The sequence below is a fragment of the Candidatus Poriferisocius sp. genome (assembly GCF_965219775.1).
Lineage (GTDB): Bacteria > Actinomycetota > Acidimicrobiia > Acidimicrobiales > Bin134 > Poriferisocius.
The window spans coordinates 1,259,776-1,375,118 of sequence record NZ_OZ244793.1 but is presented as its reverse complement, the minus strand read 5'-3'; the positions used below and the strand labels follow the sequence as shown (position 1 = coordinate 1,375,118).

At 69.7% G+C, this 115,343-nt stretch carries 88 protein-coding genes and 1 pseudogene (2 of these 89 only partly in view); 50 read left to right on the top strand and 39 right to left on the bottom strand.

Annotation, left to right across the window (positions count from 1 at the left end; genetic code table 11):
• The 3 genes from ACOQPQ_RS06225 to ACOQPQ_RS06215 form a co-directional block, all read right to left on the bottom strand.
• Window positions 1–681 carry the 5' portion of an SDR family NAD(P)-dependent oxidoreductase gene (locus ACOQPQ_RS06225; protein ID WP_420638578.1) on the bottom strand. 114 nt of this gene lie to the left of the window's left edge, so 681 of the gene's 795 nt are visible here — the first part of the coding sequence; it begins with the start codon at window positions 679–681; the stop codon falls past the left edge of the window.
• A 13-nt stretch (window positions 682–694) separates the two neighbouring features.
• A complete protein-coding gene (locus ACOQPQ_RS06220) occupies window positions 695–1,528 on the bottom strand; it encodes a hypothetical protein (protein ID WP_420638577.1) in 834 nt (277 codons plus the stop codon).
• A gap of 67 nt (window positions 1,529–1,595) precedes the next feature.
• Complete coding sequence (locus ACOQPQ_RS06215; RefSeq protein WP_420638576.1) at window positions 1,596–2,819, bottom strand: DUF222 domain-containing protein; 1,224 nt, start codon at window positions 2,817–2,819, stop codon at window positions 1,596–1,598.
• Window positions 2,820–3,131: 312 nt separating this feature from the next.
• Here ACOQPQ_RS06215 and ACOQPQ_RS06210 point away from each other — a divergent pair, with 312 nt between their 5' ends.
• From ACOQPQ_RS06210 to ACOQPQ_RS06185, 6 genes are all read left to right on the top strand, one after another.
• On the top strand, window positions 3,132–3,434 hold the full coding sequence (locus tag ACOQPQ_RS06210; RefSeq protein WP_420638575.1) for a hypothetical protein: 303 nt from the start codon (window positions 3,132–3,134) through the stop codon (window positions 3,432–3,434).
• A 213-nt stretch (window positions 3,435–3,647) separates the two neighbouring features.
• Complete coding sequence (locus ACOQPQ_RS06205; protein WP_420638574.1) at window positions 3,648–5,699, top strand: DEAD/DEAH box helicase; 2,052 nt, start codon at window positions 3,648–3,650, stop codon at window positions 5,697–5,699.
• Window positions 5,700–5,779: 80 nt separating this feature from the next.
• On the top strand, window positions 5,780–7,396 hold the full coding sequence (locus tag ACOQPQ_RS06200) for a thiamine pyrophosphate-dependent enzyme (protein WP_420638573.1): 1,617 nt from the start codon (window positions 5,780–5,782) through the stop codon (window positions 7,394–7,396).
• 170 nt (window positions 7,397–7,566) lie between these two features.
• Window positions 7,567–10,776 carry an AAA domain-containing protein gene (locus ACOQPQ_RS06195; protein ID WP_420638572.1) on the top strand — a complete coding sequence of 1,070 codons (3,210 nt, stop codon included), beginning with the start codon at window positions 7,567–7,569 and terminating at the stop codon, window positions 10,774–10,776.
• Between the two features lie 198 nt (window positions 10,777–10,974).
• Window positions 10,975–12,246: an ATP-binding protein gene (locus ACOQPQ_RS06190; protein ID WP_420638571.1), complete on the top strand. Its 1,272-nt coding sequence runs from the start codon at window positions 10,975–10,977 to the stop codon at window positions 12,244–12,246.
• Window positions 12,247–12,314: 68 nt separating this feature from the next.
• Entirely contained in the window at window positions 12,315–13,514 is a 1,200-nt protein-coding gene (locus ACOQPQ_RS06185; protein ID WP_420638570.1) for an amidohydrolase family protein, read from the top strand.
• A gap of 58 nt (window positions 13,515–13,572) precedes the next feature.
• On the opposite strand, the gene aceE is transcribed toward ACOQPQ_RS06185, so the two are convergent.
• The gene (aceE, locus tag ACOQPQ_RS06180) at window positions 13,573–16,266 is read right to left on the bottom strand and encodes a pyruvate dehydrogenase (acetyl-transferring), homodimeric type (protein WP_420638569.1); all 2,694 of its coding nucleotides are present in this window, start codon (window positions 16,264–16,266) and stop codon (window positions 13,573–13,575) included.
• 45 nt (window positions 16,267–16,311) lie between these two features.
• Here aceE and ACOQPQ_RS06175 point away from each other — a divergent pair, with 45 nt between their 5' ends.
• Window positions 16,312–16,848, top strand: coding sequence for a ribonuclease H family protein (locus ACOQPQ_RS06175; protein WP_420638568.1), 537 nt, complete (start codon window positions 16,312–16,314; stop codon window positions 16,846–16,848).
• 12 nt (window positions 16,849–16,860) lie between these two features.
• On the opposite strand, the gene ACOQPQ_RS06170 is transcribed toward ACOQPQ_RS06175, so the two are convergent.
• A complete protein-coding gene (locus ACOQPQ_RS06170; RefSeq protein WP_420638567.1) occupies window positions 16,861–17,757 on the bottom strand; it encodes a TIGR01777 family oxidoreductase in 897 nt (298 codons plus the stop codon).
• Window positions 17,758–17,832: 75 nt separating this feature from the next.
• Here ACOQPQ_RS06170 and ACOQPQ_RS06165 point away from each other — a divergent pair, with 75 nt between their 5' ends.
• From ACOQPQ_RS06165 to ACOQPQ_RS06140, 6 genes are all read left to right on the top strand, one after another.
• Entirely contained in the window at window positions 17,833–18,138 is a 306-nt protein-coding gene (locus ACOQPQ_RS06165; RefSeq protein ID WP_420638566.1) for a lipopolysaccharide assembly protein LapA domain-containing protein, read from the top strand.
• Between the two features lie 223 nt (window positions 18,139–18,361).
• Window positions 18,362–19,768, top strand: coding sequence for a dihydrolipoyl dehydrogenase (lpdA, locus tag ACOQPQ_RS06160; protein WP_420638565.1), 1,407 nt, complete (start codon window positions 18,362–18,364; stop codon window positions 19,766–19,768).
• Window positions 19,769–19,848: 80 nt separating this feature from the next.
• Complete coding sequence (locus ACOQPQ_RS06155) at window positions 19,849–21,159, top strand: dihydrolipoamide acetyltransferase family protein (RefSeq protein WP_420638564.1); 1,311 nt, start codon at window positions 19,849–19,851, stop codon at window positions 21,157–21,159.
• Between the two features lie 26 nt (window positions 21,160–21,185).
• Window positions 21,186–22,802 carry a lipoyl synthase gene (lipA, locus tag ACOQPQ_RS06150; protein WP_420638563.1) on the top strand — a complete coding sequence of 539 codons (1,617 nt, stop codon included), beginning with the start codon at window positions 21,186–21,188 and terminating at the stop codon, window positions 22,800–22,802.
• Between the two features lie 6 nt (window positions 22,803–22,808).
• The gene (locus ACOQPQ_RS06145; RefSeq protein WP_420638562.1) at window positions 22,809–23,666 is read left to right on the top strand and encodes a hypothetical protein; all 858 of its coding nucleotides are present in this window, start codon (window positions 22,809–22,811) and stop codon (window positions 23,664–23,666) included.
• An 80-nt stretch (window positions 23,667–23,746) separates the two neighbouring features.
• Window positions 23,747–24,856: a M24 family metallopeptidase gene (locus ACOQPQ_RS06140; RefSeq protein ID WP_420638561.1), complete on the top strand. Its 1,110-nt coding sequence runs from the start codon at window positions 23,747–23,749 to the stop codon at window positions 24,854–24,856.
• Window positions 24,857–24,887: 31 nt separating this feature from the next.
• On the opposite strand, the gene metH is transcribed toward ACOQPQ_RS06140, so the two are convergent.
• Window positions 24,888–28,391 (bottom strand): methionine synthase, encoded by a 3,504-nt coding sequence (metH, locus tag ACOQPQ_RS06135; RefSeq protein WP_420638560.1) that lies wholly within the window; start codon window positions 28,389–28,391, stop codon window positions 24,888–24,890.
• Window positions 28,392–28,473: 82 nt separating this feature from the next.
• On the opposite strand from metH, the gene ACOQPQ_RS06130 reads away from it, so the two are divergent.
• Window positions 28,474–29,934 carry a leucyl aminopeptidase gene (locus ACOQPQ_RS06130; protein ID WP_420638559.1) on the top strand — a complete coding sequence of 487 codons (1,461 nt, stop codon included), beginning with the start codon at window positions 28,474–28,476 and terminating at the stop codon, window positions 29,932–29,934.
• Here ACOQPQ_RS06130 and ACOQPQ_RS06125 read toward each other — a convergent pair.
• The 7 genes from ACOQPQ_RS06125 to ACOQPQ_RS06095 all read right to left on the bottom strand — a co-directional run bounded on the left by ACOQPQ_RS06125 (window position 29,906) and on the right by ACOQPQ_RS06095 (window position 39,846).
• On the bottom strand, window positions 29,906–30,409 hold the full coding sequence (locus tag ACOQPQ_RS06125; RefSeq protein WP_420638558.1) for a MauE/DoxX family redox-associated membrane protein: 504 nt from the start codon (window positions 30,407–30,409) through the stop codon (window positions 29,906–29,908). The two genes, ACOQPQ_RS06130 and ACOQPQ_RS06125, sit on opposite strands and share 29 nt — an antisense overlap.
• 46 nt (window positions 30,410–30,455) lie before the next feature.
• Window positions 30,456–31,667 carry a DUF1214 domain-containing protein gene (locus ACOQPQ_RS06120; RefSeq protein WP_420638557.1) on the bottom strand — a complete coding sequence of 404 codons (1,212 nt, stop codon included), beginning with the start codon at window positions 31,665–31,667 and terminating at the stop codon, window positions 30,456–30,458.
• A 43-nt stretch (window positions 31,668–31,710) separates the two neighbouring features.
• Window positions 31,711–32,409 (bottom strand): SOS response-associated peptidase, encoded by a 699-nt coding sequence (locus ACOQPQ_RS06115; protein ID WP_420638556.1) that lies wholly within the window; start codon window positions 32,407–32,409, stop codon window positions 31,711–31,713.
• A gap of 55 nt (window positions 32,410–32,464) precedes the next feature.
• Window positions 32,465–35,629: a DNA polymerase III subunit alpha gene (locus ACOQPQ_RS06110; RefSeq protein ID WP_420638555.1), complete on the bottom strand. Its 3,165-nt coding sequence runs from the start codon at window positions 35,627–35,629 to the stop codon at window positions 32,465–32,467.
• On the bottom strand, window positions 35,608–37,044 hold the full coding sequence (locus ACOQPQ_RS06105) for a DNA polymerase Y family protein (RefSeq protein WP_420638554.1): 1,437 nt from the start codon (window positions 37,042–37,044) through the stop codon (window positions 35,608–35,610). The genes ACOQPQ_RS06110 and ACOQPQ_RS06105 overlap by 22 nt, the downstream gene beginning before the upstream one ends.
• A gap of 526 nt (window positions 37,045–37,570) precedes the next feature.
• On the bottom strand, window positions 37,571–38,851 hold the full coding sequence (locus tag ACOQPQ_RS06100; protein WP_420638553.1) for a DUF222 domain-containing protein: 1,281 nt from the start codon (window positions 38,849–38,851) through the stop codon (window positions 37,571–37,573).
• A gap of 578 nt (window positions 38,852–39,429) precedes the next feature.
• Entirely contained in the window at window positions 39,430–39,846 is a 417-nt protein-coding gene (locus ACOQPQ_RS06095; protein ID WP_420638552.1) for a hypothetical protein, read from the bottom strand.
• Between the two features lie 154 nt (window positions 39,847–40,000).
• On the opposite strand from ACOQPQ_RS06095, the gene ACOQPQ_RS06090 reads away from it, so the two are divergent.
• Both ACOQPQ_RS06090 and moeB read left to right on the top strand, forming a co-directional pair.
• A complete protein-coding gene (locus ACOQPQ_RS06090) occupies window positions 40,001–40,774 on the top strand; it encodes an SIR2 family NAD-dependent protein deacylase (RefSeq protein WP_420638551.1) in 774 nt (257 codons plus the stop codon).
• 149 nt (window positions 40,775–40,923) lie between these two features.
• A complete protein-coding gene (gene moeB / locus ACOQPQ_RS06085; protein WP_420640364.1) occupies window positions 40,924–42,087 on the top strand; it encodes a molybdopterin-synthase adenylyltransferase MoeB in 1,164 nt (387 codons plus the stop codon).
• On the opposite strand, the gene ACOQPQ_RS06080 is transcribed toward moeB, so the two are convergent.
• From ACOQPQ_RS06080 to ACOQPQ_RS06070, 3 genes are read right to left on the bottom strand one after another with little or no spacing between them, the layout of a single operon-like run.
• Window positions 42,084–42,461, bottom strand: coding sequence for a DUF2304 domain-containing protein (locus ACOQPQ_RS06080; RefSeq protein ID WP_420638550.1), 378 nt, complete (start codon window positions 42,459–42,461; stop codon window positions 42,084–42,086). The genes moeB and ACOQPQ_RS06080 overlap by 4 nt on opposite strands.
• Window positions 42,462–42,504: 43 nt before the next feature.
• The gene (locus ACOQPQ_RS06075; protein ID WP_420638549.1) at window positions 42,505–43,209 is read right to left on the bottom strand and encodes a glycosyltransferase family 2 protein; all 705 of its coding nucleotides are present in this window, start codon (window positions 43,207–43,209) and stop codon (window positions 42,505–42,507) included.
• A 52-nt stretch (window positions 43,210–43,261) separates the two neighbouring features.
• The gene (locus ACOQPQ_RS06070; protein ID WP_420638548.1) at window positions 43,262–44,668 is read right to left on the bottom strand and encodes a hypothetical protein; all 1,407 of its coding nucleotides are present in this window, start codon (window positions 44,666–44,668) and stop codon (window positions 43,262–43,264) included.
• 172 nt (window positions 44,669–44,840) lie between these two features.
• Here ACOQPQ_RS06070 and ACOQPQ_RS06065 point away from each other — a divergent pair, with 172 nt between their 5' ends.
• The 6 genes from ACOQPQ_RS06065 (at window position 44,841) to rfbD (ending at window position 50,807) form a co-directional block, all read left to right on the top strand.
• A complete protein-coding gene (locus ACOQPQ_RS06065) occupies window positions 44,841–45,245 on the top strand; it encodes a hypothetical protein (protein ID WP_420638547.1) in 405 nt (134 codons plus the stop codon).
• On the top strand, window positions 45,242–47,143 hold the full coding sequence (locus ACOQPQ_RS06060) for a hypothetical protein (RefSeq protein ID WP_420638546.1): 1,902 nt from the start codon (window positions 45,242–45,244) through the stop codon (window positions 47,141–47,143). Before ACOQPQ_RS06065 ends, ACOQPQ_RS06060 begins: the two co-directional genes overlap by 4 nt.
• 132 nt (window positions 47,144–47,275) lie before the next feature.
• Window positions 47,276–48,379, top strand: coding sequence for a glucose-1-phosphate thymidylyltransferase (locus ACOQPQ_RS06055; protein WP_420638545.1), 1,104 nt, complete (start codon window positions 47,276–47,278; stop codon window positions 48,377–48,379).
• A 3-nt stretch (window positions 48,380–48,382) separates the two neighbouring features.
• Complete coding sequence (locus tag ACOQPQ_RS06050; RefSeq protein WP_420638544.1) at window positions 48,383–48,949, top strand: dTDP-4-dehydrorhamnose 3,5-epimerase family protein; 567 nt, start codon at window positions 48,383–48,385, stop codon at window positions 48,947–48,949.
• Window positions 48,950–48,984: 35 nt separating this feature from the next.
• A complete protein-coding gene (gene rfbB / locus ACOQPQ_RS06045; RefSeq protein ID WP_420638543.1) occupies window positions 48,985–49,962 on the top strand; it encodes a dTDP-glucose 4,6-dehydratase in 978 nt (325 codons plus the stop codon).
• A complete protein-coding gene (gene rfbD, locus ACOQPQ_RS06040) occupies window positions 49,962–50,807 on the top strand; it encodes a dTDP-4-dehydrorhamnose reductase (protein ID WP_420638542.1) in 846 nt (281 codons plus the stop codon). The genes rfbB and rfbD overlap by 1 nt, the downstream gene beginning before the upstream one ends.
• A gap of 41 nt (window positions 50,808–50,848) precedes the next feature.
• Here rfbD and ACOQPQ_RS06035 read toward each other — a convergent pair whose 3' ends face one another.
• Complete coding sequence (locus ACOQPQ_RS06035) at window positions 50,849–53,893, bottom strand: SpoIID/LytB domain-containing protein (RefSeq protein WP_420638541.1); 3,045 nt, start codon at window positions 53,891–53,893, stop codon at window positions 50,849–50,851.
• Between the two features lie 206 nt (window positions 53,894–54,099).
• Here ACOQPQ_RS06035 and ACOQPQ_RS06030 point away from each other — a divergent pair, with 206 nt between their 5' ends.
• From ACOQPQ_RS06030 to ACOQPQ_RS06015, 4 genes are read left to right on the top strand one after another with little or no spacing between them, the layout of a single operon-like run.
• A complete protein-coding gene (locus ACOQPQ_RS06030) occupies window positions 54,100–57,219 on the top strand; it encodes a glycosyltransferase (RefSeq protein ID WP_420638540.1) in 3,120 nt (1,039 codons plus the stop codon).
• A 44-nt stretch (window positions 57,220–57,263) separates the two neighbouring features.
• Window positions 57,264–58,127 (top strand): ABC transporter permease, encoded by an 864-nt coding sequence (locus ACOQPQ_RS06025; protein ID WP_420638539.1) that lies wholly within the window; start codon window positions 57,264–57,266, stop codon window positions 58,125–58,127.
• A gap of 3 nt (window positions 58,128–58,130) precedes the next feature.
• Window positions 58,131–59,360, top strand: coding sequence for an ABC transporter ATP-binding protein (locus tag ACOQPQ_RS06020; protein ID WP_420638538.1), 1,230 nt, complete (start codon window positions 58,131–58,133; stop codon window positions 59,358–59,360).
• A 42-nt stretch (window positions 59,361–59,402) separates the two neighbouring features.
• Window positions 59,403–61,355: a methyltransferase domain-containing protein gene (locus tag ACOQPQ_RS06015; RefSeq protein WP_420638537.1), complete on the top strand. Its 1,953-nt coding sequence runs from the start codon at window positions 59,403–59,405 to the stop codon at window positions 61,353–61,355.
• 1 nt (window position 61,356) lies between these two features.
• On the opposite strand, the gene ACOQPQ_RS06010 is transcribed toward ACOQPQ_RS06015, so the two are convergent.
• The 5 genes from ACOQPQ_RS06010 to ACOQPQ_RS05990 are packed head-to-tail and all read right to left on the bottom strand — an operon-like array spanning window position 61,357 to window position 67,247.
• Window positions 61,357–62,448 (bottom strand): glycosyltransferase family 4 protein, encoded by a 1,092-nt coding sequence (locus ACOQPQ_RS06010; protein WP_420638536.1) that lies wholly within the window; start codon window positions 62,446–62,448, stop codon window positions 61,357–61,359.
• Entirely contained in the window at window positions 62,445–63,449 is a 1,005-nt protein-coding gene (locus ACOQPQ_RS06005) for a hypothetical protein (RefSeq protein ID WP_420638535.1), read from the bottom strand. Before ACOQPQ_RS06005 ends, ACOQPQ_RS06010 begins: the two co-directional genes overlap by 4 nt.
• Entirely contained in the window at window positions 63,436–63,906 is a 471-nt protein-coding gene (locus ACOQPQ_RS06000; RefSeq protein WP_420638534.1) for a hypothetical protein, read from the bottom strand. The genes ACOQPQ_RS06005 and ACOQPQ_RS06000 overlap by 14 nt, the downstream gene beginning before the upstream one ends.
• A 9-nt stretch (window positions 63,907–63,915) precedes the next feature.
• Window positions 63,916–65,436, bottom strand: coding sequence for a glycosyltransferase family 2 protein (locus ACOQPQ_RS05995; protein ID WP_420638533.1), 1,521 nt, complete (start codon window positions 65,434–65,436; stop codon window positions 63,916–63,918).
• A 53-nt stretch (window positions 65,437–65,489) separates the two neighbouring features.
• Complete coding sequence (locus ACOQPQ_RS05990; protein ID WP_420638532.1) at window positions 65,490–67,247, bottom strand: acetyl-CoA carboxylase biotin carboxylase subunit; 1,758 nt, start codon at window positions 67,245–67,247, stop codon at window positions 65,490–65,492.
• Between the two features lie 118 nt (window positions 67,248–67,365).
• Here ACOQPQ_RS05990 and ACOQPQ_RS05985 point away from each other — a divergent pair, with 118 nt between their 5' ends.
• On the top strand, window positions 67,366–68,124 hold the full coding sequence (locus tag ACOQPQ_RS05985) for a biotin--[acetyl-CoA-carboxylase] ligase (RefSeq protein WP_420638531.1): 759 nt from the start codon (window positions 67,366–67,368) through the stop codon (window positions 68,122–68,124).
• Here ACOQPQ_RS05985 and ACOQPQ_RS05980 read toward each other — a convergent pair.
• Both ACOQPQ_RS05980 and ACOQPQ_RS05975 read right to left on the bottom strand, forming a co-directional pair.
• Window positions 68,121–68,960 carry an aminotransferase class IV gene (locus ACOQPQ_RS05980; protein ID WP_420638530.1) on the bottom strand — a complete coding sequence of 280 codons (840 nt, stop codon included), beginning with the start codon at window positions 68,958–68,960 and terminating at the stop codon, window positions 68,121–68,123. The two genes, ACOQPQ_RS05985 and ACOQPQ_RS05980, sit on opposite strands and share 4 nt — an antisense overlap.
• Window positions 68,947–69,966 carry an anthranilate synthase component I family protein gene (locus ACOQPQ_RS05975; RefSeq protein WP_420638529.1) on the bottom strand — a complete coding sequence of 340 codons (1,020 nt, stop codon included), beginning with the start codon at window positions 69,964–69,966 and terminating at the stop codon, window positions 68,947–68,949. The genes ACOQPQ_RS05980 and ACOQPQ_RS05975 overlap by 14 nt, the downstream gene beginning before the upstream one ends.
• Window positions 69,967–70,060: 94 nt before the next feature.
• Here ACOQPQ_RS05975 and ACOQPQ_RS05970 point away from each other — a divergent pair.
• Window positions 70,061–71,299, top strand: a pseudogene (locus tag ACOQPQ_RS05970) (LCP family protein); the annotation flags it as partial.
• Here ACOQPQ_RS05970 and ACOQPQ_RS05965 read toward each other — a convergent pair.
• Window positions 71,281–72,336: a GDP-L-fucose synthase family protein gene (locus ACOQPQ_RS05965; protein ID WP_420638528.1), complete on the bottom strand. Its 1,056-nt coding sequence runs from the start codon at window positions 72,334–72,336 to the stop codon at window positions 71,281–71,283. The pseudogene ACOQPQ_RS05970 and the gene ACOQPQ_RS05965 sit on opposite strands and share 19 nt — an antisense overlap.
• A 77-nt stretch (window positions 72,337–72,413) precedes the next feature.
• Between ACOQPQ_RS05965 and ACOQPQ_RS05960 the strand changes: the two genes are divergently transcribed.
• From ACOQPQ_RS05960 to ACOQPQ_RS05945, 4 genes are all read left to right on the top strand, one after another.
• Window positions 72,414–73,511, top strand: coding sequence for a glycosyltransferase family 4 protein (locus tag ACOQPQ_RS05960; RefSeq protein ID WP_420638527.1), 1,098 nt, complete (start codon window positions 72,414–72,416; stop codon window positions 73,509–73,511).
• Complete coding sequence (locus tag ACOQPQ_RS05955; RefSeq protein ID WP_420638526.1) at window positions 73,511–74,701, top strand: glycosyltransferase family 4 protein; 1,191 nt, start codon at window positions 73,511–73,513, stop codon at window positions 74,699–74,701. Before ACOQPQ_RS05960 ends, ACOQPQ_RS05955 begins: the two co-directional genes overlap by 1 nt.
• Window positions 74,685–75,965 carry a glycosyltransferase family 4 protein gene (locus ACOQPQ_RS05950; protein WP_420638525.1) on the top strand — a complete coding sequence of 427 codons (1,281 nt, stop codon included), beginning with the start codon at window positions 74,685–74,687 and terminating at the stop codon, window positions 75,963–75,965. The genes ACOQPQ_RS05955 and ACOQPQ_RS05950 overlap by 17 nt, the downstream gene beginning before the upstream one ends.
• An 81-nt stretch (window positions 75,966–76,046) precedes the next feature.
• Window positions 76,047–76,781: a hypothetical protein gene (locus ACOQPQ_RS05945; RefSeq protein ID WP_420638524.1), complete on the top strand. Its 735-nt coding sequence runs from the start codon at window positions 76,047–76,049 to the stop codon at window positions 76,779–76,781.
• An 81-nt stretch (window positions 76,782–76,862) separates the two neighbouring features.
• Here ACOQPQ_RS05945 and cofE read toward each other — a convergent pair whose 3' ends face one another.
• From cofE to ACOQPQ_RS05925, 4 genes are read right to left on the bottom strand one after another with little or no spacing between them, the layout of a single operon-like run.
• Entirely contained in the window at window positions 76,863–77,558 is a 696-nt protein-coding gene (gene cofE / locus ACOQPQ_RS05940; RefSeq protein ID WP_420638523.1) for a coenzyme F420-0:L-glutamate ligase, read from the bottom strand.
• Window positions 77,555–78,541, bottom strand: a complete 987-nt coding sequence (gene cofD, locus ACOQPQ_RS05935) for a 2-phospho-L-lactate transferase (RefSeq protein WP_420638522.1) — start codon at window positions 78,539–78,541, stop codon at window positions 77,555–77,557. The genes cofE and cofD overlap by 4 nt, the downstream gene beginning before the upstream one ends.
• Window positions 78,538–79,530 carry a GDP-mannose 4,6-dehydratase gene (gene gmd, locus ACOQPQ_RS05930; RefSeq protein WP_420638521.1) on the bottom strand — a complete coding sequence of 331 codons (993 nt, stop codon included), beginning with the start codon at window positions 79,528–79,530 and terminating at the stop codon, window positions 78,538–78,540. The genes cofD and gmd overlap by 4 nt, the downstream gene beginning before the upstream one ends.
• Window positions 79,523–80,446 carry a GDP-mannose 4,6-dehydratase gene (locus tag ACOQPQ_RS05925; RefSeq protein ID WP_420638520.1) on the bottom strand — a complete coding sequence of 308 codons (924 nt, stop codon included), beginning with the start codon at window positions 80,444–80,446 and terminating at the stop codon, window positions 79,523–79,525. Before ACOQPQ_RS05925 ends, gmd begins: the two co-directional genes overlap by 8 nt.
• Before the next feature lie 121 nt (window positions 80,447–80,567).
• On the opposite strand from ACOQPQ_RS05925, the gene ACOQPQ_RS05920 reads away from it, so the two are divergent.
• The 4 genes from ACOQPQ_RS05920 to ACOQPQ_RS05905 are packed head-to-tail and all read left to right on the top strand — an operon-like array spanning window position 80,568 to window position 87,054.
• Window positions 80,568–80,894 carry a hypothetical protein gene (locus tag ACOQPQ_RS05920; RefSeq protein WP_420638519.1) on the top strand — a complete coding sequence of 109 codons (327 nt, stop codon included), beginning with the start codon at window positions 80,568–80,570 and terminating at the stop codon, window positions 80,892–80,894.
• Between the two features lie 56 nt (window positions 80,895–80,950).
• Window positions 80,951–83,824, top strand: coding sequence for a glycosyltransferase (locus ACOQPQ_RS05915; RefSeq protein ID WP_420638518.1), 2,874 nt, complete (start codon window positions 80,951–80,953; stop codon window positions 83,822–83,824).
• Complete coding sequence (locus ACOQPQ_RS05910; RefSeq protein ID WP_420638517.1) at window positions 83,821–85,359, top strand: DUF5719 family protein; 1,539 nt, start codon at window positions 83,821–83,823, stop codon at window positions 85,357–85,359. Before ACOQPQ_RS05915 ends, ACOQPQ_RS05910 begins: the two co-directional genes overlap by 4 nt.
• A gap of 33 nt (window positions 85,360–85,392) precedes the next feature.
• The gene (locus tag ACOQPQ_RS05905) at window positions 85,393–87,054 is read left to right on the top strand and encodes an AMP-binding protein (RefSeq protein WP_420638516.1); all 1,662 of its coding nucleotides are present in this window, start codon (window positions 85,393–85,395) and stop codon (window positions 87,052–87,054) included.
• Between the two features lie 35 nt (window positions 87,055–87,089).
• Here the strand turns inward: ACOQPQ_RS05905 and ACOQPQ_RS05900 are convergent, their stop codons facing one another.
• The 3 genes from ACOQPQ_RS05900 to ACOQPQ_RS05890 all read right to left on the bottom strand — a co-directional run bounded on the left by ACOQPQ_RS05900 (window position 87,090) and on the right by ACOQPQ_RS05890 (window position 90,156).
• Window positions 87,090–87,821, bottom strand: coding sequence for a helix-turn-helix domain-containing protein (locus tag ACOQPQ_RS05900; RefSeq protein WP_420638515.1), 732 nt, complete (start codon window positions 87,819–87,821; stop codon window positions 87,090–87,092).
• A gap of 92 nt (window positions 87,822–87,913) precedes the next feature.
• A complete protein-coding gene (locus ACOQPQ_RS05895) occupies window positions 87,914–89,119 on the bottom strand; it encodes a CaiB/BaiF CoA transferase family protein (RefSeq protein WP_420638514.1) in 1,206 nt (401 codons plus the stop codon).
• Window positions 89,116–90,156 (bottom strand): D-2-hydroxyacid dehydrogenase, encoded by a 1,041-nt coding sequence (locus ACOQPQ_RS05890; protein ID WP_420638513.1) that lies wholly within the window; start codon window positions 90,154–90,156, stop codon window positions 89,116–89,118. The genes ACOQPQ_RS05895 and ACOQPQ_RS05890 overlap by 4 nt, the downstream gene beginning before the upstream one ends.
• A gap of 83 nt (window positions 90,157–90,239) precedes the next feature.
• Between ACOQPQ_RS05890 and ccmA the strand changes: the two genes are divergently transcribed.
• From ccmA to ACOQPQ_RS05845, 9 genes are all read left to right on the top strand, one after another.
• Window positions 90,240–91,043 carry a heme ABC exporter ATP-binding protein CcmA gene (ccmA, locus tag ACOQPQ_RS05885; protein WP_420638512.1) on the top strand — a complete coding sequence of 268 codons (804 nt, stop codon included), beginning with the start codon at window positions 90,240–90,242 and terminating at the stop codon, window positions 91,041–91,043.
• A complete protein-coding gene (locus ACOQPQ_RS05880; protein WP_420638511.1) occupies window positions 91,033–91,701 on the top strand; it encodes a heme exporter protein CcmB in 669 nt (222 codons plus the stop codon). Before ccmA ends, ACOQPQ_RS05880 begins: the two co-directional genes overlap by 11 nt.
• Window positions 91,702–91,733: 32 nt before the next feature.
• Entirely contained in the window at window positions 91,734–92,498 is a 765-nt protein-coding gene (ccsA, locus tag ACOQPQ_RS05875) for a cytochrome c biogenesis protein CcsA (RefSeq protein ID WP_420638510.1), read from the top strand.
• On the top strand, window positions 92,495–92,641 hold the full coding sequence (locus tag ACOQPQ_RS05870) for a heme exporter protein CcmD (protein WP_420638509.1): 147 nt from the start codon (window positions 92,495–92,497) through the stop codon (window positions 92,639–92,641). The genes ccsA and ACOQPQ_RS05870 overlap by 4 nt, the downstream gene beginning before the upstream one ends.
• Window positions 92,634–93,194: a cytochrome c maturation protein CcmE gene (locus tag ACOQPQ_RS05865; protein ID WP_420638508.1), complete on the top strand. Its 561-nt coding sequence runs from the start codon at window positions 92,634–92,636 to the stop codon at window positions 93,192–93,194. Before ACOQPQ_RS05870 ends, ACOQPQ_RS05865 begins: the two co-directional genes overlap by 8 nt.
• A gap of 37 nt (window positions 93,195–93,231) precedes the next feature.
• Window positions 93,232–95,193 carry a heme lyase CcmF/NrfE family subunit gene (locus ACOQPQ_RS05860; RefSeq protein WP_420638507.1) on the top strand — a complete coding sequence of 654 codons (1,962 nt, stop codon included), beginning with the start codon at window positions 93,232–93,234 and terminating at the stop codon, window positions 95,191–95,193.
• A gap of 118 nt (window positions 95,194–95,311) precedes the next feature.
• Window positions 95,312–95,818, top strand: coding sequence for a TlpA family protein disulfide reductase (locus ACOQPQ_RS05855; protein WP_420638506.1), 507 nt, complete (start codon window positions 95,312–95,314; stop codon window positions 95,816–95,818).
• Entirely contained in the window at window positions 95,815–96,336 is a 522-nt protein-coding gene (locus ACOQPQ_RS05850; RefSeq protein ID WP_420638505.1) for a cytochrome c-type biogenesis protein, read from the top strand. The genes ACOQPQ_RS05855 and ACOQPQ_RS05850 overlap by 4 nt, the downstream gene beginning before the upstream one ends.
• Window positions 96,326–97,426 carry a tetratricopeptide repeat protein gene (locus ACOQPQ_RS05845; protein ID WP_420638504.1) on the top strand — a complete coding sequence of 367 codons (1,101 nt, stop codon included), beginning with the start codon at window positions 96,326–96,328 and terminating at the stop codon, window positions 97,424–97,426. Before ACOQPQ_RS05850 ends, ACOQPQ_RS05845 begins: the two co-directional genes overlap by 11 nt.
• Before the next feature lie 4 nt (window positions 97,427–97,430).
• Here ACOQPQ_RS05845 and ACOQPQ_RS05840 read toward each other — a convergent pair whose 3' ends face one another.
• Complete coding sequence (locus tag ACOQPQ_RS05840) at window positions 97,431–100,193, bottom strand: fibronectin type III domain-containing protein (protein ID WP_420638503.1); 2,763 nt, start codon at window positions 100,191–100,193, stop codon at window positions 97,431–97,433.
• A 292-nt stretch (window positions 100,194–100,485) separates the two neighbouring features.
• The gene (gene serC / locus ACOQPQ_RS05835) at window positions 100,486–101,616 is read right to left on the bottom strand and encodes a phosphoserine transaminase (protein ID WP_420638502.1); all 1,131 of its coding nucleotides are present in this window, start codon (window positions 101,614–101,616) and stop codon (window positions 100,486–100,488) included.
• 96 nt (window positions 101,617–101,712) lie between these two features.
• Here serC and ACOQPQ_RS05830 point away from each other — a divergent pair, with 96 nt between their 5' ends.
• The 4 genes from ACOQPQ_RS05830 (at window position 101,713) to leuA (ending at window position 108,405) form a co-directional block, all read left to right on the top strand.
• Entirely contained in the window at window positions 101,713–102,897 is a 1,185-nt protein-coding gene (locus ACOQPQ_RS05830) for a pyridoxal phosphate-dependent aminotransferase (RefSeq protein ID WP_420638501.1), read from the top strand.
• A 42-nt stretch (window positions 102,898–102,939) separates the two neighbouring features.
• Window positions 102,940–104,853: a S9 family peptidase gene (locus ACOQPQ_RS05825; RefSeq protein WP_420638500.1), complete on the top strand. Its 1,914-nt coding sequence runs from the start codon at window positions 102,940–102,942 to the stop codon at window positions 104,851–104,853.
• A 69-nt stretch (window positions 104,854–104,922) separates the two neighbouring features.
• Window positions 104,923–106,503, top strand: coding sequence for a phosphoglycerate dehydrogenase (gene serA, locus ACOQPQ_RS05820; protein WP_420638499.1), 1,581 nt, complete (start codon window positions 104,923–104,925; stop codon window positions 106,501–106,503).
• Window positions 106,504–106,674: 171 nt separating this feature from the next.
• On the top strand, window positions 106,675–108,405 hold the full coding sequence (leuA, locus tag ACOQPQ_RS05815) for a 2-isopropylmalate synthase (protein ID WP_420638498.1): 1,731 nt from the start codon (window positions 106,675–106,677) through the stop codon (window positions 108,403–108,405).
• Window positions 108,406–108,420: 15 nt separating this feature from the next.
• Here the strand turns inward: leuA and ACOQPQ_RS05810 are convergent, their stop codons facing one another.
• The 5 genes from ACOQPQ_RS05810 to greA all read right to left on the bottom strand — a co-directional run bounded on the left by ACOQPQ_RS05810 (window position 108,421) and on the right by greA (window position 114,424).
• The gene (locus ACOQPQ_RS05810) at window positions 108,421–110,760 is read right to left on the bottom strand and encodes a beta-propeller domain-containing protein (protein WP_420638497.1); all 2,340 of its coding nucleotides are present in this window, start codon (window positions 110,758–110,760) and stop codon (window positions 108,421–108,423) included.
• A 122-nt stretch (window positions 110,761–110,882) separates the two neighbouring features.
• Complete coding sequence (gene leuD / locus ACOQPQ_RS05805) at window positions 110,883–111,479, bottom strand: 3-isopropylmalate dehydratase small subunit (RefSeq protein WP_420638496.1); 597 nt, start codon at window positions 111,477–111,479, stop codon at window positions 110,883–110,885.
• 37 nt (window positions 111,480–111,516) lie between these two features.
• Window positions 111,517–112,917, bottom strand: a complete 1,401-nt coding sequence (gene leuC / locus ACOQPQ_RS05800) for a 3-isopropylmalate dehydratase large subunit (RefSeq protein ID WP_420638495.1) — start codon at window positions 112,915–112,917, stop codon at window positions 111,517–111,519.
• A gap of 38 nt (window positions 112,918–112,955) precedes the next feature.
• Window positions 112,956–113,882, bottom strand: a complete 927-nt coding sequence (locus ACOQPQ_RS05795; RefSeq protein ID WP_420638494.1) for an alpha/beta fold hydrolase — start codon at window positions 113,880–113,882, stop codon at window positions 112,956–112,958.
• Between the two features lie 68 nt (window positions 113,883–113,950).
• Window positions 113,951–114,424, bottom strand: a complete 474-nt coding sequence (gene greA, locus ACOQPQ_RS05790) for a transcription elongation factor GreA (RefSeq protein ID WP_420638493.1) — start codon at window positions 114,422–114,424, stop codon at window positions 113,951–113,953.
• Window positions 114,425–114,480: 56 nt separating this feature from the next.
• Between greA and ACOQPQ_RS05785 the strand changes: the two genes are divergently transcribed.
• Window positions 114,481–115,343: the 5' portion of a 3-isopropylmalate dehydrogenase gene (locus ACOQPQ_RS05785; RefSeq protein ID WP_420638492.1), read on the top strand. It continues 118 nt past the right edge of the window; the window shows 863 of its 981 coding nt (coding positions 1–863); the start codon lies at window positions 114,481–114,483; its stop codon lies off the right edge, out of view.

Sequence of the window (115,343 nt, the reverse complement as noted above, 5' to 3'; positions counted from 1 at the left end):
GAAGATGGTCTCGCCCGCCACCTCCTGCTCGAAGCGGGCCCGGGCCTCGGGGTCGCGGGGCAGGATCATGTCGGTGGCCACCGGGCCCGGTACCAACAGGTTCACCCGCACCCCCCGCTCGGCCCATTCCCGGGCCATGGTGGTGGTCCAGTTGGCCATGGCCGCTTTGGCCGCGCAGTAGGCACCGATGCCCTCCATCGGCTGGTAGGCCCCCAACGCCCCGATGTTGATGATGGATCCGCCGCCGTTGGCCGACAGATGGTCGAGCGCGGCCTGCGACAGGAACAACGGCCCCTTGAGGTTCACGGCCAAGATGTCGTCCAGTTCGTCGGGCGTGACCCGGGTGGTCACATGGGGGCGCAGTACTCCGGCGTTGTTCACCAGCACATCCAGCCGGCCGAATCGGTCCATGGTGGCCTCCAGCAACGGCTGGTGTTGCTCCAGTTGGCTGACATCGGTGGCCACCGCCATGGCCTCGCCGCCCGCCGCCGTGATCTGGTCGGCCAAGGCCTGGCATGCCTCCAGCGTGCGGCTGGTGGCCACCACGCTGGCGCCGGCCTCGGCCAACCCCAGGGCCAGGGCGTGCCCGATGCCCCGGGAGGCCCCGGTGACGATGGCGGTCTTGCCGGTGAGATTGAATCTGTCGGGCAGGCTGGACTTCGGCTTGGGTTTCTCGCTCATAGTCTTTGGTCGTTCATGGGGCCGACTGTTGTTCCCGTAGCCACTGCTCCAGGCTGGCGTCTTCCCAGTCGTCGGGGCCGTACACCGTGCGGGGCAACGGCGTCATCAGGTGGGTGTCCCCACCGGTGACGTACTCGGCCGAGCGGTGTTCCCAGTCGATGATCCGGCTGTCCTCGTTGCCTTCCCGGCAGAGGCCCCGGGCGGTGTCCCGGTTCTGGCGGTAGGTCATGTGGGAGGCGATGTCGGTGGCCCACACCATCACCACCTCGTGCTGGTTGTTGAGCACCTCGTACAGGCCGGTGGGCCGGTGGTGGTAGTCGGCCATAAGGGGCACCCGCTCCTCGGCCACCGCGGCCAGGAACTCCAGCGGGGTGCCGGGCCGCACCGTGAGGATCTCGTTCACGAACAGCGTGCCGGTGATGCCCGCCTCGGCGATCTCGGCGGTGGAGGGGCTGCCGGGCACGCCGCCGCACAGCCGGTCGAACCCCCCGGAGCGCCACTGGGCAGCCTCGTCCCACCAGTCGCCGTAGAACGCCTTGCGCCGCTTGAGGTTGAGCCGGTCCAGGTTCTTGGCCAAACCGGCCCAGCCCTGGGTTCCGATGTCCCAGATGTTGATGACCTGGGGCCAGCGCCCCCCGCCCGCCGCCAGGATGTAGAAGGCGCCCTGGAGTCCGAACATCTCCGGCATGCGCAGCACCGGGTCCTGCCAGAGGTGCTCCATGTAGTCGTACTGGCCCTGCCCGATGATGTCCACCACCTCGTACAGGTACAGGTCGCGGGTCTGGCGGGCTCCCCGGTTCTCGTGGTCTTCCAGGGTGGGCTGGCTCTCCTGGTCCTGGCGACTCATGGCCAGAGCCTAGGTCTTGTGTGTCCGGGCATCCCTGGGGAGACCCGCCCGAGGCGCCCCTGATTCTTCATTTTCGGAGTATGGGGTTGGTTTGGGGTGGGGGTGGGGTGTTGGTGGTTCCGTGGGTGGGGAAGGGGTCGGGTGGGGGGTGGGTGTGCCACCGGTTGGTGTGGGGGTTGTGGGTGACGGTCCAGTGGTGGTCGTGGATGTTGTGGTGGCAGTCGTTGCAGACGAGTGCGAGGTTGGCGAGGTCGGTGGGGCCGCCTTCGGACCAGAATTTGATGTGGTGGGCGAAGCATCGGTGGGCGGTGGTGCCGCATCCGATGCAGTGTTGGTCCCGGTAGGTGAGGGCGGCTCGTTGGGTGGTGGTGGCGGTGCGGCGTTTGCGGCCGAGGTTCATTTCTTGGGTGGCGGCCCGGTACACGCCGGGCAGGATGTCGGCGTCGCAGGCCAACCGGACCAGTTCGGCGGCGGGGATGGGGGTCCCGTCGGAGAGGCGGGCGTCGGTGAGTTGTTGGTTGACGACGTCGTAGTCGGCGACGACCAACAGGGCGGTGCCGGCTGTTTTGCCTTTTTCGGGTTCGAGGATCAACTCGGCCAACGCGTCGGCCGTGCGCTGTTGGGAACTGCGCCGGGCCTTGGGGTCTTCCTGGTTCCACAGTTCCCGTACTTTGGCGGCCAACACGGTGTCGATGTGGGCCCCGGTGATGGGGTCGAACTCTGCGGAGAGCACGAACATGCCCGACTCGGGTCGGGTGAACACCCGGGCGCTGCGGCGTTCGCGGCGGCGTTCGTGCAGGGCGTGGCCGTCGTCACCGGAGGCTTCGTGTTGGTGGCGGGCCATGGTCCGGGCGAACGTGTCGTAATCCTGGTGGGTGGCCGCTTGCACCATCAACGACTCGTCGATCGGCCCTTCTGCTGCGGCCCGGGCGATCAACCGGGCGTGACCGGCGGGGATCACCCCGGCACCCAACGCGTCGGAAGTGGCGGGCAGCCCGGCGAGGCGCCCTGCGGTTTCCACCTCGGTGCGGGCGGCCCGCTTCGACGACCGGGTTTCCTGCCGGGCGATCCTGCCTGCTTCCACCGGACTGTGACGACGAGCCAACTCGGCCAACGTCTGTGCCTTCATGGCCGACAAACAAGACTCCGCCCGCCCGATCACCCCCAACCGATCCCGCAACCGGTCATCGGACAACGAACCCACATCCACCGGCACCGGCCACACCACCGCCCCGGCAACGGCCCCGCCTCTGGGGGTGGCCTCAGAAGTGCTGCCACGAGCTTTGTTCACGACCCCTCCTCCCCGAAGACGGCCCCCGGACCAACCAGGCTGAATAACACTGATGTCATTCTACCGACCCCGGTGACACAACCCAACCGAAAATCGGTCCTCCCCGACCCACCGGCCAGCACAAAACCCCAGGTCACAACCCCAAAATCCATGCCCCCCACCCTACCCACCACCAGTGACAACATCCCCCAACCCCACCCCCACCACCCGAGGAGTCCGGCAGGGCATACGGGTTGCTGGCATCCTCCTGGCCGGTGTGGGGGCCGGTTAGTCTGGCCGCTGATGAGCAGCGACCGGGCTAGGTGGGATTAGTTGCGGGCTCAGGGTCGGTGGGTGGAGCTGTGGGCCGATGTTCGGGCGAGCGGCACGGTCGATGACTTGATCGCCATCGATCGGGATCTCAGCCCGGAGGAGCGTCGGGCCGACAACGCCGCCCGGCAGGCCTTTGCTGCCTCTCCTGCAGCTTCAGCGAGATTCGACGCCATCGCGGAGCAACCATTAGACCGGATCCTCGATCGGATCGAAGAGCTTGAGGGGCAAGACCAGCGTGAGCTGGCCGAGGCGGGTCGCAAGTTGGCCATGGCCAACCGCCGGAGTGAATTGTCGTTGGGGTAGGGGGGAGTGGGGGCGGGGATGTCCGGTGGCATGAACAACTGGGTGGATGACCTGGGTGCCCTCAGTGGTTCTCCGAAGGCGGTACTGGCCCGCGTTGAGCAGTTGCGCTCCGACGCGCATGGGCTGCTTCGCCATCGGGGGGACGTCGACAGTCGGGCCCGGGCTGCCTATCGGAGCGAGCAGGGGCGCGCGGCTCAGAAGCAGCTTGAGGAGATGCCGCTCGACACGTTGAAGGCGTCCGGCAGGGGTCAACTTCGGCTGGGTCTGATCGAAAGTGCCGGCTACCGCACGGTCGCCGCGGTGCAGAAGGCCGGGAAGCAGCGCTTGGAAGCGATCTCCGGGGTGGGCGAGAAGACGTCGACCCAGGTCCTGGCCGCGGCCCGGCGAGTGGAAGCGGCGGTGCGGAAGTCGGCCCAGGTTCGCTTCGACGTGGATCGTCGTCCCCGAGGGCAGACGGAGCTACTGGCCAGACTGCAGGCCTACGAGGTTGCCCATCGCTTGATCGACCCCCTCGAGCCGGGGATGGACGAATTGCTCGGCAAGATCAAACAGCACCGTCGCCTTGCCCGACTGGAGGTCCAGCCGATCCTCCGCTTCTTCTCCACCAATCGGCGCAAGCAGAAGGCCCGCCGCCAACTGGAGAAGCTGGACGCCCTCATCAATGATCCAACCACCGCTCAACTCGCCGAGGAGATGGCTCGGGCCCGATCGGTTCTGTTGCTGAAGCGAGCCAACCGCCCGTCCCGGGCAACGGCGCAGGCCCTTTGGGACGACTACCTGCAGCGCACGGCCACCTACAACGGCCTGCTCATCGAGGTGAGCGGCCAGGGCCTGGCCGACGGACCGTCGCAGGGGTTTCTCCCCCCGGAAATCGTGGAGAAGATACGTGGGCTCGAACTGGACACGTCCCTGCTCAATCCCGAACTGCGTCTGCGCGGCTATCAGTCATTCGGGGCCAAGTACATCCTCGTCCAGAAAAAAGCGATCCTGGGCGACGAGATGGGACTGGGCAAGACCATCGAGGCGCTGGCGGCGGTGTCTCATCTGCGCTCCCAGGGGGAGACCCATTTCTTCGTGGTGTGCCCGGCCAGCGTCCTGGCCAATTGGGAACACGAGATTGCCCGGCACACCCATATCGAGCGGATATGGCGAGTCCACGGCCCCGATCGCAATCACCTGTTCCGTCAATGGGCCCAGGAGGGGGGTATCGGGGTCACCACCTTTTCCACCCTTCGGGCCCTCCGGGCACCCGACGTCCCGATCTCGGCGCTGGTCGTGGACGAGGCCCACTTCGTGAAGAACCCCGGCGCACAGCGCACGAACGCGGTGCGGACATGGCTGGGGCGGGCGGATCACGCTCTATTGATGAGCGGGACACCCATGGAGAACCGGGTCGAGGAGTTCCGCACGCTCGTCCACCACGTCAGACCGGACATTGCCCGGACCATTCAGGGCACCGACGGCATCGCCGGGGCCGACGTGTTTCGCCGGTCCGTGGCCCCCGTCTACCTGCGCCGCAACCAAGTCGACGTGCTCAGCGAGCTTCCGGAGAAGATCGAGACCCCCGAGTGGCTCACCTTGGAAGGACCGGCGGCGTCGGTGTACCGGGAGGCGGTGGCCTCCCGGAACTTCATGGCCATGCGGCGGGCCGCCTTCCTCACCCAACGCCTGGAGGACTCGCCGAAGATGGAGCGACTGCTCGAGATCGCCTTGGAGGCCGCGGACAACAACCGCAAGGTGGTGGTGTTCTCCTTCTTCCGCGAGGTGATCGCCCGGGTCCATGAGGCGTTGGACTGGCTGGCCGTCGGCCCGATCACCGGGAGCGTGTCGGCCACCGACCGGCAGAGAATCATCGACGAATTCACCAGCCGCAACGAACCCGCCGTGTTGGTCAGCCAGATCGAAGCCGGGGGCGTCGGCCTCAACATCCAGGCCGCTTCAGTGGTCATCCTGACCGAGCCGCAATGGAAGCCCAGCACCGAGGAACAGGCCATCGCCCGCTGTCACCGGATGGGGCAGGCCCAACGCGTGCAGGTCCATCGCCTCCTCACCGAAAACAGCGTGGACGAGCGGATGCTGGCCATCTTGGCCCGAAAGTCGAAGCTGTTCGCCGAGTATGTGCGCCAGAGTGCCATGAAGGACGCCGCGCCCGACGCGGTGGATGTCACCGAGGATGATCGCCTGTTCACCGACGCCGGCCGAGCCGAACAGGAACGCCGGATCATCGAGTTGGAACGCCGCCGATTGGGGCTGGACGACGAGTAGGCCACGACCCGCGGCCAGTGGTGCCGAGGCTCGGCGCGCTAGGTTGCCGCGGGGATGGGAGCGATGGCAGGGGAGGGTTGATGGCTGAGCAGGTAGGGGCCCCGCGGGTTCGGTCGGGGGGGTCGGCGGTGGTGGAGCAGCTTGTGCGGGAAGGGGTGGAGGTGGTGTTCGGCATTCCCGGCGTGCAGCTCATGGCGATCCTGGACTCGCTGCATCATCGGGCCGGGGAGATCCGCTACGTCACCACCCGTCACGAGCAGGCCACCGCCTACATGGCCGACGGCTACGCCCGGGTGAGCGGGCGGCCCGGTACCACGCTGGTGGTGCCCGGCCCCGGGGTGTACAACGCCGGCGCCGGGCTGGCCACCGCCTTTGCGGCGTCGTCACCGGTGTTGCAGATTTCCGGCCAGATCAATCGGGACGCCATCGGGCGGGGCCACAGCCTGCCCCATGAAGTACACGACCAACTCGACGTGGTGCGGCCCATCACCAAGCACGCCGAACGGGTCATCGACGCCGACCGGCTTCCCGCCGCCGTGCGACGGGCTCTCGCGGCCATGACCAGTGGCCGTCCGCGACCCACCCATCTGGAGATCCCGCCTGAGACCATGGAGGAGCCGACGTCCGCACCGGTGATCGACCCCGTGGCCTCCGAGCCGCTCCGGCCCGATCCCGAGTTGGTCGACCGAGCCGCCGACCTGCTGGCCCAGGCGGAGCACCCCTTGCTGGTGGTGGGCGGCGGTGCCCACGGGGCGGCGGGCGAACTGCGGGAGCTGCAACAGCACCTACAGGCGGCGGCCATCTCCACCCGAGAGGGCAAGGGCGTGCTCGACGGCCGCCACCCGGCCATGATCGGCACGTTGTTCGTCCACCAGCGCCTAGCCTCGGTCATCGCCGACGCCGACGTGGTGTTGGCCGTTGGCACCCGTCTGCAGGGCGTGGGCCTCAGTGACCGCCACCGGCTGATCCACCTCGACGTGGACCCCAACGAGATCGGCCGATTCACCACCCCGGAGATCACACTGGTGGCCGACGCCCAGGCCGGTGTCGCCGACTTGCAGGACGCGTTGCGCCGGATCAGCGACCCCAAACCCGACCGCACCGCCCACTGGCGAGCGGTGCGTGAGCGTGTCGATGCCGCCCACCGGGCCGCCGGTCCCCAAGCGGCCATTGTCGAAGCCCTGCGTGACGGCCTGCCCGACGACGCCGTCGTGGCCGTGGACGCCACCATGGTCGGCTACATGTGCCACATGTCCTTCCCCGTGGCCCACCCGAGGTCGTACCTCACCTCGTCGTACATGGGCACCCTCGGTTTCGCCGTGAACATGGCCCTCGGGGCCAAGCTGGCCGCCCCCGACAGACCCGCAGTGTCGATCAGCGGCGACGGCGGGTTCCTGTTCGGGAGCAACGAGCTGGCCACCGCCGTGCAGCACGAGATTGCGGGCATCCACATCGTGGTCAACGACGGGGGCTACGGCAACACCCGCCTGGATCAACAGCTCAACCTCGGCGGACGACTCCTCGGCACCGAGCTGCGCAACCCCGACTTCGTGGCCTACGCCGAATCTTTCGGCTGTGCCGCCACCCGGGTCACCACCAACGACGGCCTCCGCGGGGCCCTGGCGGACATGCTCGCCGCCGACCAGCCCGCCGTCATCGAACTCGCCATCGACCCCCTCCCCACCAACGCCTTCTGAGCTAGCACAACGCAACTCCCTACCTGGGCCGAGGACGCCCTACTGGATGGGCACCTGCGAGGTGGTTGGATCGAGACACATGGGTGGGTAGCAGCATCAGGTTGCACGCTCTGCTGATTCCCTGAAGACTTCGACACTTCTGGAGTTGGTGTCAGTCAGGGGGTATGGCCGTGGATCTGGGGCTGGGCAACGAGATCACCTTTGTGGGAGTGGTCAGGGCACGAAGGGACCGACCTCCTACACGTGATCGCGATGGTTTCGTCAAGGCAGATGTGGAGGCCGAGGACGGGACTCAGGTGGTCGTGGTCTGGTGGGATGCCGGACGCGCACCCGCCATTGATGCTCGGGTTCAGATATCAGGTCGGGTCCAAGAATTTCGAGGTGCTCTTGAGGTACATGCTCGGGATTGTCTTGTCCTACGAACCGGCCCTCCCGAAGACCCAATAGAGCAGGTCATGGGGTTCTACCTGAGCTGCCTCGAAGCCGAAGCGGCAGGCTCGGTGAGAATTCATCTGAATGACTCAGGTCACATTGAACTCACCAAAGGACCAAGCCCGGTGCATGGGTTGCGTCAACTGTCCTCGGGAGAGGCGGTGGCTCGCTGGTGTCGACAACGCGAGATGGCGCTGGGTGAGGCAGTGATCGCGGGATGGCCGATGATCGTCGGAACCGATCAGGAATCTCGTAGGACGGGCCTTGTTGCGTCGCCGTTGCTGATCGCAGAGATCGACCTCACAGAGTCCAACGGCTTGTGGAGCATTGAACCCCGCGAGATGGTATCGCTGAATCCCTTCGCCCTTGACCTGCTGGATGTTGACCGCCACGAGCGAGAAACGATGGTGAGGCTTGTCCAAGAAAGTGCAGCGGTGGAAGAGGCCCGAACGTCGGGAGACTGCGCTGCCGCGATTCTTTCCATCTTGCAGGAGGCGGGTGTCGCTGATTTCAGCTCATGCGACCCGAAGACGCTTTGGGCCCATGACAACACCGTCGGAGTCCACAACGCAGGCCTGTTGATCGTTGGAGTTTCCGGTTCAACCGCCTTCAACCGGATGCTTCTGGAGGATCTGGAAGAACTGCTGAATCGCCCCGACCTCTTGTCGAGCGGCCCGGCGGCGGTGATGTTGGGACAAGTGGCTGCCCCGGTGGCGTCACTGCCGGCCCCGCATACCACAGTGGTTCCGTCTTCGCTGGTCCAAGACCGGGCAGTGACCTCTGCCATGGAACAGGTGCTCACTGTGGTCACCGGCCCTCCAGGGACCGGTAAGTCGCAGGTCCTGGTCAATGTGGTGGCCGCCGCGGTCGCCCGCAACGAAACCGTGTTGTTTGCGTCCAAGAACAACCAGGCCGTCGACGTTGTCTTCGAGCGTCTAGCCCTGGCGACCTCCGACGCCTGCATGGTGCGGGCCGGGCCGGCAAGCCGAAGAAGCGAAGTCGCGGCGGGCATCCGCAGCATCTTGGCCACCCCACCCCGAGCGGTTGACCTGGCCGAGGCTCGCCGCAAGTGGGCAGCGGTAGCGGCCGCAGTCGAGAGCGCGCATGGGTGCATGCATCGCCGAGCCCGCCTGGAGGGTGAGGTGGATCAACTCAAGGTGGATTTGCGAGGGCTCTTGGAAACACTTCCCGAGCGCGCCGAGGTGGACGCGGATGAGCGGTACCTGGACGCCTCCGTCGAGCAAGCCCGTGTGGCCCTGGACGCCTTTGGAAGGGGGCTGGGCATCTTTGGTCGATGGGAGAAGCACCAACAGCGCCTTGAGTGGGCCAGGCGGGCGTTGAGCGCCCTGGGTGAGGTCCTCGCGCTCGATCAGGGGGAGATGGAACAAGTACTCGCCTCCGTCGCGGACAGGCCCAGGCGCTCACTGGCACCTCGTCAGGCCTTCAGGTCCATTGAGGAGGACGTGGAGAAGATCCGTCGGGTGAAGCGCACGAGGGCGAACATCGCGGACATAGCCGCAGAGTTGGAGTCCCTTCCCTCCAAGCAGGAATTGGATGACCGGCTGCACAGTATGAGGGACGAGCGCATCGAGGCGGGGAGGCAGCTACTCGATGCCAAATGGGAGCAGGTAAGGCGGGGTGACCCAGCGGCTCGAACCGCGGCAGGCAAGTTGGCCGAACTCCTGGAAGGGGCCGCGAACGCAGGTCGGAGTGCTCGAGGGGCCCGCAGGCAGGTCGTTCCCGCCTTGGCCGCCATCCCGGTCTGGGGTGTCACCAACCTATCGGCACGAACGAACTTGCCCCTCGAGCAGGGGCTCTTCGACCTCGTGGTCATTGACGAGGCCTCTCAGTGCGACATTGCGTCGGCCATCCCGTTGCTCGTCCGGGCGAAACGGGCGCTGATCATTGGCGACCGCCGGCAGCTCACGCACATTTCGTCGCTGAGCAACGCTCGTGAAGAGACCATCGCCCGCCGCTGGGGCTTGAGCGAGGACCGATTGGACGACTTCAGCTACCGGGACAGGAGCTGCTTCGGTCTGGCTTCCTCGCGAGTGGATGAGGAGCCGCTCTTCCTCGACCTCCACTTTCGCTCGCACCCCGCGATCATCGGATTCTCGAACGAGCGGTTCTATGACGGCAGGCTCGAATTGTGCTCCGATTCCCACCCACCTGGGGATTTGCCGGCCATCGAATGGACGGATGTGGTGGGGGACAGCAGCCGAGGCCCCCAAGGACGCAGCTTTGTGAACCTCCCAGAGGCACGTGCCGTTGCCCAGATGCTCGCTCAACAGTTGCCCGAGTTTGCCGGGCTGGGCCTGACCGTGGGCGTCATCACGCCCTACAGGGCCCAAAGCGAGCTCATCGGGGACCAGCTTCACCGCTTGGTGGGCATGGAGGTCGCACGGGAAGTGACGGTTGCCACCGCCCATCGCTTCCAAGGCGATGAGCGCGACATCATCTACTTCTCACCGGTGCTTGGTCCCTCTCTGCCCGATCGCCAGATCAGGTTTGTGGCCAACCCCAACCTCGTGAACGTCGCCCTCACCAGGGCGCGGCGGCGGTTGGTGATCGTCGGGAATCGGAACGAATGCCTGACTCACGCAAGTGTCCTGGCCGACCTGGCCCGTTATGTCAGTCGACTCGAAGCAGGGTCATTTGACAGCCCTCTGGAACAGACACTTCACGAGGCCCTGCTCGACCGTGGCGTCCATGCCCAGACGGGGGTCGTCGTGGCCGGGCACCGTCTTGATTTGGCTGTTGTCCACGGGGAGTCTCGGCTCGACGTCGAGTGCGATGGTGCCCCCTTCCACACCAACCGGGATCTTGACGAGGTCCGCGACCGCGCGATCCAAGCCGAGGGCTGGCAGATCATCCGCTTCAGCGGTCGGCGCATCAGCGGAGACCTCGAAAGCTGCGTCAACGACGTGCTCGCGGCGCTGGGCCAGTAGGGGGCCAGCGCATTTGACGGCGACTGCGACGAATCGAGCGGTCCCTACTCGGTCTTGCCGTTGCCAGGCAGTGTTCGGTGGGGAAATGGGCCGGAGAGGCGGCGCGCGTCCAAATCGTCAGGTAAAGCGCGTCCAAATAGTCAGGTAGAGAGCGTCCAAATCGTCTGGTAGAGGGCGTCCATTTGGTAAGGTTCGGGGGTGGTGTATCAGCCGAGGATCGTTGATCAGGAGCTGGACGAACTCCTGGGCGGGCTGTCGGCGGTCGCTCTGGAGGGTCCCAAGGCGGTGGGGAAGACCGAGACCGCACAGCGGCGGGCCGCCACCATGCATCGGCTCGATGACCCCGCCCAACTGGAGTTGATCAGGGCCGCCCCCGAGCGACTGACCAGCGGCGAACCCCCGGTGGTCATCGACGAGTGGCAACGCCTGCCCACCTCCTGGGATCTCGTGCGCCGCTCGGTGGACCACGACCCCAGCCCGGCGCGGTTCATTCTCACCGGCTCGGCCGTCCCCGCCGATGCGCCCGCCCACTCCGGTGCCGGTCGCATCGTGACCGTCCGTATGCGTCCGATGTCATTGGCCGAGCGGGGCATCGAGACGCCGACGGTTCGCCTGCGTGACCTGCTCAGCGGGACCAAGGCCCCGGTGGAGGGCAGCACCACCCTGGCCTTGGAGACGTACGCCGACGAGATCACCAGATCGGGATTTCCCGCCATTCGGCAACTCTCCGGACGCCACTTGCGGGCCCAACTCGACGGCTACATCGACCGGATCGTGGAACGAGAGTTCATCGAGGCCGGCCACAAGGTCCGCAACACCGGTGCGTTGCGGCGGTGGCTGGCCGCTTACGCCGCTGCCTCCTCCGACAACACGTCGTTCGAGAAGATCCGTGACGCCGCCACGTCAGGCGAGGGCGACAAACCCTCCAAGGCCAGCACCATTCCCTACCGGGCCACGCTGGAGCAACTGTGGATACTCGAAGAAGTGCCCGCCTGGATCCCGTCGTTGAATCGCCTGCGGCGTCTGGCCACCTCGCCCGTCCACCAGCTCACCGATCCGGCGTTGGCCGCACGCCTGTTGGGGGTCGACGCCGAGGCCCTCATCGACGGCGCTCCGGCAGGCCCTCCCTCCATCAGGGACGGCACCCTGCTCGGAGCATTGTTCGAGTCGCTGGTCACCCAATCCGTGCGGGTCTACGCCCAGGCCAACGAGGCGAGAGTCCGCCACCTCCGAACCCGAGGGAGCGAGCGCGAGGTGGACCTCATCGTGGAACGCGACGACGGGCGGATCGTCGCACTCGAGATCAAGCTCACCGCCACCGTGACCGACGGTGACGTGCGGCATCTGCATTGGTTGGCGGGCACCATCGGCGACAATCTGCTCGACGCCGCGGTGATCACCACCGGCAAGGACGCCTACCGCCGCTCCGACGGGATTGCTGTTGTGCCGGCGGGGTTGCTCACGGCGTGAGGGGCTCGGGTCGGGTGGGCGGCAGGCTGGAGGGGCAATGGGTCGCACGTGGGGGTTAGCCTGAGGGCGTGGACGAACTCGGTTACATCCCCTTCGATTGCGACAACCACTACTACGAGGCCCACGACGCCTTCACCCGCCACGTGGACCCGGCCATGCAGCCTCGCTGCGTGCAGTGGGCCGAGGTGAACGGTCGCAAGTATCACCTGGTCGGCGGCAAGATCAGCCACGCGGTGGTGAACCCCACCTGGGATCCCATCGCCATGCCCGGCGCCCTGCACAACTACTTCCGGGGCAACCCCGACGGTGGCAACCCGGCCGAGATGCTGCGCCAGCGGGAACGCCTGCCCCGCTACTACGTGGACGACCGGGACGCCCGGGTGGACAAAGTGGCCGAGCAGGGGCTCCAGTCGGTGTGGCTGTTCCCCACCCTCGGCGTGCTGTACGAGGAGCTGATCAAGACCGACATCGAAGCGGTGTGCGCCCTGTTCGGAGGGTTCAACCGCTGGTTGGACGAGCAGTGGGGCTTCGCCTACCGCGACACCATTTTCGCCGCCCCCTACATCGCGTTGGGCGACGTGGACTGGGCCTGTCGCGAGCTGGAGTGGTGCCTGGACCGGGGGGCCCGCACCATCGTGATGCGTCCCGCCGCGGTGTGGACGGCCGACGGCCCGATGTCGCCCGCCGACGAGCACTTCGACCCGTTCTGGGCCCGGGTGAACGAAGCGGGCATCTGCGCGGTGGTCCACGCGGGCGACAGCGGCTACTCCACCCACGGCTACGACGTGGACGGTTTCGCCTCCACCAACGTGGCCCGAGGAGGCCGGTACAAGCCCAGCATCAAGGCCTTCAACATCGAGCGGGCCGCCTACGACTACCTCATCACCCTGGCCCTGCAGAAGCTGTTCGAGAAGTTCCCCAACCTGCGGGTGGCCTCGGTGGAGAACGGCTCGCAGTTTTTGGGTGACATGTTCCGCAAGCTGGAGCAGGCCATCCACAAGAACGTGGGCTGGTTCGGCGAGGATCCCTGCGAGCTGTTCCGCCAACACGTGTGGATCAACCCGTTCTGGGAGGACGACGTGGCCGAGGTGGTGCACTACATGGGCCCCGACCGGGTGATCTTCGGCAGCGACTGGCCCCACATCGAGGGCATGCCCCAGCCGCTCGACTACCTGGTGGAACTCAAGGACAAGGGCTTCGACGACCCCACCAAGAGGAAGATCCTCCTCGACAACGTCACCGAGCTGAACCAACTGCAACCGGCCTGATCCCCGCTGAGCTTGGGCCGGGGCCGGGCCGGTCCCGGTCGGCCCAGGCCGAGTCCCGCTAGCCGGTGGGGTCGAAGTGGGGTTGGGTGAGGTGGTAGCGGGCCACCGCGTCTTCCGCCACCGAAGCGTCCACCGCCCCGTCGGCGGCCAGCGCGCTCAACACGGTGGCGATCACGCTGGGGGCGTCGGTCTCGAAGAATCGGCGCAGCGACTCCCGGGTGTCGGAGCGGCCGAACCCGTCGGTCCCCAACGGGATGAACCGGCGGGGCACCCAGCGGGCGATCTGGTCGGGCACCTGCGTCAGGTAGTCGGTGACGGCCACCACGGGCCCCCGGCCGGCGCCGAGCCGCTGGGTCACCAACGGCACCCGAGGCTCCTCGCCGGGATGCAGCCGATTCCAGCGCTCCACCGCCAGGGCCTCCTCCCGGGCCGCCTTGAACGACGGCGCGCTGTAGAGGTCGACCCCGATCCCGTAGCGCTCGGCCAACTCGGCCTGGGCGTCCCGGGCGGCGGAATGGGAGGGGCCGGAGAACACCACCGTGGCCTGCTGCTCGGTGCCGTCCGGGGCGTCGTTCCAGCGGTACAGGCCGGACAGGATGTGCTCGTCGCTGATGAAGTCGGCCCGGCGGGGCTGGCGGTAGTTCTCGTTGTAGATGGTGATGTAGAAGAAGACGTCCTCGCCCCCGTTGCCGTACATCCGGTGCAGCCCCGACCGCACGATGGCGCCCAGCTCGTAGGCGAACGCCGGATCGTAGGCACAGCAGGCGGGCACGGTGGAGGCCAGCAGGTGGCTGTGCCCGTCCTGGTGCTGCAGCCCCTCGCCCAACAAGGTGGTGCGCCCGGCGGTGGCCCCCATCAGGAAGCCCCGGGCCCGGGAGTCGGCCGCCGACCAGATCAGATCCCCCACCCGCTGGAAGCCGAACATGGAATAGAACGAGTAGAACGGCACCATGGGAACGCCCATGGTGGCGTAGCTGGTGGCCGCCGCGGTCCATGAGGCCAAAGAGCCCGCCTCGGTGATGCCCTCCTCCAGGAGCTGCCCGTCCTGACCCTCGGCGTAGGACAGCAACAGGTCGTGGTCCACCGGCTCGTAGAGCTGCCCCTCGGAGGCGTAGATCTTAAACTCCCGGAACAGGGAGTCCATGCCGAACGTGCGGGCCTCGTCGGGGACGATGGGCACCACCCGGGCCCCGAACTCCTCGTCGCGCATCATGTTGCGCAGCATCTGGGTGAACACCATGGTGGTGGACACCTCCCGCTCTCCGGACCCCTCGTCGTAGTCGGCGAACAGCTTGTCGTCGGGCAGCTTGAGGGGTCGGCGGATGTTCACCACCCGGGTGGGCAGGGGGCCGTCCAGCTCCCGCCGGCGGGCCATCAGGTAGGTGTGCTCGGGGGAGTCGGGCGGGGGCTTGTAGTAGGGGGGGTTGGCGTCGTCCTGCAGGGCCTCGGCGGGGATCTCGTCTTCCAGGTGGAGCCGGGAGCGCAGCTCCATGAGCTGGGCAGTGGTCATCTTCTTCACCTGGTGGGTGGCGTTGCGGGCCTCGAGCCCCTGGCCCAGCGTCCACCCCTTGATGGTCTTGGCCAGGATGACGGTGGGCCGGTCGGTGGCCTCCACCGCGGCCTTGTAGGCGGCGTAGAGCTTCAGGTAGTCGTGGCCGCCTCGGGGCAGGTCCTCCAGCTCCCGGTCGCTCAGGTGGGCCACCATCTTGCGCAGCCGGGGGTCGGGCCCGAAGAAGTTCTCCCGGATGTAGGCCCCCGACTCGGTGGCGTAGCGCTGGTACTCGCCGTCCACCGTGGACATCATCTTCTCCAGCAGCACCCCGTCCAGGTCGGCGGCCAGCAGCTCGTCCCAGCGGGAACCCCAGATCACCTTGATCACGTTCCAACCCGAGCCCCGGAAGTTGCCCTCCAGCTCCTGGATGATCTTGTTGTTGCCCCGCACCGGGCCGTCCAGGCGCTGCAGGTTGCAGTTCACCACCCAGATGAGGTTGCCCAGCTTGGCCCGACCGGCCAGCGAGATCGACCCCAGGGTCTCCGGCTCGTCGCACTCGCCGTCGCCCACGAAGCACCACACCTGCGACTCGCTGGTGTCCTCGATGCGGCGGTCGTGCAGGTAGCGGTAGAACCGGGCGTGGTAGATGGAGTTGATCGGGCCGAGCCCCATCGACACCGTGGGATACTCCCAGAAGTCGGGCATGAGCCGGGGGTGGGGGTAGCTGGACAGCCCCTGGCCGCCGATCTCCATGCGGAAGTTGTCGAGCTGGTCCTCGGTGAGTCGGCCCTCCAGGTAGGCCCGGGCGTAGATGCCGGGGGCGGCGTGGCCCTGGATGTAGATGGCGTCGCCGGGCAGCCCGTCTTCCTTTCCCCGGAAGAAGTGGTTGAAGCCCACTTCGTAGAGGGCGGCCGACGAGGCGAAGGTGGACAGGTGGCCCCCGATGCCGTCGGCCCGCTTGTTGGCCTTGACCACCATGACCGCCGCGTTCCACCGGATGAATGCCCGGATGCGGCGCTCGATGTACTCGTCGCCGGGGAAGAAGGGCTGGTCGGTGGTGGAAATGGTGTTCACGTACGGCGTCTGCACCGTGCCGGAGATGCCCAGGCCCAACTCGTCGGCCCGGTCCAGGAGCTGGCGCAACAGATAGCGGCCCCGCTGCCCCCCGGAGGCACTGACCACGGCGTCGAGGCTGTCGAGCCACTCCTGGGTTTCGGCGGGGTCGGTGTCGGGCAGTTGGTTCGAGAAGGTCACGGCCACGTCACCATGCTTTCAACTTTGGGGTCCCCGTGCCAGCATGAAGCGGTGGCCGATGGACAATCCGTGACGCCCGGCGGGGCCGGGGCCGAGGCCCCCACCGTGGTGTACACCGACGGCGCCTGCCGGGGGAACCCCGGACCGGGGGGATGGGCTTGGGTGGTGCCCGACGGGCCCCGGGACTCGGGGGCGGCCCCGCAGACCACCAATCAGCGGATGGAGCTCACCGCGGTGTTGGAGGCGGTGCGGTCGTTGGAGGGGCCGCTGGAGATCGTGAGCGACTCCACCTACGTGGTGAACTGCTTTCGGGACCGGTGGTGGGAGGGCTGGCTGCGGCGGGGGTGGCGCAACAGCCAGAAGAAGCCGGTGGCCAACCGGGACCTGTGGGAGCCGTTGCTGGAGTTGGCCTTGCCCCGGTCGGTGGCCTTCCGGTGGGTGAAGGGCCACGCCGGCGATCGCTGGAACGATGAGGCCGACCGGTTGGCCGTGGCCGCCGCCGACGGGGTTGATCTCGGGGGGTTCGATACCGAAGGGGCCGAGGCCGAACCGGTGGGGCGCGACCGGCGGCTGTTCTCGGTGGAGTAGCCGTATTCGGCCTCAGGCCACGGCCTGGGTGAGCACCGGGGGGAGGTCGGGGTGGCGGAACTCGAAGCCCGCCTCGGCGAGCACCCCCGGGTGGGCTCGGGTGCTGGAGAACAGGAGTTCGTCGGCCAGTTCCCGGCCGAGCAGCAGCCGGGGCCCGATTCGGGGAACGGCCAACGCCGCCGGCCGACGCAGCACGGTGGCCAGTTCCCGGGTGAAGTCCCGGTTGGTCACCGGGTTGGGGGCGCACAGATTGACCGGGCCCGACACCTCCGATTCCAACAGGAAGGCCAAGGCCCGCACCTCGTCGTCCAGGGCGATCCAGGGCCACCACTGGCCGCCTCGTCCCAACCGGCCCCCCAGGCCCAGCTTGAACAGGGGCAACATGCGGGTCAGGAACGGGGCGTTGTCGGCCACCACCAGCCCGGTGCGGGCCAACGCCACCCGGATGCCCGACTCCTGGGCCCGGTGGGTGGCGGCCTCCCAGTCGATGGTCAGGGTGGCCAGGTATCCGGTGCCCGGCGTGGACTGCTCGTCGAGTTCCTCGTCGCCCCGGTCGCCGTAGTAGCCGACGGCGGAGCCCGCCACCAGCACGGCGGGTGGGGTGGTGGCCGCCCCCATGGCTTCCACCAGCAATTCGGTGGCGTCCACCCGGCTCTGGCGCAGTTCCCGTTTGCGGCGGGTGCTCCAGCGGCGGTCGCCGATGCCGGCGCCGGCCAGGTTGACCACCGCGTCGATGCCGTCGAAGGCGTCTTCGTCGATGTCGCCGGTGGCCGGGTTCCAGTACTTGGCGTCCTCCCCCCGCTGCTGGGGGTCGCGCACCAGCCGTACCACCCGGTGGCCCCCCGACCGCAGGTGGTCCACCAGCGCGGTTCCGATCAGCCCTGATGCTCCGGTAACGACCACGTTCATGGCCCAAGTGTAGGAGGAAGACCGCCGCCGCGGTCAGGCCTACCGGGCCGTGGCGGTCTCGGGTAGGTTGTCCGCATGTCAGAGCCTGAAGACAACGTCCCCTTCGATCACGGTGAACCGGCGGTGGCCGAGTCGAAAGACCGGTCGTTCGGCGACCTGGTGCGCCAAATCAACGCCCGCATGGTGTTGGGCGCGCTGGCCGCGGTGGCGCTGATCGTGTTCATCGCCCAGAACACCGGCGAGACCCGGGTCAATTTCCTGGGGTGGGACTGGGATTTGCCCCTGTTCCTGCTGCTGTTGATCACCGTGGCGCTGAGCGTGATGTGTACCGAGATCGTGGCCTGGTACACCGGCCGCTACCGTCGCTCCCGGAGCCGCTAGGTCATCGTCTTTGTGAGCACCCGGCGGTTGATCGTGGCGGCGTTGTTGTGCGGGGTGGCCATTCTGGTGGCCTTCGCCGTGCAGGCGGTGCTGATCCTGCGCTGAGCGACGTCGGGGTGACTGCGTTGGTGGTGCCCGCCGGCTTGGGCGCGCGCCCTGATCCTGTGCCGAGCGTGTCGCGCCGAGATCGGCCACTGTCAGGGTGGTCGGTAGACTGTGCCCCATGAGCAGCAGCCACGATGTGGTGGTGGTGGGCGGCGGCCCCGGTGGGTACGCCGCCGCCCTGTACGGTGCCGCCGCGGGCCTGGATGTGGCCTTGGTGGAGAAGCACAAGGTGGGGGGCACCTGCCTGCACGTGGGCTGCATCCCGGCCAAGGAGTTGCTGGAGACCGCCGCGGTGTACCGCACGGTGGCCCACGCCGACCGTTTCGGGGTGAAGGCCGACTCGCCCGTGCTGGACATGGGAGCGGTGCAGGCCCGCAAACAGAAGATCGTGGATCAGCTCCACCGCGGGGTGGGCTCGCTGCTGGAGGGGCGCAAGGTCACGGTGGTCGACGGCCTGGGCACCCTGGGCGCCGACCCGTCCCAAAAGTCCGTGTCGGTGTCGGGGGGTGCCTCCGGCGACACCACGCTCACCGCCGACCACGTGATCCTGGCCACCGGATCGGTACCCCGCACGCTGGCCGGCTTCGAGGTGGACGGCGAACGGGTGATGACCAGCGACGAGCTGTTGTCCATCACCGACGTGCCCGAGGCGACGGCGGTGATCGGCGGCGGGGCCATCGGCTTGGAGTTCGCCTCGCTGCTGGCCGACATGGGGTCGCAGGTGACGGTGCTGGAGGCCCTGCCCCGCATCCTCATGGGCGCCGACGGCGACGTGGCCAAGCTTCTGACCCGGGCGTTCAAGAAGCGCAAGATCGACATCCGCACCGGGGTCGGGGTGAGCGGCTGCTCTCGGACCGACTCCGGGGTGGCGGTGGACATCGACGGCCAAGATCCCTTGGTGGTGGACGCGGTGGCCGTGTGTGTGGGCCGTCGGCCGTTCACCGACGGTCTGGGTTTGGAGGCTGCCGGGGTGGCCACCGACGACGGCGGCTACGTGGAGGTGGACGAGTTCTGCCGGGCGTCGGTACCCGGCGTCTACGCCGTGGGCGACGTGATCCGCACCCCGCAGTTGGCCCACGTGGCCTTCGCCGAGGCCATGGTGGTGGTCAAGCACCTGCTGGGGGAGTCGCCCACGCCGGTGGACTACCCCAACGTGCCCTGGGCCATCTACTGCCATCCCGAGGTGGCCTTCGTGGGCCACACCGAGGCCTCGGCCACCGAGGCCGGGATCGACGTGGTCACCTCGGTACACCGCTTCTCGGGAAACGGGCGGGCCATGATCGTGGGGGAAACCGACGGCTTGGTGAAGGTGATCGCCGCCCGCAACGACGACGGGACCGGCGGGCGCATCCTCGGCGTCCACATGGTCGGTCCGTGGGTGACCGAGCAGCTCGGCCAGGGCTACCTGACGGTGAACTGGGAGGCCACCGCGGCCGAGGTGGCCGAGTTCGTGCAGCCCCATCCCACTATGAGCGAGTTGTTCGGCGAATCGGTGCTCTCGCTGACCGGCCGGGCCCTGCACTGACCGGACGATGGCGGAGGTCATGGTGCACGGTCTGTTCGGCTACGCCGTGGGATTCCCGGCACTGACCGGAAGGAGATCTGATGTCTGAGGTCAGGATGCCCCAGTTGGGCGAAACGGTGGTGGAAGGAACCATCACCCAGTGGTTCAAGCAGGTGGGTGACGAGGTCGCCGAGGACGAACTGCTCTTCGAGGTGTCCACCGACAAGGTGGATTCCGAGGTGCCGTCGCCGTTGTCCGGGGTGCTGGTGGAGATCGTGGCCGCCGAGGGCGTCACCGTAGAGGTGGGGGCGGTGATCGCCATCGTAAGCGCCGACGGAGCGGCCCCCGTGTCGGCACCCGAGGCTGCCCCGGCTGCCGAGGTACCGGCCCCGGCTGCCGAGGCTCCGGCCCCGGAGCCACCAGCCGCAACCGAGCCCGCTTCGGTACCGTCGGAACCGGCACCGAGCCCGCCGACGGCCCAGAGCGAGGGCGTGGTGCTGTCGCCGGTGGTGCGCCGGTTGATCGCCGAGCACGGGCTCGACCCGTCGCACATCACCGGCACCGGCAAGGGCGGACGCATCACCCGAGGCGACGTGGAGGACCACATCGCCCGACACCGGTCCGCCCCCGGCCAGTCCCCCCCGCCGGCATCACCGGCCCCCTCGGGCGCGCCCGCGGCCCCGGCCCGCACGCAGGGTCGGGACACGATCGTGCCCCTCAGCAACATCCGCCGCATCACCGGCGAGCACATGGTGCGGTCCAAGTCGGTGTCGCCCCACGTGCTGACCGCGGTGGAGGTGGACTTCGAGGGCGTCGAGCGGGTGCGCCGGGCCCACCGGGAGTCGTTCAAGGCGGCCCACGGCTTCAGCCTCACCTACCTGCCGTTCATCGCCCGGGCGGTGTGCGACGCGCTCCACTCCTACCCCCACATCAATGCGTCGGTGGGCGACGGCGAGCTGGTGGTCCACAACTACGTGAACCTGGCCGTCGCCGTCGATCTGGACTTCGAGGGGCTGTTGGCCCCGGTGGTGGTGGACGCCGACCGCAAGCGGCTGGTGCCCATCGCCGAAGAGGTGGCCGACCTGTCCCGGCGGGCCCGGGCCAAGAAGCTCAACGCCGACGAGATCTCGGGGGGCACGTTCACCATCACCAACCCCGGCCAGTGGGGCACCATGATGCAGTTCCCCATCATCAACCAGCCCCAAGTGGCCATCTTGTCGACCGACGGCATTCGCCGACGTCCGGTGGTGGTGACCGCCCCCGACGGCAGCGAGGCCATCGCCATCCACTCGGTGGGGGTGCTGGCGTTGGCCTGGGACCATCGGGCGTTCGACGGGGCCTACGTGGCCGCGTTCCTCGATCAGGTGCGCACCATCATCGAAACCCGCGACTGGCACGCGGAGATCCCGTAGGCGGGTGAAGTCGCAGTGAGACCGCAGTGAGCCTGCGGATTCGATGGCTGGGGCGGGTGTCCTACGGGGATGCCCTGGCCTGCCAGCAGGCCATGTTCGCCGGCCGCGACCAGTACCTGTTGCTCCTGGAGCATCCCCACGTGTTCACCCTGGGGTTGCGGGGTGACGAAGCCAACATCCTGGTCGACCCGAAGGAGGTCGGCGCCGAAGTGGTCCGGGTGGATCGGGGCGGCGACGTCACCTACCACGGACCCGGCCAGTTGGTGGGCTACCCGGTGCTGACGGTGGCGGGCAAACGGGGCGGGGGTATGGCCGACACGGTGGCCTACGTGCGCTCGGTGGAGCAGTTGGTGATCGACGCCCTGGGCGATCTCGGGCTCGGCAACTGCGGCCGTCTGGGCGACTACCCCGGCGTGTGGGTGGACCCCGACAGCGACAACCCCCGCAAGATCGCCGCCATCGGGGTGCGCCTCAACCGCACCCGCTCCATGCACGGCTTCGCCCTGAACGTGGACTGCGACCTGGACTGGTTCGGCCGCATCGTGCCCTGCGGCATTGTCGACAAAGCGGTGACCTCGCTGGCCGCCGAGGGGCGACGGGCCACCCTGCGCGACGCAGTGGACGCGGTGGCCGCCCGGGCCGCTGACCGCTGGGGCGGTGGGGGAGCGGACCGGGCCGACGTGGCCTGGGGGCGGGGCCACCCCGCCGTCGGGGACACGGCCGGTACATGCGCCGCTCCCGGCGGGGCCGGCACATTCGGCGCCGACGCCGCGCCGGTGGGGATCACCGAGCGCAAGCCGGAGTGGATGCGGGTGGCCCTTCGCACCGGCCCGGAGTTCACCCGCCTGCGCTCGACGCTGCACGGGCGGGACCTGGTGACGGTGTGCGAGGAGGCCGGCTGCCCCAACATCTACGAGTGCTGGAACGAGGGCACGGCCACGTTCATGATCAACGGCGACCGCTGCACCCGGGCCTGCGGGTTCTGCCTGGTGGACACCCGCCGGCCCCTGGCCGCCGATCCCGGCGAGCCCGAACGGGTGGCCGACGCGGTGGCCGACATGGGCCTCGACTACGCGGTGGTCACCGCGGTGGCCCGTGACGACCTGCCCGACGGGGGCGCAGCCGGCTTCGCAGCCACGGTGGCCGCCATCCGCCGCCGCACACCCCACGTACGGGTGGAAGTGCTCATCCCCGACTGCAAGGGCGATCCCGACGCCCTGGGAACCATCTTCGAGGCCCGTCCCGAGGTGCTGAACCACAACATCGAGACGGTGGCCCGACTCCAGCGCACGGTGAGGCCCTCGGCCGGGTACGCCCGCAGCCTGGGGGTGCTGGCCCGGGCCAAGGCCGCCGGGCTGACCACCAAGTCGTCCGTCATCGTCGGCCTGGGCGAAACCGACGAAGAGGTGGCCCAGACCCTGGCCGATCTGGCGGCGGTGGGCACCGACATCGTGGCCGTCGGCCAGTATCTGCGGCCCACCGTCAAGCACTTGCCGGTGGCCCGCTGGGTGCCGCCGGGCACCTTCGACGAGTATCGGGCGGTGGGAACGTCGCTGGGCATCCGCCACGTGGAGGCCGGCCCCTTGACCCGGGCCAGCCACCACGCCCAGCACGCCCACGAACAAGCCGTTGCCCTTTCGTAGAGATTGATGATCGATCTGCATCCGGCCACGGTGCTGCTGCAGCTCGCGGTGGGGGGGTTGGCCTTCACGTGGGTGACCACCCGGCGGCGGGAGGCCGGGCTCGGCTACGGCTGGTTGATGCGGTCGGTGTTCGGCGTGCTGGCCGCCGGAGGGGCCGCGGTGGGATTCGCCACCGATCCGGTGCCGGTGCGGGATGCGAGCGCGGTGGCCACCGCCGGGGCGGCCGGGGTGGCGCTGGTGGTGTCCATTGTCCGTCGGCGGGCGGGGGTGGCGGGCCAACGGGCCCGACAGGAGCGGCGCAGCGCCGAACTGGCCGCCCGCACCGGTATCGACCGGGCCGACGTCCGCTTCGACCGGGACCGTCCCGAGTTCCCCCCCGTACTGGATCTGGTGGCCCCGGTGGTGGGCTTGGTGGGGGTGGTGGCCGGCGGGTGGGTGGCGGGCGATCCGGTCGCGTTGGCCGTGGCCCGCACCGTGGTGGGGGCGTTCTTCCTGGGGGCGGTCACCGACGCCATGCTGCTGGGGCACTGGTATCTGGTGCAGCCCGGCCTGGCCCGGGGCCCGCTGTTGGAGTTGGTGCGGTGGACCGGCGCGCTGTGGCTGCCGGAGGTGGTGGTGATGCTGTGGCCCACCGGCATGGCCTCGGTGCTGACCGGCACCATCGACGACGGCTACAACGGGTTGTTGGGTTGGTTCTGGGTGGCGTGCGTGGTCAGCACCGTGGGCTTGGTGATCTTGGCCCGAGCGGCCCTGCGGGAGCGCTTCTACTCGGCGATCATGGCCGCCACCGGGTTGTTGTATCTGGGCATTCTCACCGCCTTCGGCATGGATCTGGTGGCCCGAGTGCTGCTGGACACGGCGTGATCGGCGGTGGGTAGGCCGTTGGCGATGGTCCGACGCGGCAGGGCAGCAATTCGGCGCATGAGGGCGGGGTAGCATGACCCATGGCGTTTGCTGAGCGGTTGCGTCGGGCTCGGGGGCTGATGGCCGACCAGGGCGTGGACGTGGTGGTGCTGTCGGTGGGTGCCGATCTGCCTTACTTCTGCGGGTACGAGGCCACGCCGCTGGAGCGCCTCACCATGCTGGTGGTCCCCCGCGACGGCGACGCCCACCTGATCGTGCCCCGGCTGGAGGCCCCTCGGGTGGTGGAGCGGCCCGACGTCTTCTCCATGACCGTTTGGGATGACACCGAGAACCCCATCGGCCTGGCCCGGTCGCTGATCGGCCCGGCCGACGTGGTGGGGGTGGGCGACCACATGTGGGCCGGGTTTCTGGTCGATCTGCTGCGGGTGATGCCCGGCGCGGAGTTTCGCCGGGCCTCGGAGGTGACCGGCCCGATCCGCCAACGCAAGGATCCCGCCGAGGTGGAGTCCCTGCGGTTGGCGGCGGCCGCCGCCGACCGGGTGGCCGCCGAATTCCAGCGGGGCGACATCCCGCTGGTCGGCCGAACCGAGGCCCAGGTGTCGGCCGAGATCGGACGGCGGCTGCTGGCCGAGGGCCACCAGCGGGTGAACTTCGCCATCGTGGCCGCGGGCCCCAACGCGGCCAGCCCCCATCACGAGCCGGGCGAGCGGGTGATCCGGCCCGGCGAGGTGGTGCTGACCGATTTCGGGGGAACCATGATGGACGCCGACGGCGTGGGCTACTGCTCCGACATCACCCGCTGCGTGCATCTGGGCGAGCCGCCCGCCGAGTTGACCGACGCCTACGACGTGTTGTTCGAGGCCCAGGCGGCCCAGGTGGACGCCGCCGTGGTGGGTCGGCCCTGCCAGGAGGTGGACCGGCTGGGCCGGGCCATGATCGCCGAGGCCGGATTCGGCGACAACTTCATCCACCGCACCGGCCACGGCATCGGCACCGAAGCCCACGAGGACCCCTACATCGTGGAGGGCAACCACCAGTTGCTGGAGCCCGGTCACGCCTTCTCCATCGAGCCCGGCATCTACCTGGCCGGTCGGTGGGGGCTGCGCTTGGAGGACATCGTGGTGGCCGCCACCGACGGCCCCGACAACCTCACCACCGCCGACCACCACCTGGCCGTGATCGACGCCTGACGGCCCGGCCCGGCCAGGGCCCGGAGTCTGCTCAGCGGGCCACGAAATACTTGGCCTGGGGGTGGTGGCAGATAAGGGCCGAGGTGGTCTGCTCGGGCTGGTACTGGAAGCTGGTTTCCTCCCCGACCTCGATGCCCAACCGGTGGGCGTCCAAGAGGCGGGCCACGGTCAGGTTGTCCTCCAGGTCGGGGCAGGCCGGGTAGCCCCAGGAGTAGCGGCCGCCGCGGTACTGCTGGCGGAACAGCCCGGCCAGGGAGGGGCCGTCCTCGTCGGCGAATCCCCACTCGGTGCGGATGCGGTGGTGCCAGAGTTCGGCCAGGGCCTCGGCCATCTCCACTCCTAGACCGTGCAGGAGCAGGTAGTCCTGGTAGCGGTTGTCGGCGAACAGCTTGGCCGTGGCCTTGGACACCTCCGCCCCCATGGTCACGATGTGAAAGGCGGCGTAGTCCACCTCGTCGCCGTCGGCCGGGCGGAAGAAATCGGCGATGCACAGGTACGGGTCCCGGGGTTGGCGGGGATAGCGGAAGCGGGCCCGCTCGGCGGTGCGGTCGGGGCCGTCCCACACCACCAGGTCGTTGCCGCTCCCGTTGACCGGGAAGTAGCCGTACACCACCTGGGGCACCAGCAGTCCCTGGGCGGTGGCCGAGGCCAACTGTTCCCGCAGGGTGGGGCGGATGCGCTCCTTGAAGGCGGCGTCGTCCTCGCCGTCGACCGGTCGGAACTGCCACTGGTTGCGGAACAGGGCGGTCTCGTTCACGTACTCGGCGATGTCGGCCACCGGGATGCCCCTGACCACCCGCGAGCCCACGAACGGGGGCTCGAACACCGGGGTGTCGGTGGCCACCGACGGCGCCCGCTCGGGGATGTCGTCGCCCGCGTCCCCCGAGGTGGGGCGGCGGGGGCGACGGGGGAGGTCGCGCCCGCCCGGTCGTCGACCGAACTCGGGGTCGTCGGTGCCGGTGCGGCGCAGCTCGCCCAGGCGGTCCATCACCGCCAGCCCCTCGAAGGCGTCCTTGCCGTAGAAGACCCGGCCGCGGTACGTCTCCCGCATGTCGCGTTCCACGTAGGTGCGGGTCAGCGCCGCCCCTCCCAAGAGCACCGGCAGGTGGTGGAGCTCACGGCGGTTCAGCTCCTCCAGATTGTCCCGCATGATGAGCGTGCTCTTGACCAGCAGCCCGCTCATGCCGATGGCGTGGGCGTCCACCGACTGGGCCTGCTCGATCATCTCGCCGATCGACACCTTGATGCCCAGGTTGTGGACCTCGTAGCCGTTGTTGGTCAAGATGATGTCCACCAGGTTCTTGCCGATGTCGTGGACGTCGCCCTTCACGGTGGCCAGCACGATCCTGCCCTTGGCGCCGGTGTCGTCGGACCGCTCCATGTGGGGCTCCAGATACGACACCGCCGCCTTCATGGTCTCGGCCGACTGGAGCACGAACGGCAACTGCATCTCCCCGGTGGCGAACAGGTCGCCCACCGTCTTCATGCCCGCCAACAGGGTGCCGTTGACGATGTCCAGCGCGGCGGTGGTGGTCAGGGCCTCGTCCAGGTCGGCCTCCAGCCCGTCCCGGTCGCCGTCGATGATCCGTCGTTCCAGCCGCCGCTCCACCGGCCAGCCCGAGCGGTCCTCGGCCACGGTGGCGGCGGTGGTCACGTTCTCGAAAGCGGCCAGCAGCTCGGTCAACGGGTCGTAGTCGGTACGGCCCTCGGACGCGGCCCCGGCGGTGCCCCGGCGGTCGTGGATCAGATCGAGGCAGACGTCCCGGTGCTGGGGGTCGATCCGGTTCAGCGGGATGATCCGCCCGGCGTGGACGATGGCCGAGTCCAGCCCGGCGTCCAGACACTCGTGCAGGAACATGGAGTTGAGCACATGGCGGGCGGCGGGGCGGAGCCCGAACGACACGTTGGACACCCCGAGCGTGGTGTAGGTGCCGGGCAGCTCGGCCTTGATGCGTCGGATGGCCTCGATGGTGGCCACGCCGTCTCGGCGCAGGTCGTCGTCACCGGTGGACAGCGGGAAGGTCAACGCGTCGAAGATCAAGTCGCCGGGGGCCAGGCCGTAGCGGCCGACGGCCAGGTCGTGGAGGCGGTGGGCCACCCGCATCTTCCACTCCAGGTCACGGGCCTGGCCCTCCTCGTCGATGAGCAGGCACACCACCGCGGCCCCGAACTCCCGGGCCAACGAGAACACACGGTCCAGACGGGAGCCCTCCCCGTCGCCATCCTCCAGGTTGGCCGAGTTGAGCACCGCTCGGCCCCCGATCCACTCCAGGCCGGCCTGCATCACGTCGGGCTCGGTGGAGTCCAGTACCAGCGGGGCGGCCACCCCGGTGGCCAGTCGCCGGGCCAGCTCGTCCATGTCGGTGGTGCCGTCGCGCCCCACGTAGTCCACGCACAGGTCCAGCAGGTGGGCGCCCTCGGCCACTTGGTCCCGGGCGATCTGCAGGCAGCCGTCCCAGTCGGCGTCCAACATGGCGTCGCGGAACTTGCGGGAGCCGTTGGCGTTGGTGCGCTCGCCCACGATCAGAAACGAGGTGTCCTGGGCGAAGGGAACGGCCGTGTAGATGGAGGTGGCCGACGGGGGCAGCTCGCCGGCGCGGGGGCCGGGGGTGAGGGAGGCGCAGCGGTCGATCACCGCCCGCAGATGCTCGGGGGTGGTGCCGCAGCAGCCGCCGATGACGCTCACCCCCAGCTCGGTGACGTACTGGGCCAGGTGGTCGGCGAACTCGTCGGGGCCCACGTCGTAGTGCATGCGGCCGTCCACCACCTGGGGGAGGCCCGCGTTGGGGATGCAGGCCACCGGCACCGGACACTGCTCGGACAGCACCCGCAGGTGCTCGCCCATCTCGGCGGGACCGGTGGCGCAGTTCAGCCCGAACACCGCCGGTCCGAGCGGGGCCAGCGCGGCCACCGCCGCGCCGATCTCGGTGCCGGGCAGCATCCGTCCGGTCATCTCGATGGTGACTTGCACCTGCAGGGGCACTTCCCGCCCGGCGGCGGCCATGGCCCGTCGGCAGCCGTTGACGGCCGCCTTGGCCCCCAGCAGGTCGTACTGGGTTTCGATGACGAAAAGGTCGACGCCGCCGTCGAGCAGGCCCCGGGCCTGCACCTCGAAGGCGTCGCGCAGCTCGGCGTAGCGGATCTGGCCGAGCGAGGCCAGTTTGGTGCCCGGTCCCACCGAGCCGGCCACCCACCGGGGTCGGTCGGCGGTGGCGTGGTCGTGGGCCACCTCCTTGGCGATGCGGGCGGCGGCCACGTTGATCTCGTAGGCCTGATCGGCGATGCCGTATTCGGCCAGGGGCACGGCGAACGCCCCGAAGGTGGCGGTTTCCACCGCGTCCACCCCCAGCCGCAGGTACTGGTCGTGCATCCCGGCGATGAGGTCGGGGCGGGTCAGGCACAACAGCTCGTTGCAGCCCTCCAGGTCGGGGCCGCCGAAGTCGTCGGCGGTCAGGTCCTGTTCCTGCACGTAGGTTCCGAATGCGCCGTCGTAGATCAGCACGCGCTCGCGAGCCGCCTGCGCATAGGAACCCATGGGCAGCGAGGATACCGGGCTCCGGGAGGGTTTTCGGTGCTCGATAAGATCGCCGGATTGCCCGTCAACCCGAGGAGTTGTGGTGATCGCGTTTCGAACCGGCAGGAAGATCCCGGCCCGAACCGAGTTGCACGCGGTGGGGGTTTGCTCGGGTGACGGCGCCGAGCGTCCCGAGGATCTGGACTGGGGCGTGCTGGAGGGGCGGGGGTTCGAGGCCAAGGCCGGTCAGGTGCAGATCGTGTCGGGGCCGGACCGGCCGGTGGCGGTGGTGGGGCTGGGGCCCGCCGACAAGGTGACCACCGCGGTGATCCGCAAGGCGGCGGGTTCGCTGGCCCGGTCGGCCAAGCGGGTGCGGCGCCTGTCGGTGGCGGTGCCCGACGCCGTGCCCGATGCCGTCGAACGGGCCGACGCCGTGCGGGCCCTGGCCGAGGGGCTGGTGATGGGGGCCTACACCTACGGCCGGTTCAAGTCGGAGCACAAGCCCAACCTGCTGGAGACCGTGGTGGTCATCGGCCCGGGGGGCAAGGCGGTGACCGACGCCCTGGAGCAGGGCCGCCGGGTGGGTGAGGCGGTTTGCTTCGCCCGCGATCTGGTGAACGAGCCCGGCGGGTCGCTCACCCCCACGCGGTTCGCGGAGATCGCCGTGGAGATGGCCGAGCGGGAGGGCCTGGCGGTGACGGTGCTCGACCTGGACGGCATCCGGTCCGCCGAGCTGGGCGGGTTGCTCGGGGTCAACCGGGGGTCGGAGCAGCCCCCCCGCTTCGTGGAGGTCACCTACCACCCCGGCGACGATGCCGAGTGTCGGGGATCGGTGGCCCTGGTGGGCAAGGGCTTGACCTTCGATTCCGGGGGTCTGTCGATCAAGACGGGCACCGGCATGATGACCATGAAGTGCGACATGAGCGGCGGCGCCGCCGTGCTGGGGGCCATGGCCGCCATCGCCGCGGTGGCCCCGCCGGTGAAGGTCACCGGGTACGTGCCGATGACCGACAACATGCTCGGCGGTGACGCCACCCGGCCCGGCGACGTGTTGACCATCGCCAACGGCAAGACGGTGGAGGTGCTCAACACCGACGCCGAGGGGCGGTTGGTGCTGGCCGATGCCTTGTCGTTGGCCTGCCGGGCCCAGCCCGATGCGGTGGTGGACCTGGCCACCCTCACCGGGGCGTGCATGGTGGCGCTCGGCCCCAAGGTGGCCGGTCTGATGGGCAACAACCAGGCCTGGATCGACCAGTTGGTGGCGGCCGCCGACCGGGCCGGGGAGCGGGTGTGGCCGCTGCCGCTGCCCGACGACTACCGCGGCCAGCTCGACTCGTCGGTGGCCGACATGAAGAACATCGGCGGACCCCACGGGGGGGCGCTGACGGCCGGGCTGTTCCTGTCCAATTTCGTGACCGAGGGCATCGCCTGGGCCCACCTGGACATCGCCGGTCCGGCGTTCACCGACGCCGAGGAGGGCGAGACCACCAAGGGGGGCACCGGCTTCGGGGTGCGGATGCTGCTCGACGCCCTGGTCAACTTCGAGCCGCCGTCGGCCTCCTGAGCCACCAGAACACGCCGTAGGCCCCGGCGAGCACACCGACGGCGAACGGGGCCAGCAGCCACCGTCGGGTGTCGAACAGTTGGTCGGCGGCCTCCAGCGGCCAGGCGGCGGCCACCACCCCGGCGATTGCGGCCCCCACGTTGGCGGCCACGTGGCGCCAGGTGGCCGCCATGTCGATTCGGCCGAAGCAGCCGCAGGGCTCCCCGGCCCCGGCCCGGACCATGGCGGCGGCCACCACCGCGAACTCGGCGTAGAGCACGGCCAGGGCGATGGCCGGCACCACGCCGCCCACGACCACCGCGCCCACGGCCACGCCCAGTTCCACCACCCCCAGCAGCCGCATGGACCATGCCGGTAGGGGGCGTCCGATCCGGGCCCAGGCCGCGGCTGCCGGTTCGGGGGTGACCGCTTTGGCCGCGCCCGCCCCGGCCAGCAGAACGGCGCCCACCAGATAGACCGCGGCCACCACCAGCATGGTCGCAGTTACGGAACAGGGCGGGCGTCAGGGACTCCCACCGCGCTCATCGCGTGAATCGGCGCAACGCGTGGCGTCGGCGTTCGGCGTTGAGCGCGGCCCGGTCGTCGGCGCTCAGCCGGGGGGTGTCGGGGTGCAGGCAGGCGTCGATATCGGAGCAGTCCATGAGCCGCAGGGTGGGCACCGGCACCGATTCGGCGTTGTTCCAGCGGTAGGTGATGGCCCCCTGGGGGCAGCCGCCCAGCGCAATCCAGTTCTGTATGCCGGGATCCCGGTGGGAGATCACCACCCGCAGCACCCCGTCGGGGTCGATGTGGGCCTGGGAGTCGTTCAGGGTGGTGGGCTGATTCACGTAGTCGAGGCTCTGATACCAGGTGTCGCCCACCTGGATGTTCCAGTAGAGGCAATTCGGCGGGGTGACCTCGAACAGCAGGGCCTGGTCGTCGCCCACCTCGTACCAGCACTGACCGTAGGACTGCTGGTCGCTGCCGCCGAGACCGGATTCGTCCACCTGGCGGGCGGGGACGTGAGCAAAGGAGTTGATCTGTCCGCTGTTGCGCTGGGCCAGGGCGAAGTCGGTCCAGAACTTGGGCACCGTGCTCATCTCGTCGGCCAAGTCCTCGATCCGGGCGGCGGTGACCACCGGGTCGAGTCTGGTGGGCGGCCCGGAGGGGTCGAGGCAATCAAGGTACAACTCGGCGTGGTTCTCGGTCGTCCAGTCGGAGAAGAACTGGCGCACGAACAGCCGGCACTGACGGGGCGGCACCTGGTACCAGTTGCCGGGGTGGTCGCCGGGGTTGGCGTCGGGGCTGATGATCATGTCGAAGCGGCCGTCGCCGACGTCAATCAGGTCGGGGGTGCCCACGTTGAGCAGTTGCTCGATGCGGCCCCGGCCGAAGCGCAGGTCCATCAGGGTGATGCCCAGGTAGCGCAGGGCGTCGATGCGGCCGGTGAGCCGGTAGGTGCGGTTCAGGTCGACCGGGGCCGACATGTAGAGGCCGTCGGGGTTGTCCTGGCCGATCTTGGAGGGGTACACCCATCCCAGCTCGGGCCGGTCGGGGTCGTTGTTCTCCACGGCCCGGTCGATGGCCCAGTACAGCATCCGCAGGTGGTGGCGGAGCCCCTCGGCCTGCTCGGAGGGCCCGATCCCCAGCCCGGGGTCGAAGATGTAGTCAACCGACCCCTTCAGGGAATCGCACAACTGGTTCCAGGACGCTCGGAGATTCTGTTCCTGGTCTTGCACCTGGTCTTTATCCACGCCCACTGTCTAGTGGCCCCCGCCGCCAATTGCGACCGGAGAGTTACGGCGCGGGGGGTTCCGGTGGGGAGGGAAGGTGGGTGAGGGGGGTGGTCACCTCGGGCGTGTCGTTGGAGGCGGAGTTGACCAGGCGCGACACCTCGTAGGCCTCCAGGTTGTCGTCGGGGTAGGGCTCGAGGAGTTGGGTCAACGCGGCCGGGTCGTCGAGGGCGGTGTCCAACCAGAGGGCCTCCAGCTCCTCGGGCAGGATGACCGGCATCCGGTGGTGGATCGGCTCGAGCACGCCGTTGGCGGTGGTGGTGATGATGGCGCACGAGGAGACGGGTTCGCCGTCGGGCCCGTCGCCGGTCGCCCAGATTCCGGCGAAGGCGAAGGGTTCTCCGGTGCGCATGACCACCCGCATGGGGCGCTTGGCGCTGCCGGTCTTCTGCCACTCGTAGAACCCGTCGGCCACGACCAGGCAGCGCCGCTGTCGAAACGAGTGGCGGAAGGTGGGCTTTTCGGCCACCGTTTCGGCCCGGGCGTTGATGATGGGGCGGTTCTGGGAGCTGGTCTTGGCCCACGGGGGGACCAGTCCCCAGCGCATGAAGCCTGCTCGGCGAGGGGTTCCGCCCACGATGGTCAGGACCTGCTGGGTGGGGGCCACGTTGTATCGGGATCGGAAATCCTCAGGACCGTGTTCGAAGTCGAACCGGCGGGCGAGTTCCTCCAGGGAGGCGGTCAGGCTGTAGCGGCCACACATGTCGGGCCCATTATGAGTCTGTGCGGGGGCGTCCGGGTAATCCTTCGGTTCGGCCTCAGTGCCAATCGTGTGACGGCGGCATGACCACGTCGGAGGGGATGTTGCGCACCTCGGTGGCGACCACGTTCACCGTTCCGTCCCAGGTGGACACGCGCCCGGTGATCATCACGACCTGGTTGGACAGTTCCCGGCGGCGTCGGGCGAACAGGTCGGAAGAGACGATGATGGCGGCGTCGCCGGTCTCGTCCTCGATGGTGACGAAGACCGTGCCGTGGCGGCCGCGGGGGTGCTGTCTGGCCACCGGCCAGCCGGCCACCGTGACGAGGTCGCCTTCTCGACGCCGGTTCACGTCGGCGGCGGTCAGCACGCCGGAGTCGAGGTCCGCCCTGACGAACTCCATGAGGTGGCCTTGGGGGTAGATGCCCATGGTGCGGTACTCGCCCATCATCTTCTCCCGTTCGGTGAAGTCGTCCAGGGCAGGCACGCGGTCCTCGGTCGACAGCGACAGGGCGTGGTGGCCCCGACGGGCCGGCCGGGTCTGCAGCCCTGACTCCCACAGGGCTTCCCGCCGGTTGGCGGCAACGGCGTCGAACGCTCCGGCCTGCACCAGCGACAGCACTGCCTGGTGCTTCAGCCCGGTGCGGCGCACCAGATCACCGGCGGTGGCGTAGGGGCCGTGTCGCTGCCGTTCCTCCACGATGAGCCGGGCCGAAGCCGCCCCGACGTCCTTGATGAACGAAAGGCCGAGTCGTAGTGAGTTGCCCTCGGGCGAGCACATGGCCGGGCTCCGGTTGACGCACGGGTTCAGCACGGCCACGCCGAAGCGCCGAGCGTCTTGTTTCAGCGTTTCCATCGGGTAGAAGCCCATCGGCTGGTTGTTCATGAGAGCGACGAAGAACTCCAGCGGCCAGTGGTGCTTCAGCCATGCCGCCTGGTACGCGGTCACGGCGAAGGCGTGGGAGTGGGATTCCGGGAACATGTAGTGGCCGTTGATCTTGGAGAAGATCTGTTTGGCCGTCTCCTCCGGGACGCTGTTTTGCGCCGCCCCCTCGGCGAACCTCTCCCAGTGCCGGGCGATCAGTTGGTCGTGGTGGGGACGGGCGAAGGCGCGGCGCACCTCGTCGGCCTCGGCCGCGGTCATGTTGGCCACGTCCTGGATGAGCTGGACCACCTGCTCCTGCCAGATGATGACGCCGTAGCCCCGTTCGAGGGAGCGTTTTTCCAGCGGGTGGTCGTAGGCCCAGTCGGCCCCGTGGCGGTAGCGCTCGACGAACTGGGAGACGGCGCTGCCCTGGATGCCCACGCCGGGGCGTATGAGGGCGACCTGGTAGGCGAGGTCGAGCAGGCAGCGGGACTTCAACCGCTGGGCCATCTTCAACTGCGCGGGGGACTGGAGCAGGAAGACCCCTTTGCAGAGGCCCGCGTTGATCATGTCGTAGACACCGGGATCCTCGGGATCGATGCCGGCCAGGTCGGGTCGCCGGCCTTCCCGTTCCTCCACGAGGTCGAGGGCCTCCTCGATCTGGTCGAGCACGGGCAGCGAGAGGATGTCTATCTTGGCGAATTTGGCGTCGGCCACGCTGTCCTTGTCCCAGTCCATGATGTAGCGGCCGTCGGTGGCTCCGGCCCGTACGGGGACCATGTCCGGGATGGGCGAACTGCTGAGCACCATGCCGCCCACGTGTTGGCTGAGTCCTCGGGGGGCACCCATCAATTGCGGGGCGAGATCGATCAGGTCCCGCCAACGGGGCGCGTCCACCTTGTCGCGGAACTCGGGCCACTGCGCCATTTCGTCCCGAAGGTCGGCGGCATGGTGGGAGTGCAATCGCTTCGACAACGCGCCGAGGTGCTCTCGGGGGAGCCCCAGGGCTTTGCCCACGTCCGCGATGATGCCCTTGACCTTGTAGGTGGTGACCGCGCCGGCCAGCACGGCGTGCTCCGGGCCGAAGTGGTGGTGTATCCGCTCGATCAACTCGTCTCGCAGCCCCCGGGGGAAGTCGAGGTCGATGTCGGGCAGCAGGGTCATGTCCTCGGAGATGAAGCGCTCCAGGGTGAGGTTCCAGCGCAGAGGATCGACATGGCTGATGCCGATGAGGAATCCCACGAGCAGGGCCACCGACGAGCCGCGCCCCCGGCCGGGTGGCCTGTCCTCCATCGGTGCTTCGGGCCTGACCAGGCCCCGTTCCACCATGATGCGGCGCCCCAGAAGAGCGATCTCCCGGTAGAGCAGCAAGAAGCCGGCCAAGTCGAGGCGCTCGATCAGGCGGAACTCCTCGTCCAGGCGACGCTCCACCTCCCCCGTGACGCTTCCGTAACGCCGGATGGCCGCTTCCCGGCAGAGCCGTTCCAGGTACTGCGGGGGCGGGCAACCGTCGGGAACGGTGGCGTCGGGCAGGCCGTAGCCGAGGTCGGTGCTGAGATCGAAAGAACACTGCGCCGCCACGCGGTGGGTGTTGGAGACCGCGTGCGGGTACTCACGGAAGAGCCGGGCCATCTCGGTCGGCGACTTCAGGTGCCGGTGGTGGTTGGGGCGAAGGTGCGGCAGGGCCTGGTCGATGGTGGTGTTCAGCTTGGCGGCGGTGAGCGCGTGCTGCAGTCGGGAGCGGTCGGGGACGTGGTAGTGGACGTCGTTGGTGGCCACCGTGGCGACGGCGGCCTCTTGGGCGATCCCGGCCAGCTTTCGGTTGCGGTCGGTGTCGCCGGGCAGGAGGTTCTGGTGGAGTTCGACGTACACCGAGTCGGGCCCGTACCAGTCGAGGTAGTGGGCCAGCAGGTCATGGGCCTGGCCGGGTCGGTCGTTGGCCGCCAACCGGGAGAGCGGGCCGTCGCGCCCGCCCGTCAGCAGCACCACGCCCTCGCTGTGGTGGGGCAGATGGGTGGGGTCGAGCCTCGGATTCCTGCGGTCGGCGGCATTGGCGATGGTCAACAGGCGCGAGATGTTGGCGTACCCCGCCCGGGTGGCCGCCAGCAGGGCCAGCTTGGAATCGTCGGTCAGCGTCAGCTCTGCGCCGGTGATGGGCTGGATCCCCACGCTGTTGGCGAGTCGGGCGAACTCGAGCGCGCCACACAGGTTCGTGTCGGTCAGGGCCAGGGCCCGATAGCCGAGTTGGTTGGCCCGGGCCAGCAGCTCGTGAGAGTGAGATGCCCCTTCTCCAAAGGAGTAGAAGCTCTTGGCCCGAAGCTCCACCCCGGCGGCCATCAGGCGCTCTGGCGATACCAACAGCGCTCGAGGCAGTCTCGAAACAGGGTGATCAAACTGCCGTCGCCGGGATCGATCCGGTAGTAGGAGCGGGTCACCGGCCGGGGGAGCCACCACAAGTCGATGGCCCACCGGTCGTGGATGCGGGCAATGTCCACCCAGCGTCGCTGCGACCGCAACGACCGCGGCTCTCCCTCGGCGTCCTCCCGTACCTCTACCGGTGTCGGCGTCGACAACGGTCTCAGGACGGCCGGGGCCGAGGGGTCGATGGGTGTCTGGAGAAAGCGCATCTCCGGCACCGGATGGCCGGGTGCGACATCGGCGATTCGGTACAGGGCGGGGCCGCCTCCCATCAGCGGGCGCAGCCTGCGGTCGGTCTCGATGAGGAGTTGCAACCGATCAGTCCGGGCGTCCGGCAACAACCCCAACTGCCGGTTCGACCGCCGGGCGATGTCGGTGAGGGTGAGCGTCACCTCTTCGACGGGGTGGCGGGGCGGGTCGGCCTGCAGGCGGCTTCGGACGATGGGTGACGCCTGCTCCCATGCGCCGACCGGCTGCTTGAAGTGGGCGCAGATCTCCCAGACGGGCCGGCCCGGCGCCGTGGCGAGCAGGTGTAGCCCTCCGGCGTTCTTCCCCTCCACCTCCGGTCGGGCGAAGACCCGACGTAACAGGGTGTCCACCGCCACCACCAGTGCCTCGACAGAGGCGCAATGAGCGGACAACGAGATGCGCTCCGTCACCGGCTCTTCGACGGTGAAGGGCACCACGGGGGTGTCGTCGACGCCGTGGCACAACGACCACGCCCGCGCCCCGTCGACCCCGAAACGGTCGGTGAGCACGTGGCGGCCCAAGTCGGCCACCGCGCCCATGGTGTGCAGGCCCAAGCGGTGCATCTCGATCCTGGTGGCGGCCGGGAGGGGAAGCAGGTCGATGGTGTGGGGGGCCAAGAAGGTGACCACGTCGCCGGTGACCGCGTGGGCGCCCGGCGTGGGACGGGCCCGGGCGGCGACGAAGGCGGGGAACTTGGCATCAGCCACCCCGACGCGGGGCTGCAGATCGGCGGGCACCGTGTGCCCAAGCGCGCCAACAGCCGCCGACTCACTGCCGTACAGCCCCTCCAGCCCGTCCACCCGGGCGTAGGCAACGCCGAGATCGGCCCGCTCCACGCAGTAGCTGACGCCTCGCAGGGCCACCAGCACGCCATCGAAGACCCGGCGATAGTGAGGCTCGTCGGCATCCAGCGCGACCGCGTCGCCATGGCGGGTCAGCGCCTCCTCCAAGGTCATGCCGCTGCTCACACCGCAGGCCGCGGGGAAGCAGTCGACGACGAACGTCCCCGAACCCGGCGACGCGCCGTCCACGAGCAGCACGGGGTGGTCGCGGAGACGGCGATGTCGCCTCATCTCCACCTTGGCCCGCAGGTGCGTGACCAGCACGCAGGCGACTCTCACCGGCCACTCAACTGTTGCGAGCGGGGATGGGGCACGAGGCCCCAGAGCATCTCAAGAGCACAGAAAAAACCCTATTGACGAGGGTGACAGTTTCGACCGGACACGCCCAGCAGGGCAGGCCCCAGCAAGGTCATTCAGGGATCCCGGGGGCCGGACCCTCTACGTGTGGGGGTGGAGGCGGGGGCCTTGTTCGCCGGCAAGGACATTCGGGGATCCCGGGGCTGGACCCTCTACGTGTGGGGGTGGAGGCGGGGGCCTTGTTCGCCGGCAAGGTCATTCAGGGATCCCGGGGCTGGACCCTCTACGTGTGGGGGTGGGGGCGGGGGGCCTTGTTCGCCGGCAAGGTCATTCAGGGATCCCGGTGTCAACGGTCTTTGGGTCTCGCGCGGTGGCGGTCAGTGGAACCGCGCGGTGGCGGGCCTGGAATCGCACTTCAGGCCATCGGGCGCGGATACAGGGTGTGAGCCTGATTCTTGATTCGGGGGTTGGAGCGAGACGGGTTCAGCTTGGGTCAGCAGACGAGGGGCAATCCCTTGTCGGCTCGGGAAGCAGGAGCGGGAGGGGGGTCCGGGGTCGGAGTTCGCTGCGGGATTTTGCGCCGGTGCCCCTTGGGGTGCCCGGTGGGGTGGTGGTGGCGGTGGGTTTTGCGGTGGCAGGTGGGGCAGAGGAGGACGAGGTTGTCGATGTTGGTGGGGCCGCCGTGTTCCCAGGGGAGGATGTGGTGGATGTCGCAGGCTTGGGCGGCGAGGCCGCAGTCGACGCAGGCCTGGTCCCTCGCGTACAGGGCGAGGCGTTGGGCTTGGTTGGGGGCTCGTTGGGTGCGGCCGAGGTAGAGGGGCTGGCCGTCGGTGCCGAAGATGGCCGGGATGATGTCGGCGTCACAGGCCAGGCGGCGGAGTTCTTCGATGTCGATGGGGGTCCCGTCGATGAGTTCGGCGTCTTGGAGCACCCCGTGGATGGGATCCCATTCGGCGGTGACCACCAACGTCGTCTTCTGCGGGGTAGGCCCGCAATCGGTGCCGTTGGAAGCCTCACCGTCGGTTTCGGGGCGGTTGCCTGCCGGTTGTTGGGTGATGAGGGCGACGAGGGCATCCGCGTTGCGTTGCTGGAACGACCGTTCCTGACCGGTCTTGCTGTCGTGGTGGAGCAGCCGGGTGTTCATGGCCGATAGGGCGGTTTTGACGCGTTGGCCTGCGATGGCGTCGAGTTCGGCGTGGACGATGACCATGTCGTTGTCCCCGTCGAACACCTTGGCATTGCGGCGGGCGTGTTGGCGTTCGGTGCGGGTCATCCCATCGGCGGCCATGCGTTGGTTCTCCATGGTTGCCAACGACCGGCGGAACTGGTCGAACGACTGGGTCAGGGCCAACTTGACCAACTCGTACCCGTCCCCATCACGTAGGGGGGCGCGTTCATGGGAGGCGGCGATCAACTCGGCGTGGTCCATGGTGATGAACCCATCCTTGGCGGCATCCAACACATCCGGCAGTGCCCGCAACCCCTTGGCTGTCTTGGCCTGACGCTTGGCCTTGCGGGAAGCCAAACCGAACTGCTGGCAGACCGCTTCCACGGTTTCGTCGCCGGCGAGTTCACCCAACCGGACCAACAACCCGGCCAGGTGCGCTTCGATCTGGCGGCGGACCGTGTCGGTTTCCAACACCCTCTTGATCACCCCAGAGGCATCCAACTCCGAATAATCCTGCAACTCGAACTCGGCAACCATCGCCACCACCGCATCCCGCACCCCGCCCGGCGAGTCAGCAGTTGTGCTGTTGGAAGTATCAAGCTTCATACATGCAAGTATACCAACCCCGGTGACAACAACCCCCCAGAATTAGGGAAAAAGGCAAGATTCTTGTGGCAATTGTGAATCAACTGGCAGAAGTCTTCTTGCCATGAGTGTGTCACTATCTGCACCGCTCTAGATGTCTGCCCTGGTGTGTTCCTTCAGATTGTCTATAGAGCAGAAATAGTAAGTCCAACCACAGGATGAGCCAGCTATCACCGGCTCAATGGACCGTCGTGCCCCACACCGGGAGCTTCTACCGGCGGCGGTGTCGTACGGTGCTCGCCGTAGGGTCGGTCTAGACCACGATGAGATCCTGGTTGTCGCGGTCCGGGAGACTCGACGGCACGCTACGGTGGGGCCTGTGGACATGGATGCATCAGTGGACCCCATTGAGACAGTGACGCCAGCGGTGGTCATGACGGCCCATGAAGCGGCACTGCTACGGAATCCTGAGGTTCTCGCCCAGGTAGAAGCCGGCCTTGCCGAGGATGCTGCGGTAGCTCCGTCGGAATCGCGGCGGCGTTGGGCAGAGGTCGCATCTACATCGGGCTGATGGGAATGGGATCGGCCGGCGGCACTGGTCAGGCGGCGGGCTTGTAGTGGGAGGAGTGGGCTCGCTGGAGGTGTTCGGGTAGGCGGCGGAGCTGGGACGAGTTGAGTGGGGGGAGGCGTCGCCGGATGGCGTAGCCGGCGTGGCCCTCCGCGGCCAGGCGGAACATGACCAGCCGGTGCAGGGCGCGTTCGAGCCCGCCCCGGGCCCCCGGCTTGGGGCTGATGCCCAACTGCAGGGAAACCGGGGTCATCGCCAGTTCGAACCCGTCGGGCGAGTTGTCGAACTCCTGGGCCACGAAACGCAACAGCCACGCCGCCGTGGGACCGACGACCCCGAGCCAGAACTGCTCCACGTACCTGGACCGGGGGTCGTATCCGTGTTCCTCGGTGATCAGGTCGCGCCAGGGTTCGATCCACAGGGAACCGTGGGTGAAGGGTGTTGCCATGAGACAATCGTTTCTGCCGGATAAGGACCGGCCCGAGGTGAGGAGGAAGCTTTCAATGCATATTGCCTATTTCCATAGCGTGCTGTCAAGGGCCGTATGGGGCGGATCGAGGTAGGGCGGATAGAGATAGCCGAACAGAGAGAGGGGAGGACCGATGCAACCGATTTCTGAATTGGGTGACGAACTGCACCGTGCCCGCACGCTGGTGCAGGAGGCCGAGCGGGTGGTGGTGCTCACCGGGGCGGGCATCTCCACCGACAGTGGGATCCCCGACTTCCGGGGGCCGGAGGGGCTGTGGACCAAGAACCCCGAAGCGGAGAAGACGGCCACTCTGTCGTCGTACGTGGCCGACCCCGAACTGCGCAAGCGGAACTGGCAGCGACTGGCCGAGGGGTCGATGTGGGAGGGCAAGAGTCCCAACCCCGGTCACCGGGCCCTGGTGGAGCTGGAGCGCCAGGGCAAGCTGCACACCCTCATCACCCAGAACGTGGACGGCCTGCACCGGGCGGCGGGCACCTCGGAGGAGCGGCTGGTGGAAATCCACGGCACCACCTCCAAGGTCCGCTGCCTGACCTGCGGGGATCTCAACCCCATGGCGAGCGCCCTGGAGCGGGTGCGGGCCGGGGAGGCCGACCCCCCGTGCTTGATCTGCGGAGGCATCTTGAAGTCGGCCACCATCTCCTTCGGGCAGAACCTGGTGATGGAGGATCTGGCCCGGTCGGAGCAGGCCGCCCAGGAGTGTGACCTCCTGTTGGCGGTGGGCTCCACCCTCACCGTGTATCCCATCGCCAACGTGGTGCCCATCGCCCACCAGGCCGGGGCCCGGCTGGTGATCGTCAACGCCGACCCCACGCCGTTCGACGGGATGGCCACGGTTGTGCTGCCCGCCTCCATCAGCGACGCGCTGCCGGTGATCGTCGCCTCCTGACCGGTGCGGCCCCGGATGGGCCTTGCCCTCTGACCGGTGCGGGCCACCGGTGCGAATAGAGGTTGGCCAAATCGGACTAATTCAGTAGGATTTATGGGGATTGATGTCCGTTTGACCCGATGTCCGGCCCGACCGAGGTACACACCGCTATGCCCACGTTCCGAGACCTGCTGAGAGAAGCCAAGTCCAAGATCCGAGAAACCGACCCGGCCGGGGCCCAGGCCCTGCTGGACCAGGGTGCGGTGCTGCTCGACGTGCGCGAGCCCGACGAGTTCGAGCAGGGGGTGGTACCGGGATCGGTCCTCATCCCCCGGGGCAACCTGGAGCCCAACGTGGAGAACCGGTTGCCCGACAAGGGCGCCCCGGTGGTGGTGATGTGCGCCGGCGGCGTTCGCTCGGCCTTCGCCGCCGTGACGCTGCAGGAGATGGGCTACGCCCAGCCGATCTCCATGGACGGCGGCTTCAACCGCTGGAAGGACGAGGGCCGCCCCTGGGCCCTGCCGTCGTCGCTCACCCCCGAGCAACGCAACCGCTACCACCGCCACCTGCTGCTGCCGGAGGTGGGCACTGAGGGCCAGCTCAAACTGCTGAACGCCAAGGTGCTGTGCCTGGGTGCGGGCGGGCTGGGCTCTCCCGCCGCCCTGTACCTGGCCGCTGCCGGGGTGGGCACCGTGGGCATCGTGGACATGGACGTGGTGGACGCCTCCAACCTCCAGCGCCAGATCCTCCACAACCTGGACCGGGTGGGCGAGCGCAAGGTGGACTCGGCCAAGAAGACGCTCAACGCCCTGAACCCCGATGTGAACGTGGTGACCTACGACGTGCGGCTCGGGGCCGACAACATCTTGAACATCATCGCCGACTACGACGTGATCGTGGACGGGGCCGACAACTTCCCGGTGCGTTACATGCTCAACGACGCCTCGGTGAAGCTGGGTATCCCTGTGGTCCACGGGTCGATCTTCCGGTTCGAGGGCCAGGTCACGGTGTTCGACCCCCGCAACGGTCCCACCTACCGGGACATGATCCCCGAGCCGCCCCCCGCCGAGTTGGCTCCCAGTTGCGCCGAGGCCGGCGTGCTGGGCGTGCTGCCCGGCATCGTGGGGTCGATCCAGGCTCTGGAGGCCATCAAGCTGATCCTGGGCCACGGCGACACCCTGGTCGGGCGGCTCTTGGCCTTCGACGCCAGCGAGATGTCGTTCCGGGAGTACAAGCTGCGGCCCGATCCCGACCAGCCCATCACCTGGGAGAACCGCGACAAGATCCAGGTGGTGGAACTCGACGGTCTCTGCGCCCCCGCCCCCGTGGGTTAGCCCCCGGCTGCGGTCTCGCCCTCAGCCTCACCATCCTGTTCTTCCAGTTGGCGGCGGAGGAGGGCGACCTCTTCCATGAGGACCTGGATGCGCTGCTCGGAGCGGCTGAGTTCACCGGAATAGTGCACCAACACGATGAGCACGAAGCCCAAAGCGGCCATGAACACCAGTGACGGGGTGTAGTCGACGCCCAGCCAGCCCCCCACGGTGTCGGCCACGTCGGGGACGGCGGCCAACACCAGCATCAGCCCCGAGGTGGTGGCCCACAGCAGGCCGTACTTCGATCCCAGCCCGCCCCGACGCTGCAGGGTGAGGATGATGACCACCACCAACGCGGCCAACAGGGCCGACACCACCCGGGCAGTAAGGCTCATGATCCGGTTGCCATCGGATTGGCGTGCGACAGGGCAACAAGGCTCATGAACGACCTCCGATCAGGACCGCCAGCAGCGTTCTGACGTAGTGGAAGGCCAGCGCCGCGCCCTTGGCGGTGGGCTGGCCTCCTTGGCGGGGGGCCATGGTCACCGGCACCTCGGCGATGGCCAGCCCGGCCCGGGCGGCGATCGACAGGCCGAGCAGGTTGTCGAGGTAGCCGGCGGGGAGTTGCCGGGAGAACAGCTCCACGCAGGGCCTGGACAAGGCCCAGAAACCCGACGTGGGATCGGTGAGGAACACCCCGCGGCGGTGGCGCAGCACCACGGCGGCCAGGCGCATGGCCAACCGCCGGGTTGGCGACACCGGGTAAGTCTGGGAGCAGCCGGGGTGGAATCGGCTGCCCAGCACCAAATCGGCACCGCCGTCGATGGCTGCCAGTAGGGCCGGGAACTCGGCGGCGATGTGCTGGCCGTCGGCATCCAGCACCACGGCGTGGTCCCACGGGCGGCCGGCGGCGTAGCGGAACCCCAGCCGCAGGGCGGCGCCGTAACCCATGTTGACCGGGAGGCGCAGCACGGTGGCCCCGGCCCCGGCGGCCACGCCCGAGGTGGCGTCGAACGATCCGTCGTCCACCACCACCACTTCCACCTCTCCTGAATTGGCCCGCTGCACCTCGGCGATGACCGAGCCCACGGTGTCGGCCTCGTTGTAGGCCGGAATGACGGCGATCAGCCGGGGGACGGACACAGGGAAAGACTAGGACGAGGCAGCCACGCGACCGAATGTGGTCAATCCAAGGCTAGGCAGCCACACCGGCCAGGGTGGCCCCGGCGGTGGCCAGCACCACGGCGGTCACGCCCCAACGGATGGGGCGGTGGCCGATCACCGGCACCATCGCGGCCACGGCAAAGGGCAACAGCGACAGCCCGTAGCGGGGATTGGTGTCGAAGTAGACGCTCATGGTCACGTAGCTGGCCACCATGGTCACCACCCCGGTGGCCACCATGGCGATGGCCGTGGCCCCGGCCAGGGCCCGGTGCGTCGACCCCCGGGCGGCAAACACGGCCACCGCCCCCAGTCCGGCGAGCACCAGCAGGTTCAGCGCGTCACCCAGGGGTTCCAACCAGTTGCGAGGCAGGGTGTCGGGGACGAACGGATCCCGCAGCGGGCTGACCGCGGCCGTCAGCTCGTCGCCCAAGTTGTTCCACTGGAAGCTGTCCACCCGGTAGATGGCGTTGGTGGGCAACTGCTCGGCAGGGATCAGCCCGCGAGCGTCCTGTACGGCCGACCAGGCGACGATGGAGCCCACCGTCAGCACCACAGCAACCCCAGCGACGGCCACCAGGCGGGTGACGCGCGGGCCTTCCCTCCGATCCGGGTCATCCGGGGTGCCTCGGCGTTGCCAGGCCCGGATGGCCAGATAAATCACCGCCGCGCCCACCGCCATCGAGTTGGTGAACTTCAGCCACACCGCCACCAGGGCGGCCATGGGCAGCAGCCATCCGGGGGCCCGCTGCCGGTCCCAGCGCACCGCGGCGGCCAGCACCAGCGCCCCGCCGAGCAGGGCGGTGGTATCGGGGTTGATGATGGACGACTCGTGCAGCACCCGAGGGGACACCACCAACAGCCCGAGCAGTAGGGCCTTGGCCCAGATCGACGCCCCCAGGCTGCCCAGCACGTACCACAGCACCACGGCGGCGGCCCCGAGCCACACGATGCCCATCAGCCGGGCCCCGGTGACCGGGCTGCCCACCTCAGGGACCACCTCAATGACCGCGCCTCCCAGGGCGGTGGTGGTGGCGTAGACGGGCGGATGGGGTGAGGCGGTGTTCAGCCCCGAGTTGGGAAACTGGTCGGGCGTCATCAGCAGCGACCGGCAGTCGGGCAACTCCACCCGGCGGACGCTCTCGGGGCCGATGGTGGCCACCCCCCGGGCCCCCGTGAGGTGCAGGTAGTCGTTCAGGGCATCGATGGACAGCCGCAACGGATAATCGATTCCCCGGCAGGCCGCCTCCTGCATGGCCTGGGGACCGATCACGTCGCCATGGCGGGGCACGTGAAACGGCGACTTGAGGGTGTAGTCCATGTGCTGCAGCTCATCGATGTGGGACAGGGCCGGGTGGTCCCGCACGTGCAGCCCCACCAGCACGGCCACCGCCACCAGCACCGTCAGCAACGCCAGACGGTCCCGATTCCCCGCAGACATCTCGTGGAGTGTCGCAGAAACGAGCGCTCTTGTCCTGCTCGAAATGGGGCGCTCCTGGCGAGGTCGGCCCACCACGGACCCCCGCCATCGGCGCGGTAGGTTGCTGGGGGTGAAAGGGGGTACCCGGTCCGGACGGATTGCCGAGGGGACGGCGCCTGCACCGCGGGTCCGCGTGACGGTGATCCTCACCGGGTGGGCCGTGCTTCTGGGGCTGATGGCGGGGTGCGGGCCGGAGGTGCCCGACAACCTGACGTTTCGCCGGGAGATCATGACCGCCCACGACGTCGCCGCCCGTGATGCGCTGATCGCCGCGCAAGAGCAGCAACTGTTCCGCTTCCGCTGTCAGTTCGACTTCGACACCCACACCGTGCCCGGGGGCTGCGTCGACGGCCGGCCCGTTGGTGCCCCCCCGCCGACCGTGGCGCCGATGGGTGAGCCCGCGCCGGAGGATCCCACGCGGGAGGAACTTGCCGCCCGCGACGAGCTGGTTCTTGCCCAGGAGGCATTGCTGAACGACTATCGGTGCCGGTTCAACGTGGAGACCCAGCTCGTGCCCAACGGCTGCCCGGATCGATGAGCGGCGTCGTAGGGCTGCCCAGGACGAGCAACCGGGCTCGCCGGGTGTGGGCCGCTCTGGCCTCGAAGCGGGGGGCGGGCGCGGTTGGCCTGATGGTGGTGGTCGTGGTGGCGGTGGCCATCACCGTGTTGCAGGGGAAGGATCATCCTCACTTCTCTCGGGTGGACGAACTGCAGCACTTCGACTACGCGCTGAAGGCACCGTCGGCGGGGGTGCGGATCGGCGAGCAGTACGGGGCGGAGGCCATGGGGGTATTCGCCTGCCGGGGGGTCGACATCCCCGACTGGGGGCCGGGCAGTTCCAATCTGCCGCCTTGCGGGGACCCCCAACCCGATCCCGCCCGCTCGCATTCGCTCGGCTACAACTCCGCCTACCTGCACACCCCGGTCTACTACACCGCCACCGGATTGATCGGCGAGGCGGTGGGCGGCCTTCCCGGGGTGGAGAGTTCGCTGGTGGCGTATCGCCTGGTCGGGGTTGCGTGGCTGGCCGCCGGCTTGGCGGCGGTGTGGTACGCGCTGGGCTTGGCTGGGGTGGGCCTCGGGGGTCGCATGGCGGTGGTCGGGCTACTCGGGGTGTCGCCCATGGTGATTCATGCCTCGGCGTTCGTGAACCCCGACGCCACCGGACTGCTCGGGGGGGCCCTGGTGGCGGTGGCGCTCCTGAAATGGGAGGCGGGCCGGTGGCCGTGGTGGATGCTACCGGCGGCCTCGGCGGTGGCCGTGGCCTTGCGGATGACCAACTCGGCCGCCGTGGCCGTGGTGGCGATCTACTTGGGGGTGCGGGTGTGGCAGAAGCGGGATCGGGTGGGGGAGCGGCTGAAGGTGGCCGGGACGTCGGTCGGGGCTGCGTTGGCCGTGGTAGCGGCCTGGCGGGGGTGGCAGAACGCCCGCAAGCTGGACGAAGAGCACAACCTGCCCCTGTATCTCTCGGAACGCTTCGACTCCTTCCGCTGGGAATCGCTGGACGAGCAAATCCGAGCGGTGGTCACGCCGTTTCGTGACCAGTGGATCCCCGATGTCCTCCCCCGAGGCGCCCTGGTGCCTTTGGGGGCAATGGCCGACATCGGGCTGCTGGTGCTGTTGGGGGCGGCGGTGGCCTTCGCCGCGGCCAAGTCGGCTCATCGGGCCCTGGTGGGCGGGGTGTTCGCCGCCATGGTGGGCATGGGCCTGTTGGTGATGTTGACCAACTACTGGACGCTGTCGCGCGACGCGTTGGCTCCGGGCCGGTACGGGTTGGCCATCGTGCCGTTGGCCGCGGTGGCGGTGGCCCCGGTGTTCCGCCGTCACGTGCCGGCTCCCATCCTGGTGGGGGCGCTGGCGGTGGCCACTGGGGCGGTGATGCTCCACGGCGTGCTGGTCTCCGACACCTCGCCGGCCGTCGCCCAGCCGCCCGACGACGAGACCACCATGGGGGTGTGGTGCTCCACCACGTCGACGTCGGCGACCTGGCGGTGGAACGAGGTGTCGGGCGCCGACGCCTACCGGGTGAGCCGGGACGGCTGGTTGTGGGAGGAGTACTCGGCCACGTCGTTCACCGGCCGGGACCTCCCACCCGACACCGACGTGACAATGCAAGTGCGAGCAGTGAACGACCGGGGCGAAGAACTCGGCCCCACGGGCATCGGAACCTGTCGAACCGCCCCCGGAGGCGACATCGACGTCTCCTGCACGGCGACCGCAACCCGGATCACGTTCCTCTGGAACCAGGTGCCCGGCGCCACCCGCTACCGGGTGCAGACCGATCTGGGGTATCCCTGGCTGTTACAGACCCGACGGACCAAGGTGGTCGACCACTTCCGAGCCGGGGAAAGCGCCGAGTTGTTCGTGCAGGCGGGCAACGCCGACGGCTGGAACGAAGAGGGAGTGGCGAGGGCCTCCTGTCGAGCTGGGCCCTGAACGAAGAGGGAGTGGCGAGGGCCTCCTGTCGAGCTGGGCCCTGAGGCCGGCCCCTGAGGGGGCCCCGTCGGGAAAAGCCACCGGCACCCGGTGTAACCGGATCCGTCGGTCGGGTCCTACACTGGCCAGCGGATGAAGGGCTTGATTCTCTCGGGGGGTGCGGGCACTCGGCTGCGTCCGCTCACCCACACCCGGGCCAAGCAACTGGTTCCCATTGCCAACAAACCGGTGCTGTTCTACGGCATCGAGGACATGGCCGCCGCGGGCATCACCGAGGTGGCCATCGTGGTGGGCGACACTGCGGGGGAAATCCAGGAGGCGGTGGGCGACGGCGCCCGCTTCGGGGTGCAGATCACCTACATCCACCAAGAGGCGCCCCTGGGGCTGGCCCACTGCGTGCTCATCGCCCGGGACTTTCTGGGCGACGACTGTTTCGTGATGTACCTGGGCGACAACATGCTGGAGCAGGGCCTGGCCGAGTTCGTGGAGCGTTTCGAGGCCCGCCGCCAACGCCCCAGCCTGCTGGACGGATCCGACGCCGGGCCGTGTCGGGCCCAGATTCTGCTGGCCCCGGTGGAGAACCCGTCGTCGTTCGGCGTGGCCGAAATCGGCCCCGACGGCCGGGTGGTGAACCTGGTGGAGAAGCCCGCGCAGCCCCCGTCCAACCTGGCGCTGGTGGGGGTGTACTTGTTCGATTCGGTCATCCACGACGCGGTGCGGGCCATCGAGCCGTCGGATCGGGGCGAGCTGGAGATCACCGACGCCCTGGCCTGGCTGATCCATGGTGGCCATCACGTGAGCCACCAGCTCCTGGACGGTTGGTGGATCGACACCGGCAAGAAGGACCCCCTGCTGGAATGCAATCGCCTGGTGCTCGACACCATCGTCCGCCGGGTGGACGGGGGGGTGGACGGCGCCTCCAAGGTTGAAGGGCGGGTGGTGGTTTCGCCGGGGGCCAAGATCGTCAACTCCACCGTGCGGGGCCCGGTGGTGATCGGGGAGGACACCCGCATCGAGAACGCCTTCATCGGCCCCTACACCTCCATCGGCAAAGGCTGTGCCATCACCGACGCCGAACTGGACCACTCGGTGGTGTTGGACCACAGCCGCATCGACGGGGTGGGTCGGATCACCGATTCGTTGGTCGGCCAGCAGGTACAGGTGTCCCGATCGCCCGACCTGCGCCGGGGCCTGCGGCTCATGCTGGGGGACCACTCCCATCTGGAGTTGGGATAGCCCGTGGCTGCCGTCAGCCCGTGCGAGTCGATCTCGGGGGTGTTCATCGTGACCCCCGACGTCCACGGCGACGAACGGGGCCTGTTCGTGGAGACCTACCGCCGCGAGTGGATCCCAGGAGTCCGGGAGATGGTGCAGGCCAATCGGGGCGACCGCCGGGCCGGTTCGGTGGTGGGTTTGCACTACCACCGCCATCAGGCCGACTACTGGTACGTACCGGTGGGGCAGGCCCGGGTGGTGCTCCACGACCTGCGGGTGGGCTCGCCCACCGACGGGCGCACGGTGACGCTGCCGCTGGGCACCGAGCCCGACGGCGTGAACCACCACCGGGGGGTGTACATCCCCGCGGGGGTGGCCCACGGCTTCGCCGCCCTGTCCGACATGACCATCACCTACCTGGTGGACGGCTATTACAACCCCGAAGACGAGCTGGGGGTGGCGTGGGACGACCCCGAGATCGGCGCCGACTGGGGGGTGGACACCCCGGTCTTGTCGGCCCGGGATCAGTCGCTACCCCGCCGCTCGGCCATCCCCGACCATCTGCGCCCCCGATTCGGCGCCGTGGGGTGACGTGAGCCTCCCGGTGGCATGACCCTGCGAGTGGCATGAGGCTCCTGGTGACCGGCGGGGCCGGGTTCGTGGGCTCCAACTACGTGCGCTGGGTGCTGGGCCACACCGACGACCACGTAGTGGTGTACGACGCGTTGACCTACGCCGGCCACCGGGAGAGCCTGCAGGATCTGGACGACGACCCCCGGCTGGTATTCATCCGGGGCGACGTCTGCGACCTGGCCGGGGTGACCGCCGCCATGGAGGGTTGTGACGCGGTGGTCCACTTCGCCGCCGAGAGCCACGTGGACCGGTCCATCGTCGGCCCCGACGCCTTCGTCCGCACCAACTGCGACGGCACCAACGTGGTGTGCGACGTCGCCCGCCAACTCCAGGTGGACAAGATGGTCCACGTGTCCACCGATGAGGTGTACGGCTCGATTTCGGAGGGATCGTTCACCGAGGCCGACCGGCTGGCCCCCCGGTCCCCCTATTCGGCCACCAAGGCCGGATCGGACTTGATCGCCCTGGCCTACCGGGCGACCTTCGACCTGCCGGTGATGGTGACCCGCTCGTCCAACAACTACGGCCCCTACCAGCACCCCGAAAAGCTCATCCCCCGGTTCACCACCAACCTGCTGGACGGGTTGACCGTGCCGTTGTACGGCGACGGTCTGAACGTGCGGGACTGGTGCCATGTGCGCGACAACTGCGCAGCCATCGACTTGGTGTTGCGCCGAGGCCGTCCGGGGGAGATCTACAACATCGCCGGGGGCCGGGAGCTGACCAACCGGGAACTGACCGACCGCCTGTTGGCCCTGTGCGGGCGAGACCAGTCGTTCATCCAGCCGGTGGCCGATCGATTGGGCCACGACCGGCGCTACTCGGTGGACGCCGCCAAGATCACCTCCCTGGGGTGGATGCCCCGAGAGGATCTGGACGAGGCCCTGGCGGCCACCGTGGCGTGGTACCGGGACAACCGCTGGTGGTGGGAGCCCATCAAGCAGGCCGTGATGGCCAAGGAATCAAGCTGATGCGGGTGCTGGTCACCGGGGCCGCCGGTCAGCTCGGGCGTGAGGTGGTGGACCGGTTGACGGCTCTGGGCCACGAGGTGACCGCCGCCCCCCGCGACACCCTCGACGTGGGGCGGCGCGACCACGTGCTGGGGGCGGTGGGGGCCATCCGACCCGACGTGGTGGTGAACGGCGCCGCCTTCACCGACGTGGACGGGTGCGAATCCGACGCCGACGGTGCCTACCGCACCAACGCGCTGGCGGTGCGCCACCTGGCCGAGGCCTCCCGTCGGTTCGACGCCCACCTGTGCCACGTGTCCACCGACTACGTGTTTTCCGGTGACCAGGCCGAGCCCTACCACGAGTGGGATCGGCCCGATCCCCGGTCGGTGTACGGGGCCAGCAAGCTGGCCGGTGAACAGGAGGCCGGCGAGGCGGCCACGGTGGTGCGGACCTCGTGGCTGTGTGGTCGCCACGGCCCCAACATGGTGCGCACCGTGCTGCGGCTGGCCGGCGAGGCCGGCCCGTTGCGGTTCGTGGACGACCAGCGGGGATCGCCGTCGTTCGCCGCCGATGTGGCGGTGGTGATCGAGAAACTGTGCGCCGACCGCCGGCCGGGGCTCTACCACGTGACCAACCAGGGGGCTGCCACCCGCAATGAGTTCGCCCGGGAGATTCTCCGTGCCGCAGGCGGTGACCCCGACCGGGTGCAGCCCATCACCACCGCCGATTTGGATCCACCGCGGCCCGCGGTTCGCCCGTTCAATTCCGTGCTGGAGAACCGAGCCCTTGCCTTGGCCGGGCTCGAGCAGCCCGGTGACTATCGGGAAGCGCTCCGGCGCCTGGTGGCCGACTTCTCGGGCTGAGCATCGGGCCCAGCCGACGCAGGCTCACGGGGTGGCTCGCCTCAAGCCATGGCCGAGGCGATGTGGGGTTGGCAGGCGTCGACGGCCTCTTGTTCGGGTTCTCCCAGCGTCGACGGTCCGTTGAGGCAATTCAATAGGAACAGGGCCTCGTAGAGCATCTCCAGTTCCTCGGAGGCCTCGGACATGTGATCCAGCGCCCGTTGGCGGGCCACCGCGGCCCGGCGGGTGCGGGGTAGGGCGCAGATGTCGGCCACCCCGTCGCCGTCGCTGTCGAAGGCAAAAGTGATGGCCCCGCCGAGGCTGTGGTTCAAGCAGAAGTCCGGACTGTTGATGGTGCCGGAGTAGAACGCAGGATCGTCCTCGGCGTATTGGTCCGGTTCCCGGACGGTCGCCGGTTCCTGGCCTTCGTCGGTCGATCCCGACGGAGAGGTCACCTCGGCGGGTGTACTGGTGGGAAGGTCCCGGTACTGCTGGCATTCGTCCACCGCTTCCCGTTCGGGTTCGCCGAAGGAGTCGGCCACCGACCGGCATTCTTCGGCGAAACGAGCGATGAAGATGTCCTGCTTCACCAGGGCCAGTTCCTCCAGTGTCCGCTGGTGGGCCACCGCCTCCCGTCGGGTGCGGGGCAGCGAGCACAAGTCGGCCACCCCGTCGCCGTCGCTGTCGAAGGCATGGGTGACCGGCCCGCCGAGGCTGTGGTTCAAGCAGAAGTCGGGACCGTCGATAACCCCGGAGTAGAACGTCTGGTCGGCGGGGACGACCTCGGTGGGAGGCGTGGTGTCGTCGGGGTCGTCGGGGTCGGTGGGGTCGGTGGGTGGAGGGCTGCCGACGGCCACGGTGGCCGGGGGCACGTCGAAGGTGAACCGGGTGGACAGCAGAGCGTCGTTCCCGCTTTCGCGAGCGGCGGTGTTGATTCGGCTCTGGAGCCGACTACCGCTCACGGTGACCGTGCGCGTGGTGCCGGTGATCTCGATCTGGGCTTTGTCCAGGCGGCCCGATTGCCCCACGCCACCCACTACCTCCATGCTGATGAGGCGGCCCACGGCGGTGTCGGCGTGGTCGTTCAACCACTGGTTGAGGTCGGCCACGGAGTAGGTGCGGGTCCAGGAGCGGTAGGGATTGGGGCTCTGGGCGTCGAAGGGGTCGGGCAGGGCCATCAGATAGGGAAGATCGGTGGCGAACACGTACCCGCTGCGCTCGGTGTAGCCCCCGTTGGAGGCCGAGTAGAAGGCCCGAATGGCGGCCCCGTTGTGGTAGAGCACTTGGCCCGCGGTGTTCTCCACCGCCCGGAGCCAGGTGGCGGCGTCGGGGTGGCGTTCCCGGGTGTCGCCCACGAAGGCCTGGTCCCACACGTTGGAGTACAGGTCGAACGGCCGGTTCCAGGAGCTGGAGGCCCGCCGTTCCCGGAGGGTGGCGGTGGCGTAACTGCGGGCGGCGATGGCCTGGGCCTCGTGGACGGCCAGGCCCCAGTTCATCGGCGTCTCGGCGATGCCCCGCAGGTAGTTCTCCATCGACAGCGAGTCGAGGATGACGTAGAACTGGCCGGGCTCACCCCCGGCGGGAACCAGGTTGATGCGCCCGTGGGAGTAGGAGCGTCCGGTGTTGGAAACGCTCACCGACGTGCCGGTGGCGAAGTGGAGTTGGGCGGTTCGGCCCACACAGCCGGTGCCGCAGCGGTCGACCCCGTTGGCCACGATGTGCCAGTGGCCCGCGTGGTTGGTGATCGTCACCGGGGTGCCCGCCCCCACCTGGATGTCACCTTGGCCGTCCACGGTGATGCGGTGGATCCCCGGTGGGGTGAGCGTGGTGCTGGAGGTGGTGCTCAGGTGGATGCGGATGGTGTCCTCGGGGTTGGTGGTGCCGGTGGTCGGTTGGGTCACCTCCACCGGGGTGGTGGCGGGATCGTCGGCGGGCAGGGCGGAAAGGGCGCTGTGAGGATCGCCGAAGAACTTGGCGATGGTCAGCGAGTCGAGGACGATCAGGAACCGACCGGGATCTCCGGGAACGGCGATGAGGTTGATGCGTCCGTGGGAGTAGGAGCGTCCGGTGGTGGACACGGCCACCGCAGTGTCGGTGCCGAAGTGGATCTGGGCGGTATCTCCCGCACAGCCGTTGCCGCACACGTCGTTGCCCGCGAAGGCGATGCGCCACCGGCCCTCCACCCGGGCGACGGTGATGGGGGTGCCGTGGGGAGCCCGGACCGGGCTTTGACCCCGGTAGGAGATGTCGGCGTCGTCAATGGACACCCGGTTGAGGCCTTCGGGGGTCAGCGTGGTGGCCCCGGCGGCGGCCAGCACCACGGCCACGTCTCCGGGATCGGTGGGGGCAGGGCCGGGATCGGTGGGGGCGGGGCCGGCAACGACCGGCTCGACGGCGGGATCATCGAGGAACTTCTCCACCGTCAACGAGTCCAGGGTGATGTGGAATCGGTCCGGTTCTCCGTCCACGGCGATGAGGTTGATGCGGCCGTGGGAGTAGGAGCGTCCGGTGGTGGACACGGCCACCGCGGTGTCGGTGGCGAAATGGAGCTGGGCGGTTTGTCCGGCGCACCCCTCGGGGCAGATGTCGGTGCCGCCGTAGGTGATGTGCCAGCCGGTGGCGTCGCGGGTGAAGGTGATGGGGGTGCCCGCCGGGGCCCGGGCCGCGTCCTGGCCGCCCACCGGGATGTTCTGGTTGTCGATGCTGATGCGGTTCATGCCGTCGGGGGTGAGCGTGGTGGTCTGGGCGGTGGCCAGCCGCACCCGGGCGTCGTCCGCCCGGGTGGTGGGGGTGCCCGCCGGCAGCGAAGCCGGCGCAGTTGGGGTCGTGGGTGTCGGATCGGGGGTTGGCTCGGCGTGGCCGTAGTTCTCCACCAACCGGGTGCCTTGGTAGTAGAAGGCCAGGATCTCCTCGGCGCTGTGCCCGGCGTCGGATCGGGCCCGGGCGCCCCACTGGCCCATGCCCACCCCGTGGCCCCAACCGCTACCGGTGAAGGTGACCGAGGCGGCGGGGTCCACCACCGACACCGAGGAGGGGGTGCTGTCCTGCGCGGCGGCGGGGACGGCGAGGAGCGCGGCGGTGACGGCCAGCGCGGCCGATAGCGCCACGGTCGTGGGAAGAAGGCGAGGGCGGTTCACCATCGCCAACCGCTGCCAATGCATAAAACGTCCAAAACGGTTGGCCGCCCGCAGTGACATTCTCCCAGCCCCGCAGTGGTCCATCAAGTAGCCCCTGCCAAACCGGTCGCGTCATGGCCGCTGGGGCTGCTGCCCTGGGTGAATGGGAAACAGGGGCGCACGGGTAGGGTGTCGAAGTGGTCCGCGGCCTGCTCGAGCGAGTTCTGCCCCCGGGAACCCGTCGCCGACGGCTGCTGAGCGGGGCCATGGTGGCCGTGCGGGAGGCCCGAAACGCGGGCCACCGCACCCGGGCCGAATGGCGTCGCCGTCGCCACGACGTCGAGCCCGATTCCGGTCCGATGCATGGCCTCAGTGTGGCCGACGGTGCTGTCCCCGTTGTCGATGCCGAGCCGGACTCGGGGGCTGAAGCGACGGCCTCGGAGGAGGCCGACCCGGAGCCGGCGCGTCCGCCCGCAGGGGTGACCTACCGGGAGTGGTTTTGCCGACTGCCGGCCGATCCCAGCGTCTTGGCCGTGCAGCGACGGTGGTTCGAGGAGTGGGTGCGACCGCTGAAGGTGTGGGCCTTGGTGGTGGACGACGGCGGTGATCTGGTCGCCACCGAGGCGTCGGTCCACGGCCAGTCGTGGGGGCGGGTGGAGTTGCTCAAGGTGGCCCCGGCCGCCCTGGCCGAAGAGTTCGACCGGCTGGCCCGGCGTGATCCCCAGGGCCTGGTGGTGCTGCTGCGGGCGGGCGACCGGTTGCGGCCCGACGCCGCCTTCGTGATGGCGCAGGCGGCGTGGCGCGACCCGGCCTTGGAGCTGGTGTACTGGGACCACGGCCCCCCGGAGTTGGCCGAGGTGTGGCAGTGGCACCAGGACGGGATGCCCGAGGGCGTCTACTACCAGGGTGACCTGGAGCAGGTCGGCCGTCCCCGCATCAAGCCGGGGTGGTCGCCCGACCTGTTGCTGGGCGCCAACTACGTCGGACGGGCTTTTGCTGTGCGGGCCCGCCGTCTGTCGCCGGAAGCGGCCGCCCGTCATGGCCACACCGCGGCCGACGACGACGCCCTGTGGTGGGATCTGCTGCTCGGCCTGGAGGTGGAGGATCACCAGGTGAGCCGGGTGCCAGCCGTGCTCCAGACCCTGAGCGACGGCGGCGACATCGGACCCCGCCACCGGGAGGTGGTGGAGAGGGAGCTGGCCCGCCGGGGCTGGGCCGCCCGAGCCCTCGTGGGCACGAGCGGCATCGAGCTGGCATGGACGCCCGAACGGGTGGTGCCGGTCACCGTGGTGGTGGCCACCCGCCACAATCGGGAGCTGCTGGCCGGCGCCTTCGGTCTCATTCGGTCGGCCGGCTACCCCGCGGTGGAGGTGATCGTGGTGGACAACGGCGGTCACACCGCCGACAACGACGCCTGGTACCGGGAGCAGGCCGCCGACCTGAACCCCCAGGTGATCTGGTGGGACGAACCGTTCAACTACTCGGCGGTCAACAATCGGGCGGCGGCCCTGGCCACCGGCGAGGTGCTGGTGTTCCTGAACGACGACACCGCGGCGGGCCACCCCGGATGGCTCCAGCACCTGGTGGGCTGGGCCTCGTGCCCCGAGATCGGGGTGGTCGGGCTCCAGCTCATCGACGAGGACGGCCGCATTCAGCACGGCGGGGTGGTGGTGGGCATGACCGGTCTGGCCGGCCACCTGTTCCAGGGCATGACCCCGCACTCCGACAGCCTGATGGGACCCACCGACTGGACCCGCAACACCCTGGCCGTCACCGGGGCCTGTTTGGCCGTGCGCCGCTCGGTGTTCGAGCGGGTCGGGGGTTTCGACGAGCGACTGGAGCTGTGCGGAAGCGACGTGGTGCTCGGGCTGCGGGCCCGCCAGGCCGGCTACCGCAACGTGGTGTCGGCGGCCACCCCGATCACCCACGCCGAGTCGGCCACCCGGGGGCCCCACGTGCCCGACAACGACGTGTTCGCCAGCTACTGGTGGTACCAGCGGTGGCTCATGGGGGGCGACCCCTATTTCTCCCCCAATCTGAGCCTCGCCCATCCCGAGCCGGTGCTGCACTGCGAGGAGACGCCGGGGGTACACGCCCGACTCAGCGAGATGCTGGGTCGGCCCATGGAGGTGTTTCATCAGCGCAACGACGTGGGGGAGGCCCACGCCCTGGCCTTCGCCTCGGAGGCCGACCGGAACCTGGCCGACGAGGTGCGCCGCGGGCACCGGGCGGTGGCGGGCCGCCAAGAGGTGAGGACGGTCAACTGGTTCGTGCCCGAGTTCCAGAACCCGTTCTACGGGGGCATCCACACCGTGTTCCGCCTGGCCGACCACTTGGCCGTCCACCACGGGGTGGAGAACCGGTTCATGGTGACCGCCGGACCGGTGGACCACGACGTGCGGTGGTACCGGTCGGGCGTCGCGGCGGCGTTCGAGTCACTGGCCGACTGCCCCATCGTGTACCACGATTCCTTCGCCTTCGACCCCGACGACGTGCCCCCGGCCGACGCCGCGGTGGCCACCATGTGGACCACCGCCTACTTTGCCGCTCGCACCCCGGCTCAGCGTCGGCGGTTCTATCTGATCCAGGACTTCGAGCCCATGTTCTACCCGGCGGGCACCCTGTACGCGCTGGCCGAGCACAGCTACCGGTTGGGGCTGTACGGGCTGTGCAACACCGGCCATCTGGCCGACATCTACCGGGACCACTACGGGGGCCGGGTCCAGTGCTTTTGGCCCGCGGTGGACGACACCGTGTTCCACGCCCAGGGCCGGGCGGCCCCGGAACCCGACCGCCCCACCACAGTGTTCGTCTACGCCCGCCCCGGGCACCTGCGCAACTGCTGGGAGCTGGCCGCTCGGGCCATCCGGCTGGTGAAGGACGAGCTGGCCGACGACGTGCGCATCGTGACCGCCGGGTCGTGGTCCTTTCCCGAGCACATGGACTCGCTCATCACCCACCTGGGCCAGCTCGACTACCGCGAGACCGGACCCCTGTACCGAACCTGCGATATCGGCGTGGCCCTCACCACCTCGGAGCACCCCTCCTATCTGCCCTTGGAGCTGATGGCCTGTGGCGCTGCGGTAGTGGCCTTCGAGAACCCGGCGGGGAACTGGCTGCTGCGCCACGACGACAACTGCCGCCAAGCACCCCAGACCGCCGATGGGCTGGCCGCCGAGATCGTGGCGCTGGTGCGCGATCCCGCGGCCCAACAGCGGCTGGCCCGCCAGGGCCTGGCCGACATCGCCGCCCGCCACGCCCGGTGGGATGAGAACCTGGCCGGGGTGTACGACTACCTGTGCCACCCCGAACCATGAACGGACCATCCACGACCCCCGCGCCCGAACCGGCTTCCGGCCCGGTGCGAGCCGGGCAGGGCGGGAGCAGCAGGAGCAGCGGGAGAACGCTTACCGGGCGGGGTGCCCCACTGGAGATCTGGGGCTACCGGGAGCTGATCAGCCGGTTGGTGCAACGGGAGCTGGGGTCGCGCTACAAGCGATCGGTGCTGGGGTGGCTGTGGTCGATGCTGAACCCGGCGGCCACGCTGGCCATCTACGCCCTGGTGTTCGGCGTGCTGTTGAAGTTCGACCCCCCACGGGCGGGCAACGGCCGCTTCGAGAACTTCGCGCTCTACCTGTTTTGCGCGCTGGTGATGTGGAACGCCTTCCACGGGGTGGTCACCGGGGCGATGAACGCGTTGTTGGACCTGGGGTCGCTGTTGGGCAAGGTGTACTTCCCCCCGGAGGCCCCGGCGGTGGCCGCACTGTTCACCGTGTTGTTCCAGGCCGGCATCGAAGCCTCGATCCTGGTGCTGATCCTGGTCTGCTTGCTCAACGTGAGCTGGACGTTCCTGTTGTGGCCCGTGCTGCTGATGCTGCTCGTGATCTTCGCCCTGGGCATCGGGCTGGTGCTGAGCGTGTGGAACGTGCGCTATCGCGACGTGGGCTATCTGACCACCATCGCCCTGCAGTTTCTGTTCTACGTGACCCCCATCGTCTACCCGCTGTCGCTGATCCCCGAGCGGGCCATGGGGCTGCCGGTGCGGGACATCATCCGGTTGAACCCGCTGTCGCAGTTCACCGAGGCCTCCCGGGAGCTGCTGTACGGGCTGGACTGGCCCGGCGTACTGCGGCTGGTGTTGATGGCGCTGATGTCGCTGGTGGTGGGCGCCACCGGCTGGCTGGTGTTCAAGGCCCGCACCCGCGACATCGCCGAGGAGCTGTAGGCCATGGGCAACCACGCAGTGGTGGTGGACGGCGTGTCCAAGCGCTTCCGCCTCACCCTCGACCGACCGCTCTCCCTCAAGGAGGCCTGGACGGGGATGCGCCCCGGTTCGGGCCGGCCGGTGCGCCGGGTGCGCAGCGAACCGTTCTGGGCGCTACGGGACGTGAGCCTGGAAGTGCCCCGGGGCTCGTTGTACGGGTTGGTCGGGCGCAACGGGTCGGGCAAGTCCAGCCTGCTGCGGGTCATGGCCGGCATCTATCGGCCCACCGAGGGCCGGGTGGCCGTGCAGGGCCGGGTGTCGGCCCTGTTGGAGTTGGGAGCGGGCTTTCACCCGGCGCTGAGCGGGCGGGAGAACATCTACCTCAACGCTTCGGTGTTGGGGGTGCCGAAGTCGCAGATCGACGACCGGGTGGACCAGATCATCGAGTTCGCCGGCCTCGAGGGGTTCATCGACAGCCCGGTGAAGATCTACTCCAGCGGCATGTACGTGAGGTTGGGGTTCGCGGTGGCCGTCCACGTGGACCCCGAGGTGCTCATCATCGACGAGGTGGTGGCGGTGGGCGACGAGGAGTTTCAGCTCCGGTGCTTCAGCCACCTGGAGTCGCTGCGCTCCCAAGGAGTGACCATCGTGCTGGTCAGCCACGACCTGGGGATGATGCGGGCCAACTGCGACCGGATGGCCTGGCTGAATCGGGGCCTGCTGGCCGCCGAGGGCGATCCGTCGGACGTGGTGAACGCCTATCTGGACACCATCGACACCGAGGGGGCCGCCTCGGTGGGGCACCGGCCCCGCCCCGATGCCGACGGCGACACGCCGCTGCGCATCACCGGGCTGGAGTTCTTCGACGCGGCCGGGCACCGGCCCAAGACCTTCGCCTCCGGAGAACCGCTGACCGTGCGCATCCACTACCGGGCCAGCGAGCCGATCCGCGACCCGGTGTTCTCGCTGGGGTTCTACGACCACAACAACCTCCACCTGGCCGGCCCCCGTTCCCACATCGACGGGTTCCGCCCCGGCACGGTGGACGGCCCCGGTTGGGTGGAGTTCCACTTGCCGCGCATCCCGTTTCGCTCGGGCGGGTTCCACGTGAACGTGGCTGTGCAGGATGCCGACGCCTCCTTTCTCTACGACCGCCGGGCCCGGGAGTTCTGGCTCCAAGTCTCCGGCGAGCCCGATCCCGGGGCCAACGGGCTGTTGAACCTGGAGGGCGACTGGCGGACCGGGGGCCAGTGACGCGGTGGTGTTCGGGGGCTCGGTGGTGAGGACAAGACGGTGATGCCCGAGCCCTTGGCCGTCACCATGATCGGCGACTCGTTGCCCTACGCCGACGGGGCCGAGGCCGAGCTGTTGGCCGTGCTGGCGGCAGCCGAGGACCGACGGGTGGGGGCCGACGAACTGGCCGAGGCCGTACACGACTGGCCCACCGCCTACCACCTGGCCCCGGAGCGGGCCATGCTGTTGGCCCCGCTCGACATCCGCTCCGGCGACCGGGTGCTGGATGTGGGCGCGGGCTCGGGGGTCAACACCCGCCTGTGCGCCGACCGGGGGGCGGTGGTGACCGCGGTGGAGGGCAGCGCCGCCCGGGCGAGGCTCATCGCGGAGCGCAACGCCGGTCTGGACAACGTGGAGGTGCTGTGCGGCCCGCTGGACGGGCTGGGCGAGGATCGGCGGGCCGCCTTCGACGTGGTCCTGGTGGTGGGCGTGCTGGAGTACGCGGGCACGGCACCGGGCGGCGACGGGGGTCCGGAGCGGCTGCTGGGCCAGGTGGCCGACGCCCTGGCTCCGGGTGGGGTGGTGGTGCTGGCCATCGAGAATCGCCTGGGGCTCAAGTACCTGCTGGGTTTTCCCGAGGATCACCTGGGCGTGCCCTGGGTGGGCTGGGAGGGGTACCGGCCCGGTGAGCCGACCACCTGGTCACGCCGGGAGCTGGCCGGGATGCTGAGCGACGCCGGATTGGTCGCCCAGCGGTGGCTGTACCCCTTCCCCGACTACAAACTGCCCACCACGGTGCTGGCCGAGCCGATCCACGACCGGCCCGACGGGCCCGATCTGGTGGATCAGTTGGTGGGCCACCCCACCAGCGGCCAGTACGCCCAGCCGGTGTTGGTGGCCGACGACCGGGCGGCCCACCGCACGATGCTGACCGCGGGCCTGGGACCGGAGGTGGCCAACTCGTTCCTGGTGGTGGCCGGCCGTGATGGCGACGCGGTGGCCGGTCGGGTCGAAGCCGGGGCGCTGGCGTGGCGGATGGCGCCCGACCGCCGGGAGCGTTGGCGCCAGCTCGCGGTGGTGGCCGACACCGATTCGGGGGTGGTCGTGCGACGCCGATTGGTGGGTGCCCCACGGCAGCGTGAAGCCGAGGGGTGGCTCGGTCAGGTGGAGGTGGCCGAGGAGCCCTACCTGGCGGGCCGCAATCTGGAGCAGTGCCTGCTGGATTGGGCCCGCGAGGGCGACGTGGACGCGGTGGCCGGCGGCTTGGCGGCCTGGCGGGACAAGCTGGCCGCCCACGAGACCCCGGTGGCGTCGGTGGACGCCCCCCACCCGTATCTGCCCGCCGACACTACCCGGAAGCTGCCCCCGGAGTGGCTGGACGCCGGACCGGACAACTTCGTGGTGCGCCCCGAGGCGGCGGCCCGCGATTTTGGGGTCACGGCGGCCGACCTCACCTTTGTGGACCGGGAGTGGGTGGCGGCCGGGGGCGTGGACGTTCGCCTGGCCGTGGTGCGGGGGCTGTGGAAGGCGATGTCGGCGTTGTTGAGCGCCCGGATTCACCTCCCCTGGCCGGTGACCTGGAGCAACGACCGGTTGGTGATGCATCTGGGCGGGCTGATCGGCGAGAACATCGACCCCGCACTGCTGCAACGGTGGCGCGAGGCGGAGGCCGATCTGATAGCGCGAATCTACTGTCGGCCCGAGGAGAGGGTGGCGGAGCTGCACGACGCGGGCAGTCGCTCCCGCATGGATCGGCTGCGGTCGCCGCAGGCCGCCTACCGCCGCATGGAGCATCAGGTCCACCGGCAAGAGGAGCTGCTGGCCGCCCTGGCCGCTCCCCATGAGGTGGCCGCCGAGCGGGACGGGGCCCGGGCCCGCCAGACGCAACTTGAGACGGAATTGGACCGCATCCGGGCCGAGCTGGCCCACGCGCAGGCCCGCCTGGCGCGGCTGGCTTGGCGGGAACGGGTCCACGACGCCCTGGCCCGATTGCTGCGTCGCGGGGGACGGAGCTAACTCAGGCCCCGGCCTCCAGCAGGTCCTTCAGCGCAATCCACATCTGTTCTCGGGTGGCGGAGATGTCGAAGCGCCGGGCCGCCGCCGTGCCCTGATCCCGCAGTCGGTTGCGCAGTGATCGGTCCCCCAGAACCCGGTCGAGGGCCAGGGCCATGGTGACGGGCCGTTTGTCGGCCAGTACGATGCCCCCGTCCTGCACGGTTTCGGCCACCGCGGCGGCGTCGTAGGCCACCACCGGAAGGCCGTTGGCCATGGCCTCCACCAGGGGAACGCCGAACCCTTCGTGTTCGGACGCGCAGGCGAACACGTCGGCAAGCCGGTACCACCGCAGCAGATCCTTGTCGGAGACCTTGCCCGCCAACACCACCCGGTCGGCTACCCCCAGTCGGTCGGCCAGGCTCTTGAGGGAGTGCCGGTACTGCACCGGCGAGGCGTCGCCCACCAACACCAGGCGGGCTCGGGGCCGCCACCGGCTCAACACGGCGAACGCGGCGACCAGATCGTGCTGGCACTTGTTGGGGGCCAATCGCCCGACGAACAGGACCGTTCCCCCGTCCTCGGGACTCCCGTCCTCGGGACCCCCGTCTTCGGGGACGGCACCCTCGCCGGTGTGGGTAGGTCGAGCCCCCCGGTCGAGGTGCCACAACACCGGGGACACCACCACGTCGTCGATGCCCAGATCTCGGAGTTCTCGGGCGTTGAACTCCGAATCGGCAATGCCCCGAATGGTGAGAGGTGCCAGTTGCCGGAGTTGTTGGCGTCCCCGGGTCACGCTCCGGGCCAATTCCGGCTGCCAGGTCTCGAAGAAGGCGGCCGGAGTGATGTTGTGGTAGTTGAGCACCACCGATGCCCGGTTGCGGATGACCCACTGAGCCACCTCCGAGCCAATGGAGTGCTGCAGGATCGAGATGCGGGCGTCGCCCTTCCACTTGTCCACGGCCACCGTGGCGCCGTCGGACCGACTCTTGCGCTCGACCACGATGCGGACCTCACAACCCCGCTCTTCCAGCAGTTCCTGGATGAGCCGGGTGTGATTGCTGGTGGCGTCGCCCTCGGCCATTTGCGGGATCAGAAGATCAACCAACGGGCTCATGGGCGGCCCCCCTCTCGGCCTGCCTGGGGAGCGGCCGAGCCTGGCTCCGGGGTCATTTGGCTTCGCTGGGCCAGCACGATCTCGGTGATGCGGCTGTCGGAACACGGCTCCCGGAGGGCGTCGAAATCCGCCTGCTCCAGCAGGTAGTGCCAGGTGACCGGGGAGATGCCCAGCCCCGCTCCCAGTTCGGCGGCCACCCGATCTCGGCCGGCGGGGTCGGCCACCGCCACCACCACCCGGCCCGTCTTGGTCAGCGCCCGGCCGGCGTGGTGCAACACATCCAGAATCGTGGGCAGGGCCAGGGCCTCGACCACGCCGGTGAGCACGATGGTGCCGATCTCCTCGTCCTCGAGGCCGGCCAGATGCGCCTGCAGGTCATCGGTGCGAATGTCGAGCCGGCGGCGCAGCCCGGCCAGGACCCGGTCGGGATCCTGTTCCACGCCGTAGACCGGGATGCCTCGTTGGCCGACGGCCTCCACGATGCCTCCCTCGCCCCCGGACACCACCAGGCACGGCCCCGGTCCGACCATGAGGGCCACCTGGTTGATCACCGCGGGCGAGGGCTCGGGCGGGTCGCCCACCAGAGCCGGCCCGACGCGGGCCGTGGGGGGGCCGATGGCTCCAGCGGCGGCCTCCAGGCGCCCGAGGCGGTCTTCCTGGTGGCGCAGGTGCCGGACCAGTACCCCCGCGAACACGTTGAACTGGTCGGTCAGAAACCGGACGTACCAGTAGGTCAACTTGCGGATGAGCCATTTGGCCCCGTGCAGTCCTCGGCGTGAGCCGACGGGAACGTGAGGGTCGAGGGCGGCCAGGTTGGCGGCTTGGTCCAGTAGGGGCCCCTCGTGATGGACGACCGCCTTGGTGGGGGCGATGTCGGCCCACGCCTGTCGGATGTCGCTCTCGAGTTGGGCCAGGGTGCGGTCCGAGCGGCGGCGCGCTTCGGCTTCTGCCGTGATGGTCGCGCCGATCCCGGGAGAGTCGGGGGAATCAGGGCTGTTCATGGTGGCGGGGGCGGCGGGCGATCCGGCGAGCGATGCGGATGATGGCCGGTCGGTTCAGGTCGTGGTGCAGGCGGAGATTCTCGCCTTCCAGCTCGCTGATCCGGGCGTCCTTGTCGGCGATTCGGCGGTCTTTTTCGGCCATGAGCCCATTCAGTTCGGCGATGCGGGCGTCCCGCTCGGCCACCCGCCGGTCCTGGTCGGCGATGCGGGCGTCCCGCTCGGCGATGCGGGTGTCCCGCTCGGCCACCCAGGCGTCCCGCTCGCCGATCCGATGCTCGAGTTCGCGGCCGTGGTCCTCGAGGTGGGAAATGCGGGCGTCCTGATTGGCCGTGCGGTCGGTGAGGAACTGGTTGCGGGCCTCGGCGCCCAGGACCCGGTCGCGCAGCCGGAGAATCTCACGGCGCAGTGCTTCGGGATCCCCGCTGTCGATCACCTCGCCGCTTCCGTCCCCGCTCACGCCTGCACCCTACCGGCGCGACCCAAGGGAGTGGCCTGCCCGAGTGCATTCGGGCGGCCAATTGATGGGTGCCGCCAACGGCGGCAGGTTGGTTTGGGCCGCATGAATCCGCGAGGGCACCGTGGTGCTCCGGGCGGGCCAGGTGCCGTGTTGGTCCACCGGATCCCGATGGTCGGCGTTGGCGGTCAGGGCGTCGGGATCATTGGTTCGCCAGTACGCCGGGTGGTACCACGGGTCGTCCAGGTGGCCCCAGCGGTACACGAACCGCTCCCATTCCCAGGCCTCCACCACCGGGGTTCGGCTGGCGCTCTCGTGGTGGATGAGCGTGGCCGAGGGCTCGACCACCACCCGCAGGCCCCGACGCCGCAGCCGCAGGCACAGATCCACATCACCGAACGAGAGCGGGAACACCTCCGACATCCCGCCGAGGGCCAGCAGGTCACGGCGTCGGGCCAGCAGGCAGGCGCCGGTCACGCTGATCACGTCCCGTGCCACATCGCCGCCGTGGGCCGCGGTGTGCTCCAGGAGCGCCCGCTGGAAGGGATGGAGGGGGTGGCCGTCGGCGATCACCATGCCCGCGTGCTGCACCGTGTGGTCGGGGTAGAGCAGGGCGGCCCCCACGGCGCCGACACCGGGGTCGTCGAGGTGGGCGGCCATTCGGCCCAGCCAGTCGGAGGACTCGGCCTCGATGTCGTCGTTGAGCAGCAACACCAACTCGCCCCGAGCGGCGAGCAATCCGCGGTTGACCGCCCGGGAAAAGTCGAAGGGCCCGGTCCCCCGATCAACCACCCGCACCGCCGGCCGGGGGTGGGATCGGGGGGGATCGCCCCGGAACTCCTCGCCCACCACCACGATCACCTCCAGGGGCGGGGGCTCCAGCCCCCCCAGCGACTGCAGGCACCGTGTCAGCATCGAGGTGGGGTCGCCGGGCTGGGCGAATCCGGCACTGGGGATGATGACGGACACCGATGCCTGACCACCCGGCGAGGGTCGGCGGCGTCGGGTGCCGGGGCGCCCGCCGGGCTCGAATCGGGGATCATCGGGCAGGGGAGTGGTCGGCGGCACCAAAGGCGTTGGATGGCTGGACAGGACAAGGGGCAGGTGGAGCACCGGGGCGTGGGCGTCGGCCAGCTTCTGCTCGATTGCCCCCGGCTCGTCCTGGGGGTCGAACGGGGGCCAACCGGCCCGCACCGCCACCGGGAGTGATGCCCCCGGTTCGGATTGCACCCGGGTGGGGGACCAGGCCGGGCGGGGCCGACGGTGATCACCGACCCGGACATCCCCGTACAGGGCGACGGCCTCGGGGTGGTCGGCCAGGGCGGCCAGGATCACCTCGCACGCGTCGGGCGGCAATCGGGCGCCCCCGTCAAGGTGGATGACCACGTCGTCGGCAGTGAGGGTGAGCCCCTCGTCACCGGCGTGGGCCAGGCGCCACGCGCTACGGGTTTGACGGTTCAGCGATTCTTCCAGCGGCGTCGGCGAACGGTCGGCACCGGCGACACCGGGGACAAGGACGACGAGAGAGGCCATGAGCCGTTTCCCATGGTATCGGGCCACCCGGCCCGATACCGTCGGCTGAGGGGCTATTCGATCACCGCCACCACGTCGCCGCCGCCCACGGAATCGCCCTCGGCCACCCGGATTTCCACCACCGTGCCCGACTTCTCGGCGCACACGTTGTTCTCCATCTTCATGGCTTCGAGCACCAGGATGGGATCCCCGGCCTCCACGCTGTCGCCCTCGGCCACCACCACTTTCACGATGGTGCCCTGCATGGGCACGGTGACCTGACCGCTGCCCCCGGCCGCCCGGCTCTTGTCGGGGCTGGACCGTTTGGGGCGGGGAGCGGCACCGGCCCCCGCGGCCATCGGCACGCCTTCGGGCATCCACATCCGCACCGAGAAGCGCTGCCCGTTCACTTCCACATCCACGTCCTGGGGCACCCGAGCCTCGGGGCCCGCGGACGGGTCGCCCCCGGCCGGTTCGTCCTTCACGCCGGTGAGGTCCAGGGTGTCCTCCACCCATTTGGTGGAGTGGTCCAGCGCGGCGAAATCGGGGTGCGACAAGATGGCCTTGTCGGCGCTGATGGTGGTGGCCACCCCGGTCACGTCCAACTCGTCGAGGGCCCGCAGCGTGCGGGCGATGGCGGTGGGCCGATCCCGACCCCAACAGATCAGCTTGCCCACCAGGTTGTCGTAGAACTGGCTGATCTCGTCCCCGGCCTCGTAGCCCCCGTCCCAGCGGGTGCCGTAACCGCTGGGGAACCGAAGGCCGGTGATGAGCCCCGGCGAGGGCAAGAACGCCCCCTCGGCCGGATCCTCGGCGTTGATGCGCACCTCGATGGCGTGGCCGGTGATGGCGATCTCGTCCTGGGTGAACGGCAGCGGCAGTCCCGAGGCCACCCGGATCTGCTGTTCCACCAGGTCCACACCGGTGATCAGCTCGGTGGCCGGGTGCTCCACCTGGAGGCGGGTGTTCATCTCCAGGTAGTAGAACTGCCCGTCCTCGTAGAGGAACTCGACCGTTCCGGCGTTCACGTAGTCGCAGCCCCGGGCCACGGCCACCGCGGCCTCGCCCATGGCGGTCAATACCTCGGGGTCGATGCCCGCGGCCGGGGCCTCCTCGATGAGCTTTTGGTGGCGGCGCTGGGCCGAGCAGTCGCGGGTGCCCAGGTACACGCAGTTCCCGTGGTGGTCGGCCAGCACCTGCACTTCCACGTGGCGGGGCCGTTCCAGATAGCGCTCCATGTAGATCTCGTCGCGCCCGAAGTAGCTGAGGGCTTCCCGCTGGGCCGACTCGATGGCCTCTTCCACCGCGTTCTCGTCGGGCACCACCTTCATGCCCCGGCCACCACCGCCGTAGGCCGCCTTGATGGCCACCGGATAGCCGTGCTCGGCCCCGAAGTCCCGGACCTGTTGGGGGTCGGTGATGAGATCGGTGGTGCCGGGAACCCCGTGGACCCCGGATCGCTCGGCGGCCAGCCGGGCGGAGATCTTGTCGCCCATGACCTCGATGGCCTCGGGTTTGGGGCCGATGAACGTGACGTCCCGGTCGGTGATGGCCCGGGCGAAGTCGGCGTTCTCGGAGAAGAAGCCGTAGCCGGGGTGGACGCCGTCGGCGCCGGTGCGCTCGATGACGCCGAGGATGGCCTCGGTGTTGAGGTAGCTCTCGGCGGCGGTTTGTCCGCCCAATGCATGGGCCTCGTCGGCCAGGCGCACGTGCAGGGCGTTGCGGTCCAGCTCGGAGTACACCGCCACCGTGGCGATGCCCATCTCCCGGCAGGCCCGGATCACCCGCACGGCGATCTCTCCCCGGTTCGCCACCAACACCTTGGTCAACACGGCAATATGGTGCCAGAGCGCCTCCCGCTCTCGCGAATAGTGGGAAGGCGCCAAGAGTGAGAATGCCGGAAATTTGGGAATGGCGGATCGGGTGGACACAACCGGGACAGGGCAACCGATGGAGTGGATCTCGGGTTTTGCCGTGACGTGGGTGGAGGCCACCGGATCCACCAACGCCGACCTGTTGGCCGCGGCCCGCCAGGGCGCCCCCTCGCGATCGGTCATCTCGGCCGACCATCAGCACTCGGGTCGGGGTCGGCGGGGCCGATCCTGGGAGGCCGCGCCGGGGTCCAGCCTGTTGTTCTCTGTGCTGATCCGGCCCACGGTGGCGGCCAACCACGTCCATCTGGTGACCACCGCCCTGTCGCTCGGCGCGGCGGAGGCCTGTGAGACCGTGACCGGGGTGCGGCCCGGATTGAAGTGGCCCAACGACCTGGTGGTCGCCGACCGCAAGCTGGCCGGCGTGCTGGCCGAGTCGGTGGCGGGCGGCGACCGGGTGGAGGCGGTGGTGGTGGGCATGGGCCTCAACGTGCGGGCCGGAGCGGCCCCGCCGGAGATGGCCGACACGGCAGTGACCCTGGAGGAGGTGGGCGGAGCGGCCGTCGACCGCCGGGAGCTGCTGGCGGCGATCCTGGCCCGGTTTTCCCGGTGGCTGGAGGGCATCGACGAGCCCGAGGGGCGGCAACGGTTGCTGGCGGCCGTTCGCCGGGCGTCGGTCACCCTGGGACGCCCGGTGTCGGTGGAGCTGGGCGACGGCAGGGTGCTGCAGGGGCGGGCCGAGGAACTGGACGATACCGGGGGCTTGGTGCTGGACGGGGGCCGACGGGTGGTGGTGGGCGACGTGATCCACCTGCGCCCACGAGGAGGCGGAGACTAGGGGTCCAGGTCAGTGGCCTTGAGGGTGGCGAAGGCCTGGGCGGCGGCCTCGGTGAGGGGGCCGGGGGCGGCGGGGAGCCGGTGGCCGTTCACCACCCCGATGGCCTGCACGTCGCGGGTGGTGGAGGTGAGAAACGCCTCGTCGGCCTCGGCCAGGGCCTCGATGGGCAGGTCGAGTTCGGCGGCGCCGGTGAGCTCGATGACCAGTTGGCGGGTGATCCCGGCCAAGCACCCCGAGTCCAGCGAGGGCGTGACCAGCCGACCTTGGTGGGCCACGAAAACGTTGCTACCGGTGCCCTCGCACAACTGCCCCCGGGTGTTGGCCATGATGGCTTCGTCGGCCCCTTCGGCCTTGGCGGTGGCCAGGGCCCGTACGTTGGCGCCGTAGGACACCGTCTTGAGACCGGCCAGGGGGCCGCGCTCGTTGATGGTCCAGTCCACGGTGGCCACCGCCGCGGTGGGCGGCCAGGGGGCCTGAGGGGTGGCGGCCACCGTGACGGTGGGGGGGCTGTCACCCCGGTCGCTGCCCAGCGGCCCGGTGCCGCTGCTGACCGTGACCCGCAGGCGACCCTCGGTGAGCCCGTTGGCCGCGGCCACCGCCACCATGGCCGCCCGCACGTCGTCGGGATCGGGCAGGGCGATGCCCAGCGGCTCGGCCGAGCGGGCCAGCCGTTGCAGGTGGCGTCGGGCGGCAAACGGCATCCCCCGCACGATGACCAGGGTCTCGAACACGGCGTCGCCCACCAGCCAACCGTGATCAAAGGGGGAGATGCGGGCTTCGTCCTCGGGGAGCAGCGAGCCGTTGATCCAGACGATGCGGGGCTCAGCCGACGCCATGGTATTCCCCGGTGGCCACGGCCAACAGCCGCCTGGCCTTCAACTCGGTTTCCTGCCACTCGTCCTCGGGGTCGCTGTCGTAGGTGATGCCCCCGCCGGTCCCCAGGTGGAGGTGGTCGTCCTCGATCCACAACGTGCGAATGGCCACGTTCAGGTCACCCCGGCCCCGGTCGGCGTCCACCCAACCCACCGCCCCGCAGTAGACCCCTCGGGGCTGGGGTTCCAGAGCGGCGATGGCCTCGAGGGCGGCCAGCTTGGGGGTGCCGGTGACCGAGCCCGGCGGGAAGGCGGCCTCGATGAGGTCGGGCCATCCCCGGCCAGGGGCCAGCCGCCCCCGAACGGTGCTCACCAGATGCACCAGGCCGGGGTGGTGTTCCAGCGAGAACAGGGCGGGCACGCTCACGGTGCCGTAGTCGCACACCCGGCCCAGGTCGTTGCGCACCAGGTCCACGATCATGAGGTTCTCGGCCTGATCCTTGGCCGTCAGCCCGGACGGGTCGGCGGCGGTGCCCTTGATGGGGGACGACGCCACCCACCCACCGTCGCGCACCAGGAACCGCTCGGGGGAGGCCGAGGCGATGTGGACCCCCTGGCCGGGCAGCCGGAGCACGGCGGCGTAGGGGGCGGGGTTGCCCTCGGCCAGGGCCGCCCCCAGAGCGGCGATGTCGGTGTCGGGGTCGATGAGCGGGGCGCTCAGTCGACGGGTGAGGTTGACCTGGTAGACGTCGCCGGCGGCGATCATGTCGCGGATGGTGGACACCCCGGCGGTGAATTCGGTGCGGTCGAGCGAAGTGGTCCAGGTGTCGGCGGGCAGGCCCTTCCAGGGGCGGCCCTTCCAGGGGCGGGCCGGGCGCACCGAGTCGAAGCGGGCACAGACCGCGTGGCCGTGGAAGTCGATGGCCACCGCCCAGAAGCCGTGGGATTCCAGAGCCTCGACGTCGTGGGTGACATCGGCCAGCCGGGAGCACAGGTGATGTCCCACTACGGCAACGGCCGCCACCTCCATTGGGCGCAGTGTACTTACACTGGCAGGTGGTGGACCGCAGGATTGGCCGGAAGAGGACGGCAGGCGAGCAGGGATCGGACCGGGGACGGGTTCGATGAGGCGTGGAGGGCGGCGCCGAAAGAGGACGTGGGCACAACTCTTCGTCATCGTGGCCGGCCTGGTGGTGTTCGGCGCCGCCGTGGGTGGGGCTTACGGGCTGGCCACGGTGAAGTCGGAGATCAGCCAGATTCCCCGGGTGACGGTGGGCCTGTCGCTGGACATCGAGACCCAGAGCACCTCGGAGGCGCAGAACTTCCTCCTGGTGGGCATCGACAACGCGGCGGGCATCGATCCCGACAGCCCCATCCACATTGACCGGGACGTGAACACGCTGCTCACCGACTCGGTGATCGTGGTGCGCATCGACCCCGGTGCCGACCGGGTGGCCATGCTGTCGATTCCCCGCGACCTGTGGGTCCCGATCGCGGGTCGGGGGTGGAGCGAGCGGGTCAACGCCGCCCGGGGCATCGGGGGCCCGGCCACTTTGATCGAGACGGTGTCGGAGTCGCTGGGGGTGCCCATCCACCACTACGTGGAGATCAACTTCGCCGGGTTCCTCCAGATCGTGGAGGCGGTGGACGGGGTGCCCTTGGAGATCGACCAGCCCATTCGCGACGACTCGCTGGGACTGCGCATCGAGCAGGCGGGGGTGATCACCCTGGATCCCGACACCGCGTTGGCCTACGTGCGCACCCGTCGTCCATTGACGCTGGTGGAGGGGGGCAACCCGGCCGACGACAACGCGTGGGTGCCGCTGGGGGTGTGGAACGACCTGGAGCGCAACCAGCGTCAGCAGGAGTTCATGGTGGCCACCCTCAAGCGGGCGGTGGAAAAGGGCATCCGCAACCCGTTCGCCCTGCGCCAGGTGGCCAACCAGTTGCTGGACGACGACAACCCCAGCATCACGTTGGACGACCGCATCACGGTGGGCCAACTGGTGGATCTGGGCGACGAGTTCCGGTCGTTCCCGGTGGAGGCCATCGAGCGCCATCGGCTGCCGGTGGTGGACGCCACCATCGACGGCAAACAAGTGCTGCTCCTGGCCGAAGACCAAGCCGAGGAGGTGCTGGCCTTCTTCCAGGCCGGGAGCCGGGCCGGGGTTCGGGTGCGGGTGTTGAACGGCACGCCATCGGGCACCGTGGCCGGGGTGGAGGCTGCTCTGGAGCAAGCCGGGTTCTCGGTGGTGGACCGCCGCAACGCCGACTCGTTCAACGTGGCCGACAGCGTGATCCGCCACACCGAGGCGGCGGCGACCGAGGCGGCCCTGTTGGCCGGCTACCTGGAGCCCCGACCGGTGACGGTGCCGGTGGCGTCCATCGACGGCGCCGATGTGGAGCTGGTGGTGGGGGCCGACGGGCTCTCGGTGGTGGATCGTCCCCGGGACTCCGCTTCCTGACGGTTGGCCACATACCAGTCGTAGGTGCGGCGGAGCCCCTCGGCAAAGGGGGTGGTGGCCTCGAAGCCGAACAGCACCCGGGCCCGAGCGGGGTCGACGCAGCGGCGGGGCTGGCCGTCGGGTCGGGTCGAATCCCACAGGATGCGGCCGGAGAATCCGGTGACGTCGGCGATGTCCTCCACCAGCTCCTTGATGGGGATCTCCTGGTTGGATCCCAGGTTCACCGGATCGGCCCCCCGGTAGTGCTCGGTGGCCAGCAGGATGCCCCGGGCGGCGTCGTCCACGTAGAGAAACTCCCGGCTGGCCGTCCCCGTTCCCCACACCTCGATGCTGTCCTCCCCGGCCTCCACCGCGTCCACGCACCGCTTGATGAGGGCGGGGATGACGTGCGAGACCGAGGGGTGGAACTTGTCGCCCGGTCCGTACAGGTTGGTGGGCATCAGGTAGATGCCCTGCTGACCGTACTGGTGGCGATTGGCCTGCAGTTGGACGAGTTGGGCCAGTTTGGCCACCCCGTAGGGGGCGTTGGTCTCCTCGGGGTAGCCCGTCCACAGGGAATCCTCCGAGAACGGCACCCGGGTGTGCTTGGGGTACGAGCAGACGGTCCCCACCACCACCAGCCGGTCGGTACCCGCCCGGCGGCACTGTTCGATGACGTTGGTGCCCATGAGCAGGTTGTCCAGATACAGACTGGCCGGCTGTTCCTGGTTGGCCCCGATGCCCCCCACCCGGGCGGCCAGATGAATGACCACGTCGGCTCCGACGTCGGCCAGAAGCCGCTGGGTGGTCTCGGCGTTGCGCAGGTCGTAGTCGGCGCTGGCCGGGGCGGCGAGCAGGGTGGGTTGGGCCTGGTTGAGCAGGCGGCACACCGCTCGGCCCAAAAAGCCGGTGCCTCCGGTGACGAGCACCCGCTTGTCCGTCCAGAAGCTGCTCACAAACCCCCAGCTTATGAGATCGCCCAGTTGTTCTGGTGGTCGCGCCGGCGGGTGGTCGGGCTGGCAGAATCGGGGCGGTGAGAGTGGCGATCACGCTGGAGCAGTGCTGGCACCGGGTGCCCGGCGGCACCGCCGCGGCCGCATTGGGCTGCGTGAACGCCCTGGGCCGGCTCTCGACCCCCCCGGAGTTGGTGGGGGTGTCCGCCCGGCACCGCCGCCCGCCTGCCCCGCCGTTTGCCCCCGGCATCGAGATGGCTTCATTGCCGTTGCCCCGCACCGCCCTCTACTGGGGGTGGCATCACCGGCGGTGGCCGTCGGTGGAACGGGCGGCCGGACCGGTGGACGCCATCCACGCCACCGGCATGGCCGTGCCTCCCCGAACCGTCCCGCTGGCGGTGACGGTCAACGACCTGGCCTTCCGGCGGCACCCCGACCACTTCACCCGTCGGGGCCTGCGGTTCTTCGAGCAATCGCTGGACCTGACCTGCTCGGAAGCCGACTTGGTGGTGACCCCGTCGCACCACACCGCCGATGACTGCGTGCGGGCCGGCATGGACGCCGACCGGGTGCGCGTCGTTCCCTACGGCGTGGACGACGCCCAGGTGGCCGCCGACGCCGCCGAGCAGGTCCGCCTACGATTCGGGCTGGCCGAGCGGTTCGTGCTGTGGGTGGGTACCGCCGAGCCCCGCAAGAACCTGGCCCGACTGATGGAGGGGTGGGCCCTGTTGGGTCGCACCGACGAGGAACTGGTGCTGGTGGGCCCCCAAGGGTGGAAGTCCGGCCCTTCCGAGGCGGCCACGTCGGGCAACGGGCACATCCGTCGGCTCGGGTTCGTGGCCGAGGACGACAAGCGGGCCCTGCTGCGGGCCGCCGCGGTGGTGTGCTACCCCAGTCTGACCGAGGGTTTCGGCCTGCCGGTGTTGGAGTCCATGGCCCAGGGCACCCCGGTGGTGACCTCGTCGGTGGGGGCCACCGCCGAGGTGGCCGGGTCGGCCGCCGTGCTGGTGGATCCCACCCGGCCCGAGGAGATCGCCCAGGGGTTGGCCGGATTGCTGGACGACCCCGATGCCGCGGGCGAACTGGGCCGCAGGGGTCGGGAGCGGGTGGCGGAGCGCTTCACCTGGGAGCGCACCGCCACCGGGCTGCTCGACGTCTACCGGGAGCTGACCGGCTGATGGGGGAGGCCAACGCCGCCGGTTCGGTCATCTCGGTGGGGGTGAACCTGTTGTGGCTGCGGCCCGGCCGGGTGGGGGGCTCGGAGGATTACGCCGTCCGGCTTCTGTCGGCCATTGCCCCCGATGCCCCGGTGCGCCTGACCCTGTTCGTGCTGCCCGGCTTCGCCAAGGCCCACCCGGCGCTGGCCGAACGCCACGAGCTGTCGGTGGTGCCGCAGGGCCGGGGTCGGGCACTGCGAGTCGTCATGGAGCACACCTGGCTGGCCCGCCAGTGTCGGCGTCGAGGCCTGTCGGTGGTCCACCACCTCGGGGGGACCGTGCCCTGGGTGGGTGCTCGACCGGTCGTGGTCACCGTGCACGACATCCAGCCGTTGGACCACCCGGAACACTTCGGGCCGATCAAGCGGCGGTACTTGCGCCGGGCGCTGCCGTGGTCGGTGGGCAAAGCCGACGCGGTGATCACGGTGAGCGAATTCTGCCGCCGTCGCGTGATCGAGCGGCTGGATCCGGCGGACACCCCGGTGGTGGTGATGTCCGCCCCGGTGGACCTCTCCTCCGGTCATGCCGAGGGGCCGCTGGGGGCAGTCGAGCCCGATCTGGACCACCCCTTCGTGCTCTACCCGGCGGTGGCGTACCCCCACAAGAACCACGAGGTGTTGCTGCGGGCGCTGGCCCGCCTGGCGCACGACGGGGTGGACGTGGAGGTGGTGGCCACCGGAGCACCCGGCCCACAGGACACCGCCCTGGACCGCCTGGCCACCGAACTCGGGGTGGGTCCCCGGTGGCACCGACTGGGCCGCCTTCCCCGGTCGGTGCTGGACGGGCTGTACCGTCAGGCCGCCGCGGTGGTGTTCCCGTCGCGCTACGAGGGATACGGCCTCCCGGTGGTGGAGGCCATGGTGCGGGGATGTCCGGTGGTGGCCGCCGACGCCGGGGCCCTGCCGGAGGTGGTGGGTTCGGGCGGGCGCCTGGTCGACCCCGACGACCAGGCCGGTTGGGCCGAGGCCATCGGCGCGCTGGTGGGCGACGCCGACGCCCGCAGGGAGTGGAGCGAGGCCGGCCGGAACCGGGTGGGGGAACTGGCCGGGGGAGATCCAGCGGAGGAGTTGGTGGCCCTCTACCAGCGGGTGGCGGGCGGCGGGGACCGGGGCGACGGGGACCCAGTGGCCCGACGTGAGGCCCGGTCCTGAGATGCGCATCCTGGTGCTCTGCCCGCACTATCCGCCCGACACCGCCCCCACCGGGGAGGTCATGGCCGCCCTGTGCGAACGGTGGGTGGCCCGGGGCCACCGGGTGGACGTCATCACCAGCCTGCCGTGGTACCGGGACCACGCGGTCGCCGAGGGGTGGTCGGGGCGGATGGTGCGCACCGAGCGGTCACCGGGGGGCCGCATCCGGCGTTGGTACCCGTTTCCCGCCGACAAGGGGCGGCTGGCCGCCCGGGCGATGGCCTTCGCCGGTTTCACCGTGCTGGTCGGGGCCGACGCGGCGGCTGCCGCCCGCCGCAGCGACGTGGTGTTCGCCATGTCGCCCCCGCTCACGCTGGGGGCCGCAGGGTGGGCGGCCGCCCGGCGCGGGCGGGTGCCCCTGGTGTTCAACGTGCAGGACGTGTTTCCCGACGCCGCCGTGCAGACCGGGGTGTTGACCAATGCCCGGGTGGTGGCGGCCGCCGGTCGTCTGGAGTGCTGGGTGTATCGGCGGTCCGACGCGGTGACCGTGCTGTCGGAGGGCATGGCCGCCAACGTGCGGTCCAAGCTGGATGCCGGTGCCGACCCCGACAAGGTGGTGGTGATCCCCAATGCGGCCGACGCCGCCCGCATCACCCCGTCGGATCGGGACAACCCCTATCGGGCCGAGTTGGGCTCGGCCGGCGACCCGGCCAACACCGTGGTGATGTACGCGGGCAACCTGGGCCACTCCCAGCCCCTGGAGTTGGTGGTGGCCGCCGCCCAGCGGTTCTCCGATCAGGGCCGCGCCGACGTGCAGTTCGTGGTCAACGGCGCCGGGGTGGCCCGCTCGACGGTGGCCGAAGCGGCCCGGCGTCTCGACAACCTGCACCTCTCCGGATGGCAGCCGCCCGACCGCCACGGCGAGGTGCTGGCCGCCGCCGACGTGCACCTGGTGCTGTTGCGATCCGGCCTGGGGGCCACCAGCGTGCCCTCCAAGGTGTACTCGGTGCTGGCTGCGGGCCGCCCGGTCCTGGCCGCGGTGGATCGGGACAGCGAGGTGGCGCGGTTGGTGGCAGCCTCCGGCGCCGGCCGAACGGTTGACCCCGACGACATCGACGGCTTTGGCGCGGCGGTGGCCGAGATGGCCGACGATGCCGCCGCCCGTTCCGAGATGGGGCGCCGGGCCAGGTCCTACGCCGAGACCGCCCCCGGCCCCGACCGGATCGCCGAGAGCTACCTGGAGCTGTTCGCCGAGCTGACCGGGCGAACCAGCCGGATGGAGTAGCCGGGAGCCCTACAGGTGTGGGTTCCGGCGTGGGGCCGGGTAGCGTGGTGAGCCGTGGCAAGAGCCTCAGGATCACGAAAAGTGGCACGGGCCGCGTCCATGGGCGGGGCCGGACAGCGACGGATGATCGGGTTTCCCGCCGTGGTCGTGCTCATCATCCTCATCGGCATCGGCGTGGTGGCCGTGGCCCGGACCCAGCGCGACGCCGAGGCCCGTCCCGGTCTCAGCGACCACTGGCACTCGGCCTACGGGGTGTGGGACTGCACCGACGGCGAAGGCGGCGACTTCCAGCCCATCTTCGAGGGTCGTCAGAACAGCCAGGGCTATCCCTACGACCCCGAGGGCATCCACTCCCACTCCGACGGGATCATCCACATTCACCCGTTCACCGCCAACGCCGCCGGCGAGGACGCCACCATGGCCAAGTTCTTCGAATCCATGTTCGTGACCATGGACCAGAACGGCATCACCGCCGCCGAGTTCGGGGTGATCAGCGCGGTGGGCGCCGAGTGTGACGGGCAGCCTGCGGTGATGCAGATCGTGCGGTGGTCCAACGCGCTCACCGCCGATCCCAACCAACCGGACGAGCGGGTCTACGAGGACTTCGGCGACATGCGGTTCAAGAACGACGGCGAGGCCTTCACCATCGCCCTCGCCCCCCGTGACGGGGCGGTGCCCCTGCCGCTCACCGTCAACGACCTGGTGTTGGTGTCGCCCGCGTTGGTGGCCGACCTGTCGCAGCCCGAGGGACCGGTCCCCTTCGAGGAGGACATCGACGAGGACATCCCCGGCGTGCGGGTCGAAGACGACGGCTGAGCGGGGCTCTTCCCCGCAGGACCCTCTCCCTGCCGGAAGAGATCCTCGGAGGGCCCTAGCGGAAGAGATTCTCGGAGGGCCCTAGCGGAAGAGATCCTCGGTGGGAGGGCGGATCATGTCGGCCCGGATGCTGCCGGGGCCGAGCCACTCCGAGGGGACGCCCCGGATGACCGCCACCGGCACGCCCTCGGCCTTGCCCATGACCAATTCGGCGGCCGCGGCCAGCTCGTCGGCGATGGCCATCTCGGTCACCTGAAGCTCCCGGCCCGCGGCGTCGGGGGTGCCCCGCAGGTCGAGCAGGGGGCGGACTCCGGCCACCCCGATGGCCACGTCGGCCACCCCTCGGCGCCAGGGTCGACCGAAGGTGTCGGAGACGATCACCCCCACCGCTATGCCGGTTTGGGCCCGGATGCCGTCGCGGATGCGCCGGGCCGAGCGGTCGGGGTCGTCGGGCAGCAGCGCCGCCTGATCGGCGGCCACGTTGGACCGGTCCACCCCGGCGTTGGCGCACACGAACCCGTGCTTGGTCTCGCTGATGATCAGCTCGCCCCGGCGACGCAGCACCCGCACCGATTCCCGTTCCACCACCGCCTTGTGCGACAACGGATCATCGGGATCCACGGTGACCATGGCCCCCTCGGCCTTGGAGACGATCTTCTGGGTCACCACCACCACATCGCCGTCGGCAAGCTGAGCGGCGTGGGCAATGAGGCCGGCCAGGTCGTCGCCCCTGGCGATCTCCGGCAGGCCGGTGACCCCGACGACTTCCAACCTCACGACGAGCCACCCCCGGCCGAGCCGCCCAGCACCACCCGGGCCAGGGCGGTGGCGGCGTCGACATCGGTCATGATGGTGTCGGCCACCACGCAGGACACGCCGGTCGCCTCCACCTCGTCGAAAAGCTGGGCGTCGGCCCGGTCGATCACCAAGGTGCCGGCCACCTCCCGGTACAGGCGGGCCACACCCACCACCGAGCACTCGTGGCCCAGTTCCCGCAGCAGCCGGTCGGCCGGGCCCTTGAGAGCGGCGCCGCCCACGATGGGCGACACGGCCACCACCGCCTCCCGGCGGGCGGCCAGGGCGTCACGGACGCCGGGCACGGCCAGCACCGGCCCGATGGACACGATGGGGTTGGAGGGGGCAATGACGACGATCCGGGCGCCCGCCACCGCCTCCAGCAGGCCGGGGGTGGGCCGGGCGCTCTCGATCCCGGCCACCCGCACGGCGGAGGTGGGCACGTCGTGGCGGCGGCGCACGAAGTAGTCCTGAAAGCCGATCTCGCCCTCGTCGGCGGTGGTGACCATGGTGGCGATGCGATCGTTGGTCACCGGCAGCACGGTCAGTTCCAGGCCCCAGGCGGCGGCGATCTCGGCGGTGACCTCGGCCAGGTCGGCGCCCTCGCCCAGCCGATGGGTGCGGTAGAGGTGGGTGGCCAGGTCGCGGTCACCCAGTCGAAACCAGGTGATCCCGCCGTAGCGGTCCAGCGCGTCCATGGCCTGCCAGGATTCTCCCGCCAATCCCCAGCCGGTGTCGGGGTTGATCGCTCCGGCCAGCGTGTACACCACGGTGTCCAGATCGGGGCTGATGTGGAGGCCGTGCAGCACGGTGTCGTCGGCGGTGTTGACCACCGCGAGCTGTTCGGTGGCCGGATGGGCCCGGATCAGCCCGGTGAGGAGGCGGGCCGCCCCCACGCCACCGGCCAGGGTGACCACCGTGGGGGCAGGGGCGGCAGGGTCGGCCCGGTGCGGGCCGACGGTCACGAGAGCCCCTTGAGCTTGCCCTGGAGCAGATCCACGTCGGCGTCCACCATCATGGCCACCAGGTCGCCGAACCCGACCTCCCGGCGCCAGCCGAGGGTGCGTTCCGCCCGGTCGGCGTTGCCCACCAGCAGGTCCACCTCGGCCGGGCGCATAAAGGCCTCGTCCACCACCACGAACTCCTGGTAGTCCATGCCCAGGTGGGCGAAAGCCAGCTCGCAGAACTCCCGCACCGAGTGGGTCTCCCCGGAGCACACCACGTAGTCGTCCGGCTGGTCCTGCTGGAGCATCAACCACATGGCCTTCACGTAGTCCCCGGCGTAGCCCCAGTCGCGCTTGGCCTCCAGGTTGCCCAGACGCAGTTCTCGTTGGCGGCCCAGGTAGATGGAGGCCACCGCGTGGGTGATCTTGCGGGTCACGAACTCGAGCCCCCGCCGCGGCGACTCGTGGTTGAACAAAATGCCCGAGCTGGCGTGCAGGTCGTAACTCTCCCGGTAGTTGACGGTGATCCAATGCCCGTACACCTTGGCCACCCCGTAGGGGCTCCGGGGATGAAACGGGGTGTCCTCGGTTTGGGGCACCTCCCGCACCTTGCCGAACATCTCGCTGCTGGAGGCCTGGTAGAAGCGGATGCTGGGATCCACGATGCGGATGGCGTCGAGCAGACGGGTCACCCCGAGCGCCGTGGTCTCCCCGGTGAGCACGGGCTGGCCGAAGGAGGTCTGCACGAACGACTGGGCGGCCAGGTTGTAGACCTCGGCGGGGCGGTGCTGTTGCAGGGCCTCGATGAGGGAGGCCTCGTCCAGCAGGTCGCCGCTCACGATGGTGAGGCGGTCCTGCAAGTGGGCGATGCGCTCGAAGCTCACCATGCTGGATCGCCGGACCAGGCCCACCACCTCGTAGCCCTTGTCGAGCAGGAACTCGGCCAGATAGGAGCCGTCCTGGCCGGTGATGCCGCTGATCAGGGCCCTTCGGGGGCGTTGGTCAGTCACTGGGGTCTCCCGGATGGTCGGTGTGCCGGCGGGCGGCGTTCAGGGTGTCGGCCAGGGTGTCGGCCAGGTCGATCTCGGGGGCCCAGCCGGTGGCGGCCCGGAGCTTGCCGTTGTTGCCCCGCATCACCGGTACGTCGATCGGACGGAACAGGCGGTCGTCTCGTTCGAGGGTCATGGGCACCGCCGCCAGTCCCAACAGGATCTCGGCGATGTCGGAGGCGGCCACATCTCGCCCCGAGCATACGTTGTAGGCCTCACCGGGCTCGCCCCCCACCGCCAGCAGGCGATAGGCCCGCACCACGTCCCGCACATCGGTGAAGTCGCGCCGGGCGGCCAGGTTCCCCACCGGGACCGCGGTGGCGCCCGTCCGCTCGTTGCGGGCGATGCGGGCGGCCAGGGCCGAGGCCAGGAAGCGGTCACTTTGCCCCGGGCCCAGGTGGTTGAAGGCCCGGGCCCGGATGACCCCGAGGCCGTGGCCAAGATAGCCCTGGATGCACACCATTTCGGCGGCCGCCTTGCTGGCCGCGTAGGGGTTGACCGGCCGCAGGGGGGCCAACTCGCCGATGGGCAGCTCGTGGGGGGCCACCATCCCGTAGATGTCGCTGCTGGTCACCGACACCAGGCGTTGCACCCCGGCGTCGACGCAGGCCCGCACCACGTGGAGGGTGCCATCGGCGTTGGTCCGAAAGGTGCCCAGGGGGTCGCCCCAGGAGGCGGCCACGTCGCTCTGGCCGGCCAGGTGATACACCACCTCGGGCTGGGCCTCGGCGATGAGTTGGGCCATGGCGCCCGCGTCCTCCACGGGGGGGCTGCCGATCACGCGGTCCATCTCGATCACGTCGTCGGCGCAGGCGTTCAGGTGAGCAACGAGGTGTGTGCCGACAAAACCCCGCGAACCGGTGACCAGGGCTCGCATCGCCCCGAGTGTGCCACTTCTGCGGCTCGATTGCCCCACCCGATGACCAAGCGGGCTGTGCCTCCGGGACCAACCGCCCCGGTGCCTCCTGCCCCGGCGGTTGGGCCGGTACGGTGGTGCGGTGGACGATGCGCGCCCCGATCACGCACCGGGTGGGGAGGACCCGCTGGTCGAGTGCATCCGCAACGGCATCTACACCGCCGTCGGGCTCGGGCTGTTGGTGGTCAATCGCCTGCAGGCCGCCCGCCAGGACGTGGGCGGCCAACTCCCCGACGATCTGCGGGCGGCCCTGGCCGATGTGGCCGAGCAGGTACCCGAGGACGTCCGCAACGTGGTGGCCGACCTGCTCGGCGGACTCCCCGAGGCCGCGCGCACCGTGCTGTCGGACGCGGTGGAGCAGGCCCCGGCGTTGGCCGACGCCCTCCGTGAGTACCTCGGCCCCCGCTGAATGCCCCCGGTCACCGTGATGTCGGCTCCCCCGGCTCGCCCCTCGTCCCCGTCCTGATGGAGCCCAAGGCCGACGCCCGGGTTCACGTGGTGATCGTCAGCCACGACCCTGGTCTGTGGTTCGACGAGATGCTGGCGTCGGTGGCCGGCCAGGATCTCTCCCCGGTGGGGGTGACCGTGCTCGACACCGGCAGCGAGGCCGACCCCACCGCCCGGGTACACCGCTGGTTGCCCCAGGCCACCGTCCGCCGCTTGGGAATCAACCCCGGTTTCGGCGTGGCGGCCAACCAGGCATTGGACGAGGCCGGGCCGGTCCCCGACTTCTACGTGTTCTGCCACGACGACGTGGCCCTGGCCCCCGACACCCTACGGCTCTTGGCCACCGAGGCCGTCCGGTCCAACGCGGGCATCGTGGGTCCCAAGTACGTGGAATGGGACCGACCCGACCGAATCCACCAGGTGGGCCTGGTGGTGGACAAGACCGGCATGCCCGTGCTGGCCGTGGGGGCGGGCGAACTGGACCAAGAACAGCACGACGAGATCCGGGATGTGTTCGCCGTGCCGGGGGGGTGTGTGCTCGTGCGGGGCGACCTCTTTCGGGCCGTGGAGGGCTTCGACCCGGAGATGTTCCTGGGTTACGAGCACATTGATCTGTGCTGGCGGTCCCGGACGGTGGGTGCCCGGGTGGTGGTGGTACCCACCGCCATCGTCCGCCATCGCCAGCGGCTGGGCGAGCGGGTCCCCCGAGCCCTGGTGGAGCGGCTGTGGCACCGCCATCGGGTACGAACCCTGCTGTCGGCCTACGGACCCTGGCACCTGCTCCGGGTCCTTCCCCAGGCGCTGGCGGCGTCGATGGTGGAGGCGCTGGTCGCCCTGGTGCAGGGCCGCCTGGGCCGGGCGCGGCGGATCGGGGCCTCGTGGGCGTACCACTTGGTTCGTCCCGGTTCGATCCGCCGACGGCGGGAGGCGGTGGGCCGGGTACGCCGGGTGAGCGACGCCCATGTGCGGCTGTCCCAGGCCCCGCAACCGTCCCTGCTGAAGCCGCTGTTGGGCGGTCTGGGCGGGGGGGCATCGGGAGGCTCGGAAACCGTGGGTGCCTTGGCGGCCGGGGGGGTGCCGGGCGAGACGGCCGAGGCGGTGGTCCGGTCGAGCCGGTCACGGGCCCCGCTGCTGGTGGGCGTGGTCACCGTGCTGGTGGTGCTGCTCGGGGCCCGTGACCTGATCGGCGGGGGTATCCCGGCGGTGGGAGGACTGCCCCGCCTGGGCTCCAGTTCCGATCTGTGGCGCGGTTGGTGGAGCGACTTTCGCCCCGTCGGCCTGGGCCAGGAGGGGTTTGCCCCCACCGGCCTGGGGCTGTTGACCCTGCTGAGCTGGCTCTTCGTGGGTCAGACCGAGTTGTTGCGCACGGTGCTGATCGTCGCCATGGTGCCGGTGGGGGTGCTGGGCGTGTGGCGGCTCATGCGGCCCTTCGACTCCGCGGGAACCCAAGGGGTGGCGGTGGCGGTGTATCTCGCCAATCCCGTTCCCTACAACGCCCTGGCCAACGGGGTGTGGGGGGCACTGTTGGCCTACGCCGGATTGCCCTGGCTGATGGGGGCGGTGCTGCACGGCGCTCGCCTGGAACCCTTCGGGGTGGGGCCCGCCGATGCCCCCTCCGGTGAGCGTCGCCGGCAGGTGCTGCGGGCCACCCTGGCGGTTGGCCTGGTGTTGGCGGTGATGGTCGCCCTGGCGTCGCCGGCGGTGCTGGTGGTGGGCGTGCTGGTGGTGGGTCTGGTGCTGGGCTCGTGGCTGGCCGGTACTGCCACCGGCACGGTGCGCCTGGTGGCGATCACGGTGGCCGGAGCGGTGGTGGCCGGGGTGCTGCACCTGCCGTGGCTGGTCGATCACCTGTCGATGATCCTCGGGGACCGATCGGGCGGCAACGGCGAGAACTCCTGGGCGGAGATCCTGCGATTCGACACCGGGCCCTTCGGCATCGGCCGACTGGGCTGGGCCCTGCCGCTGGCCGCGGTGCTGCCCCTGGCCGTGGCCCACGACACCCGGTTGGTGTGGGCGGTGCGGGGATGGACCCTGTACCTGGGGGCGGCGTCCACCGCGCTGGTGGCCGAGCGGGGGTGGTCGCCGGTGCCCCTGCCCCGCCCGGAGGCCCTGTTGGCGCCCGGCGCGCTGGGACTGGCCATGGCGGTGGCCATGGGGGTGGTGGCGCTGCGGGTGGACGTGCGCCGCCATCGCTTTGGGTGGCGCCAGTTGGTGCCCCTCACCGCAGTGGCCGCCCTGGTGGCGGGCGTGCTGCCCGGCGTGGCGGTGGTGTCCCGGGGCGATTGGCACGCCACCGGCGACGACTACACTGACGTGGCGCCCTTTGCCGACGAGGCCGACGGAGCGGCCGGCGGGGAAGGCGCCGACGCCCATCGCGTGCTGTGGCTCGGCCACCCCGACGTGTTGCCCCTGGGCAGTTGGAGGCTGGACGACCGACTGTCGTACGCCGTGTCCGACAGCAGGCGCTTTCCCACCGTGGCCCAACGCTGGGTGGGACTCCCCGACGATCAGGTGGGCGACGCCGTGCTGGCCGGGCCCGGCTCGGGCACCGACCGGTTGGGGGCCGTGCTGGCCCAATGGGGGATCGGCACCATCCTGGTGCCGGAGCGGCTGGCCCCTGCCCCCTACGGCGAGTTGACCCAGCCCGCGCCCCGGTGGCTGTTCGACCTGCTGGACAGCCAACTCGATCTGACCGCGGGCGGGCTCACCTCGGGCATCGCCTCGTACCACAACACCGCGGCCACCCCGGCGGCCACCCGGGCGGCATTGGCCCTGGCGCCCGACGACGGCACCTCGGGCGTGATCCGGCTGCTGGTGGTGGTCCAGATCGGGGTGTGGGTGGCCGCCTTGGTGGGGCTGGGTGCCGTCCGCCGCCGGGAGGCGGCTCCATGAGAGGCCGGGTCTTTCGGAGGCCGGTGTGGGTGGTGGCCGTGGCGGTGGTGATCGGTTTGGCGGTGGCCGACCGGGGGCACGGCCCGGCCGACGAGCCAACCGCCGCAATCCCGGCGGCGCCCGCAAGCGCGACTCTGGATCCCGATGCCCAGGGCAGCGTGTGGTTCTGCACCGAGGGAACGTCGATGCCGGGAGACTTCGCCGACCACTCGGTCGTGGTGGCCAATCCCACCGGGGAGGCGGTCACCGCCGAGGTGTCGGTGTTCCCGGCCACGGCGATGGGGTCGGTCACCCCGGAGGCTCCGCCGCACACCCTGGCGGTGCCCGTGCCTGCCCGGTCGCAGGCCGAAGTACGGCTGGCCGATGTGGTGGTGTCCCGTTTCACCGCGGCGATGGTGGAGATCGATTCCGGATCGGCGGTGGTCGAGCAACGGGTGCAGGGCCCCACCGGGATCGACGTCACCCCCTGTGCCGGTCGTTCGTCGGAAAACTGGCACTTTGCCGCCGGGTCCACGCGAAGGGATGCCCGTCTGCTGTTCACGGTGTTCAATCCGTTCCCCGGTCGGGCGGTGGTGAGCTTCACCTTCTCCACCGATGAGGGTGCCCGTGAGCCCCAGCCGCTGCGGGGGGTACTGGTGCCCGCCCGGTCGCTGGTGGTGGTGGATGCCACCGATCTGGTGCCCCGCTACGCGTCGGTGGCCACCACCATCTCGTCGCAGGCCGGACGGGTGGTTGCCGGAAGACTGCAGGTGTTCGACGGCACCGAGGGTCTGGAGGGACTGACCGCCGGATCGGGGATTCCCGATCCCCGGACCCTGTGGGTGTTTCCCACCGGACCGGCCACCGGGGAAGCGGTGGAGCACCTGGTGGTGTACAACCCCAACGACCGGGAGGCGGCGGTCGACGTCACCGTCTGGTGGGACGCCCCCGAACCGGGTGACGATCCGTTGCCCATCCCCGTGGCGGTGCCCGCCCACCAGCGGGTGGCCGTGGTGATGGGCGACCCTGGACCCTATCCGCTGCCCTCGGAGTCCGTGGCCTACCGACCGACCACCCCCCGGCCCGAGCAATCGGGATTCTGGGCCGCGGTCCAGGCGACCAACGGGGTCCCCGTCGTGGCCGAGCGGGTGTCGGCCTCGCCCGCGGCTTCGACCCCGGCGGGCGTGGCCACCACCGCGGGGATGTCGGCGAGCGCCACCCGGTACCTGATTGCCGCCAACCGGGCCGACGGGGCCGAGGTGGCGGTGGCGGTGGTCAACCCCTCGCCGGACTCCATTGCCCGGGTCACCGTGTCGAAGGTGGCCGACGGGCGAACCCAACCCCTGGCCGAGATGGACGCAAGGGAGGTGGCGCCCCGGGGTCGCCTGGTGGTCCCGGTGGACCGCTTGACCGGCGGCCACGCCTACGGACTGTTGGTCGAGGCGTCGCAGCCGGTGGTGGTGTCACGCACGCTTCTGGTCCACCATGGCACCGGCATGGCGTCGGGCGCGTCGGTGCCGTTCGCCCCGGTGCCGCTGGACCCGGCAGCGTTGTAGCGATCGCCGTCCGGCTGTCTACCATCACGGGTCATGGATGCCCCCAACGACGTCCTTCCCACCGTGCGGGACCTGATCGTGCGCCAGGCCGACAACGACCGCGTCGCCATGCTGTTCGAGGACGAGCGCTACACCTTCCGGGAGTTTGCCGCGGGTTGTATCGCCCGAGCCCATCTGCTGTTGGCACGCCGGGGAACCGGTCCCTTCCATGTGGGTGCCCTGCTGGACAACGGGCCGGAGTACTCCATGGTGCTGGGCGGGGCGGCGGTGGCCGGGGCCGCAGTGGTGGGGATCAATCCCACCCGCCAGGGCGCCGAGCTGGCGAGGGACATCACCCACGCCGATTGCGACATCATCGTGACCGAGAGCCGCCACCGTGGACTGCTCGACGGTCTGGACCTGGGCGCGGCCACCGGGCGGGTGTTCGACGTGGACTCCCCGGCATGGGCCGCCGCCCTCGACCCCTACGCCGATGCCGAACCCCCGCCCGACGACATCGACCCGCTGGCCCCCTACCTCTTGTTGTTCACCTCGGGCACCACCGGCGACCCCAAGGCGGCCATCTGCTCACAGGCCCGGCTGGCCCGCATCGGCCAGCACATCGCCGGATTGCGACGGCTCACCCCCGACGACGTGTTCTACCAGGCCATGCCCATGTTCCACTCCAACGCCCTGATGGCCGGTTGGGTGCCGTGGCTCACCTCCGGGGGCACCGCCGCCTTCCGCCGCCGGTTCTCGGCCTCGGGATTCCTGCCCGACGTGCGCCGCTTCGGGGCCACCTACTTCAACTACGTGGGCAAGCCCCTCACTTACATCCTGGCCACCCCCGAGCAGCCCGACGACGCCGACAACCCACTGCGCATCGTGTTCGGCAACGAGGGCGCGGTCCACGACCTGGAGCGGTTCTCCCGGCGGTTCGGCGTGCCGGTGGAGGACTCCTACGGTTCCACCGAAGGGGGCGTGTCGGTCAGCCGCACGGCCGACACCCCGCCCAACGCCCTGGGTCGGGCCGACGACACCGTCAAGATCCTCGACCCCGACACCGGCGAGGAAGCGGCCCTGGCGGTGTTCGACGACACCGGAAAGCTGCTCAACCCCGACCAGGCCATCGGCGAGTTGGTGTCGATGGAAGCGGCCCCGGCGTTCGAGGGCTACTGGAACAACCCCGAGGCCGACGAGGAGCGCACCCACGGGGGCATCTACTGGTCGGGCGACCTGGCCTATCGGGACGCCGACGGCTTCGTCTACTTCGCCGGGCGGAACTTCGACTGGCTGCGGGTGGACGGGGAGAACTTCGCCGCCGCCCCGGTGGAGCGGATCCTGGTGCGCCACCCCGACATCGACCTGGCCGCGGTGTACGCGGTGCCCAGCCCGTCGGTGGGCGACGAGGTGATGGCCGCGGTGGTGCGCCGTCCGGGGGCGGGGTTCGACCCCGAGGGGTTTGCCGGGTTCCTGGCCGGCCAGTCCGATCTGGGCACCAAGTGGGCGCCCCGCTACGTGCGCTGGGCCGATTCCCTGCCCCAGACCGAGACCAACAAGATCCTCAAGCGCACGTTGCGGCGGGAGCGCTGGGAGTCGGACGACGAGACGTGGGTGCGCGACGGGGACCACTACCGTCGGCTGCAGCCCGGCGACGCCGCCTCCATCCGGGCCGAGTTCGAGGCCCGGGGGCGCTCGGCGGCGTTGGACGTCTAGTCTCTTAGTCTCTGCTCTGCGACTGATAGCGGGGCTCAGCCACCGGTGATCTCGGCAATGGCGGCCACGGTGGCCGCCAGGTGGGCTCGCCGGTCGGCGTCGATGGCCTCGTAGGCCTCCGCCATGCGGGCCGAGGTGATCTCCTCGGCCTGGCGGTGCCGGTCCTGCAGGGGTTCGGGGTCGGGGAAGGGTCCGGACCAGCCGAAGAACTCGGCGTGTTGGGGGTTGGTCTGGGCGATGATGGCCTCCACCGGGGTGAGGCCCACCGCGCTCAACCCGTGGACGTGGAAGCCGAAGCGCAGTTCCCGCAACACCTGCAGGGCCAGCCCGGCGGCCGCCGCGGGATGGTCGGGCACCGGCAGTGCCCGCCAACCGGCGTACAGGGCCTGGCTCATGGGCTCGGTGGCGTCGATGACCGCCCGGGCCGCACCGGCGAAGTCGCCCAACCCGTCGAGGTGGCCGATGGTGTCGGTGGCCCATTGTCCGATGCCGGCGGCAAAGGCGGCCGCGGCATCGGCGGGCGCCCCCTGCTCTTTGGTCTGGTTCCACCCCGACTCGATCATGGCCGGGTGGAACAAGGCGAATCCCGACACCACCACGTCGGTGGCCACGTCGCCCAGGACCCCACCCCGAGCCCCCACGTAGCGGGCCATCCCGCTGAAGCCGGCCTCCTCCAGCGCCTGGCTGACCGGTTCGGCCATGAAGTAGCTGCGCCCGAGCACGGCGATGGCCATGCCGGTCTGAGCGGCGGTCTGTTCCGGCGTCATGCGGTCTGCTCCCGTCCGGTCTGTTCCGGCGTCATGCGGTCTGCTCCCGTGGGGTCTTGTCCGGTGTCATGCCGGGAGACACTACTGGCAGATCAGATGAAGCCGGCGGCTCGGGCCTCGGCCAGGGCGTCGGCATCCCAGCCCAGCAACTCCCGGTAGACCTCGGCGTTGTGGGCGCCGACCGGCGGGCCCGGATGGCCGATGGTGCCCGGCGTCTCGCTGAGCACCGGCGCGGGGGTGACCATGGGCACGGTCCCCAGCACGTCGTGGGGTACCAGGGTGATGCTGTTGCGGGCCTGCACCTGGGCATCGGCCACCAACCCGGCCAGGTCGTGGACCGGGGCCACCGGGATGCGGGCCTCCACCAGGGTGGCCATGGCCTCGTCCAGGGTCTGGGTGGCGATCCAGTCGGCCACCAGGGCGTCGAGTTCGTCGTTGTGGGCCAGCCGGTCGGTCATGCGGGCGAACTTGGCCTGGTCCTCCGGTCCGTCTCGTCCCATCAGGGCCAGGATGCGCTCCACTTGGCGGTCGGTGGTGCCCGACAGACACAGGAAACGGCCGTCGGACGTGGAATAGATGTTGCGGGGTACGCCGGTGGCCAACCGTGACCCGAACCGGGCCGGGGGCGGCTCGTCGCCGTGGGGATCCCAGGCGGCCAGGGTGCTGCCCATGAGCGTCAGGATGGGCTCGTACATGGAGACGTCCACGTGCTGTCCCCCCCGGCCGTTCACGTCGCGCCCGTAGCAGGCCACCAGCGCACCCACCAGGCCGAAGATCCCGGTGAGGGTGTCGCCCAGGGGAACGGAGGTCAGCATCGGGGGGCCGTCGGCCTCCCCGGTCATGTGGGTCAACCCGGCGAAGGCCTCGGCCATGGTGCCCGCGCCGGGGCGGTCGGCCAGCGGGCCGGTGTGCCCGTAGGGGCTGACCGACACCATCACCAGGCCGGGGTTGATCGACCGCAATTGATCCCAGGTGCAGTCCCAATCCCGGAGCACCGACGGGGAGTAGTTGTGGACCAACACGTCCACCTCGGCCACCAACCGGCGGAGAACCTCACGACCCTCGGGCCGGGGAAGGTCGCAGGTGATGACCCGCTTGTTGCGCGACACCATGGCCCACACCAGCGACTCCCCGTGGCGGCTGGCCCCGATCCGCCGCAGCGCCTCGCCCGAGGGCGGTTCGATCTTGATCACGTCGGCGCCGAAGTCGCCCAGAAACGTGGCCACCTGGGGGGCGGCCAGAAACGATGAGATGTCCAACACCCGGAGTCCGGCCAATGCTCCGGCGGGCCCGGTCATCGGCCGGCCTCGGGGGGTTGCGTCGGGCCGAGGGCGAAGGGGAGATCGGTGGAGGGAAGCTGCATGGCGCTCACCTCGTTCACCAGTGGCTCGTCGGCCAGCAGTCGGCGCAGATTGTCGCAAAAGAGTTGGACGCCGCGTTCCCGCCGACCGACGCCGCCGCCGGAGGAGTGGGGGGTCATCACCACCTTGGGATGGGTCCAGTAGGGGTGGTCGGGCTCGAGAGGCTCGGTGGCGAACACGTCCAGCACCGCGGCGGCCAAGTCCCCATCGTCCAACGCCTGTAGCAGGGCGTCGTCGTTCACCAGCTTCCCTCGGGCCACGTTGACCAGCACCGACCCGGGCTTCATGGCCGACAGGAAGCGGTCGTCCACCAGGTTCTCGGTTTCGGGGGTGGCCGGGGCGGCCAAGACGACGACATCGCAGTCGGGGAGGGCGGTAAGGGTTTGGGCGGGGGAGATCAAGGCGTCCACCGGTTCGTCGCCGGTGGGATGGCGGCGCACACCGGTCACGTGGGCCCCGAAGGCCTGAGCCCGGCGAGCGGTCTCGGAACCGATGGCCCCCAGCCCGACGACGAGCCAGCGGGACTGCCACACCTCGCGAAAGTCATGGTGCTCCCAGCGACGGGCGGCCCGGGCGGTCCGCCAGCGGTCGGCCTCCTGGAAGACGTCGAGCACCGCCCGGAGCACGAACTCGGCCACGGGGATGGCCGTCAGGTGGGCGTTGCAAATCCGCACCCCTCGATCCAGAAGGCGCCGGTACAGCGCCAAATCCACCCCGGCGGCGGCCGACTGGAGCCAGCGGAAATCGGGGGCCTCCTGCACAATCTGGGCGAATCGGTCGAGGAGACCGGTGAAGAACACGTCGCTGGACAGCCAGGCAATGTCGGGCCGGGCTCCCGGAGGGCCATGGAGGCGACCACCCTCGTCCAGGAGCAGCCACTGCAGGCCGTGCCCCTCGAGTTCCAGGGCGTCGAAGTGGGGACGGTGAGAGCGATGGGCCTTCTCGGTGACCAGCGCGAACACCCCGCCGATCATACGTGACTCCCTCCGGGCGGCCGGCGACCAGGCACCCGGTGGCGTGGTCACTGGGAGGGCATCCTTGTAGCCTGAGCGGAGTTGTGAAATCTGCTGTCCGGCTCCGGGCCGCTGTGACGTTGTTGGGGCGGTTTCCCGCCTTGGCCGGAGTTGATCTCGACATCTCTCCGGGAGAGATCGTTCTGTTGAAGGGACCCAACGGGGCGGGCAAGACCACCCTGCTGCGGCTCTGCGCGGGCCTGTGCGGGCTGACGTCGGGGCAAGGTTGGGTGCTGGGCCATGATCTGCGCTCCGAGCGTCGCCGGGTGCGCCGCCGGGTGGCGCTGCTCGGTCATCGCACCGGGCTGTACGACGATCTGACCGTGGCCGAGAACGTGAGCTTCTGGGCCCGGGCCAACCGGGCCGCCCGCCAGGACGTGGACGAGGCGCTGCATCTGCTCTCGCTGGACGGCCGTCTGGCCGACGTCCGGGCCGGAAGGCTCTCGGCCGGCCAAAGGCGACGGACTTCCCTGGCCTCCCTGGTGGTGCGGCGACCCGAGCTGTGGTTGCTGGACGAGCCCCACGCCGGGCTGGACCAGCGGTCGCGCGACACCCTGGACTCGCTGGTCCGGGGGGCCGCCGAGGCGGGGGCCACGGTGTTGGTGGCCTCCCACGAGTTGGAGCGCATGCAGGTGCTGTCCCCCCGGGTGGTGAGCCTGGTGGGCGGGATGGTGCAAGGCGGTCGGGAGGGCGCCGGGGACATTGCGCCCACCCTGGAGGGCGCCGGGGACATTGCGCCCACCCTGGAGGGCGCCGGGGACATTGCGCCCACCCTGGAGGGCGCCGGTGTTGGCGCGCCCGACCTGGAGAGTGCCGGGGCAGATTGCGGAGACGTCCGTGTTTCGTGACGTGTGGCTGATCGCGGGCAAGGACTTGAGGATCGAGGCCCGCTCGCGGGTGGGGTTCAATCAGATCGTGCCGTTCGCCGTCACCGTGTTGGTGCTGTTGGCTTTTGCGTTGGACACCCAACAGGAGGCGCTGCGCACCCACGCCCCCGGCTTGTTCTGGGTGACCGTCCTGTTGGCCTCCCTGTTGGCCATCGGACGTTCGTTTGCGGTGGACCTGGCCGACGGGGCCACCGACCGATTGCTCCTGTCGGGGATCGACCCCATTTCCGTGTTCGGCGGCAAGGCGGCCGCCATCTTCGTGCAGCTCGTGATGCTGGAGGTGCTGCTGGGGGTGGGCGTGGTGTTGCTGTTCGACGTGACGGTGCATCGGCCTGGCCTTCTGGTGGCTGCCGGACTGGCCGCCGCCCTGGGGTTGGCCGCCGCCGGGGCGCTGTACGGGGCGGTGGTCGCCGGCCTCGGCGTGCGGGAAACCCTCCTGCCGCTCCTGCTGTTGCCCGCGGTCGCCCCGGTGCTGATCGGGGCCACCCGGGCGTTTCAGGACGCGTTCGGCGTGGCCGGGGCGGAGGGCTGGGCCTGGTTGGGCTTGCTGGCCGGATTCGCAGCAATCTACGGGGTGTTCGGAGCGTTGAGCTATGGCGCTCTTTTGGAGGAAGCGTAAGTGCAAGAGTTTGGCGCTCTCTTGGAGGAAGCATGAGCACGTCGTCGAAGGCGACCAGGGTCTTGGGCTGGCTGGCCCTGGGCGGCTTCGCCGTGCTGGCCGCGCTGGCGTTCGCCTGGGTGCCCGAGGACACCCGGGTAACCGAGCAGGGCGACATCGTGGGGCAATTCGACGCCGTACGCCTGATGTTCGTCCACGTGCCCTCCGCCATCCTGGCCTACACCGGATTCGGGTTCACGTTTCTGGCCAGCCTGGCCTACCTGCGCTGGCGCACCGACTGGTGGGATCTGATGGCCCACTCCTCGGCGGAGATCGGCGTGGTCTTCGGCGTGCTGACCCTGGTGACCGGCTCCATCTGGGGTCGGCCCACCTGGCAGACGTGGTGGGAGTGGGGTGACGTGCGTCTGGTGACCACCCTGATGATGGTGCTGGTGTTCGTGGGGTATCTGGCGGTACGACGGGTGCCCGCCGACGCGGCCGTCAAGGCCCGCCGGTCGGTGGTGATCGCCTTGGTGGGGGCGGTGAACATCGTGATCGTGAACCGGTCGGTGGAGTGGTGGGAGAACCGCACCCTGCATCAGCAGTCCACCCTCATCTCCCGCAAGATCCGCGACGAAACCCTGTTCACCCTGTCGTTCGCCTTCTTTGTGGGCCTGGTGCTGTTCGCCTGGCTGCTGCTGCACCGCTTTCGGGTGGCCTACCTCCAGCAGCAAATCGAAGAGCTGGAGGTGGACGAGGCCCTGGCCGAACGCCGATCCGAGAGCGGCCTGTCGGAACTGTCGAGGGGGCGGCCATGACCCATGTGGGCTACATCGCGGCCGGCTGGAGCGTCACGGTGGTGGCCGTGGTGGCCTACGCCGGGTGGATGCTGTTGCGGGGCCGGAGGCTCAGCCGCCGAGTGCCCGAGAACCGACGCCGCTGGATGATGCCCGATGACTGACGCCGATACGCCGAAATCGGCCGACTTCGGCGAGGACATCCCGGTGGACCTCGGCCCCCGGCCGGGCCGCCCCGATCGCCGAGGTCTGCGCCGGTGGGTTCCGGTGGTGGCGGTGGCCGTGGTGGTCGTGGTGGTCGGCATCATCATGTGGCGGGAGCTGGGCGACGCCACCCTGGTGTTCCGAGAGGTGGACGAGGCCGTCGAGCGCCGGGAGGAGATGGGCGAGGACCGGCTGCGGATGATCGGTTCACCGGTGAGCGGGTCGGTGCAGGAAGTGAGCTTGCCCGACGGGCGTCCCGCGGTGGCCTTCTCGGTGGTGTTCGACGGGGTGGTGGCCGACGTGGTCCACACCGGCGCCGTCTCCGACCAGTTCCAGCCCGAGGTGCCGGTGGTGATCGACGGCTCCTGGGTGCAAAGCCGCGCCTACGCCCGAACGGCCGACGACGGCTGGTACTTCGCCAGCGACCGAATGCTGGTGAAACACGACAACGACTACCGGGTCGACAACCAGGACCGCATCGACGACGCCGAACGGGGCGGACGATACGAATGACGCCGGCCACCGATCGCCTGCAGGGGGGTCTTCGGCGGTGAACATCACTCTGGGGGTTCTGGGCATCGCCATCGCCATGGCCGCGTCGGCCATCGGGGTGGTCACGGTGGCCGCCCGGCGATTCGACCGGGTACCGATGTGCGCCTGGCTGGTGCTGGGCGGGGCCGCCCTGTCGGTGTTCGCCATGGAGCGGGCCCTCATCACCCGGGACTTCTCGGTGTCGTACGTGGCCGCCAACGGCAGCCACGCCACCCCCGCGCTGTTCAACGTGGCCACCTTGTGGGCGGCGCTGGAGGGCTCCATCCTGTTGTGGGCCCTCATCCTGGCCGGGTATCTGGTGCTGGTGATGCTGAAGTTCCGCCACCGCCTGGACGACCCCTTGGTGGGGTGGGCCATGGCCGTGCTGTTCCTGGTGTGCCTGTTCTTCTTCGTGCTGATGTTCAACTGGCCGTCTCTGGAATTGGCCCAGCCCTTCCGACGGGTGGACGTGCCACCGGGCTTCGACGGTCCTGGACCCAACCCCCTGCTCCAGAACCACTGGCTCATGGCGGTCCATCCCCCGATGCTGTACCTGGGTTACGTGGGCTTCACCGTGCCGTTCGCCTTCGCGGTGGCCGCCTTGGCCACCGGGCGACTGGGGGAGGGGTGGCTGGTCGAGACCCGCCGCTGGACTCTGTTCGCCTGGGCTTTTCTGACTGCGGGGATCATCCTGGGGGCCTGGTGGTCGTGGGACGTGCTGGGTTGGGGGGGCTATTGGGGCTGGGACCCCGTGGAGAACGCCTCGTTGCTGCCGTGGCTCACCGGCACCGCCTATCTGCACTCGGTGATGGTGCAGGAGCGCCGGGGGATGCTGCGGGTGTGGAACCTGTCGCTGGTGTGCGCCACATTCTCGTTGACCATCCTGGGCACGTTCCTGACCCGTTCGGGCCTGGTCGACTCGGTCCACGCGTTCTCGGCCGATGCGGTGGGCCCGGCCCTTCTGGTGTTCTTCGCCCTGGTGGTGGCCGCCACCGTGGGACTCATCGCCTGGCGGGGCGACCGATTGCGCTCGCTTGGCCAGATCGACTCGTCGCTGTCCCGGGAGGCCTCGTTTCTGGCCAACAACCTGCTCTTCGGGATGTTCGCCTTCGTGGTGCTGTTGGGGACGGTGTTCCCGTTGATCGTGGAGAGTCTGGACGGTCGGCGGATCAGTGTGGGCACGCCGTTCTTCGACCGCATGACCATGCCGGTGGGGTTGCTGCTGCTCTTTCTCATGGCGGTGGCCCCGGTGCTGCCCTGGCGCAAGACCACCGTGGAGCGGTTGTCGGAGCGGCTTTTGTGGCCCGGTTGGGTGGCGGTGGCCAGCGGGCTGGTGGCCTTGCTGGTCGGGGCCCGGGGCTTGGCCCCGTTGCTGGCCTTTACCCTGGCGGGCTTCGCCGGGGGTGCGGCCCTGCGCCAGTTGGTGTTGGCCGCCCGCCGACAGGGATGGCGGGGGCTGGTGGGAAGGGCCAACGGCGGCATGGTGGTACACCTGGGCGTGGTCGTGGTGGCCGTGGCCCTGGCCGCCAGCAACAGCTACCTGCACCAGAGCGAGCTGACCATCGGTCGGGGCCAGACGGCCACCGTCAGCGGGCACGAGATCGCCTTCGTGGGCACCGAGGAGCGGGTGTTCGACAACAAGACCACGGTGGAGGCCCTGGTGCTGGTGGACGGCGCCCTGGTGCGTCCGGGGGTGAGCCGGTTCGCCAACGGCGGTGTGGTGCGCACTCCCGGCACCGTCTCGTCGCCGGTCCGCGACATCCAGGTGGCGGTGCTGGATCTGCCCGACGGCGTCGCCGGATCGGCCGGTGTGCGGGTGACGGTGCAGCCCCTCACGCTCTGGCTGTGGGTGGGCGGGGCCATCATGTTGGCAGGCGCGGCCTTTTCGGCCTTCCCCGGACGTCGACGGGTGCCCACCACGGCGGTGTCGGCCCCGGTCCCCCGCGTCCCCCTGCGCAAACGCGAGGTGCCGGTTGCCTGAGCAGTCTCCTCCCGCGGGAGCGTCTGCTCCTGATCCGTCCCCTCCAGGAGATATGCCTGCCTGTGATCCGCCTGGCCCGACGCAGTCCTCGCCGGTCAGGAGAGGGCCGAGCGTTCGGTTGATCGGGCTGGCCGTAGGGCTGGTGGCGGCGGCCCTCATCGGGGTGTTCGCGGTGTCCGAGCGGGGTCGGGGGTCGCCCCCGTTGCCCGAATTCGCTCCCGATTTCGCGGCGGAGACCCTCGACGGGAACCGCTTCGACATGACCGTGCAGCGGGGCCGCTGGGTGGTGGTCAACTTCTTCTCCACGTGGTGCGTGCAGTGCGTGACCGAACACCCCGAGCTGCTGGCCTTCCAGGAGCGCTACCGGGACAACCCTGACGTGCGGCTGATCAGCGTGGTGTTCGAGGACGACGTGGAGGCCATCGCCCGGTTCTTCGCCGACCACGGCGGGGACTGGCCGGTGGTGATTTCCGACACCGGTCGGATCGCCATCGACTTCGGCGTGACCGCGGTGCCGGAGACTTATCTGGTGGACCCCCTGGGCCGGGTGGCCGTCAGGTTCACCGGCGGGGTGACCGTGGCCGATCTCGAGACCCAACTGGCCCGAGCGGGGGCCCGCGGGTGATCACCCGTCGCCGACGAGTCACGCTGTCCTGGCTGTTGGTGGGGGTGGCGGTGGGCACCATGTTGGTGTTCGGGGCGGTGGACAGTCGTGACGACCACACCAACGCCGAACGGGCTCGGGACATCGGGGCCACCATCGCCTGCCCCCAGTGCGTGGGTCAGTCGGTGGTGGAGTCTGACGTGGCCATCGCCCGGGAAATCCGTGCGGAGATCGGCCGGCTGGTGGTGGCGGGGGCCACCGACGATGATATCCGACAACGATTTGCCGACCGCTACGGCGACTGGGTGATCCTGACCCCGTCGACGTCGGGGGTGGGCGGCTTGGTGTGGGTGATTCCGGTGGTGGGGTTGGTGCTGGGATCGGGGTTGCTCGGGATGACGCTCCGCCGATGGCGGCGCCTGGCGCACGGTGGCGAGCCGCCGTCACCCGCCGACCAGGCGTTGGTCGAACAGGCCCGCCAGAGTCCCCCAGGGACCACCCCGGCAGGGTCCACCGGGGACGGCGACCATGGAGGATGATCGGGAGTTCTGGCTGGCCTCGCTGGACGACCTGGATGAGGAGTTGGCCGCCGGCGACCTGGAGCCCGCCGATCACCAGGCCCTCACCCAGAGCTACACCCGGCGGGCGGCCGACGCCCTCCGCCAGGAGGGTGGACCGCCCGCCCCACCCGGCAGGGGTCCGGGGTGGAAGCGGTTGGCGGTGGTGGCAGCCCTCGTTGCTGTGGGTGCGCTGGCCGGGGTGATGCTGGGCCGGGCCGTGGGCTCACGCCACGCCGGGGACACCATCACCGGCAACGATGCGGTGACCAGCACGGCGGGGTTGCTCCGCGACGCGGAGGACTCGATTGCCGCCGGGGATCGGGCGGAGGCCCTACGGATCTACCAGCAGGTGTTGGACCGATCCCCGTCTCATCCGGTGGCGCTGGCCTACCGGGGCTGGCTGCAGGCCTTGGACGGTCAACTGGGCGAGGCCGCCGACTCCCTGGCCGACGCGGTGGCCGCCGATCCGGCCTACCCCGACGCCCGGGCGTTTCGCACCATCGTCCTGTACCGGACGGGTGACTGCTCGGCGGCGGCGGCCGAGCTGGCCGCCTTCGACGCCACCGATCCCCCCTCGTTGATGGCCGACTTGGTGCAACAGCAGGGCCTGCGGGGACGAATCCCCCTGTGCCTCGCGCTGGAGCAGGGAGCCGAGGGCCCGCTGACGCTGGCCTCGCTGGGGGCCAACGCCGACGACGCCGTGGCCGCCGCCGTGGCTCTGTGGGAGCCCACGGCGCCGTCGGAGGGCGACCCGGGGCTGGCTCTGCGGGTGTACGAGGCCGTCCTGGGCGACCACCCCGATCATGGGTTGGCGCTGACCTACAGCGGGGTGCTGCTCATCCAGACCGGGCCGGTCGAACAGGCGGCCGTGGGCGCCGGGCGGATCAACCGGGCCGTGGAAGTCGCCCCCGACGACCCGGAGACGTGGTTGTGGCGGGCGTGGCTGTACCTCGGTCTCGATCGGGTTGATCAGGCCCTCGCCGACCTGGACCGCCTGAACGCCCTCAACCCACCGCCGGAAATTGCCCTTTTGGCCGACGACCTCCGGTCGCGAGCCGCCGAGAGGTGATCGGCTAGTCGGTGACCACCGTCATGCGCACCGCATCGCTCCACTCGTTGCACTGTCTGCTGGCGCTGTACACCCATAGGTCGAAGGAGGTGTTGTCGGGCAGGGTGTCGGCCGTCTCGGGCCGGGTGTCGGCTGCGTCGATTCGACCGTCGCCGTTGATGTCCTCGTAGGCACCCGTGATCTCATAAGTGCCGTACCGGCTGCCGACCTGCACGGTCACGCTTCTCGTGTCGCGGTTGAAGTCGAGGTGGCCGCCGGCCGCCCGGAGGGCGAGGTAGCCACGCACCCCCGTCGGTCGGTAGAGGACGGCGAATCTGCTGATCGGGCACAACGCAGTCGACGGTATATCCCACGTGATCGTGAATTGCTTGCTGCCCGGGGTGCCCGGCGTGGTGACCTGCACATTTTGCGGCTGAGGGGGTTGGACGAAGGCGGTGGTGGCCTTCGTGGTGGCCGAGGGGCCGTTGACGCCATTGTTGCGGGCGACGACGGCGAACTCGTACTCCCGTTCACTCTCCAGCTCGGTGATGGTCTTGGCCGTCATGAGCCCGACGTCGATCCAATTGGACCACCGCAGCCACTCCGGTTCGTCGGTGGTGCCCCAGTTGGCCCGGTAGCGGACTCGATAGCTGGTGGGGGTGCCGCCGGTGGTGGGCGGGTCCCAGGCGAGGCTGACCTGGGGGGCCACCTGGTTGTCAGCGGGGGTGGCCGTCAGGTTCCGGGGCTGACCGGGTGCCACCGGCGGGGGGAGTATTTCGGTCGGGTCGGTGGTGACCTGGTTGACCGTATTGGCGAAGCTCCAAGCGTCACACTGGACGCTGAAGGTGCTCGTCACAACGATGAATGACGTGGCGTCGGGTAGCGTCGCCGCGGTCTCTTTCCGGGTGTCGGAACCGTTGATCTCCCCGTCACCATTGATATCCACGTAGAAACCATCGCTGTCGATGGCGCCGTACGTGCTGTCGACCTTGACGGTGAAGTTTCTCGCGGTGTTGTCCAGGTTGAGGGGGCTTCCGGCGACGCGCCATTCGGCCCGAGCCGGCATGTTCTGCAGTGTCCCAATGCCGTACCTCACCTGGTAGCGATCGATCGGGCACAAGCTGGACGTCGGTGCCTCCCACGTGACGGTGAACTGCTTGCTCATCGCCGTTCCCGGCGTGGTCACCTGCACATTGACCGGCAATTCCGGTCGGACCAGGGCAGTCCTGGCTTGCACGGAGACGGCAGCACTGACGCCATGGGCGTTGCCCGCCCGCACAGCGAACTGGTAATCGCGATTGCTCCGGAGGTTGATGACGGTCTCGGCGGTCGCGAGTCCGACATCATCCCAATCCGACCATTGGGTCCAAAGGATCGGAGCGGTGGTGGAGTTGGTCCAGCGGTGGCGGATCTCGTAGTAGGTGGGGGTCCCCCCGGTGGTGGGTGCGTCCCAGTCGAGGCTGACCCGGGGACTCACCTGATTGCCGCCCGGCGTAGCGGTCAGATTCTGAGGTGGTCCGGGAGCCTCTTGCGGCGTCGGGGTGGCGGTTCCGGTGGCGGTTTGGGTAGGGGAGGCCGTAGCGGTCCCGGTGGGCGACGCGGTGGCGGTCCCGGTGGGGGAGGCGGTGCCGGTGGGGGAGGCGGTGGGCGACGCGGTGGCGGTGCCGGTGGGCGACGCGGTGGCGGTGCCGGTGGGCGACGCGGTGGCGGTCCCGGTGGGCGACGCGGTGGCGGTGCCGGTGGGCGACGCGGTGGCGGTCCCGGTGGGCGACGCGGTGGCGGTGCCGGTGGGCGACGCGGTGGCGGTCCCGGTGGGCGACGCGGTGGCGGTCCCGGTGGGCGACGCGGTGGCGGTCCCGGTGGGCGACGCGGTGGCGGTCCCGGTGGGCGACGCGGTGGCGGTCCCGGTGGGCGACGCAGTGGCGGTCCCGGTGGGCGACGCAGTGGCGGTCCCGGTGGGCGACGCAGTAGCGGTCCCGGTGGCGGTAGCGGTCGTGGTAGCCGTGGCGGTTTGGGTGGCCGTGGCAGTAGTGGTCCCAGTCGCGGTCGGTCCGGGCGGAACCACCACGATTGGAGGGGTCGGGCCCTCTTCGCAGGAGTCGCCGGGCACGGCGAGGTCTTGGGGCACTTTGTCGCATTCGTCGTCGAAGAGCTGCCCGAGCCACACGGGGTGCAGGGCGGCCAAGCGGGCCAGAGCGTTCTGGCGGGCGGCCGCCGACCGACGGGTGCGGGGCAGCGAGCACGTCTCGGCGATGCCGTTCCCGTCGTCGTCATAGGGGTAGGTCAAGGGCCCGCCGAAGCTGGCGTTCATGCAGTAATAGGGGCCGTTGATCGGGGTGCCCGAGTAAAACAACGTGTGGCCAGCGTCAGGCACCACCGACGGGGTGACGGTCACCACCGGCGGAGGATTGTTGGGGTTGGCCCGAGGGGGAGCGCACTCGTCCCTGGACTCCTCGCCGGGTTCTCCCAGGGTTGCGGGCACTTTGAGGCACTCCTCGGCGAAGAACCGGGCAAACGGTCCGGGGAACTGCACGGCCAGGCGTTCCAGGGAGTTTTGGAGGGCGGCGGCGTCCCGGCGGCTGCCGGACAGCGAGCAGGTATCGGCCACCCCGTCGCCATCACTGTCGAATGGGTAGGTGACGGGCCCGCCGAAGCTCCTGTTCAAGCAGTAGTAGGGGTCGGTGATGGTCGGGCCGGAGTAGAAGCGTGTCTGACTGGCGTCGGGGGCCACCGGTACCGGCTGGGCGCGAACCACCAGGGCGCCGACGAGCGCGGCGATGACTGCCAAAGCCAGTGCTCTTGTCGCTGTTTGCCGAAACATGCTGCGGCCTGTGACTCCCCCTGTGCCCGGGCGCTGCCAAAGCGACAACTCCGGGTCTTGGATGATCGGGATTCCTGTGGTCTATGTTGTTGCTGTTACACCTGTTGTGGACAATGTAGTTGTGGTCAATGTTGCAGATGTGGCTACTGGGTGCAATGAGCATAGTGTGAATGCAGGGGCGAGCGCAATCACATGACGGCAATTTGAGACCGGGGAGAAATCTGGGGGCGTTCTACTGCTCGGTCAGCAGCAGCGGCGCTTATGGCGAGAGACCCTCCACCACGAAGTCGATGCAGCCGCACAGCGCCGCCACATCCGAGGGAGGGATGGCGGGAAACAGGGCCACCCGGAGCTGATTGCGACCCAACGCCCGGTACGACTCCACGTCGATGATGCCGTTGACCCGCAGCACCGCAGCGACCTCGTCGGCCGACACCCCGTCAAAGTCGATGGTGGCCACCACGGTGCTGCGGCGGGCGGGGTCGGTCACGAACGGCGTGGCGTAGTCGGTGCGGTCCGCCCAGGAATACATGATGTCGGCCGACTGGTCGCAGCGGGATGCCGCCCATTCCAGCCCGCCGTTGCCGTTGATCCACTCCACCTGGTGGACGGCCAGGAACACGGTGGCCAGGGCCGGGGTGTTGTAGGTCTCGTTCTTTCGGGAGGAGGCGAGGGCGATCCCCAGATCCAATGACGGCGGGATCCAGCGGTCGGAAGCGGCCATCCGCTCGATCCGCTCGATGGCCGCGGGCGAGCAGCAGGCCAGCCACAGCCCCCCGTCGGCGGCCAGACACTTCTGGGGCGCGAAGTAGTACACGTCGGTCTCGGCGGGGTCGAAGCGCAGTCCGCCCGCGGCCGAGGTGGCGTCCACCAGCACCAGGCCCTCGGGTGCGGGGCGGCGAAGCCCCATGCACACCCCGGTGGAAGTCTCGTTGTGGGTCAGGGCGTAAGCGTCCACCGAGGGGTCGGCCACCGCCTCGGGGTGGCTGCCGGGCTCCGTGCTGATGACGTCGGGGGCCTCCAAATGGGGGGCGGCGGCCACCGCGGCGGCGAATTTCGCCGAGAACGCCCCGAAGCTCAGGTGCTGGCTGCGGGCTTCGATCAGCCCGAAGACGGCGGCATCCCAAAATCCGGTGGTCCCGCCGTTGCCCAACACCACCTCGTAGCCGTCGGGCAGCGACAGCAACTCGGCAACCCCTTCCCGGAGCCGACCGACCACGTCCTTCACCGTCGCCTTGCGGTGGCTGGTACCGAGAAAGTTTTCGGCCTCGGCAGCCAGGGCGGCGGCCGCTTCGGGCCGCACCCGCGACGGCCCGCTGCCGAAGCGCCCGTCCTCGGGCAACAGGTCAGGGGGAATGGTGATGGTGGAGGACTGAGCTGCGCTGCCCACGGGACCCAAGGATACTCCCTGGCCCTCCGGGTCCGGTCGCCCAGCCACTGGGATTTCTGCATCGAAAGTGGGGCGGCGGTGTGGGAAGCTGCGGTGATGGCTCGTATCTCCCAGCGAATCTCCGCCATCGCCCCGTCGGCCACGCTGGCCGTGGACGCCAAAGCCAAGGCGCTCCGGGCCCAGGGAGCGCCGGTTATCAGCTTCGGGGCCGGCGAACCCGACTTCCCCACCCCCGAGTCCATCGTGGAGGCCGCCCTCGCCGCCGTGGGTGACACAAGGAACCACCGCTATTCCCCCGCCGGAGGGCTCCCCGAGCTGCGGGAGGCCATTGCGGCCAAGACCCGCCGGGATTCGGGCTACGAGGTGGACCCCTCGCAGGTGGTGGTCACCAACGGGGGAAAGCATGCGGTGTACAACGCCTTCGCCGTGCTTCTCGACCCCGGCGACGAGGTGCTGTTGCCCGCGCCCTACTGGACGACCTACCCGGAGGCCATCGCCCTGGCCGGCGGCACCACCGTGGAGGTCCCCACCACCGCCGAAAGCGGCTTTCTGGCCACGGTGGAGCAGCTCGAGGCGGCCCGCACCGACCGCACCAAGGCGCTGGTCTTCGTGTCCCCCTCCAATCCCACCGGCGCGGTCTACCCTCGGGAGCAGGTGGAGGCCATCGGGCGGTGGGCGGTCGACCACGGCATTTGGGTGGTCACCGATGAGATCTACGAGCACCTCACCTACGACGATCACCAATTCAGCTCCCTACCGGTGGTGGTCCCCGAACTGGCCGACCGCTGTGTGGTGGTCAACGGGGTGGCCAAGACCTACGCCATGACCGGCTGGCGGGTGGGTTGGCTCATCGGTCCTGCCGATGCCGCCGCCGCAGCCGTGAGCCTGCAGTCGCACCAGACCTCGAATGTGGCCAACGTGTCGCAGCAGGCGGCGCTGGCCGCGGTGAGCGGCCCCCTGGACGCGGTGGCCGAGATGCGGGCCGCCTTCGACCGCCGCCGCTCGACCATGCACCGGCTGTTGAACGAGATCGACGGCGTGGCCTGCATGGTCCCTCAGGGGGCGTTCTACGCCTTTCCGTCTTTTGCCGGGGTGTTGGACCGGGCCGGGATGCCCGACACCACCGCCGATCTGGCGGCGTGGATCCTGGAGCAGGTCCAAGTGGCTATCGTGCCCGGTGAGGCGTTCGCCGGCCCCGGATACGCCCGACTGTCGTTCGCCCTGGGCGACGACGACCTGAGCGAGGGCATCGGACGCATCGCCGACCTGTTGAACTCGTGAACGGTTGACCGGGATCGGGTGACGGGGAATGGGCGACCGGTAATGAGCGACAGCGCCACCCAGCCCTTCGGAAGCTGGCCGTCGCCCATCTCGGCGGCCTCGCTGGTGGCCGACGCCGCGGTGCCCGTCAACCTGTGGAGCCACGGCGGGCGCATCTGGCTCACGGAGTCCCGCCCCCAGGAGGCGGGCCGCAACGCCTTGGTCTGCGACGGGCGCGATTTATGGGACGGCGTTTCGGTGCGGACCCGGGTCCACAGCTACGGCGGCGGGGCTTGGTGGCCCGACGGCGGGGGCGGGGTGTACGCCTCCGACGACGCCGACGGGCGCCTGTGGCGGGTGGGGACCGACGCCGCGGCCCGCCCGGTGTCGCCTGAACCCGAGTTCGCCCACGGCCGGCGCTACGCCGACGGCCGATCCGACGGCGCCGGGCTGGTGTGCGTCCGGGAGGATCACCACGGCGTAGCCGAGGCCGGCGCCGGGGAGGGCAACCGAGAGGCGGTCAACCAACTGGTGCGCCTCGGCGGTGACGGACCGGCCGAGGCCGAGATCGTGGCGTCCGGGGCCGACTTCTACGCTTGGCCCCGCCCCAGCCCCGACGGCCGGCACCTGGCCTGGATTCAGTGGGACCACCCCAACATGCCCTGGGACCACACCGAGCTGTGGGTGGACGGTCGCCGCAGGGTGGCGGGAATGGGGTCGGTGGTGGAGCCCCAGTGGGGCCCCGACGGCCGGCTCTACGTGGTCAGCGACCACCGCGGGTGGTGGAACCTGTACCGCCTGGAGGGCAGTGACCTGGTGGCGGTGTTCGAGACCGACGCCGAGGTACACCGGCCCGCCTGGGTGTTCGACGACCCCAGCTACGCGGTGTGCGACGACCACACGGTGGTGGTGGCCGCCGTGCGGGGCTCGCTGGCCGAGTTGTGGGTCGTGCCCGCCGACGGATCCGCCCCCCGGCTCTTGGACCTGCCGTGGACGTCGTACGGGTGCGTCCGGCCGGCCGGGCCGCACGCCGTTACCGCCATCTGTGCTTCACCCACCCAAGAGCCCACCGCCGTCCGCATCGACGTCGCCGACGGCGCCTGGCAGACCGTTCGCCCGGCGGGCCGGGCGGCCGTGGACCCGGCGTATGTGACCTCGCCCCGCCCGATCAGCTTCCCCACCACCGACGGGGCGCGGGCCCACGGCCTCTACTACCGGCCCGCCCATCCCTCCGCCCGGGCGCCCGGCGGTGAGCGGCCCCCGCTGTTGGTGCTGGGCCACGGCGGCCCCACCGGCGCGGCCCGCAGCCAGCTCCAGCTCGGCATCCAGTACTGGACCAGTCGGGGCATCGCGGTGGTGGACGTGAACTACCGGGGCAGCACCGGCTACGGCACCGCCTACCGGGAGGCCCTCCGGGGGCGCTGGGGCCTGAGCGACGTGGAGGACTGTGTGGCCGCCGCCCGACACCTGGTGGACGCCGGAGAGGTGGACGGCGACCGGCTCATCATCCGGGGCAGCAGCGCCGGGGGCTACACCACCCTGTGCGCGCTGGCCTTCCACCGGGTGTTCGCCGCCGGGGCCAGCCGCTACGGCATCGCCGACCTGGCCGCATTGGCGGTGGACACCCACAAGTTCGAGGCCCGCTACATGGACACCCTGGTCGGGCCCTACCCCGAGGCCGCCGACGTGTACGCCGCTCGCTCGCCCATCGGTTTCGTCGACCGGTTCGAGGCGCCCATGATCGTGCTCCAGGGGGCCGACGACGAGGTGGTGCCCCCCAACCAGGCCGAGATGATCGTGGCCGCGCTGGAGCAGCGGTCGATTCCGGTGGCCTATCTGCTGTTCGAAGGGGAACAGCACGGTTTCCGTCGGGCCGAGAACATCGTGTCCGCCCTCGAGGCCGAGTTGGCCTTCTTCGCCGAGATGCTGGGGTTCACCCCCGCCGACACCCTCCCCCCGGTGGCCATTCGCCGGTAGGCCGGGTCTCCCCTCGGCCACCGCCGGTCGGTGCCGTGGCCGGTGGCCGAGTGGCTATCGTGGACGGCGATGGCTCGGGTATTGGTTGCGGAGAAGATCGCCGACAGCGGTTTGGACCGGCTGCGGGACGCAGGCCATGACGTGGAGGTTCGCCAAGGGCTTTCTCCCGAGGAACTCCTGGAGGCGGTGGCCGGGGTACACGCCCTGATCATCCGGTCGGCCACCCAGGTCACCGCCGAGGTGATCGAGGCCGCGCCCGAGCTGGTCATCGTGGGCCGGGCCGGGGTGGGCCTCGACAACGTGGACCTGGACGCGGCCACCCATCAGGGCGTGCTGGTGGTGAACGACACCCAGTCGAACATCCAGTCGGCCGCCGAGCACACCATGGCCCTGTTGTTGTCGCAGGCCCGCAACGTGCCCCAGGCCCATGCCGCCTTGATCGCCGGTCGGTGGGAGCGCTCCCGGTGGGAGGGGGTCGAGCTGAGCGGCAAGACCCTGGGCATCATCGGGCTGGGTCGCATCGGACGGCTGGTGGCCGAGCGGGCCGGTGCCTTCGGGATGCGGGTGGTGGCCAGCGACCCCTACGTGTCCGACGAGCTGGCCTTCCAGATCGGGGTGGAGATCAAAGAGCTGCCCGAACTGGTGGCCGAAGCCGACTTCATCACCGTCCACGTGGCCCGCACCCCCGAGACCGTCGGCCTGATCAACGCCGACCTGTTGGCCGGGGCCAAGCCGGGCCTGCGGGTCATCAACGTGGCCCGGGGCGGGATCGTGGACGAGGCCGACCTGGCCGAAGCGGTGGCCACCGGACGCATCGCGGGCGCGGCCGTGGACGTGTTCACCGCCGAGCCGACCACCGAGTCGCCGTTGTTCGAGTTGGACTCGGTGGTGGTCACCCCCCACTTGGGGGCCAGCACCCACGAGGCCCAGCACAAAGCAGGCGAGGCCATCGCCGAGCAGGTGCTGTTGGCCCTGGCCGGGGAGTTCGTGCCCGCCGCGGTGAACGTGGCCGCCAAGGGAGTGAGCGAGGTGCTGCGCCCCTACCTGCCGCTGGCCGAACAGATCGGGCACCTGTTCGGCACGCTCTGCGAGAGGCTGCCCGAGGTGCTCGAGGTGGAGTTGCAGGGCGAAATCGGCCTGGCCGACAACACGGTGGCGGTGATGTCGGCGGTGAAGGGCATGTTGACCGCGGTGTCGGACATGCCGGTGAGCTACGTGAACGCGCTGACCATGGCCCACGAACGGGGCATGGACGTGCGGGCCATCAGCAGTCCCACCGCCGTGGACCACGTGAACCTGCTCATGCTGAGCGGTGGGGGCCACAGCCTGGGCGGCGGTCTGCGGGGCCCCCGCCACGAGCCGGTGCTGTTGCTGGCCGACGGCCACAGCCTCCACATGCCGCCCGCCCAGCACATGATCCTGCTGTCCAACGAGAACCGACCGGGAGTGATCGGCGCGATCGGCACGCTGTTGGGCGACGCCGGGATCAACATCGACGACATGAGCGTGGGCCAGTCGTCCACGGGGGAGGGGGCGTCGATGGTGATCGCCACCTGTCAGCCGGTGCCCCGGGAGGTGGCCGACGCCCTGGTGGCCATCGACGGCGTGGTGGCGGCCCGCTACCTGGGACTGTCCCCGGCCTCGGTGTAAGCGGGCGGGCCTCCGGGCGGCCATGGGCAGCCATACCGTGTTGAAAGCACCGGAACCCCGGCGTACACTGTGGCCCGTGAGCCGCATCCACACCAGCCTGCTGCTCTTGTAGGGCGAGCACCTCAGGTGCTCGTCCCAACCCCCTGGTCCCTTCGGGCAGGGGGTTTTTTCATGAGCCAACCCGAAATGGTCAATCCCGTGACAACCTCATCGCCCCCCCAGCAGCCCTCCGGCATGCCGATCCACAAGTACCAGCCGTTCGAGCCGATCGGACTGGCCGACCGGTCGTGGCCCGACGCCGTGCTCACCACCGCACCCCGCTGGTGCTCGGTGGACCTGCGAGACGGCAACCAGGCCCTGATCGAGCCCATGAGCCCCGACCGGAAGTGGAAGATGTTCACCGCCCTGGTGGAGGCCGGGTTCAAGGAGATCGAGGTGGGTTTCCCCTCGGCCTCGGACACCGACTTCCGGTTCGTGCGGGAGATCATCGAGCAGAAGGCCATTCCCGCCGACGTCCGCATCCAGGTGCTCACCCAGGCCCGCCAGGAGCTGATCGAACGCACCTATGAGGCCATCGACGGGGCCGCCGACGCCATCGTGCACCTGTACAACTCCACCTCCACCGTCCAGCGGCGGGTGGTGTTCGGCTTGGACATGGACGGCATCGCCGAGATCGCCACCCGGGCCTCGCGTTGGTGTCGGGATCTGGAGTCGCAGGTGCCCCACACCGAGGTGTTCTACGAGTACTCGCCCGAGTCGTTCACCGGCACCGAGCTGCCGTTCGCCAAGCGGGTGTGCGACGAGGTCACCGAGATCCTGGCCGACGGCCACGACAAACCGGTCATCATCAATCTGCCCGCAACAGTGGAAATGTCCACCGCCAACATCTACGGCGACATGATCGAGTGGATGCACCGGAACCTGGACCGTCGGGAGCGCATCGTGTTGAGCCTGCACCCCCACAACGACCGGGGGACGGCGGTGGCCGCCGCCGAGTTCGGGCTCATGGCCGGGGCCGACCGGGTGGAGGGCACCCTGTTCGGCAACGGGGAGCGCACCGGCAACGTCGACGTGGTCAACCTGGCCATGAACCTGTTCAGCCAGGGCGTGGACCCCGAGCTGGACATCTCCGACATCAACGGGCTGCGCCGGGTGGCCGAGGACTGCAATCAGCTCCCCATCCACCCGCGTCATCCCTACGTGGGCGATCTGGTGTACACCGCCTTTTCCGGGTCGCACCAGGACGCCATCAAGAAGGGCTTCGAGGCCATGGAGCGCACCGGCCAGACGCTGTTCGAGGTGCCCTACATCCCCATCGACCCCAAGGACGTGGGACGCACCTACCAGGACGTGGTGCGGGTGAACAGCCAGTCGGGCAAGGGAGGGGTGTCGTATCTGCTCCAGACCGAGGTGCAACTCGACCTGCCCCGGCGGATGCAGATCGAGTTCAGCCGGGTGATCCAGCAGATCGCCGAGGACACCGGCGAGGAGGTCACCGCCGACCAGATCTACAGCGAGTTCGCCACCGAGTACCTGGATTTGGACGAGCCCTACCGGCTGAACGGCTACGAGTCGGCCCAGAACGCCCGGGGGGCCGATCGCACCGTGGTCACCGCCCGGCTCACCTGCGGGGCCGAGCAGGTGGTGGTCCACGGCGAGGGCGCCGGCTCCCTGGACGCCTTCGTGAGCGGGCTCAACGAGATCATCGACCATCCGATCAAGGTGGTGGACTACCGCGAGCACGCCCGGGGCGGGGGTACCGACGCCGAGGCTGTGGCCTACATCGAGCTGTTGGTGGACGGCCGGGAGCTGTGGGGCTGCGGCATCCACACCGACATCACCACCGCGTCCATGCGGGCCATCGTGAGCGCCCTCAACCGGGCCTGTGCCGGCCTCGGTTGAGGGCGAGGGGGTCGCTCAGCCTTCGGTGAGGGAGAACTGATTGACGTAGGCGAAGCCGTCGAGCTGGTTGGCCTGCAGGGCGTGTTCCGACATGGTCCACAGCGTGTCGCCGATCACCAGCAGGCGCTGGATGGGCGGGGTCCACACCCAGCACACGAGCAGCTTCTCGTCGTCGTCGATGTCGATTTCCGGGGCTTCCTCCCGGACCCATTCGGGCTTGATGGGCTCGCATTCCTGGTTGCCCACGCGGTCGGGGGCGTCCAGGGGGCAGATGCGGACCAGGTTGTCGCCGCCGATGAAGGACCGGACCGCTTGGGTGTTCTCCACCGGGCGACAGCCGGGGAATTCCACCTGCTGTTCCCGGTGTGACACCCGCCCGATCTCGGCCACCCCGTCGCGGTTCACCCGCAGGGCCACCGCCCCGAAGAACTGCTCGCCGCCGTCGTAGTCGTACCGGGTGAGGGGGATGGCCACCATCTCCTCGGGAGCCCAGTGCAGAAAGGCCCGGTGATCCCACTCGGCTTCGCTGTGGCCGCCGGGGAAGACGATCACGTCCAACTCGGAAGGCGCCGACGGGTCGCTCACGTCGAACAGCGAGACCTTGGCTCCCCGCGTGCGCCCGGTGTCGTCGGCGTCCTGGCCCACGCCCAGCAACAGGCCGTCGCCCAGGGGGTGCAGATAGGTGGAGAAGCCGGGAATCTTCAACTCGCCCGCCACCGAGGGGGCGGTGGGATCGGACAGATCCAGCACGTAGAGCGGATCGACCTGGCGGAAGGTCACCACGTAGCCGATGTCGCCCGCGTAGCGGACCGAGTAGATCCTCTCGCCCAGTCCCAGGTTGCCGACGCTGCCCACCTCGGTGAGCCGGCGGCCCTGCTGTTCGAGCACCACCACCTGGCTCTCGGAGTCCTCGTCGTTCCACAGCCCGCCCAGGGTGGTGGCCACCCGGAAGTAGCCGTTGTGCTCGTCCATGGAGAACTGATTGAGCAGTTGCCCGTCCACCGTGCCCGTGGCCTCGTAGCGGGCCGGGCCGTCGGCCGACACCGAGAACTTGTGGACGACGGTCGTCCACTCCTGCGGTTGCGGGGCGATGACGGAGGTGGCTTGGCCGGAGTCGATGACCTCCGGTTCGGACCACACCGGGGTGCTGCTGGCCAGGTACAGCGACTGCCCGGAGCCGTAGAGGGTGTTCCCGTCGGCCAGCACCGAGGCGGCGTCGCCGGTGCCGAGCGGTTCGGCCAGGCTGAAGCTCAGCACCGACAGCGTGGTGAATCCGGAGAACTCCTGGGGGGTGTAGAGCTGCTCGCACTCCGGGAGCAGGCCCGCTCGGGTGCCGTCGGGCCCGTCGAAGCGATAGGCCGGAAGCCACGCCCCCAACTCGGCCGAAGCGGCGATGTCCTTGTTGGCCTGCTCGGCCACGTCCTCGGCGGACGGGCCGGAGGGGTACACGAATTGGAACTGCAACGGGTAGCTGGTCATCGACATCCACACCACGTCGCCCACCGAGCGGGCACTCAGGTACTGGCCCTCCACCCGGAGTTCGGCCACCACCTCCATGGCGGCCGGGTTCGACAAGTCCACCTCCTGGACCAACGACACTTGGCTGCCCCCGAACATCACGTCCCGGGGGGTGACCTGATCGCCGACCAGGTCGCTATCGGCCACCGGCGTCAGCCCGTTGGTGAACTCGGTGGAGAACACGATGGCCCGGTCGCCTCGAACGAAGATCTCCTGGCCCCAGTTCGAGCCCGACTCCGACACCAGGCTGACGCGGCCGATGTACCGGGGCTGGTCGCCGGAAACGTCCACGTAATGCAGGTGGCCCTGGGCCACGGCCAGGATGCGGTTCCCGTCGGTCTTGACGATGTCCGGCTCGTCCACCCCCACCACCTGCACGTTGGTGCTCGAGAACCCGCCCCCGTCACCGCCGGAGCTGGAGGTGGCGGTGTCGGCCGGCTGCGGGGCGGGTGCCGCCGCCGGAGCCGCCGCCGAGTCATCGGCGGAGAATTCCACCGCCATTTCCTCCCGCGCAAACGGCTCGATGCCGAAGTAGGGGCCGTCGTCCAAACCATAGGGACCGACGCGACTCACGGTCTCGGCCCGCAGGTAGTCCAGCAGGGCCGCGCAATCCTCGAAGCTCCGCAGCGCCGACAGCAGCTCCAGGTCGTCCAGTACCACGGTGGGTTCGTCCGGCCCGTCGCCGGAGCCGGTTGTCGCTCCGGTTGTCGGCTGGGCCGTGCCCCCGGTGATGCCGGGGGAGTCGCCGCCGTCCGAGGAACAGGCCCCGGCCAACAGGGCCAAGGCGAGCACCGGGGCAACCAGCACGGAAAGGGTTCGGGACCAGGTCATTGTCATCTTCGACATGCTCCCTATGACGACGGGGCGATAGCGGCTGGTTCCCGGCCCGGGGGAGTTTTCATGATTCCACCCTACTCCGGGTGGGTGACGGCTACGGTGCTGTTCGACCGGCCCCTTGGTCAGCCGGCCAGCGAGGGCATCCAGGTGGGGCGAGCGGCCTCGAAGACGTCAATGGCGTCGGTGTGCCGCAGGGTGAGACCGATGTCGTCGAGGCCCTCCAACAGCCGGTGCTGCACGGCCCCGTCCAACGGAAAGCCCGCGCGCAGGCCGATGGCGGGCGCCGACACGGTGAGGTGCTCCACGTCCACCGTGATCTCCACCGACGGGTCGCCGGTGACCGCGTCCAACAGGGACCGGGCCACTTCCTCGTCCACCTGTACGGGAACCAGGCCGTTCTTGGCCGAGTTGTTGCGGAAAATGTCGCCGAATCGGGGTGAGATCACCGCCTCGAAGCCGTACTGCTGAATGGCCCACACCGCGTGCTCCCGGGAGGAGCCGGTGCCGAAGTTGGGCCCGGCCACCAGGATGCGGGCCTCGGCGAAGCGGGAATCGTTCAGCACGAAGCCGGGGTCTTCTCGCCACTCCGAGAACAGCCCCTGCTCGAAGCCGGTGCGCTCCACTCGCTTGAGCCAGTCGCTGGGGATGATCTGGTCGGTATCCACGTCGCTGCGGTCCAAGGGCAACGCGGGGGCGGTGATGATGCGAACCGGCTTCACGACAGGTCCTCGGGGGCGGTGATGATGCGAACCGGCTTCACGACAGATCCTCGGGGGTGGCGAAGGTGCCGGCCACCGCGGTGGCGGCGGCCACTGCGGGCGACACCAGGTGGGTGCGGCCCCCCTTGCCCTGGCGCCCCTCGAAGTTCCGGTTGGAGGTGCTGGCGCACCGCTCGCCCGGTGCCAGCTTGTCGGGGTTCATGGCCAGGCACATCGAACAGCCCGGCTCCCGCCAATCGAACCCGGCGGCCTTGAACACCTGGTCCAGACCCTCGGCCTCGGCCTGGGCCTTGACCGCCCCGGAGCCGGGGACCACGAAGGTGCGCACACCGGCGCGCACCCGGCGGCCCTCCACCACGGAGGCGGCCACCCGCAGGTCCTCGATGCGGCTGTTGGTGCAGGAGCCGATGAACACGGTGTCCACCGGGATCTCCTTGAGCGGGGTGCCCGGCGTGAGTCCCATGTAGTCGAGGGCCCGAGCGGCCGCCTCCCGCCCGCTGCTGTCGGCCAGGCTGTCGGGATCGGGCACGGGATCGGTGATGGGGGCGACCTGAGCAGGGTTCGTGCCCCAGGAGATGTGGGGCACCAGTTCCGACCCGTCGATGCGGACCTCTCGGTCGAAGGCGGCGTCGTCGTCGGTGGGCAGGCTGCGCCAATCGTCCAGGGCGGCCTCCCACGCCGACCCCGTGGGCGCCCCGGGTCGCCGCTCCAGGTAGTCGAAGGTGGTGTTGTCGGGGGCGATCATCCCGGCCCGGGCGCCCGCCTCGATGGACATGTTGCACACCGTCATGCGCCCTTCCATCGACAACGACCGGATGGCCGAACCCCGGTACTCGATCACCGAGCCGATGCCCCCACCGGTGCCGATGCGGCGGATGATGGCCAAGATCACGTCCTTGGCCGTGCAGGCTGGCGGCAGCGTGCCGTCCACGGTCACCGCCATGGTCTCGGGCCGTTGCTGGGGCAGGGTCTGGGTGGCCAGCACGTGCTCCACCTCGCTGGTGCCGATGCCGAAGGCCAGCGCCCCGAAGGCGCCGTGGGTGGAGGTGTGGCTGTCGCCGCAGACGATGGTCATGCCCGGCTGGGTCAGGCCCATCTCCGGCCCGATCACGTGCACGATCCCCTGGCCGGGGTGGCCCATCGGATACAGGGTGATGCCGAACTCGTCGCAGTTGGCCCGCAGCGTCTCCACCTGCTGATGGGACACGGGGTCGGCGATGGGCCAGGTGATGTCGGCGGTGGGGACGTTGTGATCCTCGGTGGCCACCGTCAGGTCGGGTCGCCGCACGGCACGGCCGCTCATGCGCAGCCCGTCGAAGGCCTGCGGCGAGGTCACCTCGTGTATGAGGTGCAAATCGATGTACAACAGGTCGGGCTCGCCGTCGGCCCGCTGGACGACGTGTCGTTCCCAGACCTTCTCGCTGAGGGTTCGGCCCATGGGTGCTCCGATGTCGGGTGGGGGTGCGGGGTCCGAGGCTACCGGTTGGTGGCCGGGGGGGAGGGGTCGAGGGCGACACCACCGGGGGTCGGCGGGTCGTTGGGGACCGGCGGTGGCTCGGTCACCCCCACGGCGTCGAGGGCCTGGCTCATGCAGCCCCAGAAGCTGTCGAAATCGGTGACCACCGAGGCGTGGCCCCCGGCATAGGAGAACACGCTGATGTCGCCGACGGCGTCGGTCAGCGCCTGCTGGAGATAGTCGGGCACCACGTTGTCGCCCACCGTGCGGATCTGGGCGATGGGCATGGGCAACTCGGCGATCCAGCCCGACGAGTTGAAGTTGAACAGCTCGGTGCCCGCGTCCAGGATGGCCTGGGGGTTGCCCTTCAACACCTCGGCTTGGGCCCATCGGCTGATGTTGGTGCCGATCACGTTGAACACGGTGTGCTCCCAGCCCCAGAGCCGCAGCTTGGCCGGGGTCAACCGGGCGCCCGCCGCGATCAGCGGGAGCAGGGAGAAGCGCACGGCCCGAAAGCCCCGACCCCGGAAGCTGGTGGAGGTGGCCCCCAGGATCAGGCCGGTCACCCGGTCGGGGGCGGCCCGGGCGGTCAACTGGGCGATGGCGCCCCCCATGGAGTAGCCCGCGATCACGAAGCGGTCGATGCCGAGGGCCTCGGTCACGGCCAGCACGTCGTCGGCGCAGTCGCTCATGCGGAATCGGCGGGTGGGCAAGCCCAGGCCGTGGCCCCGGTGATCGAAGGCCACCACCGAGGCCCGGCGGGCCAATGGCGCAAAGGCCGGGTACCAGTTGAGATCGGCGGTCACCGTCCAGCCGTGGAGCAGGACCACCGTGGGCGAGCCCGGCGGACCGGCCAGGCGGCGGACGAACACCGAACCCCGGTCGGGCAACTCGATGAACTCACCCGACGGCAGGCTCGGCCCGACCGGTGCGCCGCTACTGCTCACGCCGGATGCTCCCTTCGGGATTTCCCCGGAGGGGAGTCTCCCTTCGGGGTGTTGGTTGCCGTTTGGGTCTACTGCTCAAGGGACACGATCTGCACGGAAAGGGAGCCACCGGCGGGGCTCTCGAAGGACCGGGTCTCGCCGACCTTGGCCCCCATGATGGCCGCCCCCATGGGCGAGGCGGGGGAGATCACGTCGAGCCCGTCGTGTCGTTCCTCGATGGAACCCACGAGATAGGTCTCTACGTCGTCGGGGTCGCCGTCGTGGGCCACGGTGACCACCGTGCCCACGGCCACGCGGGTGCCGTCGCCCGCTTCCACGATGCGACTGTTGTTCAACAGGGCGCTCAGTTGGGCGATGCGGGTCTCCATCTTGCCCTGTTCGTCCTTGGCCGCGTGGTAGTCGCCGTTCTCGCTCAGGTCGCCCAGCTCCCGGGCCGCCTCGATCTTGCGGGCGATGTCCACCCGTCCCACGGTGGTGAGCTGCTCGAATTCCGACCGCAGGCGGTCGTATGCCGTTTGGGACAACTCGTGGATTTCCGGCATAACGGGCCATTTTAGTGTTCGCATTCGGTACCGCGGTATTCGTATCCTGAAGGGCCATGTCCCACGTCATTGGAGTTGTCGGCGGTGACGGCATCGGTCCCGAGGTGGTGGCCGAGGGCCTGAAGGTGCTGAACGCGGCCGGCGTGGAGTTCGACACCGTGGCCTACGACCTCGGGGGAGCCCGCTACCTCAAGGACGGTACGGTGCTGACCGACGAGATCCTGGAGGAGTGGCGGGGCCTGGATGCCCTCTACGTGGGGGCGGTGGGCACGCCCGATGTACCTCCCGGGGTGATCGAGCGGGGCCTGCTGCTGCGCATGCGGTTCGAGCTGGACCTCTACGTGAACCGCCGGCCGTTCCGGTCCCCCGACGGAGGCTTCGAGTTCGAGGTGATCCGGGAGAACACCGAGGGCACCTACGCGGGCGAGGGCGGTTTCCTACGGCGGCACACCCCGGCCGAAGTGGCCACCCAGGGGTCGGTGAACACCCGTTTCGGGGTGGAGCGCTGCGTTCGCTACGCCTTCGAGCTGGCCCGCAGCCGTCCGGGGCGCCACCTCACCCTGGTCCACAAGACAAACGTGCTCACCTTCTCCGGCGACCTGTGGGAGCGGACTTTTCTCGAGGTGGCCGAGGAGTACCCCGATGTGGCCACCGCCTACAACCACGTTGACGCCGCCTGCATCTACCTGGTGGAGGACCCCAAGAGCTACGACGTGATCGTGACCGACAACCTGTTCGGCGACATCCTCACCGATCTGGCCGGGGCCGTTTCCGGCGGGATCGGGCTGGCCGCCTCGGCCAATCTGAACCCCGACCGCACCGGACCGTCGATGTTCGAGCCGGTCCACGGCTCGGCCCCCGATATCGTGGGGACCGGCCGGGCCAATCCCACCGCTGCCATCCTGTCCGCCGCCATGAT

Coding starts and splice junctions, on each gene's coding strand:
- ACOQPQ_RS06220 (WP_420638577.1), bottom strand. CDS start 1,528: ATGAGTCGCCAGGACCAGGAGAGCCAGCCCACCCTGGAAGACCACGAG.
- ACOQPQ_RS06205 (WP_420638574.1), top strand. CDS start 3,648: ATGCCGCTCGACACGTTGAAGGCGTCCGGCAGGGGTCAACTTCGGCTG.
- ACOQPQ_RS06200 (WP_420638573.1), top strand. CDS start 5,780: ATGGCTGAGCAGGTAGGGGCCCCGCGGGTTCGGTCGGGGGGGTCGGCG.
- ACOQPQ_RS06170 (WP_420638567.1), bottom strand. CDS start 17,757: ATGAACGTGGTCGTTACCGGAGCATCAGGGCTGATCGGAACCGCGCTG.
- ACOQPQ_RS06165 (WP_420638566.1), top strand. CDS start 17,833: ATGTCAGAGCCTGAAGACAACGTCCCCTTCGATCACGGTGAACCGGCG.
- lpdA (WP_420638565.1), top strand. CDS start 18,362: ATGAGCAGCAGCCACGATGTGGTGGTGGTGGGCGGCGGCCCCGGTGGG.
- ACOQPQ_RS06155 (WP_420638564.1), top strand. CDS start 19,849: ATGTCTGAGGTCAGGATGCCCCAGTTGGGCGAAACGGTGGTGGAAGGA.
- ACOQPQ_RS06145 (WP_420638562.1), top strand. CDS start 22,809: ATGATCGATCTGCATCCGGCCACGGTGCTGCTGCAGCTCGCGGTGGGG.
- ACOQPQ_RS06140 (WP_420638561.1), top strand. CDS start 23,747: ATGGCGTTTGCTGAGCGGTTGCGTCGGGCTCGGGGGCTGATGGCCGAC.
- metH (WP_420638560.1), bottom strand. CDS start 28,391: ATGGGTTCCTATGCGCAGGCGGCTCGCGAGCGCGTGCTGATCTACGAC.
- ACOQPQ_RS06125 (WP_420638558.1), bottom strand. CDS start 30,409: ATGCTGGTGGTGGCCGCGGTCTATCTGGTGGGCGCCGTTCTGCTGGCC.
- ACOQPQ_RS06115 (WP_420638556.1), bottom strand. CDS start 32,409: ATGTGTGGCCGCTACAGCCTGACCGCCTCCCTGGAGGAACTCGCCCGC.
- ACOQPQ_RS06100 (WP_420638553.1), bottom strand. CDS start 38,851: ATGAAGCTTGATACTTCCAACAGCACAACTGCTGACTCGCCGGGCGGG.
- ACOQPQ_RS06095 (WP_420638552.1), bottom strand. CDS start 39,846: ATGGCAACACCCTTCACCCACGGTTCCCTGTGGATCGAACCCTGGCGC.
- ACOQPQ_RS06090 (WP_420638551.1), top strand. CDS start 40,001: ATGCAACCGATTTCTGAATTGGGTGACGAACTGCACCGTGCCCGCACG.
- moeB (WP_420640364.1), top strand. CDS start 40,924: ATGCCCACGTTCCGAGACCTGCTGAGAGAAGCCAAGTCCAAGATCCGA.
- ACOQPQ_RS06080 (WP_420638550.1), bottom strand. CDS start 42,461: ATGAGCCTTACTGCCCGGGTGGTGTCGGCCCTGTTGGCCGCGTTGGTG.
- ACOQPQ_RS06070 (WP_420638548.1), bottom strand. CDS start 44,668: ATGTCTGCGGGGAATCGGGACCGTCTGGCGTTGCTGACGGTGCTGGTG.
- ACOQPQ_RS06060 (WP_420638546.1), top strand. CDS start 45,242: ATGAGCGGCGTCGTAGGGCTGCCCAGGACGAGCAACCGGGCTCGCCGG.
- ACOQPQ_RS06055 (WP_420638545.1), top strand. CDS start 47,276: ATGAAGGGCTTGATTCTCTCGGGGGGTGCGGGCACTCGGCTGCGTCCG.
- rfbB (WP_420638543.1), top strand. CDS start 48,985: ATGAGGCTCCTGGTGACCGGCGGGGCCGGGTTCGTGGGCTCCAACTAC.
- rfbD (WP_420638542.1), top strand. CDS start 49,962: ATGCGGGTGCTGGTCACCGGGGCCGCCGGTCAGCTCGGGCGTGAGGTG.
- ACOQPQ_RS06020 (WP_420638538.1), top strand. CDS start 58,131: ATGGGCAACCACGCAGTGGTGGTGGACGGCGTGTCCAAGCGCTTCCGC.
- ACOQPQ_RS06015 (WP_420638537.1), top strand. CDS start 59,403: ATGCCCGAGCCCTTGGCCGTCACCATGATCGGCGACTCGTTGCCCTAC.
- ACOQPQ_RS06010 (WP_420638536.1), bottom strand. CDS start 62,448: ATGAGCCCGTTGGTTGATCTTCTGATCCCGCAAATGGCCGAGGGCGAC.
- ACOQPQ_RS06005 (WP_420638535.1), bottom strand. CDS start 63,449: ATGAACAGCCCTGATTCCCCCGACTCTCCCGGGATCGGCGCGACCATC.
- ACOQPQ_RS05995 (WP_420638533.1), bottom strand. CDS start 65,436: ATGGCCTCTCTCGTCGTCCTTGTCCCCGGTGTCGCCGGTGCCGACCGT.
- ACOQPQ_RS05985 (WP_420638531.1), top strand. CDS start 67,366: ATGGAGTGGATCTCGGGTTTTGCCGTGACGTGGGTGGAGGCCACCGGA.
- ACOQPQ_RS05980 (WP_420638530.1), bottom strand. CDS start 68,960: ATGGCGTCGGCTGAGCCCCGCATCGTCTGGATCAACGGCTCGCTGCTC.
- ACOQPQ_RS05975 (WP_420638529.1), bottom strand. CDS start 69,966: ATGGAGGTGGCGGCCGTTGCCGTAGTGGGACATCACCTGTGCTCCCGG.
- ACOQPQ_RS05955 (WP_420638526.1), top strand. CDS start 73,511: ATGGGGGAGGCCAACGCCGCCGGTTCGGTCATCTCGGTGGGGGTGAAC.
- ACOQPQ_RS05925 (WP_420638520.1), bottom strand. CDS start 80,446: ATGCGAGCCCTGGTCACCGGTTCGCGGGGTTTTGTCGGCACACACCTC.
- ACOQPQ_RS05915 (WP_420638518.1), top strand. CDS start 80,951: ATGGAGCCCAAGGCCGACGCCCGGGTTCACGTGGTGATCGTCAGCCAC.
- ACOQPQ_RS05910 (WP_420638517.1), top strand. CDS start 83,821: ATGAGAGGCCGGGTCTTTCGGAGGCCGGTGTGGGTGGTGGCCGTGGCG.
- ACOQPQ_RS05905 (WP_420638516.1), top strand. CDS start 85,393: ATGGATGCCCCCAACGACGTCCTTCCCACCGTGCGGGACCTGATCGTG.
- ACOQPQ_RS05900 (WP_420638515.1), bottom strand. CDS start 87,821: ATGACGCCGGAACAGACCGCCGCTCAGACCGGCATGGCCATCGCCGTG.
- ACOQPQ_RS05895 (WP_420638514.1), bottom strand. CDS start 89,119: ATGACCGGGCCCGCCGGAGCATTGGCCGGACTCCGGGTGTTGGACATC.
- ACOQPQ_RS05890 (WP_420638513.1), bottom strand. CDS start 90,156: ATGATCGGCGGGGTGTTCGCGCTGGTCACCGAGAAGGCCCATCGCTCT.
- ccsA (WP_420638510.1), top strand. CDS start 91,734: ATGAGCACGTCGTCGAAGGCGACCAGGGTCTTGGGCTGGCTGGCCCTG.
- ACOQPQ_RS05870 (WP_420638509.1), top strand. CDS start 92,495: ATGACCCATGTGGGCTACATCGCGGCCGGCTGGAGCGTCACGGTGGTG.
- ACOQPQ_RS05865 (WP_420638508.1), top strand. CDS start 92,634: ATGACTGACGCCGATACGCCGAAATCGGCCGACTTCGGCGAGGACATC.
- ACOQPQ_RS05845 (WP_420638504.1), top strand. CDS start 96,326: ATGGAGGATGATCGGGAGTTCTGGCTGGCCTCGCTGGACGACCTGGAT.
- ACOQPQ_RS05830 (WP_420638501.1), top strand. CDS start 101,713: ATGGCTCGTATCTCCCAGCGAATCTCCGCCATCGCCCCGTCGGCCACG.
- ACOQPQ_RS05825 (WP_420638500.1), top strand. CDS start 102,940: ATGAGCGACAGCGCCACCCAGCCCTTCGGAAGCTGGCCGTCGCCCATC.
- serA (WP_420638499.1), top strand. CDS start 104,923: ATGGCTCGGGTATTGGTTGCGGAGAAGATCGCCGACAGCGGTTTGGAC.
- leuA (WP_420638498.1), top strand. CDS start 106,675: ATGAGCCAACCCGAAATGGTCAATCCCGTGACAACCTCATCGCCCCCC.
- ACOQPQ_RS05810 (WP_420638497.1), bottom strand. CDS start 110,760: ATGACAATGACCTGGTCCCGAACCCTTTCCGTGCTGGTTGCCCCGGTG.
- leuC (WP_420638495.1), bottom strand. CDS start 112,917: ATGGGCCGAACCCTCAGCGAGAAGGTCTGGGAACGACACGTCGTCCAG.
- greA (WP_420638493.1), bottom strand. CDS start 114,424: ATGCCGGAAATCCACGAGTTGTCCCAAACGGCATACGACCGCCTGCGG.